The organism is Microbacterium sorbitolivorans, from assembly GCF_003327285.1.
GTDB classification, from domain to species: domain Bacteria; phylum Actinomycetota; class Actinomycetes; order Actinomycetales; family Microbacteriaceae; genus Microbacterium; species Microbacterium sorbitolivorans.
This window is the reverse complement of the sequence record NZ_KZ848475.1, coordinates 340,370-455,712: the sequence shown is the minus strand read 5'-3', so window position 1 is coordinate 455,712 and position 115,343 is coordinate 340,370. Positions and strand designations below refer to the sequence as shown.

Below are 115,343 nucleotides of genomic sequence, written 5' to 3'. Positions count from 1 at the left end.
CACGGCAGGAGCTCCTGCAGCGGCGGATCCTCGGGCTCGGTCAGCCGCTGCAGAATCGCGTCGGCGCCCAGCCGCCCCAGCTCGGGGCCGGGGGTGCGCATGTAGCTCATGGGTGGATCCGTCATTGCGGCCATGTAATCGCTCGATCCGAGCGAGAGCACGCTGAGGTCCTCCGGCACCCGCACCCCGGCGTGCGCGAGCCCCGTCAGGAACCCCGGCGCGGCGTGCTCGTTGAGCAGGATCACGGCGGTCGCGTCGGGGTGATCGGCGGCGAAGCGCGCCCCGAGCTCGCGCCCCGCCGTCGGGTGCTCGAGGCAGGGGATCAGCGTCGCGGGGTCGCCGTGCGCCGCCGCGACCTCGCGGTACGCGCTTCGGGCACGGGCGTCGGCCCCGTGGTCGTACTTGACGCCCTCGCTGTAGATGTAGGCGATGTTGCGGTGCCCGAGCGCGGCGAGGTGCTCGTACGCCTCGCGCGCCGACGTCGCCATGTCGATGTCGACGTAGGGAAGCCCCGACGGATCCGCCGTGCGGCCGATCATCGCGAACGGCACGTTGTTCGTCGCGAGCGCCGAAACGCGCGGATCCGCGAGCTTCACCTCCATGAGAATCACGCCGTCGACGAGGCCGCCGCGGGCGAGCACGTCGATGTGCTCGACGTCGCTTCCGATGGGCCACAGGATGAGGTCGTAGCCGCGCTCGCGCGCGCGGCGCGCGGCGCTCGTGAAGAACTCGACGGCGGTGTGCGACAGGGTGCGCTCGAGGGTCGGGAAGAGCAGGGCGATGATGCTCGTGCGCCCCTTGGCGAGGGCGGCGCCGACCGGATTCCGGCGGAAACCGAGATCGCGCATCGCCGTCTCGACGCGCTCCCGCGTGCCGTCCGTGACGTGTTTCGTGCCGTTGACCACGAACGAGACGGTCGCGATCGAGACCCCCGCGTGCTCGGCCACATCCCGCATCGTCGCCATGCGGCACCTCCCCCGTATTTCGCGTCAGGTCTGTTGACACGCACTCCCATTATGTGTCATGGTGTACCCGAGTTTAAGCGCTTAACCATCTCGCGCAACACTCCACACAGCATGAAGACAAAGGAGTACATCATGCACAAGAACCGTATCCTCATCACGGCCGCGACCTTCGCGGTCGGCGCCCTCGCCCTGAGCGGTTGCTCGGGCGGCGGCGGAAACGGCGACGGCGGCAGCGACGGCGACGCCAGCACCCTCACGGTGCTCGACTACTACAACAACGAGCCCGACAAGACGCTCATGCAGACGGCCCTCGACTCCTGCGCCGAGCAGGTCGGGGTCACGATCGACCGCGAGACGGTGCCGGGTGCTGACCTCATCCAGACCGTGCTACAGCGCGCGCAGTCGAAAACGATGCCCGACGTGCTGATGCTCGACAACCCCGACGTGCAGGAGATCGCGGCGACCGGCGGCCTCGCCCCGCTCAGCGAGTTCGACGTTGACACGTCGCCGTTCACGCAGGCGATCATCGACGCCGCGACCTACGAGGGGGAGGTCTACGGCCTCGGCCCCGCCGTCAACACGCTCGGCCTGTTCTACAACGCCGACCTGCTGGCCGAGAAGGGCATCGAGCCGCCCACCACGTGGGACGAGCTGAAGGAGGCCGCCGCGGCCCTGACCGAGGGCGACCGCTACGGCCTCGCCTTCTCGGCGATCGCGAACTACGAGGGCACGTGGCAGTTCCTGCCGTTTATGTGGTCGAACGGCGGCGACGAGACCGAGCTCGACAGCCCCGAGAACGCCGAGGCGCTGCAGCTGTGGGTCGACCTCATTAACGACGGATCCGTGTCGCAGGGCGCCGTGAACTGGACGCAGGGCGACGTGAAGGATCAGTTCATGGCCGGCAAGGCCGCGATGATGGTCAACGGCCCCTGGCAGATCCCGTCGCTGACCGACGCCGACTTCGAGTGGGCCTCGGTCGAGATCCCGGTCAACAAGGCGGGCGAAGACTCGGTCGCGCCCCTCGGCGGCGAGATCTGGACGGTGCCCGAGACCGGCAACGACGCGACCAAGGCGAAGGCCGCCGAGTTCGTCGAGTGCATGTCGAGCGAGGACAGCGAGATGGCGATCGCGAAGGCGCGCTACCTCGTGCCGACGCGCACCGACATCATCGACCAGTACATCTCCGAGGTGCCCGAGATGGCCGCCTTCGGTGAGCAGATCAAGACGGCCCGCGCCCGCACCGGCAAGCTCGGCGCCGACTGGCCCGACGCCGCGACCGTGATCTACAACGCGATCCAGCTCGGCATCACCGGCACGCCGGCCGACGAGGCCTTCGCGAAGGCCGCACAGGGCTAACGCCAACCGCTCGTGGCCCGGCCGCATGGCCGGGCCACGGTGCAAAGGAGCACCATGACAACCGCAACACCCCTCCGCGCGCGGCGCCGGATCCGTCGCGACGACGCCGTGAAGTTCATGTTCGTCGTCCCCGCAGCCATCTACGTGCTGCTGTTCTTCGGGTACCCCATCGTCAAGAACCTGACGATGAGCTTCCAGGACTACACGACGAAGACCTTCTTCACGGGCGAGGCCCCGTGGGTCGGCATCGAGAACTACGTGACCGCGATCACGAGCAACCTCTTCGGGCCGTCGCTCCTCAACACGGCGCTCTTCACGGCCGGATCCCTCCTCGGCCAGTTCGTGATCGGCCTCGCGCTCGCGCTGTTCTTCCAGAAGAAGTTCCCGCTCTCGAGCGTCATGCGCGCGCTGCTCCTGCTGCCGTGGCTGCTTCCGCTCATCGTCGCGAGCGCGACCTGGCGCTCGATCCTCGACCAGGACAGCGGGATCCTGAACCGCTTCCTCGGCGTCTTCGGCATCGACGCGGTGCCGTGGCTCACGAGCCCCGACGTTGCCCTCATCGCGGTCATCGTCGTCAACATCTGGGTCGGCATCCCGTTCAACGTGACGCTGCTCTACGGCGGACTCCAGGACATCCCGGAGGAGCTCTACGAGGCCGCGTCGCTCGACGGCGCGACCGGCTGGAAGGCCTTCTGGCACATCACGCTGCCGAACCTGCGCGCCGTCATCAGCGTCACGCTCGTGCTCGGCGTCGTCTACACGCTGAAGGTGCTCGACGTGATCCTGGGCCTCACGGGCGGCGGGCCCGCGAACGCGACGCAGACGATCGCGATCCGCTCGTACCAGACCTCGTTCATCGACTTCGAGTTCGGCGTCGGCGCGGCCTTCAGCAACATCCTCATTCTCATCTCGCTCGTGTTCGCGGTCATCTACCTGCGCGGCACGCGCAAGGCCGTAGACGAATAAGGGGCCGGCCATGACTACCACAGCACTTGTCACCGTGAACCCCGGCGCGGCATCGCGCGCCCGGGCCCTCAAGCCGAAGCAGATCGCCTACGCCGTGATCGGCATCGTGATCCTCGTGGTCATGCTGTTCCCGGTCTACTGGATGATCAACGCCTCCCTCCAGCCGTCCGGAAACACGCTGACGGCGGGCATCTTCCCGACGAACCCCAGCTGGGCCGGATACGAGAAGGCGTTCGCAGACCAGGGCAAGAACCTCGTCACGAGCCTCGTCATCTCGATCGGCGCGGTCATCGTGTGCCTCGCGATCGCGGCGCCCGCGGCGTACGCGCTCGCGCAATTCCGCTATCGCTGGATCTCGATCGCGCTGCTGATCATCCTGATCGGCCAGATGATCCCGGGCATCGTGATCGCGAACGCGCTCTACGCCGCCTACAACGATCTCGGCCTGCTCAACACCCACGTGGGCCTCATCATCGCCGACGCATCGCAGTCGATCCCGTTCGCGATCATCGTCATGCGGGCGTTCATGGCGAACATCCACCCCTCGATCATCGAGGCGGCCCGCGTCGACGGCGCCGGCCAGGTCCGTACCTTCTGGTCGATCGCCCTGCCCGTGTCGAAGAACGCCCTCATCACCGCGGGCCTGTTCGCCTTCCTCTTCGCGTGGAGCGACTTCCTCTTCGCGCTGACGCTCACCACCACGAGCGACATCCGACCCGTCACCCTCGGCATCTACCAGTACCTCGGCACCCAGGTGTCGAACTGGAGCGCCGTGATGGCAACCGCCGTCCTGTCGTCGCTGCCCGCGATCATCCTCCTGCTCATCGCGCAGAAGTACATCGCCGCCGGCGCCATGGGCGGATCCGTCAAATAAACCCTCATAGCCAAGGAGCCACATCATGAATCCCATCCGCGTCGTCGTCTGGGGCGAGAACGTCCACGAGCAGGAGCAGCAGGAGGTGCGCGACATCTACCCCGATGGCATGCACACCACCATCAAGCAGGGCATCGAGGAGAACCTCGGCGAGCGCGTCGAGGTCACGACCGTGACGCTGCAGGATCCGGAGCACGGACTCACGGAAGAGGTCCTCCGAAACACCGACGTGCTCGTGTGGTGGGGGCACGCGGCGCACGCCGACGTCGCCGATGAGGTCGTCGAGCGCGTGCACCGTCACGTGCTTGCGGGCATGGGACTTCTCGTCCTCCACTCGGGGCACTGGTCGAAGATCTTCGGCAAGCTCATGGGCACGAGCTGCACGCTGCGCTGGCGGTCGAAGAACGATCGCGAGATCGTGTGGACGGTGGATCCGACCCACCCGATCGCGCAGGGCGTGCCGCATCCGTTCATCATCCCGGCGCAGGAGATGTATGGCGAGTTCTTCGACGTGCCCGCGCCCGACGAGCTCGTCTTCCTCTCGACCTTCTCGGGCGGCGAGGTGTTCCGCAGTGGCATGACCTACCGCCGCGGCTACGGCAAGATCTTCTTCTTCAGCCCCGGCGACCAGGACTACCCGGTCTACCACCAGAAGGAGGTCCGTCGCGTGATCTCCAACGGCGTCGAGTGGGCGAAGACGGTGCGCCCCGAGCGCACGGATCCGGTCCTCCTCCGCTACGAACCGGAAGACTTCTACAACGGCCACGGCTACACGGGAGCGATGGACAATTGACCGCTTTTGCCACTGTCGATAGCGGCCGCCCGCTGAAGATCGTGCAGGTCGGCGCGGGCGGCATGGGCCGCGCGTGGTTGCGCGCGATCACGGCGGATCCGCTGGTAGAGCTCGTCGGCCTCGTCGACCTCGATCTCGACACGGCGCGGCGCGCGCTCGCCGAGGAAGGGATCCCGGGAGAGGTCGCGCTCGGAACCTCCGCCGCCGCGATCGCGGCCGAGACGGGCGCCGACGCCGTCGTGAACGTGACGGTTCCTGTCGCGCACCTGCCCGTGAACCTCGAGGCGCTCGACGCGGGGCTCCCGGTGCTGTGCGAGAAGCCGGCGGCGCCGACGCTCGCGCAGGCCTACAAGCAGGCCGCCGTCGCCGAGAAGCACGGCCAGCTGCTCATGATCAGCCAGTCGCGGCGCTACTACGCGGCGCTCGACGCAGCTCGCGCGAGCCTGCCCGAGATCGGGCCGGTCTCGCGCGTCTCGACGCGCTTCGCGAAGGGCCCGCACTTCGGGGGATTCCGCGAGGAGATGGATCACGTGCTGCTCGTCGACATGGCCATCCACCAATTCGACGCGGCCCGCTCGCTCATCGGCACGGATCCGCTGGCCGTGTATTGCAAGGAAGCCAACCCCGAGTGGAGCTGGTACGCCGGCGCGGCCGACGCCCACGCGATCTTCGAATTCGAAGGCGGCGCGCGTTACGTGTTCACGGGCAGCTGGATCGCCCGCGGCGAGGAGACCTCGTGGAACGGCGAGTGGATCGCCGACGGCGAGAACGGCACCGTCCGGTGGAACGGCGAACGCGACGTGACCCTCACGCGCACGGGGGCGGATCCGGAACCCGTGTCCGTCGACACCGACGTCCCCGAGGAGATCGCCGGATCCCTGCGCGAGTTCGTCGCGAGCCTGCGCAGCGGCGAGAGGCCGCAGAACACCGCGGCGGAGAACGTGCACAGCCTCGCGATGGTGTTCGCGGCGACGCGCTCGGCCGAGACCGGCCAGCGCGTGTCGATCCCGGAGATCCTTGCGGAGGCCCGCGCCGAGGCGGTCGAGGCCGAGCAGGATCCGGAGCTCCGCGCGATCCTCGAGCGCGTGTAGGGACACGCCCACCAAATCATCAATTCTCCGCGCGGTCATCTGCGAATCGCAGATGACCGCGCGGAGAATTGCAGAGTTAGGCGGGCCGCGGCCGCGCCGTCGACGCGCGCGTGACGAGCTCGAACGGGACCTCGGGGGAGGGGGCCTCGGATCCGGTGAGCTCGGCCAGCAGCACCTCGGCCGCGTGCGCGCCCTGGCGGCGCGGGTATTGCGCGACGGTCGACAGGCCGAAGAACTCGGCCTGCTCGTGTCCGTCGATCCCGACGATCGAAACGTCGTGCGGAACCAGCAGCCCGAGGTCGCGCGCCGCGAGGATCGCGCCGAAGGCCATCTCGTCGCTCGAGGCGAAGATCGCGGTGGGGCGGTTCGGAGATCCGAGGAGCTGCTTCGCGGCGCGGTACCCGCCCGCGAGTGTGAAGTCGGCGCCGATGAAGCCCGCGGGCTCGAGCCCCGCGGCCTCGAGCGCGGCCGAGAAACCCCGGCGACGCTTGATCGGCATGTGGAAGTCGGCGTCGCTCGCCTCGTCGCCGCCGATATGGGCGAGTGAGGTGTGGCCGAGCGAGATGAGGTGCTCGGTCGCGAGGCGGGCCGCCGCGTCGTCGTCGATCTGCAGGGTGCGCACGCCGGGGATCGGTCCGCCGACGCCGACGAGCGGCTTGCCCAGCTCGTGCAGGCGCGACACCTCGTTCTCTTCGAGCTCGAGCGAGACCGCGATCACGGCATCGACGCGCTGGCGCAACAAGAAATCGTCGAAGACGGTGCGGCGCTCGGATCCATCTCCCTCGAGGTTGTAGAGGGTGACGTCGTAGCCCGAGTCCATGAGCCGGCGCTGGGCGCCCGCGAGAACCTGGGTGAAGAACCACCGGTCGAGGAACGGGATGACGATGCCGACGTTGCGGGTGCGCCCGCTCGACAGCGTCGACGCGGCCTGCGAGACGACGTAACCGAGCTCGTCGGCGGCCGCAAGCACGCGCTCGCGGGTGGCGGGCGAGACGGATCCGCGGCCCGAGAGGGCGCGCGAAACGGTCGCGTTCGACACCCCGGCGGCTCGGGCAACCTCGGCGATGTTCACGCCCTACATCCTCTCACTAGGCGCCCGTACACAAAGACGCAAAATCGTGCAGGGGGGTCTGCCCGAGGCCCCGGAATTCCGGGCCTCGGGCGGAAGCCACCCGCAAAATTTGCGTCGTTGTGTACGGGGCGGCGCGGCCGGTCAGCCGAGCCAGACGGTGGTGTCGGCGGGCACGAGGCCGCCGTCGAGCTCGCCGGAGGCGGCGAGGATCCGACCCTCGGGCAGCGCGACCGGCTCGCCCGACACGTTGGCGATGATCGTGACGTCGCCGTTGCGCAGCGCGAGGACGCCGTCCTCGGACGGCAACCACGACACGGATCCGGTGCCGAGGGCGTGCTCCTTGCGCAACGCGAGCAGCGAGCGGTAAAGCTCGAGGGTGGATCCCTCGACGCCGTCCTGCGCGTCGCGGGCATACGACGCCCACGATGCCGGCTGCGGCAGCCACGAGGCGCCCGTCTCGCTGAAGCCGAACGAGTCGCCGTCGACCGACCAGGGCAGCGGCACACGGCAGCCGTCGCGGCCGTAGCGCTCGCCGTTCGTGCGGAACCAGGTCGGATCCTGGCGCGCCTCGTCGGGGATGTCGATCGCCTCGGGCAGGCCGAGTTCCTCGCCCTGGTAGACGTAGGCGGATCCGGGGAGCGCGAGCATGAGCGTCGTCGCCGCGCGGGCGCGGCCGAGGCCGGCCGCCTCGTCCGGCAGGTTCGGCGTCTTCGGCCCGATGCCGTGGCCCTGCGGGGTGCCCTCGTCGAGACTCAGGCGGGTCGCGTGGCGGATGACGTCGTGGTTCGAGAGGACCCACGTCGAGGGGGCGCCGACGGATCCGAACGCCTCGATCGACTCGTCGATGACGGTGCGCAGCTCTGCGGCGTCCCAATCGCTCGACAGGTAGGGGAAGTTGAACGACTGGTGCATCTCGTCGGGGCGCACCCAGTTCGCAATCTCGGCGACGGTCGGCATCCAGGCCTCGCCGCAGAGCACGCGGTCGCCCTCGTACTCGGCGAGCACCTTGTGCCAGTCGCGGTAGATCTCGTGCACGCCGTCCTGGCCCCAATAGGGCACCGGCTCGGCGCCGCCCATGGAGTCGGCGTCAGCCGGCGGGGTGTAGTCGGGCAGGCCCTCGGCCTTGACGAGGCCGTGCGCCACGTCGACGCGGAAGCCGTCGACACCGCGGTCGAGCCAGAAGCGCAGGATCCCGCGGAACTCCTCGCGGACCTCCTCGTTCGACCAGTCGAAGTCGGGCTGCGACGAGTCGAAGAGGTGCAGGTACCACTGGCCGTCAGGCACGCGAGTCCATGCCGGGCCGCCGAAGATCGACTCCCAGTTGTTCGGGGGCAGCTCGCCCGTCTCGCCTCGGCCCTCGCGGAACATGTAACGGGCGCGCTCGACGGATCCGGGAGCGGCCGCGAGGGCCTCCTGGAACCAGGGGTGCTGATCCGACGAGTGGTTGGGGACGAGGTCGGCGATGACCTTCAGCCCCAGCTCGTGAGCGCGGTTCAGCATGGCGTCGAAGTCTTCGAGCGTGCCGAAGAGCGGATCCACGTCGCGGTAGTCCGCGACGTCGTAGCCCGCGTCCTTCTGCGGGCTTGTCATGAAGGGGGAGAGCCACACGACGTCGACGCCGAGGTGCGCGAGGCTGTCCAGTCGGTTGGTGATCCCCGCGAGGTCGCCGACGCCATCACCGGATGCGTCGGCGAATGAGCGCGGATAGATCTGATAGATCACGGCGGAGCGCCACCATTCGTTGGTCATGGGGGACAGCATACGGCTCGCGACCCAAAATTGGAAACGTTTGCAATTTCTCGGCGCAGGGTGCATTCTGGTCATGTAATACCCGTCGGGATCGCCGTACATCTACGGTTCATCCGGCGGGAACCTAAATGGAAGCGTTTGCATAACCCGGCGATGTCGCCGGCAGAACGAAAGGGCACACCGATGACGGTGAACAAGCCGAGCCGCGCCATCGCGGCCATCAGCCTCGTGGCCGCTCTGGGCCTCGCTGGTTGCTCGAGCTCGACGGCCGAAAAGCCTGCCGAGAATTCCGCGGAGCCGTCTGCCTCGCAGGAGGCGTCGACGACGAGCCTCACGGTGTGGGTCGACTCGGAGCGCGTCGATGCGCTGCAGGGTGCCGCGGACGCCTACGAGGCGAAGACGGGCGTTTCCGTCGAGATCGTCGGTAAGGACACCGGCGACATCAAGGACGACTTCATCCAGCAGGTGCCGACGGGCGAGGGCCCCGACATCACGATGGGTGCGCACGACTGGCTGGGCGAGCTCACGACCAACGGCGTCGTCGCCCCGCTCGAGCTCGGCGACTCGGCCGCCAACTACATGGACGTGGCCATCAACGCCGCGACCTACGACGGCACCGTCTACATGCTCCCCTACGCGGTCGAGAACATCGCCGTGCTGCGCAACACCGCGCTTGTCCCGGACGCCCCCGCGACCTACGACGACATGATCCAGGCCGGCAAGGACGCGGGCCTCGACCACCCCTTCGTGGTCGAGCAGGGCGTGGAAGGTAACCCCTACCACCTCTACCCGTTCCAGACCGCGTTCGGTGCTCCCGTCTTCGGCGTGAACGACGCCGGCTACGACGCGACCGACCTGCAGATCGGCAACGACGGCGGCCTCGAGTTCGCCGCGTGGCTCGGCGAGCAGGGCGCCGAGGGCAACCTCAACACCGACATCGACGGTGACATCGCCAAGCAGGCGTTCCTCGACGGCGACGCGGCCTTCTGGCTGACCGGCCCCTGGAACGTCGGCGCCGCGGTCGACGCCGGCATCGACGTCGCGATCGACCCCGTCCCGAGCCCCACCGGTGAGATCGCCTCGCCGTTCGCGGGTGTCAAGGGCTTCTTCCTCTCGTCCGAGTCGGAGAACAAGGTCGCCGCGACCGACTTCCTCGTGAACTTCCTCGGCACCGAAGACGCGCAGCTCGACCTGTTCAACTCGGGCAACGTGCTCCCCGCCCTCTCGGCCGCCGCCGAGACCGCCTCCGCGGATCCGATCATCGGTGGCTTCGCCGCCGTCGGTGAGGACGCCGTCCCGATGCCCGCGATCCCCGCCATGGGTGCCGTCTGGGAGTACTGGGGTATCGCCGAGGCCGAGATCATCAACGGCGCCGACCCGACCGAGCGCTGGAACAAGCTGGCAGCCGACGTGCAGTCGGCGATCGGCTGATCGGCCCCACCGACTAATTGGGTCGCCAGAAAATGTCGGGTTGCGCGCGCGCAACCGACATTTTCTGGCGACCCTCACGAGAGGAACACCGTGAGAAGTACCGAGACCGAACGGATCTCGACGGATCCGCGTCGTGCGCGTAGGCAGGAACGCGCGCGCGGCATCGCCGACCAGGCGGGCGGGAGCCTGCTCGGCCTGATCTCCAAGCTGATCCTGCTCGGCATCGTCGACGCCATCGCGGTGTACGCCGTGATCGTGCTGGCGAGCTTCGCCGAGTGGGGCGTGCTCGCGATCGTGGCTGCGGTCGCGATTCTCGTCAACTGGATCTACTTCTCGCGGCGAGCCCTCCCCGCGAAGTACCTCGCGCCCGGCGTGATCTTCCTCGCGGTGTTCCAGATTTTCGTGCTGCTCTACACGGGCTACATCGGCTTCACGAACTACGGCACCGGGCACAACGGATCCAAGGATCAGGCGGTCGCCGCCCTCCTCAACTCCTCGCTTGAGCGCGTGCCCGATTCGCCCGCCTACCCCGTCACGGTCGTCGAATCCGACGGCGTGCTGGGTCTCCTCGTCACCACGCCCGACGGCGATGCGCTCGTCGGCACGGAAGAGGATCCGCTCTCGGCCGTGAACGCGAGCTTCGACGGCGACAAGGCGATTTCGGCCGACGGCTGGACCTCGCTGCAGTTCGCCGACGTGCTCGCCCGCCAGAACGAGGTCACCGACCTCAGCGTCGCGTTCAGCGACGACCCCAACGACGGCCGCATCTCGACGCCCGACGGATCCAGCGCCTACCGCTACACGTCGACGCTCGACTACGAGGGCGACACCCTCACCGACACCGCGACCGGCGTCGTCTACCACGACATCGGCACGGGCGCCTTCACCGCCGACGACGGCACCGAGATCCTGCCCGGTTGGAAGGTCGCCGTCGGCGTCGACAACTTCGTGCGCGCCGTCACCGACGACCGCCTCGCGAAGCCCCTCATCTACGTCACGCTGTGGACCTTTGCGTTCGCGTTCCTGACCGTCGCGCTCACGTTCGCGATCGGCCTGTTCCTCGCGATCACGTTCAACCACAAGCGCATGCGCGGCAAGAAGATCTACCGCTCGCTGCTGATCCTGCCCTACGCGATCCCCTCGTTCCTCTCGGCGCTTGTGTGGGCCGGCATGATGAACGAGAGTTTCGGATTCATTAACCAGGTGCTGCTCGGTGGCGCCTCGATCCCGTGGCTCACGGATCCGTGGCTCGCGAAGGCGTCGGTGCTGATCGTCAACATTTGGCTCGGCTTCCCGTACATGTTCCTCGTGTGCACGGGCGCGCTGCAGTCGATCCCGGACGAGCTGCAGGAGGCCGCGACGGTCGACGGCGCGAACGCGTGGCAGACCTTCCGTCGCATCAAGCTGCCGCTCCTGCTCGTCTCGATCGCGCCGCTGCTTATCTCGTCGTTCGCGTTCAACTTCAACAACTTCAACGTCGTCTACATGCTCACGAACGGTGGCCCGCGCGACTCGTCGGCGCCCATCCCGGTGGGTCACACCGACATCCTGATTTCGATGGTCTACAAGATCGCCTTCACGGGCCAGACCCGTGACTACGGCCTCGCGAGCGCCTACACGATCATCATCTTCGTCATCGTGGCGCTGATCTCGATCATCGCCTTCCGCCGCACCAAGTCGCTCGAGGAGCTCAACTGATGAACACCAAGAAGTGGTTCCGCGACACCGGTTGGCGGCACGTCGTCGGCGTGCTCGTCCTCATCGTCACGATGTTCCCCATCGTGTTCGTCATCTCGAGCGCGCTCAACCCCAACGGCACCCTCACCGGATCCAACGCCCTGTTCTCGAAGATCGGTCTCGACAGCTTCGAGCGGATCCTGAACAACCCGCAGGCGCCGTTCCTCGCCTGGTTCGGTAACACGCTGCTGATCTCCGGCATCACCGCGATCCTCACGGTGTTCCTGGGCGCCCTCGCGGCGTATGCCTTCTCGCGCATGCGCTTCGCGGGCCGCCGCGTCGGCCTGATCTCGATCGTCATCGTGCAGATGTTCCCGCAGCTGCTCGCGGTCGTCGCGATCTTCCTGCTGCTGTCGGCGATCGGCGACTGGTTCCCGGCGATTGGGCTCAACACCCGCATCGGCCTGATCCTCGTCTACCTCGGCGGAGCGCTCGGCGTGAACACGTACCTTATGTATGGGTTCTTCAACACGATCCCGCAGTCGATCGACGAGGCCGCCCGCATCGACGGCGCCGGTCACGCGCGCGTGTTCTTCACGATCGTGTTGCCGCTCGTCACGCCGATCCTCGCGGTCGTCGCGCTGCTGAGCTTCATCTCGTCGGTGAACGAGTACGTCGTCGCCTCGGTGATCCTCATCGACACCGACGCGCAGACGCTCGCCGTCGGCCTCACGAAGCTCGTGTCGAATCCGCGCTACGCCGACTGGAGCGCCTTCAGCGCCGGCGCGATCATCGCGGCCGCGCCCGTCGTCGTGCTGTTCCTCTTCTTGCAGAAGTACATCGTCGGCGGTCTGACGGCCGGCGCGGTGAAATAACCCGCGAACGGGGCGGCACGGCCTTCGTCACATTCTGAAACACCTCTTCCGGCGCTGTTCGGTCGTCAGTAGCGTCGCAGGAACGACGAAGGTGAGGACATGCGAAACGTGCGATCTTTCGTGAAACGGTTGCGGCGCCAAAAGTTCGAGAATCCCGATTGCATCGCGAACGGGCACCAGTGGATAACGAATTCGTACGCCCCCGATGTGACGCGCCAACCGCGTATCGTCGGAACGATGCAGTCGAGGACCGTGTGCGCACGGTGCGGAGTTGACGCCAGGAAGGCGAGCGGCCGAACACACTGACCGGGCGCCACGAAATCCCCCCGGTCGTCCGCGGCATCCGGCAGGATAGGGAGCACTTCTTCTCTACATTGGGGGATCCATGTTCGGACGTCGAAAGACCGCGCCGGCCGCCGCCCCGGCCGCTGCTCCGCAGCCGGCCGCCCGCGCGAAGGCGAAGGCCGCCCCGGCGGATCCGGGACCCTGGCGCGACGGTCTCGGGCTGCTCGCGATCCGCTCGGTTCAGATCATCGCCGTCGTGCTGCTCGCGGTCGGCGCGGTCTGGGGGCTGCGGCAGCTGACGCTCGTCGTGATCCCCGTCATGCTCGCGATCGTCTTCGCGTCGGCGTTCGAGCCGGTCATGAAGTGGTTGCGCGCGCGGATGCCGTCGGTGCTCGCGACCGTGATCGTGCTGCTCGGCATCGTCGTCGTCATCGGCGGCGTAGGCTACGGCATGGTGCAGGCGGTCGTGGCGCAGTGGGACGACCTCTACGCCAGCGCCGTGCAGGGCGTGAACCAGATCATCGAGCAGGTGCCGATCTGGGTCAACTCGCTGCCGTGGGACATCGACGATAACCAGCTCAACGAGTGGCTCGCGCAGGCGCAGACCTTCATTACGAGCTCGAACTTCGGATCCGCGGTCGGATCCGGCGCCGTCGCCGGCGTCGGCGCTGTTGCCAACTTCGTGACGGGCCTCGTGCTCATGGTTGTCGTGCTGTTCTTCTTCCTCAAGGACGGACCGATCATCTGGTCGTTCCTGAAGCGCCCCTTCCAGGGCGAGTGGCGGGAGCGCATGGACCGCATCGGCACGAAGAGCGTCGACACCATCGGCGCGTACGTGCGCGGCACGGCGGCGGTCGCGGCCGTCGACGCCGTCGGCATCGGTATCGGCCTGTTCATCCTCGGCATCCCGCTCGCGTTCCCGCTGACGCTGCTGGTGTTCCTGCTCGCGTTCATCCCGATCGTCGGTGCGACGCTCGCTGGCGTTCTCGCCGCGCTCCTCGCGCTCGTCGATGGCGGGCGCATGGACAACGGGCTCATCGCCGCGGTCATCGTCGTCGCGATCGTCGTGGCCGTCAACCAGCTCGAGGGCAACTTCCTGCAGCCGGTGCTCATGGGCCGCGCGCTGAAGCTGCACAGCCTCGTCATCCTGGTTGCCCTGACCGTCGGCACGGTGCTCGCGAGCATCCTCGGCGCCATCCTCGCGGTGCCGTTCACGGCAGTGGTGTGGGGCATCATCCAGGTGTGGGACGGCCCGAACCTCCCGGCCCGGTGGGCGCGCAAGAAGTAACCCCTCCTGCCCAAAGAACAAGGTTTACGCGAACGACTACGAAATAACGTATCCGTTCGCGTAAACCTTGTTCGTTCGCGAGGAGGGGGAGGGGTTACGACCCCAGCACCGCCGCCACGATGGCTCGGGCCTCTTCCTGCACCTGGGCGAGGTGTTCCTCGCCCTTCAGGCTCTCAGCGTAGAGCTTGTAGACGTCCTCGGTGCCGCTCGGGCGGGCCGCGAACCAGGCAAACTCGGTCTGCACCTTGAGGCCGCCGATCGCCGCGCCGTTGCCCGGGGCGTGCGAGAGCTTCGCCGTGATCGGGTCGCCCGCGAGGGTATCGGCCGTCACGTCGTCCGGCGACAGCGAGCCGAGCGCCTTCTTCTGTTCGGGCGTTGCCGGGGCGTCGACGCGCTTGTAGCTGCTCGCGCCGAACTCGGCCTCGAGCTCGGCGTAGCGCTGCGACGGGGTCTTGCCCGTCACCGCGATGATCTCGGCCGCGAGCAGGCAGAGGATGATGCCGTCCTTGTCGGTCGTCCACACGCCGCCGTCGCGACGCAGGAACGAGGCACCGGCCGACTCCTCGCCGCCGAAGGCGACGGATCCGTCGATCAGGCCCGGAACGAACCACTTGAACCCGACGGGCACCTCGACGAGCGTGCGGCCGAGCGTCGACACGACGCGGTCGATCATCATCGACGACACGAGGGTCTTGCCGACGGCGGCGCCCTCGCCCCAGCCCGGGCGGTGCGAGAACAGGTAGTCGATCGCGACGGCCAGGAAGTGGTTGGGGTTCATGAGGCCGGCGTCGGGCGTGACGATGCCGTGGCGGTCGGCGTCGGCGTCGTTACCGGTGAGCACGTCGTACTCGTCGCGCTTCGCGACGAGCGACGCCATCGCCGACGGCGACGACGGATCCATGCGGATCTTCTCGTCCCAGTCGAGCGTCATGAACTTCCACGTCGGGTCGACGTCGGGGTTCACGACCGTGAGGTCGAGGCCGTAGGTCTCGGCGATCAGCTGCCAGTACTCGACCGAGGCGCCGCCGAGCGGGTCGGCGCCGATGCGCACGCCCTTCTCGCGGATCGCGTCCATGTCGATGACATTGCCGAGATCGGCGACGTAGGCCGCGCGGAAGTCGTGCTCGCCGATGGCGTTCTGGTCGACATCGGCGTGGCGCACGCGCTTGACGCCCTCGAGGCCGGCGGCGATGAGCTCGTTCGCGCGGTCGGCGATCCAGCTCGTCGCGTCGGTGTCGGCGGGGCCGCCGTGCGGCGGGTTGTACTTGAAGCCGCCGTCGCGCGGCGGGTTGTGGCTCGGGGTCGCGACGATGCCGTCGGCGCGCGTCGGGTCGTCGGCCGCCTTGCCGGCGTTGTGGGTGAGGATCGCGTGGCTGAGCGCCGGCGTCGGCACCCACGCGTCGCGCGCGTCGATGCGCACGTCGACGCCGTTCGCGACGAGCACCTCGATGGCGGTGTGCTCGGCGGGAAGCGAGAGCGCGTGCGTGTCGCGGCCCAGGAACAGCGGGCCGGTGATGCCCTGCTGCGCGCGGTACTCGACGATCGCCTGCGTCGTCGCGAGGATGTGATCCTCGTTGAAGCTCGTGGAAAGGCTCGAACCGCGGTGACCGCTCGTGCCGAAGGCGACGCGCTCAGCGGCAACCGACGGATCCGGTCGGCGGTCGTAGTAGGCCGCGATGAGGGCGTCGATGTCGACGAGGTCCTGCGGCTCGGCGGGAAGTCCTGCTCGGCTTGTCATGCGTCCAATTCTGCCAGGCGCGGGGCCCGGTAGCTGGGCAATAGAGTGAAGAGATGACGAACGAGCGCACGTATAGCTACCTCGGCCCGGCCGGCACCTTCACCGAGGCGGCTCTCGCGCAGGTTCCCGAGGCGCAGGGGCAGCGATGGAAGCCCGTCGCCAACGTCGCCCAGGCCCTCGCCGATGTCACGGATGGCACGAGCGACGGCGCGATCCTCGCCATCGAGAACACGGTCGACGGCGGCGTGTCGAGCGTGCAGGACGCGCTCGCCAAGACGCACGGCGTTCGCATCGTCGGCGAATACCTCGTTCCCGTGAGCTTCGTGCTCGTGGCCCCGCGCGGCACGACGCTCGAGCAGGTCGTCGACATCGCCGCGCACCCCGTCGCCTACGCGCAGTGCCTCGCGTGGCTCGGCGAGAACATTCCCGGTCATTCGCACGTCGTCGCCGGCAGCAACGTCGCGAGCGCGATCGGCGTGCTCGACGGATCCCTGCCCGCGCAGGCGGCGATCGCCGCCCCCGGCGTGCCGAAGCACTACGACGTCGACGTGCTCGCCGAGGGAATCGGCGATAACGCCAACGCCGTCACGCGCTTCATCTTCGTGACGCGCGCGGTCGCGCCGCCGGCCCCCACCGGATCCGATAAGACATCGCTCATCGTCGAGCTGCCCCGCGAGGTGCCCGGCGCGCTGCTCGAGATGCTCGAGCAGTTCGCGACGCGCGGCATCAACCTGAGCCTCATCCAGTCGCGCCCCATCGGCGACCGCCTCGGACGCTACCGTTTCGTGATCGACGCCGACGGCCACATCGACGACGAGCGCATGGCCGACGCGCTCATGGGCCTCAAACGATTCAGCCCGAACGTGCAGTTCCTCGGCTCGTACCCGCGCGCCGACCGCGAGCGCGTGCACGCCGAGCCCCGCTATAGCGACGCGTCGTTCGCCGCGGCCCGTGAGTGGCTGCGCGACCTCCGCAGCCCCTAACTCTGCATTTCTCCGCCAAATCCGCTGCGATTCGCAGATGACTGCGCGGAGAATTGCAGAGTTGGGCAACCCGTGATCGGGAGCACCCGCCCCCCGCGCGTAGCCTCTTCTCCAACGAGGGGAGGACACGCAATAGGCTGTCGGCGTGACGCAAACGCCGAGAATGACCGTCATCGCCGACACCTGGCTCGAGCTGGGGAGCGGCGTCGCGCCGCTGAGCAACGCGGCCGGGCTGCCGCTGGCGCGCACGGTCAAGCTGGTGCTCGATCCGCTGGTCATCCGGCCGGCGCAGCGCCCGCACCTCGGGCACGCCCTCCTGGACGAGGACGCGGCGGGGGAGCTGCGCGAGCGGATCCGGGAGGCGGGCGGCGATCTCGCGTCGACAGCCGCGTGGTTCACCATGATGAAGACCCGTCGCCGCGCGCGGAAGATCACGAGCGGATCCCCGCAGGACCTCTACTTCCAGAAGGCTTACGAGCTCGCCAAGACGGCGGGCGATCCGTCCGAGGCGGCCGCCGACGCGGCGCTCGACGAGGTGCACGACCCGGGCCGCATCTCGGCAGCCGACCTGCGCGAGTTCCTCGCCGCGACCGCCGATCGCGTGCGCAGCGTCATCGACGAGGCGTGGGAGGTCGCGGCGCCCGCGGGGGCGGATCCGGATCTCGCGGCGCTCGCCGACGACCTCGCCGACGGCGGCTTCGACGCCTTCGACGCGGCGACCGAGCGGGGCGACGGATCCGCCGCCGGCCGCGCGCTCGCGGCGCCCGGGGCCGCGCGGGCCGCGGGGATGACGGCGCGCGAGGTGCCCGAGCCGCCCGCCGTGGGCGAGCAGGCATCGAAGGCGCACCTGCCGGACCCGTTCGACCGCTCGATCCTCGAGCGTCTGTTCCAGCAGGTGTCGTCGCTCGGCATCGCGGGCACGCAGGCGCTCTCGGCGCTCGTCGACGACGAGGCGCGCCGCACCGCGGATCCGTGGCAGCTCGCCGCGGAGGAGAGCAGGCTCGTGATGTCGGCGGGCCGCACCGCCCTCGACGGCGCCGGATCGGCGGGCCGGATCCTCGACACCCGCTGGCAACGCGAGGCGTTCGTGCGGCGCGCGCACCGAATGGGGATCGACGCCCGCGAGGGCGCGCGGGAGGCGGTCATGCGCCGCCTCTGGGCGAGGCTGCAGGGCAGGGAGCTGCGCCGCACACCGGCCGACGCGACAGACGCGTGGGACCTGATCGATGGGGCGACGCGGTCGGTCATTCTCGACCGCCGCGACGCCGCGAAGTCACAGATGGGACGGGCATGAACATCGGAACACCGCGCCCCGAGCCCTGGCTCGCGGCCGTCTTCGAGGGCGCGGGGGCGACCCTCTGGTGGAACGTCGCGACGGGCGAGGCGGGCGGCGAGGTCTGGGACGAGGCTCGCGCCGGCGCCTGGCTTGCGCTGCCGGATCCGCGCCTCCGGTCCGACGGCGCGCAGGTCTTCGCGCGCGCGGCGGCCCTCGCGTCGTGGCGCGAGGCCTGGTGGCCCGCGTCCTACGTGCGGGGCATCGCGCCGCTCGACCCGCGGATCCTCGCGGCCGAGCGCGCGGTCGCCCTCGCGGCGCTCGACGGCGTCTCGGACGATGACGACGCCGTCTCGCGCGCGATCGCGGGGCTGGCGGAGCCCGCGGGCGACGCCCTCGAGGCGTCCGAGACGGTCCGCGCGGCGGTCGCGGCGGGTGTTCTCGAGGCGGCCACGACCGAGGCGCTCGCGGCGTTCGCCGACGATTACGGGGCGGCGCTCGCGCCGGCGCCCGCCGCGCAGGCCGATTTCGCGCTCGCGGCCGCGGGCAACGCGCCGGCGGCGGCGCTCGCGGCGGGCTCGGATCCGTTGGATCCCGGATCCGTCCCGCAAGGCGTCGTCGACCCGTTCGCGCGGGTCGAGTGGCGCGTGACCGCCAGCATGGCGCTGGAGGTGACGGTCGCGGCGGCGCCCGTCGCGGGGCCCGCGCCGACGGTCGAGCTTCTCGCGCAGGTCGGCCCCCTCGAGGTGCCGCTCTTCCGCGCCGACGGCGTGTGGTCGGGGCGCGCGGGCAGGGCGGCGGTGCTCCTCGCGCTCGGGCCCGACGAGCGCCGCGCGCACCTTTCGGTGCCGGGCTTCGAGCCGATTCCCGGCGTCGACGCCGAGACGCTGGCACGCATCGCGGGGGAGAGCTGATGGACCTCCAGGCCGTATACGAGCAGTACTCGGAGGCCTACGAGGCGGGCGGCTACGCGGCCGCCGAGCCCTTCGCGCGGCAGATCCTCACGCAGACGAACAAGTGGTGGCGCCGCGGCGACGGCACGTCGCAGGTGCTGTCGGCGCAGATGCGGTACACGATCGCGCGCGCCTCGTTCGACCGCGGCGAGTTCGACGCCGCGTCGGAGGAGATTGCCCGCGGGCTCGAGGCGGTCGCGCGGGCCCGCACGGTTAAGGATCCGCGTTACGCGTTCGAGGGGCTCATGCTGCTGATGACGCGTGGCGAGCTCGAGGCGGCGCAGTCGCGCCACGACGACGCGCTCGGAACGTTCTTCGTCGCCGCGCAGCTCGAGAACGAGTCGGATCACCCGCTGTGGTTCGAGGCGCAGACGAACCTCCTACTGGCGAAGCAGTGGGCGCTGCAGGGGCTCGGCCGCTACTCCGAGTCGGAGCAGGCCGCGAACGAGGCGCTCGCCCTCGCGTCGCAGCACGAGCCGCGGCTCGTGCCGACGGCGCTCGAGCGGATCTCGATGCTCCGGCGCCTCACGGGCGGATCCGGCGACGAACACCTCGCTGCCGCCGAGGCGATCCTCACGGCGCAGGACGCGCGGCCCGCGGACCGCGCCGCGCTCGCCTTCAACCAGGCCTCCGTCGCGCTGCAGCGGGGCGACCTCGACGCCGCCGAGCGATACCTGTCCGAGTCCGAGCAGGCCTTCCTCGGGCTCGGCGACGTCAGATCGGCCGTGAGCGCGCTCACCGGATACGCCGAGATCGCCCGCCAGCGCCGCCAGACGAGCGACGCCATCGCCGCCGCGCGCCGTGCGATCGCGCGCTCGGCGGAGGTGGGCGACCCCGGAACCTCGGCCGAGGCCTACATCGTTCTCGCCCTCGCGCTACAAGACGCCGGGCGCATCGCCGAGGCGCTCGAGACGCTCGACGAGGCCCTCGAGACCGCGGGCAACAGCCGCATGGAGCGCGTGCGCATCGACGTGAACCGCGCAGTCCTCGCCTACAACGTCGGCGTGCAGCTGAATAATGCCGGATCCGCGTTCGGCGCCGCGGCAGCCGGATCCTCCTTCGGCTCCGCCGCGGGGGCGGCCTCCGGGGACGGCGGATCCCTGCCCCGCACCCGCGACGAAGCCTTCGCCCTCGCCGCGTCGATCGCGGTGCCCGCGGCCTTCGCCTCCGACGCCGTGCGGCACGAGCTGCCGCCGGGCGAGATCCGCGAGCGCTGGACCCGCGAGGTGTCGATGCGGCTCGCCGACCAGGCGCTCCAGGCGCTCACGGCGCTCGGCCGCGCCGACGAGATCGTCGACCTGCTCGAGCACGTCGCCGCGAGCGCCTCGGCGGGCGTCGGCGGCGCACCCGACGACGCGTTCGAGCGCGCGAACGCGGGCGGCCCGCCGCCGCGGATCCGCTCCTTCCCCGATAAGGACGGCCCCATCTGGTGGGCGATCGACGCCGCCGAGGAACGCTACGGCCTGAGGCCGCGAGGCGAGGAGACGGTCACCGCATGGTGAACATGATGATGCCGCAGCTGTCGGAGATCGCGGACTTCGACGGCGAGACCCCCGTCGTGCAGCTGAAGTACGTCGACACGAACGGCGGCGGGCTGTGGGTGACGTGGCGCTGGGAGCACGCGCTCGACAAGCCGCGCGTCTGGGGCATCCAGCCGCAGCTCATCGCGGGCGCGCTCGCCGCGTTCGAGCAGGCGTCGCCGAACCCGCGGGGCGGCGAGACCGTCGACGCCGCGCTGCGGCGCGCGTGGGGCGTGTGGGGCGACCTGAAGCAGGAGAAGCGGCTCTCGACGGCGCTCGCGTCGAGCCTCCTTCCCGGCGGGCTCGGCAACGAGCTCAATCACTTCCTGCTGCGCGGGCAGCGCCCGCACGTCCGGATCCAGCCGTCGCCCGCGCTCGGATCCGTCCCCTGGGAGGCGCTGCGCGTCGACGAGGGAGAGCGCATGGTGCACTGCAGCGACGTATCGATCCTGCTGCCGGCGAGCCTCCGGAACGCGCCGCACCGCGCGGCGGCGACGAGCGGATCCCGCACCGTGCGCGTCGTGAACCCCGTGATTCCGGGGCGCGTGCCGAACCTCGGATCCGTGTTGCGCGAGGGCGAGCCGCTGCTCGAGGAGGCCCTCGGCTACTCCGAGCGCCCGCACGTCTCACGCGAGAAGCTGCGCGCCGACCTCGCCGACGCCGCGCGGCTGTTCTACGTCGGCCACGTCACGACGGGTGCCTACGGGCTGGACACCCGGCTGCACCTGACCGACGGGCCGGAGGCCCGGGGCGCCGCCGAGGTCATTGCGGGGCTCCACAAGCCGCTCACCGCCGCCGACCTCATAGACGGCGGGTGGGGGATCCCCGAGCGCGTCGCCCTGCTCGCGTGCGCCTCGGGCGGCGAGACGGGGTTCGCGGATCCGGTGGGTCTCGTCGCCGCCCTCACACTGCGGGGCGCGGAGCTCGTGACGAGCGCGCGGTGGACCCTTCCGACCGACGTCGGGCTCGAGTGGCTGCAGGCGCAGGGGCTCTCGGGCTCCGCGACGCGCTCGTCGGCGCCGTTCTCGGCCTTCGCCGAGATGATCGTCGCGGTCGACGAGGCGCACGCGTCGGCGGATCCGGTCGCCGCACTGAACGAGTGGCAGCGCTCGCGCGCCGACGCGTGGGAGCACTCGGGCGACCCGGCCTACTCGCCCCTGACGTGGGGCGCGCTCACGACGGCCCAGGCCTAATTCTGCAATTCTCCGCGCGGTCATCTGCGAATCGCAGATGACCGCGCGGAGAATTGATGACTTGCTAGAGCAGCGCGCCCGCGAGCAGCTCGAGCGTCTGGAGGCGGCCGGGGGTCTCCGCCTTGGGCTCGCGGTCGTAGGCGCCGGCGCTCGCCGAGATCATGACCTCGTCGACGCCGATCCGCTCGGCGAAGGCCGACAGCTCGTCGGCGACCTTCGCGGGCTCGCCGATGAACCAGCGCTGGCGGTTCTGCTGCATAAGCGAATCCTCGAGCGCGTCCGACGGGTTCGCGAGCACCTCGTCGATCGTCTCGATCTTCTGCAGGGGCTTGTTCGAGCGCAGGCGCGCGAACTGGCGCAGCTGCGGCAGGGCGCGCTCCTCGGCCTCGGCGGCCGTCGGGGCGACGATCACGTTGGCGGTGATGAACGAGAGCGGCTTGTCGTGGTGCTCCGACGGCACGAAGCCCTGGCGGTAGAGGCTCATCGCGCGCTCGATGCCGTCGCCCGCGAAGTGGTTCGCGAACACGTAGGGCAGGCCGAGCTGCGCGGCGAGCTGCGCCGAGAAATCGCTGGATCCGAGCAGCCACACCGTCGGCGCCGCCGCGGCGTCGGGCGTCGCGTGCACGTCGTAGGTGCCGCCCGAGGTGAAGCGCACGGTCGCGCCCTCGGGGCTCATGAGCTGCAGCACGTCCTGCACGTGCTGCGGGAACTGATCGGCCTCGCTCGTCGTCCCCGTGCGGCGCAGCAGCTGCGTGATGACGGGGTCGCTTCCGGGCGCGCGGCCGAGGCCCAGGTCGATGCGGCCGGGCGCGAGCGCCTCGAGCGCCGCGAACTGCTCGCCGACGATGAGAGGGGCGTGGTTCGGCAACATGACGCCGCCGGATCCCAGGCGGATCCGCTCGGTGCGCGCCGCGGCGGCCGCGATGAGCACGGGCGGCGAGGTCGAGGCGACGGCGGGCATGTTGTGGTGCTCGGCGAACCAGTAACGGCGGTAGCCGAGCTTGTCGGCGGCCGCGACGAGATCCATCGACGAGGTCAGTGCCTCGGCGGAGGTTTGCCCCGTGCGCACGGGGACGAGGTCCAGAACGGAAAGTGCGATACTCATCGCTTCTGTGCAACGCCCCCGAGCGTCGATAATTCCCTACTCCATGTCGCGGGCCCACGGCAGGTCGGGGCCGGGGCGCGAGACTGTGATGGCCGCCGCGCGCAGGGCGCGATCGAGGACGCGCCCGAGGATCGCCTCCGACAGATCCGCGACGAGCGCGGGCGCCTCGTCGACCAGGATCGTCATGAACGTGTCGCCCGCCCCGATCGTGTCGGCGACCGTCACGGGCGCCGACGGGCGCGAGATCCGGTGCCCGCGCGTCGCGATGACGGCGCCGTCGCCGCCCCGGGTCAGGGCCGCGATGCGGGGGCCGGCTGCGAGCACGGTGTCGAGCACCTCGTCCTCGCTCGCGCCGGGGTAGAGCCACGCGGCGTCCTCGTCGCTCATCTTCACGATGTCCGACGCGGCCGTGCGCTCGCCGATGAGGGCGCGCACGGCGTCGGCATCGGCGATGAGCGACGAGCGGATGTTGGGGTCGAAGGTCACGAGCGCCCCCGCCGCGCGGGCCGCGGCGAGCATGCCGTCGACGGCCGCGGCGCCCGAGGGTAGCCACGCGCCGAGGGATCCGGTGTGCACGACGCCCGCGCCGCGGGGGTCGATCGCGGCCGGATCCCATTCGAGCGCGAACGAGTAGCTCGCATCGCCGTTCTCATCGATATCGGCGGTCGCGATCGTCGTCGGCGCGGCCGTCGCGCTCTCGGGGGTGAGGGCCACGCCCGACTCCTCGAGGTGCGCGCGCACGGCGCGACCGGCCTCGTCGTCGCCGAGCGTCGTGTGCAGCGTGACCTCGCGCCCGAGGCGGGCGAGCCCGAGCGCGACGTTCGCGGGGGATCCGCCGGGGACCGAGTTCGTGCGGCCGTTCTCGCGCACGACATCGACGAGCGCCTCTCCGATTACGAGCGTTGTCATGGGTGCCTCTTCTCTGAGTGCGCGGACGGACCCGCGGGCTGAACACACCCAACTTTACCCGTTGACGCGGGTTAGTAAAGCGGGTAAGTTGATTTTTCACACCCGCAATCTCACTGACACCGGAGTCGACATGGCACGTAAGCGCCCCGCCACGATGGCGGACATCGCGCACGCCGCTGGCGTGAGCCGCACCACGGTGTCGTTCGTGCTCAACGACCGCACCGACGTCATGATCCCCGAGGCCACGCGCGACCGCGTTCACCGCGCCGCCGCCGACCTCGGCTACCGCCGAAACGCCGCCGCGCAGGCGCTCGCGAAGCAGAGCAGCGGCCTCTTCGGCCTCGTCACCGAGATCGTCACCTCGCCCTTCGCGGTCGACATCATCCGCGGCGCGCAGCAGCACGCCTGGGAACAGGACCGCTTCCTCCTCATCGCCCCGAGCGAAGACGAGCAGGCGCTCGAGCCCGCCGCGATCGAGAAGCTGCTTGAGCAGCGAGTCGACGGCCTGATCCTCGCCGCGACGTGGCACCGCGCGATCCGGGTTCCCGAGATCGTGAAGGACGTGCCCTGCGTGCTCGTCAACTGCTACGACGAGGAGGGCGTGCTGCCCTCCGTCGTGCCCGACGAGGTCGCGGGCGGCCGCCGCGCCGCGCGCGCCTTCATCGAGGCGGGGCACACCCGCATCGGACACATCACCCTCGCCGAGGGGATCCCCGCGCAGGTCGGCCGGCTCGCGGGCTTCCGCACCGAGCTCGCCGAGGCGGGCATCGTCCTCGACGACGACCTCGTCCGCGCGGGCGACGCAACGGCCGAGAGTGGCTACACCGAGGGACGCGCCCTCCTCGACCGGCCCGACCGGCCGACGGCAATTTTCTGCGGCAACGACCGCATCGCGATGGGTCTCTACGACGCCGCGAAAGAACTGGGGCTCTCGATCCCCGAAGACCTCTCCGTCGTCGGCTTCGACGATCAGGAGATCCTTGCCGCATACCTGCGGCCCGGGCTCACCACCGTCGCTCTTCCGTTCGCGGAAATGGGCGCGGTGGGGGTGAGCATGCTCACCGCAATGACAGCGGGCAGCACGATCGACGACACGCACGTCGTGATCGACTGCCCACTGCGAATTCGCTCGTCCGTTGGGCCGGTAACCCCGTGACGAGCATCCCCTCCGCATCGATGAAGTACTCGGAAGGATAACTTCGATGATATCTGCACGCACTCGCGGGCGGCGCTTTGCTGGCGCCCTCGTGGCCACCGCGGCGGCGACGACGCTGCTGCTCGCTGGCTGCACCGCCGACACCTCCTCCTCGCAGGGCGGTGACGGATCCGGCACGATGCTCACCATTCCGCGCGAAGACATGGGCACGTTCAGCCGCAACTTCAACCCGTTCTCGCCCAACGCGGCACCGATGACGCAGCAGGCGATCTACGAGTCGCTGCTCATCTACAACCCCGCCGACGGCAGCACTGTGCCGTGGCTGGCCGAGTCGTGGGAGGCATCCGGCGACGGCCTGACGCTCACGTTCCACCTGCGCGACGGCGTGAAGTGGTCCGACGGCGAGCCGTTCACGGCGACCGACGTCGCCACGACCTTCGCGCTGCAGCAGCAGATCGTCGAGGGCAGCTTCCCCTACGTCGAGGGCGTCGAAGCGGCCGACGACGCGACCGCGGTCTTCACGCTGTCGGAGCCGTTCTCGCCCGGCCTCTTCGAGGTCGGCCAGCAGATCATCGTGCCGGATCACGTGTGGGCAGATCAGGCGGATCCCGACCGCTTCGAGAACCCCGAGCCGGTCGGCACGGGCCCCTACACCGAGGTGTCGAACTTCCAGACGCAGTCGTTCGACCTGCTGCCGAACCCGAACTACTGGCAGCCCGACAAGCAGCAGATCGCGGGCGTGCGCATGCTCGCCTTCGCGGGCAACGACGGCGCGAACCTCGCCGCCATCAACGGCGATGTCGACTGGGCGCCGCAGTTCATGCCCGACATCCAGACGACCTACGTCGACCGCGATCCGGAGCACCGCCACTACTGGTTCCCGCCCACCGGCTCGATGGTCAACTGGCAGCTCAACACGACCGAGGAGATGTTCTCGGATCCGGAGGTGCGCAAGGCGCTGAGCCTCGCGATCGACCGCGAGCAGATCGTCGACGTCGGCATGGCCGGCTACACGATCCCCGCCGATTGCTCGGGCCTGTCGGGCTCGTACGAGACGTGGAAGGACGCCTCGCTCGACGGCGAGTGCGGCTGGATCGCCTTCGACCCGGAGGAGGCGGGCAAGATGCTCGACGAGGCCGGATACGAGCTCGGATCCGACGGCACCCGCACGACGCCGGACGGCGAGCCGTTCGCGTTCGACATCTCGGTCGGCTCGACCTCGACCGACTGGCTGTCGGTCGCGAACATCATCTCGCAGAACCTCACGGATATCGGGGTGACCGCGACGGTCAACGCCCCCGACTGGGCCGCCGTCACGGCGGGCTACGAGCAGGGCGACTTCGACTCGGGCATCGTGTGGAGCGACAACGCGCCCACGCCGTACCAGTACTACCGCTCGCTCATGTCGAGCGAGACGCTGAAGCCGGTCGGCGAGCAGACGTTCTCGAACTACCACCGCTTCAGCGACCCCAAGGCCGACGAGCTGATCGACGCCTTCGCGGCGACGTCCGACGAGGCCGAGCAGCACGACATCGTGAACCAGCTGCAGCAGCTCTACGTCGACGACGCCCCCGTCGTGCCGCTCTTCCCCGGCCCCGAGTGGGGCGCCTACACCGACGCGCGCTTCACGGGCTGGCCCACCGAGGACAACCCCTACGCGACGCTGTCGACGCGTTCCCCCACGACCGTGCTGGTGCTGACCTCGCTTCAGCCCGCCGCCTGACCGCTCCCACGGCGATCGCGCACTCCGCGGGGCCGGGCCACCGGGCCCGGCCCCTGCGGGTCGCGCTCTCCTGACGTGAAAGGACCGTCATGAGATTCATCCTGCGTCGTCTGGGGTTCTACCTCGTGGCGTTCTGGCTCTCCATCACCCTCAACTTCCTCCTGCCGCGGCTCATGCCGGGCGACCCGGTCTCGCGCATGCTGTCCCGCTCGCAGGGCCAGCTGGATCCGTCGCAGATCGACTCGCTCCGCCGCCTCCTCGGCGTCGACGACCGCCCCTGGTGGGAGCAGTACCCCGAGTACCTGTGGCGCGTGATCACGGGCGACCTCGGTATCTCGATCTCGCGCTTCCCGACTCCCGTCACCGAGGTCATCGGCAGTCAGCTCCCGTGGACCCTGCTGCTCGGATTCACGTCGCTCGTTATCGCCGTGATCATCGGCAACCTGCTCGGGATCCTCGCCGCCTGGCGGCGCGGGAGCGTGCTCGACTCGTTCGTGCCGCCCTTCCTGATCTTCCTCGGCTCGTTCCCCTACTTCTGGCTCGCGATGGGCCTGCTCTACGTCTTCGGCATCGGGCTCGGCTGGGCGCCGCTCAGCCACGCGTTCTCGGTGGGGCTGCAGCCTTCGTTCAGCTGGGTCTTCATCAGCGACGTCGCGGCGCACCTCATCATGCCGGCGCTCTCGATCGTGTTCGTCTCGATCGGCGGCTGGATGCTCGCGATGCGCAATACCATGATCGGCACGAACAGCGAGGACTACATCCTCATGGCCGAGGCGAAGGGCCTGCGCCCGTCGCGCATCATGTTCGCCTACGCCTCGCGCAACGCGATGCTCCCGGCGGTGACGAACATCGGCATGAGCATCGGCTTCATCGTCGGCGGCGCGCTGCTGACCGAGGTCGTGTTCGCCTACCCCGGCGTCGGCTACCAGCTGATGGCCGCGGTGCAGGGCCTCGACTACCCGCTCATGCAGGGCATGTTCCTGACGATCACGGGCGCGGTTCTGCTCGCGAACTTCCTGATCGACATCATCTACGTCCGCCTCGACCCGCGCGTGCGGGTGTCCTGAGAGGGGATCCATCATGGCTTCAACGAAGACCGAAGCGCTCGCGATGACGCCGAAGCGCGGCTCGCGCGGCGGCGCGCGGTTGTTCCGCAACCTCGGCCGCAATGGCAAGGCCATCGCCGGCATCGCGATCCTCGTCGTGTTTATCGCCGCCGCGCTCCTCGCGCCGGTGTTTTTCCCCGAGGATCCGTCGCGGATCCTGAGCGGGGGAGCGACCCCGCCGAGCCTCGAACACCTGCTCGGCACGACCGCCAAGGGGCAGGACGTGCTCGCGCTGACCCTGTGGGGCGCGCGTTCCTCGCTCCTCGTGGGCTTCGCGGCGGGGATCCTCGCGACCATCGTCGCGATCCTCGTCGGGCTCGCGGGCGCCTACTTCGGTGGCGTGCTCGACGACATCCTGAGCCTCGCGACCAACGTGTTCCTTCTCATCCCCGGCCTGCCGCTGCTCGTGATCCTCGCGGCCTTCATGCCGCCGGGGCTCGGCACGGTCGTGATCGTGCTCGTTATCACGGGCTGGGCGGGCGGTGCCCGCATCCTGCGCTCGCAGGGCCTGTCGATCCGCGGCAAGGACTACGTGGCGGCGTCGATCGTGGCGGGCGAGAGCCCGCTGCGCATCATGCTGCGCGATATCCTGCCGAACATGGCCTCGATCGTCATGTCGACGCTGCTCGGCTGCATCATCGGATCCATCGGCGCGCAGGCGGGCCTCGAGTTCCTCGGCCTCGGCGACTCCAACACGATCTCGTGGGGCACGAACCTCTTCTGGGCGACGAGCGACGGTTCGCTCATGCTCGGCCAGTGGTGGATCTTCGTGCCGTCGGGTCTCGCGATCGCCCTCGTGGCCTTCGCCCTGGCCCTGTGCAACTACGCGGTCGACGAGATCACGAACCCCCGGCTCCGCAAGCCGCGCAGGGCCGCGAGCGCGAACGCGCCGACCCTCGTGACGGTCGGCGCCGACGACGGAAAGGGGGCGCGCTCATGAGCGCACTTCTCGACATCGAAGACCTCGTCGTCGAATACGTGAGCGACGAGCGGTCGGTGCGCGGCGCCGATCGGGTGAGCTTCTCGATCACGCCGGGCGAGATCCTCGGCCTCGCGGGCGAGTCCGGCTGCGGCAAGTCGACGGTCGCGAACGCGATCATGCGGCTGCTGAAGGATCCCGCCCGCATCAGCGGCGGATCGATCCGTTTCGACGGTAGCGACGTGCTGCAGATGAGCGCTGACGAGCTGCGCTCGTGGCGCTGGCGCGAGACGGCCATGGTGTTCCAATCGGCCATGAACTCGCTCAACCCGGTCATGCGCATCGCCGATCAGATCATCGACGTGCTCCGCACCCACAACTCCATGTCTCGCGCCGCGGCCCGCGCCGAGGCCGTGCGGCTCATGGAGCTCGTTCGCATCGACCCCGACCGGCTGAAGGCGTATCCGCACCAGCTCTCGGGCGGCCAGCGCCAGCGCGTCGTCATCGCGATGGCGTGTGCCCTGCGGCCGCGCCTGCTGATCCTCGACGAGCCCACGACGGCGCTCGACGTTGTCGTGCAGCAGGAGATCCTCGCCCAGATCAAGGATCTGCAGAAGGAGTTCGGCTTCTCGGTGCTGTTCATCACGCACGACATGTCGCTCATGCTCGAGCTCTCCGACCGCATCGGCGTCATGTACGCCGGCCGCATCGTCGAGCTCGCGCCCGCGAGCGTGCTGAAAAACGGCGCCCGCCACGCCTACACGCAGGCGCTCCTCGGGGCGTTCCCCTCGATCACCGGCCCGCGCCGCCGCCTCACGGGCCTCGCCGAGGGCACCCGCTTCACCGACATCGGCGACCTCGTCGAGGTCGCGCCCGGCCACTTCGTCGCGCCGGGCGACGCCACCCTGAAAACCGAGGAGCTGTGATGAACGCACAGGCTGACGCCCCGGCGATCCGCATCGCGGGGCTCGACAAGACCTTCATCCAGGGCGGGTTCCGCTCGCGGCGCGAGGTCAAGGCGCTGAACGGCATCGACCTCGAGATCGGCCGCGGCGAGATCGTCGCCCTCGTGGGCGAATCCGGATCCGGAAAATCGACGCTCGCGCGCTGCATTGCGCGCCTCGAGTCGCCCGATCGCGGCGTCATGGAGGTCTTCGGCGAGGACGTGCTGCGCACCCAGCGCCGGCGCGCGTCGAAGGCGTACCGCAGCGATGTGCAGATGGTGTTCCAGGATCCGTTCGGGTCGCTCAACCCGACCCAGCGCATCGAGCACGTGCTCGCGCGCTCGCTGCGGCTGCACGGCAAGGCGAGGCCCGACCTCCGGGCGCAGCTCGTCGAGCTCGTCGAGTCGGTGGGGCTCCCCGCCGACGTGCTGAGCTCGTTCCCGCACGAGATGTCGGGCGGCCAGCGCCAGCGCATCGCGATCGCGCGCGTGCTGGCGGTCGAGCCGAAGGTGATCCTCGCCGACGAGCCCACGTCGATGCTCGACGTCTCGGTGCGCATCGGCGTGCTGAACCTGCTCGCGAAGCTGCGCGACGAGCACGGCATCGCGATCCTGTACGTCACCCACGACCTCGCGTCGGCGCGCTATCTCGCCGACCGCATCATCGTGATGCACCGCGGCACGCTCGTCGAGGGCGGCGAGTCGCTCGCGCTCCTCGACGCGCCGCGCCACCCCTACACGCGGATGCTCGTCGGCGCGGTGCCGGATCCCGAGCGCACCGCGCCGTTCGACCCCGTCGAACGCGAAAACTACCGCGTGCAGATCGCCGACTGGGCCGCGTCCCCGTCCGAGCGCGTGGTCATCAACGAAGATTCCGGCCACTGGGCCTGGATGCCCAAGGAGGCAGCCCGACATGCATGACACCCTGCGAGAGCTCGCGGTCGCGGATCCGCTGCGCCCCGGATACCACTTCACGTCGCCCGCCGGCTGGCTGAACGACCCCAACGGAACGTGCCAGCGTGACGGCGTCTTCCACCTCTTCTACCAGTACAACCCCGAGTCGCCGCAGCACCGCTCGATCCAGTGGGGCCACGCGACGAGCACAGACCTCGTGAGCTGGAGGGACCTGCCGATCGCGCTCGCGCCGTCGGAGGGCCCCGACGCCGAGGGCTGTTGGTCGGGCGTGCTCGTCGACGACGGCGGGCGCCCCGTTATCGTCTACTCGGGCCACGCCGAGGGCCGCCAGACGGCGTGCCTCGCGTACGGCGACGAGAGCCTCACGAGCTGGACGAAGGAGCCGGGCAACCCCGTGCTCGAGCGGCCCGAGGGCGTCGACGTCACCGAGTTCCGCGACCACGCCGTGTGGCGCGAGGGCGGATCCTGGCGCCAGATCATCGGCAGCGGCATCCGCGGCGAGGGCGGCACCGCCTTCCTCTACTCCTCCGACGACCTGAAGGAGTGGAGCCTCATCGGCCCGCTCGCGGTTGGCGACGCCGACGCGCTTCCGGACGACGACCCGCTGTGGACGGGCACGATGTGGGAGTGCATCGACTTCTTCCGCCTGCGCCCCGACGGATCCACCGCCGCGCCCGACGGCGAGAGCGGCGAAACCCACGTGCTGATCTACTCGGCGTGGGACGACGGCCGCACGATGCACCCGCTCGCGGCGACGGGATCCTACGACGGCCGCGCCTTGTCGATCGAGCGCACCCAGCGCCTCGACCTCGGCGGCCGGCACGCGTACGCGCCGCAGACCTTCGTCGACGAGGCAGGCCGGCGGATCCTGTGGAGCTGGATGCAGGAGGCGCGCAGCGATGCCGCGATGGTTGAGGCCGGCTGGTCCGGCGCGATGGCGCTCCCGCGCACGCTCGCGCTCGACGAGTCGGGCACGATCCGGCAGAGTCCGGTGGCCGAGCTCGAGGGCGCGCGCGGCGCGCGGCTCGCGTGGTCCGGCGGTGAAAAGAGTGCGATCTCGCGGGGGACGCGAGCGGAGCTCGCGTTCGAGGCGCGGATCCCGGAGGGATCCGGCGTCGGCGTCGACCTCTTCGCGAGCGACGACGGATCCGAGCGCACGACCCTGCGCCTCGGCCGCGACGCGGCGGGCGACGTCACGATCGAGCTCGACCGTTCGGCGTCGTCGCTCGGCGAGGGCCTCGACACCAGGGCCCATACCGGCGTCGTGCCGGGCGCGGGGGAGACGGTGGCGGTGCGCGCGTTCCTCGACGGATCCTCGCTCGAGGTGTTCGTCGACGGCATCGCGACGACGACGCGCGTGTACCCGACCCGCGACGACGCGGACGGGATCCGCGTCGGGGCTCGGGGCGGCGCCGCCGTCGCGAACCTCGAGGGCTGGGAGATGCTCGATCAGGAGCAGCCCGTGCGGCAGATGCTGCCGGGCGCGAGCGAGGGTGACGGTCATGAGCGGTGAGGGCATGTCGCGCCGCACACTCTTCGCCGGCGCCGGGGCCGCGGCCCTCGGGGCGGTCGTGATGGGCTCCGCACCCGACGCCGCGCAGGCGGCGGCCGGTGCCAAGTCTCGCGGCCGCCAGCGCCAGCGGCCGGGCTTCCACTTCAGCGTTCCCGACAATTGGAAGAACGATCCGCAGCGGCCGGTCTACGTCGACGGCGAGTACCTGTACTACTACCTCTATAACGAGGACTACCTCGCGGGCGGCGGTGGCACGTCGTGGCGCCTCGCGACGACGCGCGACCACGTGGCCTTCACCGACCGCGGTGTCGCAATCCCGAAGTTCACGAACGACAACGGCGACTGCTGGTCGGGCAGCGCCGTCGTCGATACCGACGACACGGCGGGCTTCGGCGCGGGAGCGGTCGTGGCGATCGTGACGCAGGCGCCGGGCGGCGTGCAGGCGCAGTACCTCTGGTACTCGACCGACGGCGGGCGCTCGTTCGCTCCGGCGCAGGACGCGCCCGTGCTGGCGAACCCCGGGCAGGCCGACTTCCGGGATCCGAAGGTCGTGTGGGACGCTGATCGCGGCCGCTGGCTGCTGCTCAACGCGGAGGGCGACCGCCTCGGCTTCTACGCCTCCGCGAACCTGCGGTCGTGGGAGCGCGTGGGCGAGTTCGTGCGCGACGACCTCGGCCTGCTCGAGTGCCCCGACCTCTTCCAGATGCAGGCCGACGATGGCACGCTGCAGTGGATCCTCGGCACGAGCGCCAACGGCAAGGGCCGCGGGCTCCCCGCGACCTACGCCTACTGGACGGGTGCGTTCGACGGATTCTCGTTCGTGCCCGCGCACGACGAGCCGCTCTGGCTCGACTGGGGCTTCGACTTCTACGGCGCGGTGACCTACCCGGATCACCTCGCCGATGGCAGCGAGAACCCGCGCCTTCGCCGCGCCATCGGCTGGGCGAACTTCTGGGACTACCCGCACAACACCCCGACGCTCGCGACCGACGGGTACAACGGCGACGACATGATCGTGCGCGAGCTGCGGCTCGTCGCGGCGGGCGGCGGCTACGCGCTCGCCTCGACGCCGCCCGCCGCGCTCGAGGGCTACGCGACCGCGACGCACGAGATCGGCGACGTCGCGGTCGCGGGCACGCACGACCTCGACGTGCGCTCCGGATCCTTCGAGCTGCGCTGCGAAATCGTCTGGGATCCGGCGGACCGGCCCGGCAACGTCGGCTTCGAGGTGCTCCGCGCCCCGGGCGGCGGTCGCCACGTCGCCGTGGGCGCCTTCCTCGACGGGCCGTTCGCGTACGTGAACCGGCGCCCGACGATCAACCCGACGGGCGGCGAGTCCCAGACCCCGATCGACCCCGAGGCGGGGCGATTGGAGATCCGGATCCTCGCCGACCGCACGAGCGTCGAGTGCTTCTTCGGCGACGGGACGGTCGTGCACTCGCACCGGGTGTTCCCGCTCGAGGGCGATAGCGCCATCAGGCTCTACGCGAACGACGGCCGCGCGACGTTCCGCGGGTTGACGATCCGCGAGCTGTCGGTGTGACGACTACTGCAGGACGTCCTGTAGCTCGCGGCCGAGCGCCGGGGCGACCTGCTCGACCCAGATGCGGTTGAGGTGCGAGTCGTCGGCGTAGATCGCGGTGTCGCCCGCGAAGAGCGGGCAGCCGGCGTCGGCGCACACGAAATCGGTCGTGTCGAAGAAGAAGCCGCCAGCGGCCTCGGCGCTCGCCTGGGTGATGTCGTTGCTGTCGCGCTCGACGCTCTCGCCGGTCACGAGGCACTCGTCCTGCGACGCGTCGGGGGCGTCGACGCAGTCGTTGGGCTTCGCGTCGGGGCGCGCGGGCACGTCGCCGAGCGCGACGACGGTCTCGGCTATCGTCGACATCTGCGTGACCTCTTCCGTGACGGCCGAGGCCCACTGCTCGTCGATCGTCTTGCCGTCGACGTCGTCGCGCATGTGCAGCATGCCGCGCGCTCCGAGGATCACGACGTCGGGGTCGAGCTCGGCGACCTGCTCGTTCGTGAAGTCGCGGAAGTCGTCGCACTCGCTCTGGTCGCGGCCGTCCGAATCCTGCACGACGGGGTATGCGGCGCAGGCCAGCTTGATAAACGGCACGACCTTGAAGCCGTGGTCCTTGCCGATGATGTCGAGCGCGGGGATCCACATGGCGGCGTGCGAGTCGCCGATGATCGCGATCGTCTCCTCGGCGCTCGTGTCGCCGAACGCGCAGACGTCGGCGTCGCGCTCGTCGGCGCCGGCGTAGCACTCGCCGCCGACGAGGTCGCTCCACTTGGCGTCTTGAATCGTGTCGCTGTCGATATCGGGCGGCACGGGCGCGCCCGACTCGGCGATCTCGACGGCCTCGTTGAGCGTGTCCTGCACATCGTCGATGTTGTCGACCTCGACCTGCTGGTAGCCGTGCTCGTCGAAGTACTCCTCGGCGGCCTGCTGCTGCGCGGCGGCGCGCACGTCGCCGAGCATCGTCGCGCCGAGAACCGTCGCGATCACGAGAACGACGCTGGCGGGCCAGAACCACAGGGTGCGAAGGCCCGGCAGGCGCCAGTTCTGGAAGGTCTTCTCGATGAAGTGGTAGCTGAGCGCCGAGAGCGCGATCGAGATCGCGACGATGAGCAGCGCCGTGACCGACCAGCGCAGCTGCGGGAAGGCGAGCGGCACCGCGAGCGCGACGGGCCAGTGCCACAGGTACAGCGAGAACGAGATGTCGCCGATGTAGCGCACGGGCGCCCACGAGGCGATGCGGCCCGTCAGCGTCGAGGGTCCGGCGGCGAGGAGCAGCGCCGTGCCCACGACGGGCACGATCGCGTGCCAGCCGGGGAACGGCGTCAGCTCGGTGAAGGCGAAGGTCGCGTAGACGAGGATCCCGAGCCCGCCGATGCCGGCGACGTGCCGCCAGCGCGAGGTCAGCGGCGCCGACATCACGCACGCGAGCAGGGATCCGGCGGCGAGCTCGAAGGCGCGCGCCGCGGTGTTGAAGTAGGTCGGCTCGGGGATCACGGCGGTCGAGACGATCGAGTATCCGAGCGAGAGCGCGAAGACGACGGCCGAGACGATCGCGAAGCCGCGCTTGCCGTAGCGGGGCACGACGAAGAGCACCAGCAACGGCCAGACGATGTAGAACTGTTCCTCGACGGCGAGCGACCAGTAGTGCTGGAACATGCTCGGGTCGTCGACCGAGAAGTAGTCGGCGCCCGAGAAGGCGAGGTGCCAGTTCGCGAGGAACACGCTCGTCCATGACGCGTCGACGGCGGTCTGGTCGAGGCGCGCCTGCGAGCCGGTGAGCAGCACGTAGGCGATGACCGCGATCGTGACGACGGTCGCGGCGGGCAGGATCCGCCTCGCACGGCGCACGTAGAACTGCGCGATCGAGATCGTGCCGCTGCGGTCGACCTCGCGCAGCAGCAGCTGGGTAATGAGGTAACCCGAGATGACGAAGAAGACGTCGACTCCGATGAAGCCGCCCTCGGCGCCCGGTGTGCCGACGTGCGCGATCACGACGAGCGTGACCGCCAGGGCGCGCAGGCCCTGAATGTCTGGGCGCCAGGCGGCGGAGGTGCGAGCGGTGGTGCTCGGCTTCTCGGTCGTCGAGGTACTCATCTTCCCAGAATAGTTACCGATTTGTGACATTTCTATGAGAGGGTGGAAAGGCGCAAAGTGCGCAATAAAATCGGAAGATGGATGTCGATCTGATCTTTGTGATGGCGGGTGCCGTCGCGGTTGCGGGTATCGCGCGGTGGCGCGGATGGCCCGCCCCGCTGGTCGTGACGGGCGTCGCACTTCTCGTGTCGTTCCTGCCCTTCGTGCCGAACATCGACATCGACGGTGAGCTTCTGCTGACGGCGACCTTGCCGCCGCTGCTCTACTCCGCGGCGCTCGACGCGTCGTTCACGAGCTTCAAGCAGGCGCTGCCGCACGTGCGCAGGCTCGGCATCGGGCTCGTCGCCGTCAACGCGGCGGTCATCGGCTTCATCGCCTACCACCTCATGCCCGAGATCGGCGTGGCGGGCGCCCTGCTGCTCGGCGCCATCGTCGGCCCGCCCGACGCGGTGTCGGCCGCGGCGATCGGCCGCAAGCTCGGCCTCCCGCGCCGCGTCATGACGGTGCTGAGCGGCGAGAGCCTCATCAACGACGCCACGAGCCTCACGATCGTGCGCGTGTTCGCGGCCGTCGCCGCGGGCGCGACGGTCACTGTCTGGCAGGGCCTCTGGGAATTCGTCCTGGCGGTCGGCGTCGGTGTCATCATCGGCATCCTCCCGGGCATGCTGCTGCACCAGCTGCGCACGCGCCTCGACGACCCGACGGTCACGGGCACGCTAAGCCTGCTCATGCCGTTCGGCGTATATATCCTCGCCGAGCACCTGCACGGATCCGGCGTGCTCGCCGTCGTCGCGATGGGCTTCTACGTCGGCTACCACTCGCCGCGAACCTCTTACTCGCAGCGCCAACACGACAAGCCGCTCTGGCACTCGGTCGACTTCATCCTCGAGAGCTTCGTCTTCGCATACGTGGGTCTGCAGCTGCCGTCGGTCATCCGCACCGTCACGAGCGCGCGCGGATCCGACACACTCGTCCTCGCGGGCGTCGTGTTGCTCGCCGTCATCGTGATCCGCCCGATCTTTGTTTTCGGCTCGTACGAGTGGGGCCAGTTCTGGCAGAAGGTCAAGCTGCGGCGCTGGAAGCACGCCGTCGAGGCCTATCAGATCGACCCGACGAGCAGGGCCGCGAGACCGGTCGTCATCAAGAAACGACGCAACGCGCGCCTTCCCGTCGCGCCCACGAAGCAGGCCATCAAGCGCCGCGTGCTCGAGCCGACCCTGTCGTGGCAGGAGCGCCTCGTCGTGTCCTGGTCCGGCATGCGCGGCGTCGTCACGCTGGCGCTCGCCGTGGCGCTTCCCGACCTGACCGAGCACGCGATGCCGGGCGGCCACGTCGCCGACCTCGTCGCCGTGGCCTACATCGTGACGGTCGGCACCCTGCTGCTGCAGGGCCTCACCCTGCCGCTGCTGATTCGCGGCCTCAAGGTCACCTCGAGCGCCGACATCGCGTCGGACAACCGCGAGATCGCGCGCATGCGCACCGCCGCGGGCGAGGCGGGTATCGAGTACCTGCGCGAGCAGCAGCAGTCGTGGGTCGAGAAGTACGGCGTCGAGTCGGTCGACGCGTTCAACCGCTTCTCGCGCGGGCTGCTGCGCATCGAAAAGGGATCCGACCAGGGCGAGCGCGACCTCGACAGCGTGACGCAGAAGATCGCCGTCGGCGGCATCGGGCGCATCACCTACGACGACCTGCACGAGCTGTCGCGGGGCTGGCTCGCGGTGCGCCGCCGCGTGGCGTTCGAGCAGTGCCGCGCCGGCAACCTCAGCGAGGAGGTCATGCGCGAGGTCTTCGCCGCCATCGACGCGGAAGAACTGGTGCTCGACACGAAGGGCTCCCTCCGGAAGGAGTAACCCCCGCCCTCCCTCCTCGCCGAAAGCACAAGCTTCACGCGAGCGCCTACGTTATTTCGTATCCGCTCGGATAAAGCTTGTGCTTTCGCGGATCCGGGGGTGGGAGAATCGAGGGTCTGTCCGAAAGAAGGGGATCCGTGAGCTCCATTCCACGCGATGTCGCGCGCCTCGAGCGCGCCCGCGAGAGCGCGGCGCTGAGTCTCGTGCGGTCGCCCTGGGCACCGGTGATCGTGGCGATCTTCCGCGAGGTGTTCTCGCAGGACGCGAAGCAGGTGCGGGCCGAGCGCCTGCACGTGCAGGTCGAGACGTACCTGCTCGAGTTGCGCGACGCGGGCCACGAAGTTCCCGCGCAGGACGACGGCCGGGCTCTCTGCCTCTCGTGGATGCACAGCCAGTGGCTGCGCCGCGTTCCCCTCGAAGACGGCGGCGAGGCGTACGAGCTCACCTCGCACGCCCTCGCGGCGATGCAGATGCACGAGGGCCTGTCGCGCGATCGGGCGCTGCTGAGCGAATCGCGCCTCACGACGATCCTCGACGCCGTGCACCGCTGGGCCGTCGAGGCGGATCCGGATGAATCGACCCGCATCGCGGCGCTCGACGCCGAGATCGCGCGGCTGAAAGCCGAGCGCGAGCGCATTGCGGCGGGCGGCGAGGTCGCCGCGGCCGACGACGAGCGCATGCAGGAGGGCTATAGCGACCTCGTCGACCTCATCGACCAGCTGCCGGGTGACTTCCGCCGCGTCGAGGAGGCCCTCGATCGGATCCACGAGCAGATGGTGCGCGACTTCCGCGCCGACGAGCGGCCGAAGGGCGAGGTGCTGGGGGAGTACCTGGCGGCCTCGGCACACCTCGCCCGGCAGACCCGTGAGGGTCGCGCGTTCGAGGGCGCGCTCACGGTGCTGAGCGACGAGAACCTGCTCGAGGCGTTCCGCGAAGACCTGCGCTCGATCATGGCCCACCCCTTCGCGCGCGAGTTGACGGCCGACGAGCGGGCCGGCTTCGTGCAGGCCGACGCCGTGCTGCGCCGGGGCCTGCGCGACGTGCAGATGCGCCAGCGCCGCGCGTCGCAGTCGCTCGCCGAGTACCTCTCGAGCTACTCCGCCGGATCCGAGCGCGAGCTCACCCGCGCGCTACGCGCGCTCGAGCAGGAGCTCGGCGTGTGGATGGAGACCGCCCGCCCGCGCGACACGGTGCCGATGCCGTGGATGCCCGCGCGCCTCGACATCGATCACCTCCGCACCCGCTTCCACGACCCGGCGGCCGAGGCCCCGGCGCCGAAGCTCGACGACGTGTCGGATCAGCGGCCCGAGTCGCTCGTGCTCGAAGACGTGCGCCGCCAGGGCGGCCCGCTGCTCGGCGAGGTGCGCGAGCAGATCGCCTCGCGCCTGGCCGAGGGCGACTCGCTCGCCGATGCCTTCAACACCCTCCCCGACGACCTGCGCCGCCCCGTCGAGCTCTTCGGTCTCGCCTACCTCGTCTCACACGGCGAGATCGGCGGCGACGCGTCCGCGGGCGGCATCGTCCGCGCCGTTCGACCCGACGGATCCACCCGCGCCTTTACGCTCCCGAACATCACAGGAGACGTCCATGAGTGACGAAGAAGTTTTCGCCCCCACGATCGGCGTCGAAGACGACCACGTCGACACGAAGCTGTCGCTCTTCGACGGCGACGACGGCGGGCTCACGCTCGACCAGCGCCGCTGCCTCATCGTCGTGCTGAAGCACCCCATCATCACCGACGACCGCGCCGAGTGGGCGACGCTCGTGCGCGATAGCCGCATCATCAAGAGCCGCCTCAACGACCTGTTCCTCGACCTCGTGATCGACCGCGAGCGCGGGATCGCGTACAAGGTGCAGATCCGCTCAGGCGAGGTCGGTTACGTGCCGCCGCTCCTGCGCGACGCCGCGTTCACGCGCGAGGAGACCGTGCTGCTCGTGGTGCTGCGCCAGCGGCACCTGGCGGCCAAGGGATCCGGGCTGCCGCGCGCGCACGTCGACCGAGAGGAGCTGCTCGCGGGCATCGACATGTTCCGGCCCGCGCGCTCGACCGACCGCGTCGGCGAGGCGAAGCGCGCCGCGAGCGCCGTCGACTCGCTGGCCCGCGCCGGGATCCTCGTGAAGGCCGGATCCGACGACCGCTTCCTCATCTCCGAGGTGATCGAGCGGCTGCTCTCGATCGACAAGCTGTACGAACTGCTGGCGTGGCTGAAGGCGCAGAACGCGCCCGGCACGCCCCGCGACGACGAGGGCCCCGAGGCGAGCGTCGCGTTCGATGACGAGGAGGACGCCGAGTGAGCGATCTGCTGATTGCCGGCTACGACGACGAGACCGCCCAGTGGCGCGCAGAGAGCCTGCAGGTCGTCAACTGGGGCGGCTTCCACGGCCACCACACGACGCGCTTCGACGAGCACGCGACGCTGATCTCCGGCGGATCCGGAACCGGCAAGTCGACGCTGCTCGACGCCTACACGGCGCTCATGATGCCGTCGACGGTGCCGTTCAACGGCGCCTCGAACGACGCGACCGTCGGCCGCGCCCGCGGCGCCGACCAGCGCAACGTGCTCACCTATCTGCGCGGCAAGAGCGACACCGTCGGCGACGTCGACAAGGTGCTCCGAGGCGACGGATCCGCGGTGTGGGGCGCGGTCGCGGCGACCTTCGTCGACGGATCCGGTCGCCAGTACACCGCGATGCGGGCGTACTTCGCGCCCGCGAACGCGAGCCGCACGGTCGACGTGCGCACGCGCCACTTCACGCTCGAGGGCGGCTTCGACCTCAGCCGCCTGACCGAGTTCGCCGACTCGCGTTTCGACCCCCGCGCCGTGCGCGCGGCGTTCCCGGGCCTCAAGAACCACGAGACGACGCAGGACTTCCTCTACGCCGTCGCGGCCCGCCTCGGCATCGGCGAGGGCGGCGATAGCGACAACGCCCTGCGGCTGCTCGCGCGGATCCAGGCCGGGCACCAGGTGCGCACCGTCGACCGCCTCTTCAAGGAGATGGTGCTCGAGCGCCCGTCGACCTTCGCGGCCGCCGATGCCGTGCTCGAGCAGTTCCACGCCCTGCGCCAGAGCCACGAGTCGCTCGCGACCGCCGAGGCGAAGGAGAAGATGCTCGCAGACATCGCGGGCCTCTACGAGCAGTACACGGCGGCGCGCGAGCGCACGACGCGGCTCGACCGTTACGGCGTCGCGCAGGATCCGCTCTCGGCGACCCCGTTCCGGCTCTGGCAGCTGCGCACCGAGCAGCGCCTGCTCGAGGCCGACGCCGATAGCAACCGCGAGGCGCGCGACGCCGCGAAGGCCGCCGTCACGACGGCGCGCGCCGAGGAGGCGTCGCTCGCCGTCGAGGTCGAGGAGCTGAAGCAGCAGCGCGCCTCGGGCGGCGGCGACCAGCTGTCGCGCATCGACGCCCGCCTCGCCGAGGCCGAGGTACGCGCCGCCCGCATCGCCGAGGCCCGCCGAGCCCTCGAGTCGCGCATCGCCGAGGTTGAGGTGTCGCTCGACGACGCCGAGGCCTTCGCCGCAGCCAAGCGCGTCGCGCGCGACTACCTGGCCGGCGTCGACGACTCGCTCGCCGACATCAAGCGCCGCCGCGACGAGGCTGTCGTCGGGGCGGGCGAGCTGCGCCGCACGCAGCGCGAGCTGGCGGGCGAGCTGACGTCGCTGCGCTCGCGCGACAGCCGGATCCCGGACGCCTTCGACCGCGCGCGGCGCGAGATCGCGCGCGCCGCGGGGCTGGATCCGGCGGAGCTGCCCTTCGCCGCCGAGCTGATCGACGTGCGACCCGAGTTCGACGACTGGCGCCTCGCCGCCGAGGCGACGCTCGGCGGGCTCGGCATGACGCTGCTCATGGACGCCCGCCGCCAGAAGCAGATCCGCACCGCGATCGACGGCATCCAGCTCGAGCGCCGCGTGCGCTTCGAGGGCGTCGACCTCGACGCCGAGGCCCCCGAACTCGACGACGAGCGCTACATCTCCGGCCGCCTGGCGTTCAAGGCCTCGCCCTTCGCGGGCTGGGTGCGCGCCCAGGTCGCGCAGCGCGACCACCTGTGCGCCGACTCGGCCGCGCAGCTGGGCGGCGAGACCCGCGCCGTGACGATCACGGGCCAGACCGCCGACGGACGCCGCGGCGCACACGGCCGCGACCCGCGCGAGCGGGGGATCCTGGGCTTCTCGAACGAGGCGCAGCGCGGCGAGATCGAGTCGGAGATCGCCTCGCTCGATGCCCGCATCGACGAGCTCGAGACCGCGCGCGCCGCGTGCGAGCGCGAGCAGGAGGCCGTCGCGGCCCTCGCGAGCGCGCACCGCCGCATCGCGGAGGCCGACTGGGAGTCGATCGATCCGGATCCGGTGCTCGCGCTCGCGGCCGACCTGCGCCAGCAGCGCGCGGCCGTGCTCGACACGTCCGACGCGCTCGCGGGCGTCGAGGAGCGACTCGCCGCCGCCGAGGAGGGGCTCGAGGGCGCCCGCCGCCTGCGCTTCCGCGCCGAGGCCGAGCTCGAGGCGCTGAACGATGCGTGGAGCGCGCTCGTCGACCGACAGGACGCGTCGTACGTCGAGCTCGAGCGCATCGAGGAAGCCACCGAGATCGATGACGACGACGCCGCGCACCTCGACGCCGAGCTCGCCCGCATCGAGCCCGACGTCACCGCCGATGGCTTCGAACGGGTGCTCGCGCGCCTGCGCGACGAGCTGACCGCGAGCGTGAGGCGCGAGGTCGTCGCGGGCGATCAGGCCGCCGCGTCGCTCGAGCGCATCTTCCGCGCGTACGACGAGAAGTGGCCGGATCCGAACCGCGGCACCTCCGTCGACGCTTACGACGAGTATGCGGCGATCTACGACGAGATCACGCGCGACGGCCTGTCGGTGCACCGCCTCGAGTTCCGCCGCCACATTCAGGACGTGTCGTCGACCGATCTGAAGATGCTGAGCGACTCGTTCGGCCACGCGCTGCAGTCGATCCGCGAGCGGCTGGATCCGGTCGACGAGATCCTCGGCGGCCTCGCCTTCGCCTCCGACACCGACCGGCTGCGCATCGAGATGCGCCACCTGCACCCGGAGCGCGTCGAGCGCGTGCGCGCGCGGCTGCGCGACCTGGCCGAGGCGAAGTCGACGACCTGGACCGACGAGGAGGCCGACCGCCGCTTCGCCGAGCTGCAGGAGTTCATCGACCTCATCGACCAGCCCGAGGACGGCACGAACCCGCACCGCGAGGAGCTGCTCGACGTGCGCCGCCACATCGAGATCACGGCGAGCCGCATCGCGCCCGACGGATCCGTCGTGTCGACCTACTCGACCCTCGGCGACAAGTCGGGTGGCGAATCGCAGGAGCTCGTGGCGTTCGTCGTCGGCGCCGCCCTGCGCTATCAGCTGGGCGACCAGACCCGCTCGTGGCCGCGCTTTGCCCCCGTGTTCCTCGACGAGGGCTTCGTGAAGGCCGATAGCGCCTTCACCGGGCGTGCGATCGGGGCGTGGCTCGGCCTCGGATTCCAGATCATCGTCGTCGCCCCGCTCGACAAGGTCACGGCCCTCGAGCCCCACATGGGGCTGAACCTCGCGGTCACCAAGACCCCTGGGGGGTATTCGTTCATCACGACCTTCGAGGATGCGGCGTAGGGGACTTGGCTCTGGCCCTGGCCCTGGCTCTGGCCCGCATCTGCGGAGTTGACCCCAATCTGCGGACCCATATCCCTTCCGGCTCCGCAGTAGGGGACCATCTCCGCAGTTAGGGTGCGCCCACCCCTCATCTGGCGTAGCCTCTGCCCCGACGACCCGCATCTGCGGAGTTGGCCTCGAACTGCGGATCCATATCCCTTCTGGATCCGCAGTACGGGACCACTTCCGCAGTAAGGGTGCGGTCGGCCCGACGGGAAGTGCCTCACACTGCGGAGCCCCCGACCCGCATCTGCGGAGATGACCCCAATCTACGGATCCATATGCCTTCCGGCTCCGCAGTAGGGGACCATCTCCGCAGCAAGCGCGCGGTTGCGCCGACAGAAGTGCCCCACACCGCGGAAGCACCCGACCCGTATCTACGGAGTTGACCCCAAACCGCGGGTCCACATGCATTTCGGCTCTGCAGTATGGGGTCATCTCCGAAGTAAGGGCGCGGGCGCCCCCACTGGAAGTGCCCGCACCGCGGAGGCCCCTGACCCACATCTACGGACTTGACCCCGAGCTACGGATCCACAAGCCTTTCGGCTCCGCAGTAGGGGACCACTTCCGCAGTTACGGCTCAGCCCCGCGCACCTGACCCACATCTGCGGAGATGACCCCGAACTACGGATCCATATGCCTTCCGGATCCGCAGTAGGGGACCATCTCCGCAGTTACGGCGCAGCGCCCCGCGCCCGACCCACAACTACGGAGATGACCCCAAGCTGCGGACCCACATCCCCTCCGGATCCGCAGTTCGGGGCCATCTCCGCACTTACGACAACCCGCTACCGCCGCCGGTACGCGATCGGATCCTCGACATAGGGCTTCCACGCGGCCCGCACCTCGGCGGGCAACCGCGTGGGCGCACCCGTCATGCTGTCGACGAGCACGACGGTGACGCTCGAACGGGCGTAGCAGACCTGCCCGTCGGGGCTCATGACCTCGTAGCAGATTTCGACGCTGGATCCGCCGAGCCGGCCGATCCACACCTGAATATCCAGCGGATCCCGCCCATAGGGCGCGGGTGCGAGGTACTCGATCTCCTGCCGGGCGACGAGCGTGCGAGCGGATCCGCCGCCCGATACGGTGTCTTCGTCGAAGACGGCGAGCGGGCTGTCTTCGAGGCCCTCCTCGCGCCAGAAGGCGCGGAGTCGCGCCTCCTCGAGGATCTTCATCATCGACACGTTGTTGATGTGGCCGAGGGTATCTTGATCGCCCCACCGGCGATGAACGGGAATGTGCACGCGCATGGTCCCATCGTGGCCCCGCCGCGGGCCTAGGGAAAAATCACCGCGCCCGCACGAGCAGCTCGCCGACCTCGCAATCGAGGGCCTCGCAGATCGCGATGAGGGTCGTGAAGCGGATCGCCTTCGCCCGGTCGTTCTTGAGGATCGACAGGTTCACGATGCTCACGCCGACCGCGTCGGCGAGGGCAGTGAGCGTCATATTGCGTTCGGCGAGTAGCTCGTCGAGGCGGCAGTGGATTCCGGAAAGTTCGGTCATACGAGCCCCTCCGTATCGCTCTGCAATCGGGATCCGTGCCGGAAGATCGCCGCGAAGGCGGCGCAGAGGAGCGCGCCTCCGAGGGGGAAGAGCGTGAGCGACACCTGCACCGATTGTGTGAGGTTGACGCTCGAGAGCGCGAGGTACTCGCCGAATGGCGAGACGATGCTCCCTAGGGTCCCGGTCGCGAGGATGACTCCGGCAGCGATCCAGAGCGAGCGGATTACCGTGCGGCCGAACGTGCGCCCGCGGATCGTTTCGAAGCACACGACGGCGACGAGCGCGAATGGTGTGAGGACGGCGATCGTCGTGAGGAACTCGCCGACTGCGAGGAGTGCGCGTGCGCCGAGAGCGATGCCGTCGATGTCTACTCGCGTCGTTGAGCTTGCGATGCAGTCCACCCAGGGCCCGCTACCCGTGCGATCGCCCTCGACAAAGTGTCCGCACGGAAGGGCATCTGCGGAGTTCAGGGATACGTGCGATGTCGTGATCGTGGCGCGCTCATTGACGAGGGCCGCGCCCAAGCGAATGATCCCGAAGATCGCGCCCAGCCCGGTGATCCACGACGACAGCGTGAAAGTGGTGTCGAGTGCGATCGTTCGGCTGCCACGGCGCCGGCCGCGCGCGATCACCCAGAAGGCGATCGCCGCAACGAACAGTATCGCGAGCGCGAGGAACCCGAGGGTCTCGCCGACAGAGCTACCGCCAACGCTGATCATACGAGCCCCTCCGTATCGCTCTGCAATCGGGATCCGTGCCGGAAGATCGCCGCGAAGGCGGCGCAGGCGAGGGCGACGAGCGCCGGCCACCAGGGCACGGTGAAGCTATAGAAGACGTCGGCGTCGGCGGGGAGGACCTCCGCCGCCGCGAGGCCGGCGCCCATGACGCCGAGAATCGGGCCGGCGGATCCGAGGAGCAGTGCGACGGCGCCGCAGATCAGGAACAGGCGGGGGATCCGCTCGGGGAAAACCGAGTTGCGCAGTGCGCTGCGGCAGAGGAGGAAGAGGGCGAGCGCGGGCGCCGCGATCGCGAGCGTCGTGCTGAGGGTGCCGAGCTCGACGAGCAGGCGGGGCCCGAACGAGACGCCGGCGGCGAGCCGCTCGGGGCCGGCGCAGAGAACGTTCCCGGATCCGCAATACGGTTCCCAGTCGACGCCGGTGTCGGCGACGTCGACGTCTGCGCCGGTCGCGAGGCGCGCGATCGAGATTACGACGCCGATCGCGGAGAGTCCGAGCCAGATCCCCGCGAACGTGCCCGTCGCGCGCACCGAGAGGCTCGCGGTCGTGCCGTGCGAGCGCGCGATGAGCCACACGACGACCACGACCGCCGCGATCACCGCGATGAACACGCCCAGGGCCGCAAGCCCCGTCCAGATTTCCGTTCCCGCAGTCGTGATCATGAGTCCCTCTCCGACATTATTTACGACAAACGATAACAACGAATATCGTTAAGCGCCAGATATGCCCACGGCGAACACGGCGCCAGAGGGCGGCGAGGCTGATTACCTTAGAAACACGGCGCGTTAGGCGTGCCGTGCGAACCGTCAAGCGCCCGGAGGAGTGACATGTTCGAGAGGTTCACAGACCGTGCCCGCCGCGTGGTTGTTCTCGCCCAAGAAGAGGCGAAGATGCTCAACCACAACTACATCGGTACGGAGCACATCCTGCTCGGCCTCATCCACGAGGGCGAAGGCGTGGCGGCGAAGGCCCTTGAGGCCCTCGACATCTCGCTCGACGCCGTGCGTGAGCAGGTCCAAGACATCATCGGCCAGGGTCAGCAGCAGCCGACCGGCCACATCCCCTTCACGCCTCGTGCGAAGAAGGTCCTCGAGCTGAGCCTCCGCGAGGCACTGCAGCTCGGCCACAACTACATCGGCACGGAGCACATCCTGCTCGGCCTCATCCGCGAGGGTGAGGGCGTCGCGGCCCAGGTGCTCGTGAAGCTCGGCGCAGACCTCAACAAGGTGCGCCAGCAGGTGATCCAGCTGCTCAGCGGCCACCAGGGCGGCAAGGAGCCCGTCGGTGTCGCGCCGGGCGGCCAGGAGTCGCACGAGAACACGGGCAGCGCCAAGGGCTCGCAGGTGCTCGACCAGTTCGGCCGCAACCTCACCCAGTCGGCCCGCGACGGACAGCTCGACCCGGTGATCGGTCGCGAAAAGGAAATCGAGCGCGTCATGCAGATCCTGTCGCGCCGCTCAAAGAACAACCCCGTCCTCATCGGTGAGCCCGGTGTGGGTAAGACGGCGGTCGTCGAGGGCCTCGCCCAGGCGATCGTCAAGGGCGACGTTCCCGAGACGCTGAAGGACAAGCAGGTCTACTCGCTCGACCTCGGTTCGCTCATCGCCGGATCCCGCTACCGCGGTGACTTCGAAGAGCGACTCAAGAAGGTCACGAAGGAGATCCGCACGCGCGGCGACATCATCGTCTTCATCGACGAGATCCACACCCTCGTGGGTGCGGGTGCCGCGGAGGGCGCGATCGACGCCGCCAACATCCTGAAGCCGCTGCTCGCCCGCGGTGAGCTGCAGACGATCGGTGCGACGACCCTCGACGAGTACCGCAAGCACTTCGAAAAGGACGCGGCCCTCGAGCGCCGCTTCCAGCCGATCCAGGTTGCGGAGCCGTCGCTGCCGCACACGATCAACATCCTCAAGGGTCTGCGCGACCACTACGAGGCGTTCCACAAGGTACAGATCACCGACGGCGCGCTCGTCGCGGCGGCGAACCTCGCCGACCGTTACGTGCAGGACCGCTTCCTGCCCGACAAGGCCATCGACCTGATCGATGAGGCAGGCGCCCGCCTGCGCCTGTCGATCCTGTCGAGCCCGCCCGAGCTGCGCGAATTCGACGAGAAGATCGCGGCCGTGCGCGCCGACAAGGAGAAGGCCTCCGAGGAGCAGGACTTCGAGAAGGCAGCCTCGCTGCGCGACGAGGAGAAGCAGCTGCTCGGCGAGCGCCTGCGCCTCGAGAAGCAGTGGCGTTCGGGCGACGTGCAGACCAAGGAGGTCGTCGACGAGGGCCTGATCGCCGAGGTCCTGGCCCAGGCGACCGGCATCCCCGTCTTCAAGCTCACCGAGGAGGAGACCAGCCGTCTCGTCTTCATGGAGCGCGCCCTACACGAGCGCGTCATCGGTCAGGAGGAGGCCATCCAGGCCCTCTCGAAGACGATCCGCCGCCAGCGCGCGGGCCTGAAGGATCCGAAGCGTCCCTCGGGATCCTTCATCTTCGCCGGCCCCACCGGCGTGGGTAAGACCGAGCTCGCGAAGGCGCTCGCCGAGTTCCTCTTCGACGACGAGGACGCGCTGATCAGCCTCGACATGTCGGAGTACGGCGAGAAGCACACCGTTTCGCGCCTCTTCGGTGCCCCTCCCGGATTCGTCGGATTCGAAGAGGGCGGCCAGCTCACCGAGCGCGTGCGCCGGAAGCCGTTCTCGGTCGTGCTGTTCGACGAGATCGAGAAGGCCCACCCGGACATCTTCAACTCGCTGCTGCAGATCCTCGAAGAGGGTCGTCTGACCGATGGTCAGGGCCGCGTGATCGACTTCAAGAACACCGTGATCATCATGACGACGAACCTCGGTTCGTCGGCGATCGCCGGTGGCCCCGTCGGCTTCCAGGTCGAGGGCAACGCGAAGACGACCTACGAGCGGATGAAGGGCAAGGTCGACGAGGAGCTGAAGCGCCACTTCAAGCCCGAGTTCCTCAACCGCGTCGACGACGTCATCGTCTTCCCGCAGCTCAACAAGGAGGAGCTGCTGCAGATCGTTGACCTGTTCGTCAAGCGCCTGGGCGAGCGCCTGCTCGACCGCGACATGTCGATCGAGCTGTCGCAGGCCGCCAAGGAGCGCCTCATCGAGATCGGTTACGACCCGACGCTCGGTGCGCGCCCGCTGCGCCGCGCGATGGTCCGCGAGATCGAGGACCGCCTGTCCGAGTCGATGCTCTCGGGCCAGCTCGAGTCGGGCCACCACATCAAGGTGGACCTCGTCGACGGCCAGTTCACGTTCGAGAACGCGCCGCGCGGTGAGCGCATCGCGGTCGGCGTGAACCAGGGCGGTCTCTCGGCAACGCCCGACATCGCGGCGACCGAGTAAGCACCGCCAGCGCAAGGCCCACCCCACGGGGTGGGCCTTCCGCGTAGGTAAGGGTCGCCAAGAAATGCCGCCTCGAGGCGGCATTTCTTGGCGACCCTCCAGACCGCCGGAGTAGCCTGGCCTCGATGAGCGAGTACTCCATACGTCCGGCCCGGGCAGACGACATGATCCAGGTGCATGCACTGATGCAGCCGTACGTCGAGCGTCGAATTCTGCTGGGCAAGGAGCTCGTCGTGCTGTACGAGGCGACGCAGGAGTTCCTCGTCGCCGTCGACGAGAACGAGCGCGTCATCGGCGCGGGCGCCCTGCACGTGATGTGGGAGGACCTCGGCGAGGTGCGCACCCTGCTCGTGTCTGACGAGTGGCTGCACAAGGGCGTCGGGCGCCGCATCGTGGAGGCCCTCGAGGTCGTCGCCCGCGAGCTGCGCCTCACGCGCCTGTTCTGCCTGACCTTCGAGGTCGACTTCTTCTCGCGCCGCGGGTTCACCGAGATCGGTGAGCAGGTCGTCACGCCCGACGTATACGCGCAGCTGGTGCGCAGCCGCGATGAGGGCGTCGCCGAGTTCCTCGATCTCGCGCATGTGAAGCCGAACACGCTCGGCAACACGCGCATGCTTAAGCGCCTCACGTAGGGTGGCGGGGTGGCCCAGAAGCGCAGACCGTCGAAGAAGGTGATGTATCGCCGCCGCCGGCTGGCGGTGGGGCTCATCACGCTGATCCTGGTCGCCGCCGTCGTGGTGGGCGTTGTCTTTGGCGTGCGCTGGCTTGTGGCCGAGAAGCCCTGGGAGAACCTCCCGTTCCTGAAGCCGGGCCCGGCGGTCGTGAAGACCCCGGATCCGCTGCCGACGATTTTCCCGTCGGGCGGCACGAACGACGGATCCGCGAGCGAACCGGATCCGTCGGAGTCGCCGACCCCGGAGGCGTGCGCCGCCGGGGCGATCGAGCTCGAGGCGATCCTCGACAAGACCGCCTATGGCGCCGACGAGCAGCCGCAACTGACGATGAAGGTCACGAACGTCGGATCCGTCGACTGCCTCGTCAACGTCGGCACGGCCGCGCAGTCGTTCGAGGTCTCGAGCGGCGTCGACGTCTGGTGGCGTTCGAGCGATTGCGCCGTGGATCCGACGGATCAGTGGAGCACCATCAAGGCCGGCCAGAGCGCCGAAACCGAGACGCCCGTGGTCTGGGACCGTACCCGCTCGTACCCCGACACGTGCGACGCAGAGGAGCGCCCCGCGGCGCCGACGGGCGCGACATATAACCTCACGGTGAAGCTCGACGAGATCGCGTCGCCCGAGAAATCTTTCACGCTTTAGGCTGGATCCATGGCGAAAAAGCGCAAGAAGCCGGTGCAGTTGGATCCGGAAGAGTTCCGTTCGGAGGCGCTCGCGCAGGCGCTCGAGAAGCAGGACATGGCGGCCATCGCCCTGTCGCTGCGCAACGGCAACTCGATCGTGCCGCTGATCTCTTCGGGCGATCGCGATAACCCCCGCGACTCGGGCGAGGTCTGGACGTACCGCGACGCGAAGACGGGCGACGTCGCGCTCCTGCTCTTCAGCGATGCCCGCAACAAGCCCGCGAACCTGCCGCCGACGGTCGCGGCGTACTCGGCGGCGTGGCTCGAGAAGTTCCTGGTCACGCACGAAGACACGATCACGACGGTGTTCATCGACATCGCCGGGCCTCACCCGATGCAGGCCGCGCCCGCCGACATCCTCGAGGCGCTGCGGGCCTGACACGGCCCCGTTCTGCGGACTTGACCCCGTATTGCGGAGACTCTGCCCTGTCGGGTCCGCAGTTCGGGGTCATCTCCGCAGTTGCGGTTCAGGGGTGCGCGTGGGGCTGCGCTGGTCCCAAACTGCGGACTTGACCCCGTACTGCGGAGGTTCTGCCCTGTCGGGTCCGCAGTTCGGGGTGACCTCCGAAGTTGCGGCTCACCCCACGTCGCCGTCGACATACACCCACCGCCCCGCGCGCCGCGCGAAGCGCGAGTGCTCCCGCAGGGATCCGGCGCCGTCGGCGTCGACGTAGTGCGCGACGAAGTCGACGGTGTCGTCCGTCGATGCGAGGATCGTGAGCCCCGTCCACCGCAGGGACGGATCCATCGACAGATCCGCGGGCCGCGTGCGCGGGTGCCAGGTGCGGGCGAGGTAGAACTCGTCGCCCTTCGCGAACGCCGAATACCGCGAGCGCATCAGCTCATCGGGCGTCGCGGCGTCGCGCGCCCCGCGGTGCAGCGCGCCGCAGCACGCGTCATAATCGGCGGATCCACAGGGGCAGGCGGTCATGGATCCATTCTCGCGCGCGGCGCGCGGCGATCCCGGATCCCCACCCAGGAAACGAGACCGCCCGCCGCGAGCAGCGCCGCGACGATGATGCAGGCGCGGTGAAAACCTGCGAGGTCGAGGGATCCGCCGATCGCCGTGCCGATCATCGCGACCGCGATGAGGCCCGCGACGCGGGAGATCGCGTTGTTGACGGCGCTCGCGATGCCGCTGCGCTCCGCGTCGATGGATCCGAGGATCGTGGAGGTCAGCGGCGACACCGTCGTCGTCAGGCCGATGCCGAACACGATCATTCCGGGCAGCACCTGCCACCAGTAGTCGAAGTCGGGGCCGACGAGCAGGAGCATCACGGATCCGGCCGCCATGAGCAGCGGCCCGAGCGTCATGAACCAGCGCGCGCCCCATCTGCCGGCGAGCTCGCCGGCGCGCGAACTGAGCAGGATCATGAGGATCGTCACGGGCAGGCTCGCGAGCCCCGCGAGCGTCGCCGAGAGCCCGGCGCCCTGCTGCAGATAGATAGCGAGCACGAATCCGTTGAGCGAGAGCGCCGCGTAGATGAACGCCGTCGCGAGGTTGCCCGCCCAGAAATTCCGGATCCGGAACAGCGCGAGCGGCAGGATCGGCGAGCGCGCGGTGTGCTGCCGCGCGAGGAACAGCGCGAAGAGCGCGACCCCGCCGATCGCGGCGATGGCGATCGCCGGATCCGCCCAACCCCGCCGCGGCTGCTCGATGAGGGCGAACACGACCCCGCCGAGCCCGAGCACGCACATCGCGGCGCCGAGCGCGTCGATGCGGGCGCCGGCGCTGCGCTGCGGATCCCGGATCCCGCGCGCGAGCACGAGCGTCGCGGCGATCGGAACCACGTTGATGAGGAACGCGAGGCGCCAGCTCGCGAGATCGACGAGCGCGCCGCCGATGAGCGGGCCCGCGATCATCGCGCCCGTCGTGAACGACGTCCACGTGCCGATCGCCTTCGACTGCGCGGGGCCGTCGAACGCCGAGGTGATGAGGGCGAGCGAGCTCGGCACGAGGAACGCGCCGGCCGCGCCCTGTACGAGCCGCGCGGCGATGAGGATCCCCGGATCCGGCGCGAGCGCGATCGCCACCGACGCGATGCCGAAGCCGACGAGGCCGATGCGCAGCACGAGCGCGCGCCCGAAGGTGTCGCTGACCGACCCCGCGACCAGCATCAGCGCGCCGAGCGTCACGAGATACCCGTCCACGACCCACTGCTGCGTCGCGAGGCCGCCACCGAGCTCGCGATCGATCGCCGGCAGAGCAACATTGACGATCGTGCCGTCGAGGAACGACACGAACGACGCGAGAATCGCGACCCACAGGATCCGCGTGGCGGAGGTCATGGGGCCATTCTCGCGCGCGGGGCTGGCCCGCGCGCCCTCACTGCGGAGTTGGCCCACAACTGCGGAGGATCCGGGTGCGCGGATCCGCAGTAAGGGTTCATCTCCGCAGTTGCGGCCTGGGTCTTGCCTCTCGGGCCAACCTGGCCCCGAACTGCGGACATGACCCATATCTGCGGATCATTCGGCCCCGCGGCTCCGCATTAAGGGGTCACCTCCGCAGATCGGGCCACGCGGTGTGTTGTGACCCCGAACTGCGGAGCTGACCTATAACTGCGGAGCATCTGGGCTCTCGGATCCGCAGCTAGGGGCCACCTCCGCAGTTGCGGCGGTGGGCCGGCCACGCGAGGCCCGATGGCCCCGAACTGCGGAGCTGACCCAAATCTGCGGAAGATTCGGGCTTCCGGATCCGCAGTTCGGGCTCATCTCCGCTGTTGCGGCCGCGGGCAGGCCAGGCGCGACCCGACTGGCACCGAACCACGGAGTTGGCCCACAACTGCGGAAGGTTCGACCCCTCGGATCCGCAGAAAGGGCTCATCTCCGCAGTTGCGGCCCCGCCCGCTCGATTGTCAGCGGTCCCGCCTAGCCTGTAGACATGGCCACGAAACGCTCCTCCGCCCCCGCATACGTTTGTTCTGAGTGCGGGTGGACGACCATGAAGTGGGTCGGGCGCTGCGGCGAGTGCCAGCAGTGGGGCACGGTGCAAGAGGCCGGCATGACGGCGAAGGCCGCCGCGAAGCGCGTGCAGTCTCTCGCGCCGACGTCGGCTGCCAAGCCGATCACGCAGATCTCGACGAGCGACTCGCCACGTCGCAAGAGCGGGGTGGGTGAGTTCGACCGTGTGCTGGGTGGCGGCATCGTGCCGGGCGCCGCGATCCTGCTTTCGGGCGAGCCCGGTGTGGGCAAGTCGACGCTGCTTCTCGAGGTTGCGGCACGCGCCGCGAAAGAGGGGCGCCGCGTGCTCTACGTGAGTGCCGAGGAGTCGGTCGCGCAGGTGCGCCTACGTGCAGAGCGCACCGACGCCCTCCACGACCAGCTGTATCTCGCGAGCGAGGTAGACCTCGCGACGGTGCTCGGCCACATCGACCAGGTCGAGCCCGGCCTCGTGATCGTCGACTCGGTGCAGACGGTGGCGTCGGCAGACCTCGACGGCGCGGCCGGAATGCCCGGCCAGGTGCGCGAGGTCGCGTCGACGCTGATCCGCGTCGCGAAAGATCGTAGCCTGCCGATCATCATCGTCGGCCACGTCACGAAAGACGGCAACGTCGCGGGCCCGCGCGTGCTCGAGCACCTCGTCGACGTCGTGTGCCACTTTGAGGGCGACCGGCAGACGGCGTTGCGCTTCATCCGCGCGCTCAAGAACCGCTTCGGACCGACCGACGAGGTCGGCTGCTTCGAGATGACGGGCGCGGGCATCCAGGAGGTCCCGGATCCGTCGAGCATGTTCCTCTCGAAGGGCGAGCCCGAGCAGGGTACGTGCGTGGGCATCTCTATGGAGGGCCAGCGCGCGCTCCCCGTCGAGGTGCAGGCGCTCACGATCCCGACGCACCCCGGCAACCCCCGCCGCGTCGTGCACGGTGTCGACGCGTCGCGCGTCGCGATGATCCTCGCGGTGCTTGAGCGCCGCGCCGGTATTAAGACGAGCGACCAGGAGGTCTACGTCTCGACGGTCGGCGGCGTGCGGTTCTCCGAACCGGCCGCCGATCTCGCGATCGCGATCGCGGTCGCCGGATCCGTCATGAAGTTCACCGTGCCACGCGACGTCGCGGTGTCGGGCGAGCTGTCGCTCGCGGGGGAGGTGCGCCCGGTCACGCAGGCTGCGCAGCGCCGCGCCGAGGCGAAGCGCCTCGGCTACGCCCGCACGATCGACGACCGCGCCGGCCGGCTAAACAACGCGCTCGACGCGCTCATGAAGCGCACCGACGGCGAGACCACGGGCAAGCGCCGCGGCAAGCTCACCGACAACGACATCGCGCCGTTCTAGGAGGGGCGGCGCAGGGCATATATGCCTAGTGAGAAACGCATGGGCGTGAACCCACTTCCAATATACTTCTTATAACTTACGTTGGAGTAGTTGCAAGGAGAAGTCTTGTCTCGTACGCCGGGTTTTCTTCAGGGCACGATGTCACGCAAGGCCGCCGCGTGGACCGCGGGGGCAATGCTGGTCACTGGTCTCATCGGCGGAGGTGCCGCAGGCTCGTCGGGCAGCGCCAGTGACATCAGCGACCTCAATGCAGACAACGCGCAGATATCCACCCAACTCGAGGCCGCCGAGGAACGGGCAGAGGCCGCCGCCACGGAAGCGGAGGAGGCTCTCGCTGCGGCGAGCGACACTGAGTTGGTCGCGAATGACCTGCAGGACCAGATTGACGAGCTCACCGAAGCCATCGAAGCCGAGCAGCAGAAGACCGCCGACGCGACTAACGAAGCCGCGGATGCGCTTCAGCAGGCGGAAGATGCCGCCGCGATCATCGCCGAGCGCGACGCGCGAATCGGTGAGCTCGAAGCCGCCGTGGCGGCGGCGCCGGTGGCTCAGCCCGAACAGGCTGCGCCCCCGGTCGAGACCAGCGTGTATTTCAAGAACTGCAGCGAGGCCCGAGCGGCCGGCGCCGCGCCAGTTCGCGTCGGGGATCCAGGATACGGGTCGCATCTCGACCGCGATGGCGACGGCGTCGGTTGCGAGTGACGCGGTAGCTAGGAGGGGAACAATCCCCGGCGCGTGGGCGTTTACGCAAGCATGACTGACACGACTCCCGCGCCCCTCGGTATCGACATCTGGCTCGACGTGGCCTGCCCGTGGTGCCTGCTGGGCGAGCGTCGCCTCGACGCGGTGATCGACAAGCTGCCGTTTGGCGAGAACGTCGACGTGCGGTACCACTCGTACCAGCTCGACCCGACGGCACCCGAGACGACGACGATGACGCAGACCGAGTACCTCACTGGCCGCGGCCTCGACCCGAAGATGCTCGAGCAGAGCCACCAGCACCTCGACGCCGGTGCGGCCGAGCTCGACTTCGAGTTCAACCACGACGACGTGGTCCCCGCAAACACATTCACGGCGCACCGCCTCATCCAGGCCGCCGCGGCGCAGGGCATCCAGCGCCAGGTCGTCGACGCGCTGTTCCTGGGCTACTTCCAGAACGGCCTCAACGTCGGCGACCACGAGGCCCTCAAGAAGGTCGTCGTCGATGCGGGCCTGTCGGCCGAGGCAGCCGATGAGGTCCTCGCGGATCCGGCGAAGCACGCCGACGACGTGAAGGGCGACATCGCGCAGGCGGCGCAGCTCGGGATCCGCGGCGTGCCGTTCTACGTCATCGACGGCCGCTACGGCGTCTCGGGCGCACAGCCCGCGGAGGTCTTCGAACAGGCGCTGACGCAGGTCTACGACGAGCTCAACCCGAAGCCGGCGCTCAACCTCATGACGCCCGACGGTGAGGTCTGTGGCCCCGACGGGTGCGCCGTCTGACTTTGAATGACAAGGATGGCGCTTCCTTGTGAGGAAGCGCCACTCTCGTCATTCACGCGACGCATGCCGCGGGCATGCGCTGACGCCACAGGGATGCGCTGACGCTGCAGGGGTGTTCTCGTGCCCGATAACGACGCGAGGGGCATCCTTCTGGCGTGCGCTGAAGCTTGAGGGATGAGTTCGTGTCGTTCTCGTGCCCTATAACGACGCGAGGGCATCCTTCAGGCGTGCGCCGCCGCTTCAGGGATGCGTTTGTGTCACTCACGCGTCCCATGGCGACACGAAGGCATTCCGCAGGCATCGCCGAAGCTTCAGGGATGCGTTCGTGCCGTTCTCGCGCCCCATAACGACGCGAAGGCATCCCGCAAGCGCAACAACACCCTCAACAAAAGCAGAAAACCCCTGGTTACCCAGGGGTTTTCTCGTGGCGGTGACGGCGGGATTTGAACCCGCGGTAGGGGTTACCTACACAACATTTCGAGTGTTGCACCTTCGGCCGCTCGGACACGTCACCGAGATCAAGCATACGGATGCGTCCCCGTCATGCCAAATCCGGAAATCATACCCGGGCGTGTCGAGGAACGCTAGGCTACCTTCGCCGCGATGTCGGTGCGGAACTGGCCGCCCTCGAGGCCGATCTTCGAAATCGCCTCGTAGGCGCGGTCGCGGGCGATCGCGAACGTGGATCCGGTGCCGACGACGTTCAGCACGCGGCCGCCCGTCGCGATGAGCTTGTCGCCCTCGAGCGCGGTCGCGGCGTGCGTCACGTGCACGCCCTCGACGGCGGACGCCTCGTCGAGGCCGGTGATCTCGCGGCCCGTAATCGCGGAGGCGGGGTAGCCCTCGCTCGCCAGCACGACGGTCACGGCGACGTCATCGCCGAAGACGGGGCGCGGCTGGTCCTCCAGAGTGCCGTTGGCAGCCGCCATCAGCAGTTCGGCGAGCGGCGTCTGCAGGCGCGGCAGCACGATTTGCGTCTCGGGGTCTCCGAAGCGCGCGTTGAATTCGATCACGCGCACGCCCTGCTCGGTGATGATGAGGCCGGCGTAGAGCAGGCCGATGAACGGGGATCCGTCGCGGTCGAGCTCGGCGATGACGGGCTTCGCGACCGTCTCGGTGACCTCGTCGACGAATGCGTCGACGCTGCCGAACTGCTCGGCGAGCCAGGGGAGGGGCGAGTAGGCGCCCATGCCGCCGGTGTTCGGGCCCTCGTCGCCGTCGAGCGCGCGCTTGAAGTCCTGCGCGGGGCTCAAGGGGCGCACGGTGTCGCCGTCACTGAGGAAAAAGAGTGAGACCTCGGGGCCGGAGAGGAACTCCTCGACGAGCACGGGGCCGCTCGGCAGGAACGTCGCTGCGTGCGACAGGGCCGCCTCGCGGTCCTCCGTCACGATGACGCCCTTGCCGGCGGCGAGGCCGTCGGCCTTCACGACGTAGGGAGCGCCGAACTCGTCGAGCGCGGCCGCGGTCTCGTCGATCGTGCGGGCGTGGGTGGCGCGGCCGGTCGGAACGCCGGCGTTCTCCATGATCCGTTTCGCGAACGCCTTGGATCCCTCGAGCTGCGCGGCCTGCTTGCCCGGACCAAAGACGGGGATCCCGCGCTCGCGCAGCGCGTCGGCGACGCCCGCGACGAGCGGGGCCTCGGGACCGACGACGACGAGGTCGACCGCGTTCGCGTTCGCGAACTCGGTGACGGCCGCCGGATCCATCATGTCGAGGTCGACGAGGGTCGCGTCGCGACCGATGCCGGCGTTGCCGGGGGCAGCAAGCACGTCGTGCTGTGCGGCATCAGCCTTGAGGGCAAGGACAATCGCGTGCTCACGTGCGCCGGAGCCAAGAACGAGGATCTTCACCCCTCCAGAGTACCGGCGGAGAGAATGGATGCATGGCCCGCAAGATTGACACCGAAGAAGGCCGCGTCGCCGTGCGCGCGGCGCTCGGCGATGCCCCGACCCGCAACCAGACCGCGATGGCGGTGCGCTACCTGCTCCAACTGCTCGAAGAGAAGGCGCCGGGGAAGAGCGTCGAGGTGCGGGTTCCGCCGTTCGGGGCCGTCCAGGTGATCCAGGGCCTCTCGCATCACCGAGGGACCCCGCCGAACGTCGTCGAGACCGATGCGGCGACGTGGCTCGCGCTCGCGACGGGCGAGAAAACGTGGGCCGATACGACCGCCGACGGCAAGATCGCCGTGTCAGGCACTCGTGCAGACATTTCCGGGATCCTTCCTGTGCGCTGGTGAGATCGCTCACAGGGTGCGGGTGCGAACATTGGAGCCATGGATGATGCACGTAGTGAGGACGAAGCGGTTCGCGTGAATCAGGCGAGTCCGGTCGCGGTGCGACGCTCGCCGAAGTACGGCGTGTTCACGGCGCTGGGCGTCGCGCTCGGCGTGATCGCGGCGCTCATCCTGACGTTCGCCTTCTCGGGCACGAGCGAGCCGAGCCCCTTCACCGAGGTGCGCTACTCGCAGTCGCAGACCTTCGGGTTCATCCTGATCTGGTGCATCCCCGCGGGCATCGCCCTCATGCTCGTCGTCGCGATGATTCTCGACCGCACGATCGGCGGCCACACCCGCCAGGTCAACGTCGTGCGCGAGATCACCGACGAGACCGAGCAGCAGGGCTAAGCAGCCAGTCGGCCGCCTGGTGCCGATACCGTGTGATGCCCTTGTAGTCGGCCATGTCGTCGGGTAGTTCGCGGAGCACGCCGCCGATGCGTTCGGCCCACCCGGGAATCTCCGCGAGCGCGGTGAGTGGCTCGAGGTAGGAGCGGATCAGGAACATGATCGCGCCCGAGTGAGGCAGCCGGATCAGGTGCTGCACCTCGACGCGCAGGTGCAGCCGCTCGGGTAGCGCGTCATCGCCCGCCACGCTCACTCGATCGGGCCCCCACTCGGGGTAGGTCTCTGTGGACGTATCGAGGCGTCCGTCGACCGACATCGTCCAGTTCGTGCGCCGGTAGGCCTCGTTCGGCTGCATGCGCATCATGAACTGCTGCGCGCGGCTGACGATCTTCTCCTCGTGCACCCGCGGAACGGGGCCGTGGATCTCGAGGAAGCGCATGCCGGTATCGAAGCCCATCGACCAATCGGCGGCGAAGGTCACGACGCCGGCGTCGAGCCAGAGAGCGCCCTCGCGCTGGTCGAGCAGCGCGATGTCCTCTTGGATCTGCGTCGCGAGGAACCAGAGCGGCCCTCCGGGGATCGACGCGTCGTCGCCGAAGCTCGCCTCGACCTCGACGCCCTGCAGCGCGTTGACCCAGCGCAGCCGCCTGCCCTCGCGCGAGAACGACATGTGCTCGGGGTAGGTCGCGGCGAGCTCGCCGAGGCAGTAGACGAGCGCGTCCCACGCCGCCGCGCGCATGTGTGGCGCGCTCGCCGACCTCGTCGGATCCTTCCGGAGGATCTCCGCGCGCTCGGCGAGCTCTCGCTCGTATCGATCGTCGATCTCGAGGATCCGGTCGCCCCAGCGCCCCGCCGCGGTCTCCTGTGCGACGCGCGCCGGCTCGACGTTGGTCGAGTACCGGTAGGTGTCGTCGCGGAAGGGGAACGGGAATCGGCCGAGGCGGGTCGTCGTCGCGATCATAGGTCTAGCTCCAGTTCGGCATCGAGGCAACGCGAGACGCACGGCATGATCGCCGAGTCGCGCTCGTCGTCGCTGAGGAAGGAATCGCGGTGCAGGGGCCGCCCGCGGCGCACCGGCAAGACGCACTCGCCGCACACACCCTGGCGGCACATGTTCGGGATCGCGCGGCCGGTTGCCTCGAGCGCCTCGAGCAGCGAGACGCCCGCGGGAACCGCGACGCGCTCGCCGCTACCCGCGAGCCTCGCGGTGAAGGGCGCTCCCGGATCCAGGGCCGCGGATCCGAAGGCCTCGGAATGCAGCCGGTCTTCCGGCCATCCGGCGGCGCGGGCCTCGTCGAGGATCCGGTCCATGAAGCCGTCGGGCCCGCACGTATAGAGGTGGGATCCGAGGGGCCGGTCGTCGAGGAACGCCGCGATCGCCTCCGGCAGCGCGGCGCGGCCCTCGCAGACGGCGAGCTCGAAGCCCGCCGCCCGCGCGACGGCCTCGAGGTCGTCGAGGTGCGCGCCGGATCCGGGGGCGTGGACGTAGAGGATCGCGGCCTCGCGGCCCCACGCCGCCGCGGCTCGGGCGTGCGAGAGGATAGGCGTGATCCCGATGCCGCCGGCGATGAGCAGGTGCAGCCGCGCGTCGGTGACGGGGGCGAAGGCGCTCCGCGGCCGCGACGCCCGCACGGTGTCTCCGAGCGAGAGCTCGTGCATGAAGAGGCTTCCGCCCCGCCCCTCGTCCTGGCGCAGCACCGAGATCGTGTATCGATCGGGGAAGAGCCCCTCGCCCGTGAGCGAGTAGGCGTTGGCCTTCTCGCCGCACCCGACGACGAGGTGGCTGCCGGCCGTGAAGCCGGGCAGCTCCCCGCCGCCGGGGGCCGCGAGCGCGAGCGAACGGATCCCGCCCGGCCGCTCGACGATGTCGGCGACGACGAGGTCGAGCCCGTCGCGCAGCGCCGGGAGCGTCACGGCGCCGTCTCCGCGTCGACCTTGTGCGCGAGATAGGCGGCGTGCGCCCGCGAGAAATGCTCGTTCGCGAGGAGGGCGGTGCCGCACCCCGCGCACACGACGATGGATCCGGTGGGGCCGTCGAGCGGGGTGCGCTCGCGGCAGTGCGCGCAGAGCACGACGCGGGCGTCGCGCTCGGTGACGCGGATCGCGATCTCGGAGTCGAGCCCGCCCGCCCGGCGGATCTCGGCCCGCGCGGCATACACCGAGCGCTCGGGGCCGACGATCGCGAACCGCACGCCCATCCGCGCGTCCTCGAGCGCCGCCCGCAGCTCGCGCAGGTCGACGTCGGCCCCGATCGACCGCACCGACACCTGCGTGACCGGAACGGTGGGGACGAGGACGGGGAAGCGGTCGCCGTCGCAGCGGACGATGATGACCGACTTCGCGCTCGCGAGCGCCGTCATCTCCTCGCCGCGCGGGGCGTTCGAATGGGTGGCGGCCGGGGGAGCGAGCAGGGTCATAGCGCCTCCGACCCCTCCTCGCCGGTGCGCACGCGCACGACGCGGGCGACGTCGGTGACCCACACCTTGCCGTCGCCGATCTGCCCCGTGCGGGCGCCGGTGACGATGGCGTCGACGATGGCGTCCTCGAGCTCCGCCGCGGCGATGATCTCGATGCGCACCTTGTCGCGCAGTTCGACCGAGTGGGCCTCGCCGCGGTAGTACTCGGTGCGGGAGGCCCCCGCGCCGTGGCCCTTGACGACCGAGGCGGTGAGGCCCGTCACCCCCGCGGCGCTGAGGCTCACGCGCACCTCGTCGAGTCGGTCGGGCTGAATGATGGCCGTGATCAGCTTCATGATGCTCCTCAGATGCGGTCGAAGTCGTAGGCGGTCTCGGCGTGCAGCGCGCGGTCGAGGCCGATGGCCTCCTCCTTCGCGGTGACGCGGATCGGGTGGATCTTGTTCATGACCCAGGCGATCGCGTAGGTCACGCCGAACGAGTACGCGAGCGTGACGGCGATGGCGATCGTCTCGGTGACGGCGAGCATGGGGTCGCCGCCGAAGACGATGCCGGAGAGGCCGGCGGGCGCCGCCGACGAGGCGAACAGCACCGCGAGGTAGGTGCCGACGATGCCGCCGATGCCGTGCACGGCGAAGGCGTCGAGGGCGTCGTCGACCTTGCGGCGGCGCATCCAGGTGATGGCCCAGGCGACGACGGCACCGCAGACGAGGCCGAGGGGAAGGCTCGCGAGCGGCGTGACCGCGTCGGCCGTGGGGGTGATGCCGACGAGGCCCGCGATGAGGCCCGTCGCGAAGCCGAGCATGGTGGCCTGGCCGTCGCGGTAGTGCTCGATGAGGGCGAAGCCGAGGCCGCCGCCGAGCGCGGCGAGGAGCGTCGTGAAGGTCACGTAGCCGGCGAGGAAGTTGGCGCCGGCGGCCGTGCCGCCGTTGAATCCGATCCACCCGGCGAAGAGGAGGCCGGCGCCCAGCAGCACGAGCGAGATGTTGTGCGGGCGTCCGTGCGAGGTGCGGCGCGGGCCGAGGACGGCCGCGAGGGCGAGGGCCGAGGCGCCCGCGTTCATGTGCACCGCGGTGCCACCGGCGTAGTCGTGCAGGCCGAGAACGTTCCGCATCCAGCCGCCGACGACGCCCGTCTCCTCGTCGCTGAACGCGAAGACCCAGTGCCCGAGGGGTGCGTAGACAAGCACGACCCAGAGGGCCGAGAACACGAGCCACGAGCCGAAGCGCATGCGGCCGGCGGCGCCCGAGGCGACGATGCCGATGCTGATGGCCGCGAACAGGGTGTAGAAGGCGCCCCAGTACGCGGAATCGGATCCGTCGTCGGCCGTGAAGGCGTTCCAGCCGGCGTATTCGAGCGGGTTTCCGATGAGTCCGAGGCCGCCGACCGAGTCGCCGACCACGAGACCGTGACCGAACGCGACGTAGACGACGGCGGTGATGGCCATGGATCCCATCACCATCATGAACATGTTGAGGGCGTTGCGGCCCTTCATCATTCCCCCGTAAAAGAGGGCGAGTCCGGGGAACATGAGGAGCACGAGCGCGAAGGCCGCGAGCATCCAGGCGAGATCAGCAGCGGGCATGATGTTCCTTTCTGACCACCCAGGCGGGCGATGCGATAACCATCGCGGAGGTGCCCGCCCCTCCGATTTCTGAGTGGTGTCCGAGCGGTTTCGATGAACGGGGTGACTTTTACATGCCGGAAACGAAAGTGTTCGCTGTCTGAACGCCCGCGCCCGTAGCGTTCCGGGCATGCAGACAAGCAGTACGAAGCCGCCGCTGACGAAATGGACCATGGAGCAGCTGACGCGGCGGGGCATCGTTGCGCCCGAGGCGGTCGAGTCACAACCGTGGCGAAACGGCCTCGGCACGACACGCGTTATTCACGAATCGCTCGCCTGGCGGCTGAGCCTCGCCGAGATCCGCGGAACGCTGTCGTTCTCGCTGTTTCCCGGCATGGACCGGATCCTCGTGCTCGTGAGCGACGCACCCCTCACGCTCACGATCGACGGCGAGCTGCGCCGCCTCACGCGCGGCCGCCTCGTGCGCTTCGAGGGCGAGGCGACGGTGCTGCCGAGCCCCGCGTCGAGCGGCGCCACCGTGCTGAACCTCATGACGGCGCGATCGATCGCCGAGTCGACCGCGTCGCCGCTCATCGTCGACGGCGAGCTCGTCGTGCCGCCGTCGACGACCGCGATCCTCGGGATCCTCGCGGGCGAGCTGCGCTGGAACGACATTCTCCTGCCCGTCGGAACGGTGCTTTTGCCGTGCCCCGACGAGCGGATCCTGGTCGGCGAGGGCGAGGTCATCGAGTTCTGCGTGCAACCGGTATCAGAGCGCGAGTAGGGGCTTCGTCATCGTGGCGAGCATCCAGGTGTATCGCCGGTAAACTCATGGCGTGACTTCATCCACTTCGCCCGCCGAAGCGCCCCGTTCGACGTACTCCGAAGCCGGAGTCGACACAGCGGCCGGCGACCTCGCCGTCGAGCTCATGAAATCTTCCGTTAAGGCCACCCACGGCCCCGAGGTTCTCGGTGGAGTGGGTGGTTTTGCCGGCCTCTACGACGCCTCGTTCCTCAAGGAGTACCGTCACCCGCTGCTCGCGACGAGCACCGACGGTGTCGGCACAAAGGTCGCGATCGCGCAGGCGCTCGACAAGCACGACACGATCGGCCAGGACCTCGTGGGCATGGTCGTCGATGACATCGTCGTGACGGGCGCGAAGCCGCTCTTCATGACTGACTACATCGCCACCGGCAAGGTCTACCCCGAGCGCATCGCCGACATCGTGCGCGGCATCGCCGAGGCGTGCAGCGCGACGGGCACGGCGCTCGTCGGCGGCGAGACCGCCGAGCACCCGGGCCTCCTCGGCCCCGACGACTACGACGTGGCCGGCGCCGCGACGGGCGTCGTCGAGAAGGACGAGATGCTGGGCGCGCACCTGGTGCAGCCGGGCGACGCGATCCTCGCGCTCGAGTCGAGCGGCATCCACTCGAACGGCTACTCGCTCGTCCGTCACATCCTGAAGAACGCCGGCCTCGGCTACGGCGACCACGCCGCCGACCTCGGCACCACGTGGGGCGAGGCGCTCCTCACGCCCACGCGCCTGTACACGCTGCAGCTGCTCGAGCTGATCAAGAACGTGCCCGGATCCGTGCACGCGCTCAGCCACGTCACCGGCGGCGGCATCGCGGCGAACCTCGCGCGCGTGCTCCCGAAGGGATCCTGGGCCGAGGTCGACCGTTCGACCTGGAGCCCCAGCCCGGTCTTCCGCGCGCTGAGCGACGTGGCAGGCACCTCGCTCGAGTCGAGCGAGGGCACCTGGAACCTGGGCGTCGGCTTCTTCGCCGTCGTCTCGCAGGACAAGGTCGACGAGGCGATCGCCTCGCTCGCCGGATCCGGGATCCCCGCCTGGCAGACCGGCACGGTCGCCTTCGGCGACGCGCCGGAGGATGGTTTCGAACAGGGTGCCAAGGGGGTCGACGGCGGCGCCGTTCGCCTCGTCGGCCAGTACGCAAACGGAGCGAAGTAACACCCACATGTGCGGCATCGTCGGAATGGTCGGTCGCGGCCACGTCAATCAAGACATCTATGACGCCCTGCTGCTTCTGCAGCACCGCGGCCAGGATGCCACGGGAATCGCCACGGCCGAGTCGAGCGGTGTCATGCACATCGCCCGCAACAAGGCCATGGTGCGCGAGGCATTCCGCACCCGCGACATGCGCTCGCTGCTCGGCAACGTCGGCCTCGGCCACGTGCGCTACGCGACGAAGGGCACGGCGTCGAGCGAGGAAGAGCTGCAGCCCTTCTACGTCAACGCCCCCTACGGCATCACGCTGATCCACAACGGCAACCTGACGAACACGCGCGAGCTGACGGCCGACATGGCCCGCCGCGACCGCCGTCACCTCAACTCGTCGAGCGACACCGAGCTGCTGCTCAACGTTCTCGCGAGCGAGCTGCAGGAGACGACGAGCCCCGTCGACCTCGAGCCCGAGCGCATCTTCCAGGCGGTCGAGCGCACGCAGAAGCGCATCGAGGGCGCCTACGCCGTCGTCGCCGTCATCGCGGGCTACGGCCTGCTGGCGTTCCGCGACCCGTTCGGCATCCGCCCCCTGATCCTCGGCCGCCGCTCGCACGACGACGGCAGCGACGAGTGGGTCGTCGCGAGCGAGTCGCTCGTTCTCGAGAACGGCGACTACGAGATCGTCCGCGAGGTTGCCCCCGGCGAGGCCGTGTTCATCACGAACGACGGCGAGCTGTTCAGCAAGCAGTGTGCCGACGACGCGATCCTCGCGCCCTGCTCGTTCGAGTACGTCTACCTCGCGCGCCCCGACTCGGTCATGAACGGCCAGAGCATCTACGAGTCGCGCCTGCGCATGGGCGAGAAGCTCGCGAAGACCATCGCGAAGCACATCCCCGAGGGCGAGATCGACGTCGTCATGCCGATTCCAGATTCGTCGCGCCCCGCCGCGATGGAGGTCGCCCGCGTGCTCGGCATCGAGTACCGCGAGGGCTTCTACAAGAACCGCTACGTCGGCCGCACCTTCATCATGCCGGGCCAGGAGACCCGCAAGAAGAGCGTGCGCCAGAAGCTCAACGCCATGTCGAGCGAGTTCAAGGGCAAGAAGGTGCTGCTGATCGACGACTCGATCGTGCGCGGCACGACGAGCCAGCAGATCATCCAGATGGCCCGCGACGCCGGCGCCATCAGCGTCACCTTTGCCTCGGCGGCCCCGCCCGTGCGCTACCCGCACGTGTACGGCATCAACATGCCGACGGCCGAAGAGCTCATCGCTCACGACCGCACGATCCCCGAGATCGGCGAGGTGCTCGGCTGCGACCACATCGTGTTCCAGGAGATCGACGACCTCCGCGACGCGATCATCGAGGGCTGCGCCGCCGGCGGCGTCAAGCTCGACGATGTCGAGATGAGCTGCTTCGACGGCCGCTACATCACCGGCACCGTGACCGACGAATACCTGGAGTGGGTCGCGGCAACGCAGACCTCCTGACCATGCGCCGCACGCGACGAAGGGGATTCCCGCACGGGGGTCCCCTTCGCGCGTTGCGGGGCACAGATATCGGAGCGACATGACAGAAGCAACACCGCACCGGGCGCGCGGCACCATCGCGGCGATCCTCATCATCCTCGGCCTCGTGCTCGTGCCGATCGGGGTCGTCTCGTCGGCCGCCCGGACGCTGCTGACCGACGAGGACGCCTTCGTCGACACCCTCGCGCCGCTCGCGGAGGATCCGGACGTGCAGGGCGTCGTGACCGAGGGGGTGACCCAGTCGATCACCGACGCCGTTGACTCGCTGGGGCTGCCGAGCGCCGTGACGGGCGCCCTCGAGCCGCTCGTCGAGGAGCAGGTGGGTGAGGCCGTCGCCTCCGATGCCTTCGCCCGCGCGTGGCAGAAGTCGCTGCTGCTGAGCCACGAGCAGCTCGTCGCGACGCTCTCGGCCGACCCGGATTCGGCGCTCACCCTCACGGAGGCGGGCGGCATCGAGCTGCAGATCGGCCCGATCGTCGCGGAGGTCCGCGACCGGCTGGTCGCGAACGGCTCGCAGTTCGCCGAGCGGATCCCGGACGTCGATCGCGGGATCCTCATCTACGAGAACGACAACCTCGCGAAGCTCGAGCCCGTCTACAACCGCGTGCTCGTCGTGGGCGCGTGGAGCCCGTGGGTCGCCGCGGCTCTGATCGTCGCAGGCATCGCGGTCGCCGCGCGCCGGGCCCGCGCGGCCATCACGACCGGCATCGTGCTCGCCGTGATCGGCATCGCGCTGTGCGCCGCGCTCGCGATCGGCCGCGGCGTCTTCGCGTCGTCGCTCGAGAGCACGATCGTGACGGCCGACGCGGCCGGCGTCGTCTACGACGCGCTCGCATCCCGGATCCTCTGGCCCGCGATCGCGGTCGCGGGCGGGGGAGCGGTGCTCGCGATCGCGGTCGCGATCGGGCGCAGGATCCGCCGGCGCTAAGCGACACAAGAAAGGACCGGCCTCGCGGCCGGTCCTTTCTTGTGTTTATCGGATCAGTGGTCGAGCGACGAGGCGCGGAAGACGCCGATGAAGCCGGTGACGAGCAGCGAGGCACCGAGGAAGATCCAGAGCCAGACGGCCGTCATGAGCGGCGAGATCAGCACGAAGACACCGGCGAGGATGCTGACGATCGCGAAGAAGATCGTCCAGCCCTCGTGGGCGCGGTCGGATCCGGGAACGGCGGGTGCCTTCAGGCCGAGCGAGGTCAGCGAGACGATGCCCTCGAAGATCCACGAGATGCCGATGAAGGTCGTCACGATGACGGCGAGCACCGCGGTCGACTCGGCAAGATTGGCGAGCGCGACGATGCCGGAGACGAGGAAGAGCAGGCCGAGCACGATGAGGCCGATGCGGGGCCAGGTCGACAGCGTCTTGGCCGTGATGCCGCTTGCGAGCTGCAACAGGCCCGCGATGATCGCGTAGATGCCGATGACGATCGTGACGGCGTATGCCGACTTGACGGGCCAGATCAGCATGACGAGACCGAAGACGATCGCGACGATGCTGCTGACGAGGATGGCCGTGCGCAGTCCCTGGCGGACGGCGAATGTGCTGAGCGGGTCGGCAGACATGTTGACTCCTGTGAGTGGGGTTCCTCCGATAAGTATCTGCGACCGCTGGGCGGAACAGAAGTGTTTACCGGGTGTTTCCGCCCGCGCCCTTGCCAAACGCGATACATCGTGTTTAACTCAAGCTATATCGCGAACAAGGAGGCGATCATGGCAAGCGAAAAATGGATCATCCACCCGGGTGAGACCCGCGTCATCGACGTGGACGGCATTACCCGGCTCAAGGCCGGCCTCGTGGGCGGCCAGATCGACATCGTCGGTCACGACGAAGACCACGTGCGCGTCGAGGTGCACAGCGTCGCGGTCAAGGAGCTGCGCATCGAGGTCGACGGCACCGAACTCGAGATCGACCACCCCCAGGTGCGCTGGGACAACTTCATCAAGACGTTCGTGAACGTCGGATCCTCGGGCCCCCGCGCCGAGATCTCGGTCGCGGTTCCGCGCCGCGTCGCGCTCTCGCTCGGCGTCGTCTCGGCGAGCGCCCTCGTCGCCGGCCTCTCCGAGGACGCGACGATCAACACGGTCTCGGGCGACGTTCTCGTCGACGGACTCATCGGCGATCTCAACACCCACGCCGTCTCCGGCGACGTGCAGGTGCGTGGGCTTGACGGCGACTTCTCGAGCGACATCGTCTCGGGCGACATCGCGGTCGCGGGTCGCGTGCACCGCACCGACATCAACACCGTCACCGGATCCGTCGTGATCGACGCCGAGGGCCCGCTCCAGCAGGCCGGCGTGAACGCGGTCTCCGGATCCGTGACCCTGCGCATCGACGACGAGTACCCGGCCCGCTACAACGTGCACACGCTGAGCGGACGCGTGCAGGTCGACGGCGTCTCGCGCTCGAAGAATTACGACGGCCACGCCGGCGCCCTCTCGGGCATGTTCGCCGAGGTGCGCGCCAACACGGTCTCGGGCGACATCACGGTGCTCCGCCGCGGCGGCGTCGCGCCCCAGGCCGAGGTCGACGCCGAGGTCGAGTGGCCGAACGGGGGCGAGGAATAATGCCTCCCGTCTTCAACCACGGCGACCTGCGGCTCTACCTGCTGAGCCTCCTCGCCGAGCGCCCGCTGCACGGCTACGGCATCATCCAGGCGCTCTCCGAGCGCACGGGTGGCACCTACACCCCGAGCGCCGGCACGATCTACCCGCGCCTGTCGAAGCTCGAAGACGAGGGGCTCGTCACCAAGACGCAGGAGGGTCGCACGACGATCTACTCGATCACCGACGCGGGTCGCGCCGAGGTCAAGCGGCGCGCCGCCGAGCTCGACGGCATCCAGAACGGCCTGAGCGACTCGGTCCGGATCATCGCCGACGGCGTGCGCAACAACGTGCGCGAGGCGATGAAGAGCATGCGCGCCGACTTCGCGGCGGCGGCGAGCTCGCCGCCCCCCGAGGAGCCGCCGGCGGAGGATCCCCGCGCCGCGGCGCGGATCCAGCTCGCCCGCGCCGAGACGCTGCTCGCGGGCTTCCGCGCCACCATCCGAGCGGATCTGCGCACGCACATCGCGCGCGGCGGATCCCTCACCCCCGAGCTCGTCGACGCGCTGACGGCCGATCTCGACGGCGTCACGGAGCGCGTGCGCTCGTCGCTCGGCTGAGTGCCCCGGGCCCTCTCCCCTCGGGGGAGGGGGCCCTTCGCCGTCGGAGGGGGTTCAGCCGACGGGCGTAAAGTAAATCGATATGGCGCGATTGCACGATTCCCCCAAATGGCTCCGCGTCGCTGTCTGGGCCGTGGGGGCCCTCGCCTACTTCGCCGCGATCATGTCGCGCACGTCGCTCTCTGCGACGGCCTCGATCGCGAGCGACCGCTTCGACCTCTCGAGCAGCGACCTCGCGGCGTTCGGCATCCTGCAGATCCTCGTCTACGCGCTCTCGCAGATCCCGGCCGGCATGCTGATCGACCGGCTCGGCGCCCGCACCGTGATCCTGTCGGGCATCCTGATCGTCGCCGTGAGCCAGCTCGCGGTCGGTTTCGGCGGATCCTTCGGCGTGCTCCTCGCCGCCCGCGCGGTCGCCGGCTTCGGTGACGCGCTCGTCTTCCCCTCGGCCATCCGGCTGACGGCCGTCGCGCTGCCGATGAGGTGGGTGCCCGCGGGAACCCAGCTCATGGGCGTGCTCGGAACCTTCGGCATGGTCGCCTCGACGACCCCGCTCCTGCTGCTCGTCGGCGCCACGGGGTGGCCCGCCGGCTACGCGATCACCGCCGCGTTCACGGGCGTCGTCGCGCTCGTCGCGTTCGCGATCCTCGCGGGCATGGGCGCGGATCCATCGCGCACCGCGAGCGGCGAGAGTCTCGGATCCGTGCTGCGCGGTACCGCGGAATCGATGCGGCAGTCGGGCGCGTGGCTCGCGTTCACGGTGCACCTCGTGACGGGCACGTCGTTCACGGCATTCGTCGTGACGTGGGGCCCGCTCTTCCTCGAGCATGGCGCGGGCGTCGGCCCCGCCGGCATCGGGCTGTTCTTCACCGCCGTGCCGATCGTCGGCATGATTACCGGCATCGTGCTGGGCCGCGCCGTCGCCGGCCGCCCGCGCCTGCGCTCGCGGATCATCGTCGGGACCGTCATCGCCCAGATCGTCGCGTGGATCCTCGTGCTCTGGTACCCCGTTCCGACCCCGACCGTGCTGCTCGCGTTCCTCGCGCTCGCGCTCGGCGCTGGCGGGCCCGTCTCGGTCACGGCGTTCGACATCGCGCGCGAGCGGGTGCCGGGCAACCTCGCGGCGCGCGCCAACGGCATCGTGAACACGGGCGGCTTCTCGGGAGCCCTCGTGGTGATCTGGCTGACGGGCGCGATGCTCTCGCTACAGGGGGCGAAGGATCCGGGTGATTATTCGATCGAGATGTTCCGCGTCGCCTACCTGCCGATGCTCGCGATCCTCGTCGCGGGCCTCACGGCCTACGCGCTCCTCAACCGCCGGGCCCGCCACCACTGACCGGTCCGCGGGCACAGCAAACGCCGCGGGTGTGGCACCCGCGGCGTTGCAGTGATGAGTGACGTTAGACCCTCGCGGGCTCGTCGTCCTCATCTTCGTTGTCGTACATGTCGGCCCAGCGGTCGACGTATTGGTCGTCTGTACTGTGCGTGAGTTCACGCTCGAGCGCCGCATAGTCCACGTTCGGACTAAACGACTTCAGTTCACGAGCGAGCTTTGTGTGCTTCGCCTTCTGACGGCCACGCCCCATAGCGCGTCGACCCCCTTAAACGTTGATCTGTAGGAATGAACCCTATTCAGATACATGCTTACATGGCACCCGGTAAAAGACCGGAAAGAGTAAGCTTTAGGATACCACGGGGCCCGAACCGGAGGCTCCGAAAGCGGGAGGTGTGACGCCGATGTCCGAGATCTCAGGCGGCCAGCAGGCCGTAGAAAAAGACCTTCACGGGGCCGTCATTGCGGCGATTATCCCTGATCAGCCCGCCCGCGTCGTGACCGAGGCCGCGCATTATGCGAACATGCTCGGAGTTCCGCTCGTGGTCGTGCACGTCGACGTCACGCGCTTCGTGACCTACGAGGATCCGGATGGTGCGCCACACACCGCGCCCATCGACATCAACGTCGACGCCGGCGCGGAGGAACTCGCCGAGGTGCAAAAGCGCGTCGCCGAGGTGCTCTCGAAGCAGAGCGTCGAGTGGACCACGGTTCAGCTCGTCGGCGACCCGGCGCTCGCGATCAAGCACTACGCCAACAAGATCGACGCGCCCCTCATTGTCGTCGGCACCCGCAAGCGCGGTTTCGGCGAGTCGCTTCGCGAGTTTTTCACCGGATCCGTCGCCGCGAGGCTCTCGCACCGGCAGCACCGCCCGCTGCTGGTCGTGCCGCTCGGCGAGCCGATCGACGACGAGGCCCCGATCTTCGACGAGGCGTAAAATTCATACCGTGGTCTGATCTTCACCTGATCGAAAGGTCGGGCATAGCCTCCCCATGGGAAACTGAGCGGGCCGATACACGTCTGTATTGAATCCCGGGGAAGTCTGTGTCGAAACTCTCTGTTCTCAGTTTGAAGAATCGCGCGTTGATCGCGCTCATCACGATCTGCGTGGCCATCGTGGGCGGTTTTAGCCTCACGAACCTGAAGCAAGAGCTGATGCCGTCGGTCGAGCTGCCGGCGCTCATCGTGATGACGACGTACCCCGGCGCCTCGCCGGACGTCGTCGAGGCCGACGTCTCGACCCCGATCGAAGAGGCGATCCAGACGGTGCCCGGCCTCGACACCTCGTCGGCGACGAGCTCGTCGAACGTGTCGATGGTGCAGGCGATGTTCGACTACGGCACCGACATGGCGACCGCCGAGCAGAAGATGCAGCAGGCGATCAACCGCATCTCGAGCCAGCTGCCGAGCTCCGTGGATCCGCAGGTCGTCGCGCTCTCGCTCGACGAGCTGCCGGTCGTGCAGGTCGCGGTGTCGGGCTTCGACGACCCGGCGAAGGCGCAGGAGCAGCTCGAGGATCTCGTGATCCCGGCGATCGAAGACGTCGAAGGCGTCGGCACCGCGTCGATCGCGGGCGCCGCGGGTCAGCGGATCACGATCGTCCCGGACACGGAGAAGCTCGCGGCCGCGGGCCTCACCCAGCAGGCCATCTCCGATGCCCTGCAGCAGAACGGTAGCCTCTTCCCCGGCGGCGAGATCACCGAAGACGGCGAGACCCTCACGGTGCAGACCGGCGTCAAGATCGGCTCGATCGACGAGCTGCGCGAGCTGCCGCTCGTCTCGTCGGCCGTCACGCAGGTGGATCCGCTGACGGGGCAGGTGCTGCCCACCCAGAACTACACGATCGCCGACGTCGCGAGCGTCGAGCTCGAGGACGACCCGACCACGTCGATCTCCCGCGTGAACGGCGAGGACGCGATCTCGATCGCGGTCACGAAGCTCCCGACCGGCAACACCGTGAGCGTCTCGGCCGGCGTGCTCGACGCCCTCGACACGGCGGGCGAGCAGCTGCCGGGCGTCGAGTTCACGGTCGTGTTCGATCAGGCGCCGTTCATCACCGACTCGATCGAGACGCTCGCGACCGAGGGCCTCCTCGGCCTCGTGTTCGCGGTCGTCGTGATCCTGATCTTCCTGATGTCGATCCGGTCGACGCTCGTGACGGCGATCTCGATCCCGACGAGCGTGCTCGTGACCTTCGCGAGCATGCAGGCGTTCGGCTACTCGCTGAACATGCTGACGCTCGGCGCGCTGACGATCTCGATCGGTCGCGTCGTCGACGACTCGATCGTCGTCATCGAGAACATCAAGCGGCACTACGTCGAGGGCACCGATAAGGGCGACGCGATCCGCCTCGCCGTGCGCGAGGTCGCGGGCGCCGTGACGGCGTCGACCGTGACGACCGTGGCGGTGTTCTTGCCGATCGCCTTCGTGGGCGACATGGTGGGCGAGCTGTTCCGTCCGTTCGCGATGACGGTGACGATCGCCATGCTGGCGTCGCTGCTCGTGTCGCTGACGATCGTGCCGGTGCTCGCGTACTGGTTCATGAAGCCGGGCAAGCAGCTGCTGACTGCGGCCGGCATCCCGATCGATCCCGAGCACCCCGACGCCCCGAAGACCAGGCTGCAGAAGGCGTACCAGCCAATCCTGTCGTGGACGCTCAAGCACTCCTGGTCGACGCTCGGCATCGCCGTCATCGTCCTGATCGGCACCGGATTCCTCGCGCCGCTCATGAAGATCAGCTTCCTCGGCGACATGGGCCAGAACTCGCTGACGGTCACGCAGGACATCGGCGAGTCCGCGTCGCTCGACGCGCAGGACGAGGCGGCCAAGAAGGTCGAGGATGTCCTGCAGGGCGTCGACGGAGTCGACACCGTGCAGGTGACCATCGGATCCAGCACGGGCGGGATGGCCGGGCTCCTCACCGGATCCGGGATCACGTACTCGATCATGACCGACGCCGACGCCGACCAGGCGACGGTGCAGGACGACGTGACGAAGGCTCTCGACGAGCTCGACGCGGGCGACATCTCGGTGCAGGCCGCGGCGGGCATGGGAACGTCGAGCGACATCACCGTCACGGTCGAGGCCGCCGACGACGAGACGCTGCGTTCGGCCACCGAGGCCGTGACCGAGGCGCTCCAGGGCCGCGACGGCATCGAGGATCCGACGAACTCGCTCGAGGCCGATATGCCCTACATCTCGGTTGACGTCGATCGCGCGAAGGCCGCCGAGGCGGGCCTCAGCGAGGCGACCGTCGGTGCGCTCGTGAACGCGACCATGCAGCCCGCCGAGGCCGGCACGGTCGAGATCGACGGATCCTCGCTCACGATCTACCTGCAGAGCGACCAGCCGCCGGCGACCGTCGACGAGCTGCGCAAGATGCCGATCCCGACCGCCGCGGGCGTCGTCGAGCTGCAGTCGATCGCGACGGTCGAGCAGTCGACGAGCCCCGCGTCGATCTCGACGCAGGGCGGCCAGCGCACCGCGACCGTGACGATCACGCCCGCGACCGACAACCTCCAGACCGCGACGGCGTCGGTGCAGGCCGCGCTCGACGATGTCGACCTGCCCGACGGCGCCCGCGCCACGATGGGCGGCGTGGCCGAGGACCAGGCCGACGCCTTCAGCCAGCTGGGCCTCGCGATGCTCGCGGCGATCCTCATCATTTACATCGTGATGGTCGCCACGTTCAAGTCGCTGCGCCAGCCGCTGCTGCTGCTCGTGTCGGTGCCGTTCGCGGCGACGGGCGCGATTCTGCTGCAGGTCATCACGGGCGTGCCGCTCGACGTTGCCTCGCTCATCGGCGTGCTGATGCTGATCGGTATCGTCGTGACGAACGCCATCGTTCTCATCGACCTCGTGAACCAGTACCGCTCGCATCACGGGCTGAACGTGCACGACGCGACCCTCGCGGGGGCCTCGATGCGTCTGCGCCCGATCCTCATGACGGCGCTCGCGACGATCTTCGCGCTCACGCCGATGGCGATCGGCATCACGGGCCACGGCGGATTCATCTCGCAGCCCCTCGCGATCGTCGTGATCGGTGGCCTCGTGTCGTCGACCTTCCTGACGCTGATCGTGCTGCCGACCCTCTTCAACCTCGTCGAGGGTGCCAAGGAGCGCCGCGCGGCCCGCCGCGGCGACGCCCCCGTGGATCCTGCGGCGGGTTCGGGTGTCTCGGGTGAGCCCACGCCCGGCGATGGCGGGGTGATCACGGCGCCCCAGCTGCGCCGCCGGCGTCGCTGAGCCCATTCTTCGGTATTGGCCCCGAACTGCGGACTCCCCTCCGGGATCCCTCCGCAGTTCGGGGCCATCTCCGTGGATAGGGCTCACCCTGTGTGCCGCGACCCGCACCTGCTGAGATGACCCCATACTGCGGATCTTCTTGGCCCAATGCTCCGCACATAGGGGCCATTTCCGCAGTTAGGGCTCGCCCCCTGTGCCTCGACCTGCATCTGCGGATCTGACCCCGTGCTGCGGGTCTTCTTGGTCCTGTGCTCCGCACTTGGGGCTCACTTCCGCAGTTAGGGCTCACCCCTGCGCCCGCCCCAAATCTGCGGGCCTGACCCGGTACTGCGGATCTTCTTGGCCCTGTGCTCCGCACTTGGGGGTCACTTCCGCAGTTAGGGCTCACCCCTGCGCCCGACCCAAATCTGCGGATCTGACCCGGTACTGCGGATCTTTCTGGCCCTGTGCTCCGCACTTGGGGGTCACTTCCGCAGTTAGGGCTCACCCCCCCCTGCGCCCCGACCCGCAATTGCGGATCTGACCCCGAACTGCGGATCCGGATCCCCGGCTGCTCCGCAGATGGGGGTCAGGTCCGTGGTTCGGGACCACGGCGAAGCCCCTCGATCCCGGCCCCGCAAACAATTCACAGGGGCGGAGATCGCGGATTTTGTCCACAATTCGCGGATCCGGCGAGCGAGCGGCGGCGGCCCTCGCGCACGATCGAGGGCATGGAACTCGTAGGCATCATTCGACGCGGTGGCGGCGTCATGCTCACCGCACAGCTCGTGAAGCTCGGTATCTCGCTGACGCGCATCAAACGCGCGGTCGCGGCGGGGATCCTTATCCGGCCGAGCAAGGGATGGGTCGCGTTGCCGGGAGCGGATCCGATGCTGATCAACGCGGCGGCGGCGCGCGTCGTGATCACGTGCGTCACGGCAGCCGCGTACTTGGATTGGTGGGATGTGGGCGAGAAGAAGCCGCACCTGGCGGCCGCGCCACACGCCCATCCGATCCTTACGCAGCCCGCGAGGGTGCACTGGAACGAGCCCATCGTGCCCCGCCAGCCGGGGAAGTTGGTCGACTCTCCCACGAATGTGCTGCTGGCCGTCGCAGAGTGCCGTCCGTTCGAGGAAGCTGTGACGATCTGGGAGTCGGGGCTTCGCTTGGGCGTCGCGAAACCCGATGCATTGCGGCTGCTGCCATTGCGGCCGCGAACCCTCGCTGTGCTCGAAGCCGCCCGGCCCTATGCGGACGCCGGCACGGAGTCGATCCTCTTCCACAGGCTGACCTGGCTCGGCTTGCCGATGCGTCGGCAGACGTGGATCCTGGGGCACCGCGTCGATCTTCTGATCGGCGATCGGCTGGTGATCCAGGTCGACGGCGGGCATCACGTCGATGCGCAGCGCGCGAGCGACAACGAGCACGACGCGCAGCTGAGGCTCGCGGGCTACCACCCGATTCGCGTCACCTACTGGCAGCTCATGAATGACTGGCCCCGTGTGCAGGAACTCATCCTGGACGCCATCGCGCACGGCCTCCACCTCGCCAAACACTGACCCCGTCCTGCGGATCTGACCCCGATCTGCGGAGGTAACCCCGGGATATTTCCGTAGTTAGGGGTCATCTCCGCAGCTAGGGAATAGCGGGGGTACATCCGGGGCGAGGCCGCGCGCTGGCCGTTGCCCCCGATCTGCGGAGGTGGTCCCTTACTGCGGACAGATCCCCCTAGAAAAGTCCGCAGTTTGGGGTCATTTCCGCAGTTGGGGCTCTCCGGGGCGTCGCCGGCGCGTGCCCACCCGCTCGCCGCCGGTCCGGATCCGCGGACATGGTCCCGTGCTGCGGATGGGACCTCGGGATAACTCCGTAGTTCGGGATCATCTCCGCGGCTAGGGGTCGCAGGGGGTGTCCGGGTTGGGGCCGCGCGCTGGCTACTGGTCCGCATCTGCGGACCTGGTCCCTTGCTGCGGAGAGAACCCCGCGAAACCTCCGCAACTAGGGGTTAACTCCGCAGTTGGGGGTCGCAGGGGTGTCGCCGGGATGGGCCCACGCGCTCGCCGTTGGTCCCCATCTGCGGAGGTGGTCCCTTGCGGCGGAGGGGATCCCGCGAAACCTCCGCAGTTCGGGGGCATGTCCGCAGTTGGGGCTCGCAGGAGCGCCTCCGCGTTGGGGCTGCGCTCGCTGTTGGTCCGGATCCGCGGAGGTGGTCCCTTACTGCGGAAGCAACCCCGAGATAACTCCGTAGTTAGGGGTCATCTCCGCAGCTAGGGAATAGCAGGGGGACATCCGGGGTACGCCCGCGCGCTGGCCGTTGGCCCCGATCCGCGGAGGTGGTCCCGTACTGCGGAGAGACCCGAGGGATAAGTCCGTAGTTAGGGGTCATGTCCGCAGTTGGGGCTCGCAGGAGCGCCTCCGGGGCGGGGCTGCGCGCTCGCTGTTGGCGCCGATCCGCGGAGGTGGTCCCGATCTGCGGAAGCAACCCCGAGATAGCTCCGCAGTTCGGGGTCATCTCCGCAGGTGGGGGTCGCACAGGTGCGGCCCCACGCGCTCGCTGCAGACCCGGATCCGCGGACTTGGCCCCGTACTGCGGAGGCACCCCCGCGAAATCTCCGCAGATCGGGGTCAACTCCGCAGATCGGGCACGATGTACGACGCAAGGCCAGGGACTACCCCGGGGTTTCCCAGATCAGGACGGTAACGTAGAAAGGTCGGCTGAGGGATGCCACGTAGTGTGCGTGGGTGTTTATGTGTCCTGTCGTGGCCGCATAACACCTACGGAAGGTGCGTTAATTTCGCATGCCTAAAAACAAGAAGCCCGCAGGCGGACGTCCCGCTAAGAACTTCGACCCCAAGTACGCCGGCGACCGCAAGCCGCGCTGGAACCGCGACGACCGCGACCAGCGCCAGGGCGGATCCCGCGAGGGCGGTTTCAACCGCGGCGAGCGTGGTGGGTTCAACCGCGATGAGAACCGTGGTGGCTACCGCGGTGACCGCGACAACAACCGCGGTGGTTACAACCGCGACAACCGTGGTGGGTTCAACCGCGACGAGAACCGTGGCGGATACGGCCGCGACAACAACCGTGGTGGATACAACCGCGACGATAACCGCGGTGGCTACCGTGGCGACCGTGACAACGGTGGATTCCGCGGCAACCGCGACGACAACCGTGGCGGACGCCGCTTCGAAGACCGCGGTGAGCGTCGCTTCGACGGCGAGCGCGGCGGCCGTTCGTTCGACCGCAACGATCGCGGTGGTTTCCGCGGCGGCGACCGCGACAACCGCGGTGGATACAACCGCGACGACAACCGTGGTGGCTACCGCGGAAACCGCGACGAGAACCGCGGCGGCTTCCGCGGTAACCGTGACGACAACCGCGGTGGCTTCCGCGGTAACCGCGACGAGAACCGCGGCGGCTTCCGCGGAAACCGCGACGAGAACCGCGGCGGCTACCGCGGCGACCGCAACTTTAACCGCGACGACAACCGCGGTGGCTTCCGCGGTAACCGCGACGACAACCGCGGTGGCTACCGCGGAAACCGTGACGAGAACCGCGGCGGCTACAACCGCGACAACCGGTTCGAGAACCGCGACAACCGTTTCGAGAAGCGCGACAACCGCGACGAGACGATCGAGCGCACCCCGCGCGAGCAGAACGCCGGCGAGCGCGCCTGGCAGGAGCGCCGCGACGCTGCCCCGCAGCGTTCGGCCGCGCAGGAAGAGCGCATCGACGTCGTGCACGAGCGCCTCGAGTCTGAGGCCGTTGCCGCCGAAGAGGTAGAGGGCCAGACCTTCGCTGACCTCGGCCTGGGTGACAACATCGTCCGTGCCCTCGCAGGCATGGGTGCCGACAAGCCCTTCCCGATTCAGGCGGCCACGGCCGGTCCGATCATCGAGGGTAAGGACGTTCTGGGTCGCGGTCGCACCGGATCCGGTAAGACGATCGCGTTCGGCGCGCCCCTCGTGGAGGCCCTCCTTCGCGCCCGCAAGGGCAAGGAGCGCGCGTACGGCCGCTCGCCGCAGGCGCTGATCCTGGCCCCGACGCGCGAGCTCGCGCTGCAGATCGACCGCACCGTGCAGCTTCTTGCGCGTAGCGTCGGCCTGTTCACGACGCAGGTGTACGGCGGCGTGCCCCAGGGCAAGCAGGTCGGTGCGCTCAAGAAGGGCGTCGACATCGTCATCGGTACGCCGGGCCGTATCCAGGACCTCGAGCGCCAGGGCAAGCTTGACCTGAGCCAGATCCAGATCGCCGTCCTCGATGAGGCCGACCACATGTGCGAGCTCGGCTTCCTCGAGCCCGTGCAGGAGATCCTGCGCCTGACGAAGGCCGACGGCCAGAAGCTGCTCTTCTCGGCGACGCTCGACCGCGAGGTCTCGGCGCTTGTCGACGAGTTCCTCAAGGACCCGCAGGTCTACGAGGTCGCGGGTGAGGACCAGGCGACCGGCACGATCGACCACCAGGTCTTCGTCGTCGACCAGCGCTCGAAGCGCGACGTGCTCGAGCAGCTCGCCGACCGCGACGGCCGCACGATCATCTTCAGCCGCACCCGTGCCTTCGCCGACCAGCTGGTCGAGCAGTTCGAAGACAACGGTCTGCGCGCGATCGCGCTGCACGGTGACCTGAACCAGGCGAAGCGCACGCGCAACATCGAGCGCTTCTCGAAGGGCAACATCCAGGTGCTCGTCGCGACCGACGTCGCGGCCCGCGGTATCCACGTCGACGACGTCGACCTGGTCGTGCAGGCCGATGCGCCGGACGAGTACAAGACTTACATGCACCGCGCCGGTCGTACGGGCCGCGCCGGCCGCTCGGGTCGGGTCGTTACGCTGATCCCGCGCAACCGCCGCCGCCGCATGAGCGAGCTGCTCGACCGCGCCGAGATCGAGGCCCCGTTCCACGACGTGCAGCCCGGTGACGAGCGCATCGAAGAGCTGACGCGCTAAACAAAGCAGCAAACAAAGCAGCAAGCAAGCAGCAACACGGAAGGGCGGGGGAGACCCCGCCCTTTCGCGTATCAAAAACCGCAGACCAAAAATACGCAACAATGGATCCATGCATACTCCCGTGGATCCCACCGGCCAGCAGATTCTCCTCTCGAAGGGTGACGTCACCGCGCACATCGCGCAGGTCGGCGCGAGCCTTCGCGGCCTCACCGTCAACGGCGTGAGCATCGTGACCCCGTTCCCCGAGGGAACGAGGGCGCCGTCGTGCTCGGGCACGGTTCTCGTGCCGTGGCCGAACCGCATCGCGGACGGCATCTGGAAGCAGACGGATCCGCACGGCAACGAGTACGAGCAGGAGCTCGCCCTGACGGAGCCGGATCTCGACAACGCGATCCACGGCCTGCTGCGCTTCACGCCCTACGTGGTCGACGCGCAGGACGACAAGGCGACGCTGACGGCGACGGTCGTGCCGCAGAACGGCTACCCCTTCGCCCTCATCACGCAGGTCGAGTACGCCCTCACCGACGATGGCATCACGGTCACGCACACGCTCACGAACGTGGGCGACAAGTCGGCGCCGGTGGGCGTCGGAACGCACCCCTTCTTCCACATCGGTGGCGAGGATCCGCGCGAGCTGACCCTGACCCTGCCCGCCTCGCGCTTCTACGAGGTCGACGAGCGCCTGCTCCCGACCGCCGAGCGCGATGTCGAAGGCAACACCGATCTGCGCGAGGGCCGCCGCCTCGGCGACGTCTCGCTCGACACGGGCTTCGCGGGCCTCGAGCGCGACGACGAGGGCCGCGCCGTGACGACGCTCGCGTCGGCCGACGGCAAGAAGGTCTCGGTCTGGCAGGACGAGAACTTCGACTACCTGCAGGTATACACGACCTCGAATTATCCCGGTCAGGACTACGCGGTCGCGATCGAGCCGATGACCATCCCGACCGACGCGTTCAACTCGGGCGATAACCTCACGTGGCTCGAGCCCGGCGCGAGCTGGAATGTTAGTTGGGGTGTCAGCTTCTCGAGCTGATTCGGGGTAACAATAAAGGGATGACTTCCCCGCTTCGTTCCGACGTTCGGCGTGCGCAGGCCTTGCGCCGCGCGGAACGGCGACGCCGCCGAGCGACCGTCACGATCGCGTCGGCGGTGTCGGCGTGCGTGATGATCGTCGCGGGCGCGGCGCTCACGACGGGGGCCGGATCCGCGGGCGCGGCCCCGCAGCCGTCGGCGGCGGCGGCGCCGACCGCGCAACCGACGACGGATCCGTCGGCGGAGCCGACAGCGACAGCGGATCCGGTAGACGAAGATTTCTGCAACGACGCCGTGCGCGCCGCGATCGACTCGGGCGATGCCGAGGCGGTCGTGGTCGCGGCGGGCGGCGGCGAGGCGTTCCGCGAGGGCGTCGTCTCGGGCGCAGCGGACGGCTGCATCGCGCTGAACCACCCCGCGTGGTCGTGGGTCGTGGTGAACAAGCAGCGCCCGATCGAGCCGATCGACTTCGCGCCCGCCACGGTGTCGCCGGCGCTGTACAGCCCCATCGGGGCGACCCTGACGCAGGCCGCCGCAGACGCCCTCGACGAGCTCGCGACCGCCGTCGACGCGGCGGGCCAGGGCCAGATCGGCCTGTTCAGCGGCTACCGCGACTACACCTCGCAGGGCTCGGCGCACGACTCGCTCGTCGACCAGATGGGCGAGGAGGCGGCCGAGCAGACCTCGGCGCGCCCCGGCTATAGCGAGCACCAGCTGGGCCTCGCGGCCGACCTCGTCTCGTGCGAGGGGCAGTCGTGCGGCACGATCTACGACTTCGGCGCGACGCCGCAGGGCCAGTGGGTCGACGAGAACGCCTGGAAGTACGGTTTCATCGTGCGATACGGCGAGCACGGATCCGAGACGACCGGCTACGAGTCGGAGCCCTGGCACCTGCGCTACGTGGGCGTCGAGCTCGCCAAGGCGTACGTCGACGGCGGCTACGAGACCTACGAAGACTTCTGGGGTCTCCCGGCGGCCACCGAGTACGCCAGCTAGTCCTTCTGCAACAGCCCGAGGGCGGCGGCGCGGTAGAGCGCCTCGGCCTCGTTGTGGGCGTCGAGCTTCTTGTAGATCGCGCGTAGGTGGGCCTTGACGGTTCCGGGCGAGAGGAAGAGGCGCCTCGCGACCTCCTGGCGGCTCCCGGTTTCGGCGAGCGCGCGGATCACGATGAGCTGACGCGCCGTGAGGATCGTGGCGTTCGACGCGACGCTCTCGTTCGAGAGCGGGTGCGTGACCGCGAACGCGGCGCGGAGCTCGGCTGGCGAGCCGAGCGATTCGAGGATCCGGATCCGCTCGTCGTCGGAGAGCAGGGCGAACGCGATCCGTAGCTTGTGGGTGCGGGCGAGCACCAGCAGGTGACTCGCGGAGTCGCGTGTGCTGTCGGCATCGTTCTCGGCGATGCCGAGGCGCGCGAGCATCGTGAACACGACGTGCTCCTGCAGCGGCGTGCGCGCGCCGGCGGCGGCCTTGCTGAGCTTGGCCGACGCCGCCTCGATGTCGCCCTGGTCGATGTCGCGCCCGGCGCTGAATGCGAGCGACGCGGGGTCATCCTTCATGCGGGATCCGGTGTTGCTGAGTAGGCGCGGATTCTCGCCGAGCAACACGAGCACGGCGCGGATGTAGCTCGCGCGGCGGGTCGTCGTGCGGCTTGTTGACGGGCCGAGGTTCGCGCCGACCGCCTCGTCGAAGCGCACGCGCGCCGCGCCCGCGTTTCCGCCGGCGATGTCGAGCAGAACCTCGCCGAAGAGCAGGATGTCCCACAGCATCTCGTGCGGCCGAGCGCGGAACGTCGCGACCGCGCGCTGGAGCGCCGAGAAGTCGCCGACCATTCCGGCCCGGATCACGGCGGCGGCGTCGACGAAGGCGTGGTAGCTGCGCGAGCGATCCACCACCGGGGCGGGTGGTGCGTCGAGGGCGCGCGCAAGCGCCTTCGCCGAGGGGATCGCGCCGCTCAGCGCCTCGAGAAACCCGAGGGCCGCGAGGGCGAACTGCCGCGATGCGTCGAGTCCGTTGGCGAGGGCGTAGTGCTCGAGGGCGCGCAGAAGCAATAGGGCGCCCGCGAACTCGTCACCCATGACGAGGGTGACGGCGGCCTGATACGCGAAGTTCGCGAAGATGTGAGCGAGGTCGGGATCAACGGCATGCTCGGCGGCCATTGACTGGGCACGCTCGCCGAAGGCCTGCGCCGTGCTCACCGCGGCGGTCATGTTCCCCGCCCGGCGTAGCGCGAACGACTCGATGCCGAGCATGACGAGCCGCTCGGTCGCGCTGGATCCGCGACGCACGTTGTGCGCCGCATCGGCCGTGTGGCGGTAGAGCTCGATCGCCGACTGGTCGGGGCGCGGGAGGTAATCGGCTGACGCGGCGGCGAGCAGGCTCAACAGCGGGTTCGCGCGGACCTGGGCGAGCGGGATCGCGGCGACGGCCTCGAGCACATCCGGCGTGAGCTCGATGGGGAACGGGCGCACCCGCAGACCGACGCGCGTGATGAGTGCCGCGTCGTCGGAGAGGAGCGCGTACTCGAACGCGAGTTCCCAGTGCTCGTGCGATGCCGCGAGCGCCGCGAGCTGCTGTGCCGCGACCTTCAGAGCGTCGGGCCATGAGCTCCGCAGCTCGGCGATCGCCTCGGCGCGCACCTCCGTGCGGAACACGAATCGCGTTGCGCAGCCGGCCGTCTGAACGGATCCGAGACCCCAGCGCGCGAAGGTCTCGAGCAGCGCGGATCCGTCGCGGCCCGTGAGCAGCGACGCCGTCTCGGCGTCGATCTCGTGCGGGATCGCGGCGACGCACGCGTCGCGCAGCCGCGCCGGATCCTGCACGAGGGTGCGCAGGCCGGGCGCGGGGGAGCGGTAGCGGATCCGGTTGTCGGCGACCTCGCCGAGGAACGCGACGGGCGGGAGATACGACTCGTCGACGACGATGTGCTTCGGCAGATCGATCGACTCGAGATCGGACGGGGTGGTCTCGACGATGATGGCGCGCATGCGCTCGTTGCCATGTAGGAAGGCGGCGAGGTCGCCGAGGATCTCGAGGTAGATGCCGTCGTCGAGCACGCCGTGTAGGTCGTCGATCACGAGAACGGGCGCCTCGGATACAAGCCCGAGCACCTCGCCCGTGATGTCGCGGATGTTGGCATCGGGTGCGCCCGCGCGCTCTATCGCGGCGAACAGCTCCTGATCGTTGATCCAGCCGCGCGCGTGAAGCTGCGTGATGACGCGCATCCAGAAATTATGCGCGTTCCGCGGCGGCGTGATGTGAGGCCAGAGCACGGCCGCGCCGGGCAGGTTCGACGTCCATCGACGCACGAGATCGGTCTTGCCGATCCCGGCGGATCCACGAACTACAACGAGATGCGGTACCCCCACATGGGTAGCGTAAACATAGTTCTCTCGGCCGCCCCGCATACACACTCCGTCCAAGCCTCCACGCGCACGGGCTACGCGCGGAGGCACGAAAAAGTTTCCCCACAGATCACTGTACGGAGGTTCGGGGTGATGCGCGTCGCCGCGGGCCGAAAAACCTCCTATTCTTCGCCCTTGTGCCTCACGCTGCGAGAGGGAGATGGGGGTAAATCTGGGGTAACTTCGCGCCAGGCCGATGGGTGTCAGACGAATCCCGAGATTCGTGCGGCACAGTGGAGCGTGCACCTCCGGACGCCGTGTTTTCGCGGATCCGATGCTGGTGCCACCTCGCGTGGGATCCCGACCCCTCAGCGGGATCCACGCACCGCGAGGCCGCCACTGTTGCGGTTCTCGCACACGGGCAGAACCTCGGTTCGCCCCGCGGGAGCTAGGAAGTGGAGCTCTTAGCCCCCGCACCCCTCTCGCTTCCTGCGGCGGTAACGGTTGCGTAACCCCGAGGGGTAACTCGGGGGTAAAAGGGGGCGTATTTCAGCGTTCGCGCAATGCCGTGCGGAAGGCTGGAACTAAGCGTTGCGCACGTTGTGCGCGCGCCGACACCAGGGCGGATTGGGGGATTCGCTCGCCTGCAGCCGACGAGGCATGGCCTCGTTGAGCGCGGCCGACTTTGGTGTGCGCCAAAGTCGACATCATTCTTTGAGGGGACTCAGTGCACAAACACGTTTCCGAGGGCTCCGTGCTGCCTCAGCGCGGGATCCGCAGATCATTTAAGACGGCCTTCGCGGCCGTGCTCGCGTTCGCCGTGGCCATTCTGGGCCTCGTCGTTCCTGCCGCCGCGGTTGCGGCGCCCGTGACGTCGAACGGCGTCACGCTGACGGTGACGTACGGCGGGGAGACGTACGACGGCACCACCGTCGTCAAGCCCGGTACGTCGTACACCGCCTCGATCGCGTATGACCTCACGAAGGTCACGCCGGGGCAGAAGGTTCGCATCGGGGTTCCCGACGGGATCGACCTCGTCGACTTCTCGCTCAAGGACAACGAGGCGATCGCCAGCGTGGTCCGCGAGGGCGACGAGCTCGTCGTCACGTTCGGCGAGACGTTCGCGAACAACCAGGGCTTCTACGACTTCACCTTCGACTTCGACGAGCCCACGACGGGCTCGAGCTACGAGGAGATCGAGTGGCGTCTCGACGACCAGACGAGCGTCGACGAGGTCATCGTGAAGGACCCGGACGACCAGTTCGCGTGGAACATCGACAACAGCCTGCGCAAGAACGTCGACAACCAGAACCTGAGTTCGTACGTGTCGTTCGATTCCAAGACCGGCAAGGTGGCGCTGAAGGACGGAATCACCGACGCGACCGTCGCGTACACCCTCACGCTCAACTCGGCCGACGCGCGCTCCGGCGCCGTGGTCTCTGACACCATCTCTGAGTACCTCGCCTATAACCAGGGCAGCTTCACGGCGAAGCTCACGACGTGGGACGAGAACGGCCTCAACAAGTCGGTTGACGACATCGACCTCGCGGGCCTGAGCTTCGACGGCCAGAGCTTCGAGATCTCGGGCCTCGACCTGCCGGAGCAGTCGGTTCTGACGATCAGCTACACCGCCAGCGTCTCGGCCGACAAGGTCGACGCGCTCCGGGACGCGCTGCAGGTGCAGGCCGATAAGGTCATCGACGCCAACACCGGCAACGGCGGGTGGTTCGGCGTTGACCTGAAGAACTCGGCCACGATCAACGGCGCCGGCGAGACCACCGGAAGCTTCGGTGTGGGCGCAAACGTGCCGGGCGACTCGCGCCCCAACACGGGTGCCGCGTTTGCGAAGAGCGTCGATGTCCAGGGCGACCAGACGATCGCTCTGGATGAGGACGGCAAGACGCTCACCGAGCCGATCGACGTCACCTACACGCTGCAGGCCGACCTGACGCAGTTCGCGGAGTACGCGGACACGCGCTACGCGCTCTCGCACAACGTCGTCATCAACGACTTCCCGGAGCAGCCCGCGATCGTTCTCGGCGGCACAATCACCGCGACGGTGAACGGCGAGGCCCGCGCTCTCACCGAGGCCACCGGCGTCAGCGTCGCAGACTTCTTCGGCGACGACTACGTCGGCACGTACCAGTGGTTCGACCGCGAGGATGGCTCGCGCGGTTTCCGCGTGAACGTCGGCCAGGACACCACCGAGAAGTGGATCCTCACCGTCCCCGGCCAGATCGTCAGCATCGAGGGCGCCAACGAACAGGGCGTCTGGGACGCGAAAATCGCGAAGAAGTACCAGGCCGCGAACACGGCCGACTTCTACTACAACGGCGCGGGCGGCGGCTTCGACCACCGCTACGGCCAGAACTTCCTCGTCATCCCGAAGGATGCCGGCGAAGAGGTCAAGGACGACAACGCCTTCAACAAGACCGTCGGCGAGCTACCGAAGATGACGAAGGGCGAGGCGTACCCGGTCACCTTCACCTTCACGCTGACGGAGAACGCGATCGTCGATTTCGGCCAGTCGAAGATCCTCGACCACGTGAACCACGACGTGTTCAACGTCACCGACGACACGCTCGCGGCGATCAAGGACTCGATCACGGGCTCCTACGGTTGGGAGAACGGCCTCTCCGGCGACGACTTCGATCTCTCGATCGCCGACGACGGCGACCTCGTCTTCGAGGCGAGCGACTCGTTCGGCTCGCAGCTCACCTGGGCAAAGCCGGAAGGTGCGCTCAACAAGCACCTCTCGATTTCCTTCACCCTGATGACGCACGTCGTCCAGGGCAAGCAGACCATCGACGTGTCGAACAGCGCGTCGGTCGTCGGCGGCACGAAGAACGGTTTCGAGTGGGTCAACGACGCCACCGGATCCGCGACCTCATACGGCAACGAGCTCGAGGTGCAGAAGCACGTCTACGCCGGTGACGGCGAGTGGTCGCAGAACCTGCGCGTCGAGCTCGGCGCCGACGGTCTGCCGGTGCAGAGCGAGTTCGTGTTCCGCATCTCGGTGCTGCCGCACGGCAGCTACGCCAACCGCGCGATCCTCGACATCGTCGACAACCTGCCGGAGGGCACGACCTTCCTCGGCTTCGTGAACGACGAGAACCTCGACAACGACACGCTCAACACGTCGCAGACGGTCGACCTCGATGGCAACCTGCAGGCGACCGTGACCGACGGCAAGGTCACGATCTCGCAGCGCGAGGGGACGACGCTTAACGGCAAGAGCCCGTGGGTGAACTTCAAGTTGCGCATCGACTCGTACACCGACGCCGACGAGTTCGTCGCGAACGTCGGCACGACGAACAAGATCGGTAGCGCCCAGGCGACGGTGACGGGCTCTGACGGCTACCCGCTGCAGATTCTGAAGACCGACTCCGACAACCCGAACACGGTCATCACCGACCGCACCGCGCGGTTCACGGTGACCGGCCCCGACGGATCCGTGATCACCGACGAGGCGTTCGTCGTCGACGGCCAGATCATGATCGAAGACCCGAAGACCGGTCGCGACAGCGCGATCGTGGTTCCGGAGACCGCCGACCACCAGGTTCCCGCCGGTACCTACACGATCACCGAGGTCAAGGCGCCGAAGGGCTACGAACAGCCGGAGGAAGGCGTCACCTTCACGGCGACGATCCGCGCCGACGGCTCGTCGGGCCCCGTCACGATCGCCAATGACCCGGCCACCGAGCCGACGCCGGAGCCGACGCCGACTGAGACGCCGGATCCGACTCCGACGCCGACTGAGGATCCGACCCCGACGCCGGACCCGACGCCGGACCCGACTCCGACTCCGACGCCGACGGAGGACCCGACTCCTACGCCGGAGCCCACTCCGACCGAGACGCCGGAGCCGACGCCTTCGCCGACGGAGGACCCGACCCCGACGCCTTCGCCGACGGAGGACCCGACCCCGACGCCGACGCCGACGGAGGACCCGACTCCCACGCCGGACCCGACTCCGACGGAGACGCCGGAGCCGACGCCGACGGAGGACCCGACTCCTACGCCGGAGCCGACCGACGAGCCGACTCCGACGCCTGAGCCCACCGACGAGCCGACCCCGACGAAGACTCCCACGCCGGAGCCCACGGAAGAGCCGACCCCGACGCCTGAGCCCACCACGGATCCGACGCCGGTTGTCCCGACGCCGACCGAGGAACCGACCCCGGAGCCGACGGATCTTCCGTCGCCGACCCCGACGGCGGATCCGGAACCGCGGCCGACGGAGTACCCGTCGCCGGCGCCGACCGAGGATCCGGAGCCGAAGCCCACCGAGGAGCCGAGCCCGGCCCCCTCGGACGAGCCGACGCCGGAGCCAGCTCCGACGCCGACGGCGAACCCGGCCCCGGCTCCCACGCCGGCCCCGTCGCAGACGCCGAAGGGCGAGCTGAACCCGACGGGTGGCGACATGGCGCTGCCGCTTGGTGCGCTGGGCGCGACGCTGCTGGTCGGTGGTGTGGCGGTCTACGCGATCCGTCGACGCACCCAGCAGTAAACAGGCGTTCACCTACCTTGTTCGTCTCCCCCAAGCGGGCACAAGTAGGTGACGCGGGGCCCGCGTAAGCGTGGGCTCCGGGAGGAGGTCAAGATCCATCCGGGTCTTGGCCTCCTCCATTTGCGTTCGGGCGCCAGTTATCCACAGCCCGCTCGATTGTCAGCCCCCGCTCCTAGGCTGGAGTCATGAGCGATCCGAGCTACGCGCCCGAGCCCGACGACGGCTGGTTCCCGCCCGAAGAGCCGCCGCAAGACTTCTACGGCGACTACGACGGCGGCGCGATCGAGTGGGCCGACCCGTTCGTCGCTCCCGCGGGCGAGCCGGCGAGCTTCGCGGATCCGGTGCGCGCCGCGCGCTCGTCGCGGTACGCGAGCGGGCTGGAGGCGCTCCGCACGGTCTATGGTTACGACGCGTTCCGCGGCGACCAGGCCGAGATCGTCGAGCAGGTGATTTCGGGCGGCGACGCCATCGTGCTGATGCCGACCGGTGGCGGTAAGAGCGTGTGTTACCAGGTGCCGGCGCTGGTGCGCGAGGGCACGGGCCTCGTGGTGTCTCCGCTCATCGCGCTGATGCACGACCAGGTCGAGGCGCTGCGCGCGAACGGCGTTGCGGCCGCGTACCTCAATTCGACGCAGGATCCCGCGGAGCGCGCCGAGGTCGAGCGCGCGTATGTCGCGGGCGAACTAGACCTTATATATGTAGCGCCCGAGCGCCTGTCGAATCCGTCGACCCGCGCGCTGCTTCAGCGCGGCACGCTGAGCGTCATCGCGATCGACGAGGCGCACTGTGTGAGCCAGTGGGGTCACGACTTCCGCCCCGACTACCTGGCGCTGGGCGATCTGGGCGAGGCGTTCCCCGGGGTTCCGCGCGTGGCGCTCACGGCGACGGCGACGCGTGAGACCCACCAGGAGATCACCGAGCGACTGCACCTGTCGCAGGCGAAGCACTTCGTGTCGAGCTTCGACCGGCCGAACATTCAGTACCGCATCGAGGCGAAGACCGAGGTGCGCAAGCAGCTGTTGCAGTTCATCCGGTCGATGCCGGCGGGGTCCGCGGGCATCGTCTACGCCCTCAGCCGAAAGTCGGTCGAGCAGACGGCGACGTTCCTCGCGGGGCAGGGCATCGACGCGATCCCGTATCACGCGGGTCTCCCCGCCGAGGTTCGCGCGGCGCACCAGTCACGCTTCCTGCGCGACGACGGCGTTGTGGTCGTCGCGACGATCGCCTTCGGCATGGGCATCGACAAGCCCGATGTGCGCTTCGTCGCGCACGTCGACCTGCCGAAGTCGGTCGAGGGGTACTACCAGGAGACGGGTCGCGCGGGTCGCGATGGCGAGCCGAGCGTCGCGTGGATGGCGTATGGGCTCGGCGACGTCGTGCAGCAGCGGCGCATGATTCAGCAGGGCGGGGGAGACCGCACCCTGCAGATGCGGCAGAACCAGCACCTCGACGCGATGCTCGCGCTGTGCGAGACAGTGGCGTGCCGCCGGCAGAACCTGCTCGAGTACTTCGGCCAGTCGTCCGAGCCGTGTGGAAACTGTGACACGTGCCTCGAGCCGCCGAAGACGTGGGACGGCCTTGTCGCCGCGCAGAAGCTCATGTCAACGATCGTGCGGCTCGACCGCGAGCGCGGGCAGTCGTTCGGTGCCGGGCACCTTATCGACATCCTGCGCGGCAAGTCGAACGACCGCATTCAGCGCTTCCGCCACGATCAGCTCAGTACTTATGGCATCGGCGACGACCTGACGGAGCAAGACTGGCGCAGCGTGATCCGCCAGCTTCTCGCGATGGGGCTGCTGACGCCGAAGGGCGAGTACAACACCCTCGCGATCACGCCGGCGTCGGCCGGAGTACTGCGGGGCGAGACGCCCGTGCTGCTACGCCACGACGTGATCGGGCGCAAGTCGCGCCCGGCGGTCGCGCGCAAGTCGAGCGCCGCCGACACCCTCGACGAGAGCGACCGGGGCCTGTTCGAGAGCCTGCGCGAGTGGCGCGCGGGCCAGGCGCGCGAGCAGGGCGTGCCGGCATACATCGTGTTCGGCGACGCCACGCTGCGTGCGCTCGCCGAGCACCGTCCGTCGACGCTCGAGCAGATGAGCGGCATCAGCGGTGTCGGCCAGAAGAAGCTCGATGCCTACGGCGAGAAGGTTCTCGAGGTCATCGGGGCCGCATAGACAGAGTGGGGGTAGGCGTGCACAGCGGGGTGCACGCGTAGCCCTCGCGTGCCGATCGTGCGTGAAACATGGCGTAACCCGCGGTTTTCTGCGGGCCGCGCCGCGTAAGGGAATCCTAAATTTCCTCAGAACGGGCTGGACAACGGCCAAAAGTCACGGCAGGATATTCCTTGACTGAGTGAATCCTGCGTGCAGCTCCACGCTCGCTGGCCTCCTCGGTCCCTGGGGCGTCCGCCTCGGGGTCTACTTGCGTACGTATCTGAGGGGATATAAATGCGTGCTGAAAAGCAGCAGCCACGGGTGAAGCCCTGGCTCACAGCAAAGCGGGTCGGGGGTGTTGTCACCACTTGCGCGATCGCTACGGCATTCGTCGGCGTGGGTACGATGGCAGCAAACGCCGCTCCGGACGATGTCGCCGAAGCTGAGGGGCGATTCCTGACCTTCGACGGCGACCTGGCCGCCGTGGTCAATGGGCTCGCCGAGGTTGCGCCGGCCTACTCGGCAACTCCGGGTGCGCCCGGTGCAAACTCGCGCTCGCTTGACCTGGAGCTTCTGAGCGCGCTTGACATCTCGCTCGGCGACGGCATCCAGTTGTTTGGTGAGAACCCTGTCCTCGGGCTTGGCGCCGTCGGACAGTACGCCAACACGACGGACGCTTCGGCCTACGCGTCGAGTGGCCTCCTTGGCGAAGAGGGCGCCATTGCCCCGGCTACCGGCACGGACCCGGCCGAGAATGCCTACCTTGACCTCGCACCGATCCTCGGTGCGGCAGGCCTCGACGCGCTTCTTGACCAGGCGCGCCTTGAGCTTGGTGCGATCTCGGCGTCTGCCACGGTCGATGCGGACAACGCCCCGTCGGGTGACTACCAGATCGCCGGCGGAACGCTGATCCTGCAAAGCCCCGCGATCGGTGACCTTTCGGCCGCGTTGCTCGCCTCGCTGGATCAGATCTCCGGCCCGATCAACGACCTTGCTGGTGCCGGTGGAGTCATCGACACCACGATCGACCCGCTTCTCGACGGCGTGACGACCGCACTCAATACGGTTCTCCTCGGCGTCGGAAGTGTTGACGACCTCGGCGTTACCGCGACCGTGGACGTCGACCTGGCCGCGGCCCTCGACTCCGTACTCGCGCAGCCGCTCACGTCCGAGGACAGCGTTCTCACGATCGACCTGAGCGCCGGTACGGTGAGCGTCGACATTGCGAAGCTTGTTGCCGACACCCAGGGTGGGGACTACGACGGCACGCTCAACGGGCTGGATGCGAACACCGAGCTGCTCGACCCGGACCTCGTCCAGGCCGCGCTTGACGGAGCAATCGGTTCGACTCTCGACCAGATTCCGGCGCTGCTTGTGACTGCAGTCACCGACGCGCTGAACTCCACGGCCGTGAACATTGCGATCACGGGCGAGATCAACGGCCTGTTTGGTGCAGTTTCGATCGGTCAGCTTGACGTTCGACTCGCCGGCACGCTCGGCGACTTCATTGGCGCCGCGGGCTCGTCGACACCGACGGTGGATACCTCGGGCACCACGCTTGTTGGGCTCCCGGTCGGTACCCTGTTGGAGCCCGTGCTCCAGGCCGTGACCAATACGATCCTTCCCGCGCTCGTTACGCCGCTCTCTAACGCGATTACGGATGCGGGCGCGCTGGACACGATCTTCCGCCCGATCGTCCAGGCGGCTAACGACGTGCTTGACCCGCTCTTTGGGCTCGTTACCAACAACCTGCTCTCGCTTACCGCGAACGTGCAGGAGTACGGCGGTGACTTCACCAGCGAGCAGGCAACGAACACGGAGGACACGTTCACCGAACGTGCCCTCGAGCTCACGCTCCTGCCGAACGCGCCGATCCTCCAGCTCGCTCTCGGATCCGCGACAGTTCGCGGTGACTTCGACGCGGTCGTTTACGACACGAGCATCACGGTTGACCCCAGCTCGGTCGAGGCTGGCGAGACCACTACGATCACGGGTGACGGCTTCGCCCCCGGCGAGACCGTGACGATCGAGATCGATGGTGAGACCGTGGCCACAGATGTTGTGGTTGGCGACGACGGCACGTTCTCGTACGACTACACGGTTCCTGCTGGAACCGCCGCTAACTCGTACAGCGTCATTGCGACAGGTGACGAGTCGAACGTCCCCGCTGAGGGATCGCTGACCGTCACAGAGACTGCTGGCACCGATTCGGACACGGACAGCAGCGCGACTGCTGACGTGAACGCGAACGCTTCGGCTTCGGCTGCTGCTTCGGCGAACGCCGATGACAACAGCAACGGTTCGGCTGAGGTTGCCGCACAGGCAGCTGCCTTTGCTGACGCAACGTCGGAGGCTTCGGCTGCCGCGGACGCCGACGCGACTGCTGCTGCTGAGTCGGCTGCGACCGCTGACGCGTCGACGTCGGCTTCGGCTGACGCGACGACCGAGACGAACGCGGCGGCTCAGGCTTCGGCGACGGCTGCTGCTCAGGCCGACAACACGTCGGACACCAACGCGAGCGCTTCGACGGCTGCTGACGCGACGGCGACCGCTGATGCGAACGCGAGTTCTGCAGCTGCTGCTCAGGCGGCATCGACCGCTGACTCGTCGTCGGAGGCTTCGGCCACCGCAGCCGCTGACGTGAACGCTGATGCTGACGCTGACGTGAACGCCGCGGTTGACGCTGACGTGGACACGAACGCGAACGCTTCGGCCTCGGCTTCCGCTTCGGCGAACGCTGATGACGACAGCAACGCTGCCGCTCAGGTTGCCGCGCAGGCTGCTGCTCAGGCGGACGCGTCCACGACGGCTACGGCCGCCGCGAACGCTGACGCTTCGGCTGCTGCCGAGTCGGCCGCGAACACCGACGCGTCGACGACGGCTTCGGCTGACGCGACGACCGAGACGAACGCTGCCGCTCAGACCGCTGCTCAGGCCGCGGCCCAGACCGACGCCACGTCGACCTCGAACGCTGACGCTTCGTCGGCCGCCGAGGCGAACGCCGCGGCTGCTGCTTCGGCGGCATCGAACGCTGACTCGTCGTCGACGGCCTCGTCGACTGCTGCCGCTGACGTGAACGCTGATGCTGACGCTGACGTGAACGCCGCGGTTGACGCTGACGTGGACACGAACGCGAACGCTTCGGCCTCGGCTTCCGCTTCGGCGAACGCTGATGACGACAGCAACGCTGCCGCTCAGGTTGCCGCGCAGGCTGCTGCTCAGGCGGACGCGTCCACGACGGCTACGGCCGCCGCGAACGCTGACGCTTCGGCTGCTGCCGAGTCGGCCGCGAACACCGACGCGTCGACGACGGCTTCGGCTGACGCGACGACCGAGACGAACGCTGCCGCTCAGACCGCTGCTCAGGCCGCGGCCCAGACCGACGCCACGTCGACCTCGAACGCTGACGCTTCGTCGGCCGCCGAGGCAAATGCCGCGGCTGCTGCCTCGTCGGCATCGAACGCTGACTCGTCGTCGACGGCCTCGTCGACCGCTGCCGCTGACGTGAACGGCGATGCAGACGCCGCCGCGACCGACTCTGACTCGGCCACCACGGCCGACACGAACTCGGACGCTGACGCTGCTTCGGAGAGCGAGACCGACTCCGACAGCGCGAGCGACTCGGACGACGACTCGTCGGCTGCGGCTTCGGCCAACGCCACGGCTTCGACCGCCGCTGACACCAACAGCGACGCAGACGCCGCCGCAACCGACTCCGACTCGGCCACCACGGCCGACACGAACTCGGACGCTGACGCTGCTTCGGAGAGCGAGACCGACTCCGACTCGGCTTCGGCTAGCGACTCGGCCACCTCGAGCGACTCGGACAGCGCAAGCGACTCCGACACGGCGAGCGACTCGGACGACAACTCGTCGGCTTCGGCCAACGCCTCGTCGTCGTCGACCGCTGACGCCAGCGCCTCGTCGAACTCGAGTTCGAACGCCAGCGCCTCCGCGAACGCGAACGCCTCGGCCGACGCTGACGCCAAGAGCCTGTCGATCGACATCGAGCAGCCCCGCCTCCAGGTTGGCGAGAAGCAGACCGTTCACGGTCACGGCTTCGACGCCGGCGAGAAGGTTACGGCCGTTCAGCACTCGACCCCGTACTCGATCGGCAGCGGTGTTGCCGACGAGAACGGTGACGTCACCTTCACCTGGAACGTCCCGGCCTCCTCGGAGCTCGGCAACCACTCGGTCGAGCTGACCGGTGCGACGTCCGGTTCGATCTCGGCCACCTTCGAGGTGTACGAGAAGAAGAAGGGCGACCTGTCGCCCACGGGTGGTGACATGGCCCTGCCGCTCGGTGGCGCCGCCGCTCTGCTGATGATCGCCGGTGCCGGCGTGTGGTTCGCCACCAGCCGCCGCCGCAGCAACAGCTAACAACCTGCAGTACCCGGGTGCTTCGATCCACTACCGTGAATCGAAGCACCCGGTGACTCGCACTGAACCGCCTGTGACCCGGTGACAACCTCACCGAGTCACAGGCGGTTCGCGAGTTCGCACTTCGACGAGAGAAGCAGATGGCCGAGACCACACCTCGCCCCCGGCGCCGCCCATATGTGCGCGTCGTCATGATCGCCGCCGCGCTGTTTACCGCGTGGCACATTCTTGCGTCGTTCCTCTGGATCGCGCCGTACTCCGCCTCAGCGCGAGAGATCGTCGGCCAGGAACGCCTCTCCAGCTACATGATCCCCATGCTCGGCCAGTCCTGGAGCGTCTTCGCCCCCGAGCCGATCAATGGTGACTACCGCTTCGAGGTCCGCGCCGTGGTCAACGGCGAAGAGACCGAATGGGTATCGGCTAGCGACGTCGAACTCTCGATGATCCGCTATCACCTCTTCACCCCGCGCGCCGGCATCGTCGGCATGGACGTCTCGAGCCAGTACAAGGGCGCCTGGGGCAAGCTCAACGAAGACCAGCAGGGCGTCGTCGGGCTCAACTATTTCAAGGACGACTGGGAAGAGCGCATGGAGACCGCGCTCAAGGCCTATGGCACCGACAACGTCTCCGCCTACATGGACCAGGAGCGCCGCGCGACGGCATATGCCACGCAGGTCGCCCTGGCCATCTGGGGCGACGACGTCGAGCGCATCCAGTATCAGGCCACCCGCCAGAACGTGATTCCCTACGAGCAGCGCCACGATCCGGACGCGGAGCGCCCCGGCATCCAGTACTCCTTCTCGGGATGGCGCGGCCTCATCGAGGTCGACGGGCAATCGCAAGACGCGTTCACGAAGGTGTTCCGCGCGCAGTACGAACGGATGAACAAGTAATGGCCGGTCTCGTGAAGCGCGCCCCGCGCGCCATCGGCAGCCTCATCAAGCTCCTCCTCAAGACCATCGGCGAGATCATCGCCAACACGTGGTTCTGGACGGAGTCGTGGCTCCTCGACACGAAGAAGTCGCTATACGGCCTCGCCGTCACACGCATCCTCATCGGCCTCACCGGCGTCGGCCTGCTCCTCACGAACTTCTCCACGCGCCTCTACACCTTCGGATCCGGATCCGCGTGGAACGGCGAGCTCGCCGAACCCGTCAGCGACTTCCCGAAGATCTGGCTCTTCAGCTGGTTCCACATGGTCGCGGGCAACGACGCGCTCTTCACGGTCCTCTATCTGGTCCTGCTCGCCCTCGCGGTCGCGATCACCGTCGGCTGGCGCTTCAAGATCGTGCTGCCGTTCTACTTCGTGCTCTGGATCAGCTTCATCGAAATGAACGACGCCGTCGGCGACCAGGGCGACAACATGTACCGCATCGTGTTGCTGCTCATGCTGTTCGCGGATCCGGCATCGCGGTGGTCGTTCGACGCCGCGCGCCGCGCGAAGAAGAACTTCCCGACGATCCTGCCCCGCGAGATCAGCAACCTGCTGCACAACCTCGCGCTCGTCGCCCTCACGGCGCAGGTGATCTTCGTCTACACCTCGGGCGGCCTCTTCAAGGCCGGTGGAACACCGTGGCAGAACGGTAGCGCCGTCTACACGCCGCTCATGACCGAGCGCTTCGGCACATGGCCGATCCTCAGCGATCTCGTCACCGCCTGGAGCCCCGCCGTCGCGGCGATGAGCTGGGGATCCATCATCCTGCAGATCGCCTTCCCGCTCGCGCTGCTCACCCGCCCCACCCGCATCATCGCGCTGTTCGGAATCATGAGCTTCCACATCGGCATCGGCGTGCTCATGGGCCTGCCGTGGTTCTCGCTCGCGATGATCGGCATCGACTTCATCTTCATCCGCGACCGGACGTGGATGAAGGCGGTCGATATCGTCCGCGGCGCATTCCGCGACGATGCCGATAAGGCGCGGGCGCCCGGCGCCGGATCCGCGAAGCCCGAGAAGAGCGAGAAAGCCTCGCTTCCCGCGGGCTACGCAAAGTAACCCTTCGTAAACCCGCCATCGCGTTGTGCGTCTCGTACAACGCGATGGCGGGTTTTGTGCGGATCCCCCTAGGTTCGAAGTGAAGGCACCCTCGCCAAGGATGAGAGGAACACAGTGTTCGACACCGCCCGCGATACCCGCATCGACGTCACCGCACTCAACCGCCAGCTGCTCGGCACCTGGGCCGACATTCGGCTCGAGGCGCGAGAGATGATCAAGGACGAAGCGTTCTGGCAGATCCCCGGCCAGCACTACACCGAGCACCGAGCGCGCGTGCTGGAGCAGCTGAAGACGCTCGCCGCGAAGGATGGCGGCGCTCGCTCGTTCCCGAAGGAATACGGCGGACACGAGACGCAGGGCGGCAACATCGCCGGCTTCGAGGAGCTCGTGCTGGCCGACCCGAGCCTGCAGATCAAGTCGGGCGTGCAGTGGGGCCTGTTCACGTCGGCGATCTACCAGCTGGGCACGAAGAAGCACTGGGACAAGTGGCTTCCCGACGCCATCAGCATGAAGCTCCCCGGCGCCTTTGCGATGACCGAGACGGGCCACGGATCCGACGTGCAGTCGATCGCGACGACGGCCACCTACGACCCCGAGACGGAAGAGTTCGTCATCAACACCCCGTTCCACGGGGCGTACAAGGACTACCTCGGCAACGCGGCCAACGACGGCCGCGCCGCGACGGTGTTCGCGCAGCTCATCACGAACGGCGTCAACTACGGCGTGCACTGCTTCTTCGTGCCGATCCGCGACGAGAACGGCGAACATCTCGACGGCATCATCAGCGAAGACGACGGCCCGAAGGGCGGCCTCAACGGCATCGACAACGGCCGCCTCTGCTTCGACAACGTGCGCGTGCCCCGCGAGAACCTGCTCAACAAGTACGGCGACGTCGCGGCCGACGGCACCTACTCGAGCCCGATCGCGAGCCCTGGCCGCCGCTTCTTCACGATGCTCGGCGCGCTCGTTCAGGGCCGCGTCTCGCTCGACGGCGCCGCCACCTGGGGCGCCGCACTCGCGCTCAAGATCGCGGTGACCTACGGTAACCAGCGCCGCCAGTTCGACGACGGCACGGGTAGCGAGACGGTGCTGCTCGACTACGGCAAGCACCGCCGCCGCCTCATCCCGCGCATCGCGACGGCATATGCCCAGACCTTCAGCCACGACGAGCTGCTGAAGAAGTTCGACCTCGTCTTCAGCGGCGCGGAGGACACAGACGAGACCCGCCAGGATCTCGAGACCCTCGCGGCGGCGCTTAAGCCGCTGTCGACGTGGAACGCGCTCGACACGATCCAGGAGGCCCGCGAGGCCTGCGGTGGCCAGGGTTTCCTCGCCGAGAACCGCCTCGTCGGCCTGCACCACGACCTCGACGTCTACGTGACCTTCGAGGGCGACAACAACATCCTGCTTCAGCTCGTCGGCAAGCGCCTCCTCGGCGACTTCGCGGCGCAGTTCAAGGGCAAGGACTCGAAGCAGCTCGCCGCCTACGCGGCGAAGCAGGGCGCGTCGAAGGTGTTCCACGGCGCCGGCCTGCGCCAGCTCGGGCAGGCGTTCGCCGACCTCGGATCCACGGCCCGCTCGGTCGAGTTCGGCCTGCGCGAGGAAGACCAGCACCAGCTGCTCGCTGACCGCGTGCAGCAGATGGTGACCGACGTCGGAACCCGCCTGAACGCCGCGCGCAAGCTGCCGCCGGTCGAGGCGCAGGAGGTCTTCAACGAGAACCAGGTCGAGCTTCTCGAGGCGGCCCGCGCGCACGGCGAGCTGTTGCAGTGGGAGGCGTTCACCGACGCCCTCGACAAGACCAGCGACGAGGGCACCTGCACGGTGCTGACGTGGCTGCGCGACCTCTTCGGCCTCTCGCTCATCGAGAAGCACCTCGCCTGGTACCTCGTCTCGGGCCGCCTCTCGGCCCAGCGCGGCCAGGCGCTCACGAGCTACATCGACCGACTCTGCAACCGCCTGCGCCCGCACGCGCAGGACCTGGTTGACGCGTTCGGCTTCGCCCCCGAGCACGTGCGCGCCCCGATCGCCTCGGGCGCAGAAGACACCCGCCAGAACGAGGCACGCGCCTACTTCGCCGAGCTTCGGAAGTCGGGCAACGCGCCCATTCCCGAGAAGAAGGCGAAGAAGCAGTAGCGTCAGATCGTGTGCCGGCGGGCGGTGTGGAGCCACCCGCCGGTACACGGCGCACGGGCGCTGGTTTGGTGAACTAGGCCCGTCCGTGTGATGCTCAGAAGAGCGCTATCTGTAGGGTCAAGGGAGATTCGCCATGCACACGATGATCGGTCGACGTTCGCTTGCATACGTCATCGATCTCGGGCTGATCGCGATCATCTCCGCACTCGTCTGGTGGCTCGTCGCCTCCCTCTCCGACGGATCCGCCGGCTGGTTTGCCGGAATCGCGTCCGTCGCCCTCCTGCTCCTCGTCTACTGCATCCTGCAGTCGCGCGGCGGCACTCCCGGCATGCTCGTCGCGAAGGTGCGCCTCGCGAGCGAGGAAACGGGTGACCGCCTCGCGTTCTGGCGCGTCGTCGTGCGCAACATCGTGTGGGCCGCCGGGTGCGCGATCGTCATCGGCGGCTTCTCGGTGTTCTTCGACTCGCTCGGCCGCGGCCGCGGCTGGCACGACAAGTCGGTCGGCGCCGTCGTCGTCTCGCGCACGGCGTTCTCGGGGCCCGCCACCGGATCCATCAAGCCGGTCACCGGTCCGACCGCCACCGCCTCGAAGGCGACGATGGTCGCGGGCAAGGATCAGCCGCGCACGAAGAGCGGGGGAGTGCCGCTCGTCGACACCGCCACGTTGCGCATCGCCAGCCAGACGACCGGCCCCACGAAAGAGCCGCGCGCCATCACCCGCACATCGCTGTCGGCGATGGAGGCTCAGCGCGCCAGCCGGCGCAAGACGATGAACGTGCTCGCCGTCTTCGGCGGCGCCGTCGTGATCGTCGCGGTGGTCATCGCGCTGATCGTGATCAACCTCTAAGAGGCACTCACTCGCTGTGCGCGAGGACCTTGATCATGATGCCGCGGCGGCCGAGCTCGGCGATCGTCTGCGTCTCTTCCGCGGCGTCGCGACCGAAGACGTGCGCGCTCGTCACGACGACGACATCGCCCTTGTCGAGCCGGCCGAAGAGGCGGTTAAGGCGCTCCTCCCACGACTCGACGACATTGGGCGCCGGGTGACGGAAGCCCGCGATCGGCACGCCGAACGCGGTGAGCTGCTCGCGTTGCTCGACGATCGACGGCATGCCCTCTCGGGCGACGACGATGCCGACAAGTCGGGCATCGACGGGGCGGGCGCGCCAGATCTCATCGCGCGTACTGACCTCTTCGAAATGCTCGCTCACCCCACCCATCTTAGTGATGCCTAACCGCCGAGCGGGGCATCGGCGCGGGTACGCGAAGGGGCCCGCGTCCTGCCGAGCAGAACGCGGGCCACTGGGCGGCGCGGGGCGTCAGATGATGCTGAGCTCGCGCAGCTTCGCCTCGACGTCGGCGTTCGACGGCTCGACGTGGTGGCTGCCGTCCGGGTAGACCACGACGGGGATGTTGGTGCGGCCCGAGATGTCCTTCGCGACATCCGCGGCAGCCGGGTCGGCCTCGAGGTCGATGTAGGTGTATTCGACGCCGAGCTCGTCGAGCTGCGCCTTGGTGCGGCGGCAGTCACGGCACCACTCAGCGCTGAACATGGTGATGGTGTTCGCGGTAGGAGTCGTCATAGTTCCAGGATAAGTGCGCGTCAAGGGGTGTGGCTCGTTCATGACAGGATGGGACGGTGGCGGGAGCAACCTATGCGCATGACCTGACGGTCATCGTTCCGACGTACAACGAATCCGGCAACGTCGCAGAGCTCGTCCGCCGCACGGCGCTCGCACTCGAGGGGCTGAACGCCGCGATCCTCTTCGTCGACGACTCGACCGACGACACCGCCGACGTGGTGCGCGAGGTCGCGAAGACCGCGCCGCTCCCCGTCAGCGTGATCCACCGCGACGAGCCGGTCAACGGCCTCGGCGGCGCGGTCGTCGAGGGCTTCCAGGCCGCCGCATCCGCGATCTGCGTCGTCATGGATGGCGACCTGCAGCACCCGCCGGAGAAGATCCGCGAACTCTACGCCCGCGTGAGCGAGCCCGACGTCGACATCGTCGCCGCCAGCCGCTACATGGGCGGCGGCGACGCCTCGGGCCTCGCCGACGTGACCCGCCACCTCGTGTCCCGCGGATCCACCCTCGTCACCCGCGCGATGTTCCCGCTGCGGCTGCGCCACGTCACGGATCCGATGACGGGCTTTTTCGCGATCGACGTCTCCAAGCTCAGCCTCGCGACGCTCAAGCCGCGCGGGTTCAAGATCCTGCTCGAGACGATCGTGCGCACGAACCTGCGCGTCGCCGAGATCCCGTTTGACTTCGCCGACCGCTTCGCCGGCGACTCGAAGGCTTCGCTCATGCAGGGCGTGCGGTTTTTCCAGCAGCTGACCCTGCTGCGCTTCGGCAAGATGAGCGCCTTCGCCGTGATCGGTGCGCTCGGCGCCGTGGCGAACGTCGCGATCGTGTGGTTGCTCACCGAGTTCGGTATGGACTACATCTGGGCGGCGATCATCGCGGCCGAGGTGACGATCGTCGCGAACTTCCTGCTCATCGAGCGCTTCGTGTTCTACGACATGAAGGGCGCCGCGCGAGGAGCCTGGCGCCGATTCGCCTCGTCGTTCGTCTTCAACAACGTCGAGTCGGCCGTGCGCATCCCGGTGATGAGCCTTATGGTCTCGTCGTGGGGAATGCCGAGCCCCATCGCGACGGCCATCACGCTCGCGGTGGCCTTCGTGATCCGCTTCACGTTCCACTCGCTCGTCGTCTACAAGCCGCGGTAGGCGGATCCGCTACCGCAGCTTCTTCGAGAAGCGCCCTGGTGGGATCGTGGTGATCGCGACACCGGCCAGCACGATCGCCATCGACACGTAGGTCGACGCCGTCACCTCGGCGTGCGACGCCTGGAACGTCAGGTCGATCACGAGCGAGCCGACGAGGTTGCCGAACAACGACATCAGGCTCAGCAGCAGCACGCCGAGATAGGCGACGGTCTGCGCCGTGATGCCGATGAACATCATGCCGAGTAGCCCGCCGATCAGCACCCACCACTGCGCCGGAAGTTCCGGGAACGACTCCACCCGCGTCCCGAACGCGAACAGCGCCGCCGACGCGAGCACGAGCAGCACGGATCCGGTGAGGAAGTTCGTAAACGTCGACGCGATCGCGGATCCGGACGCGGCACGCAGGCGACCGTTCGTCGCCTGCTGAACCGCCGTCGCCGCTCCCGCGACGAACGGCAGGATCGGCGCCCACAGCGGCACGCCCTGCCCGAGCACGCCGGCGGCCGAAATGCCGACGCCGACGAGTACGACGATGGATCCGCCAATGCGCCACGGCGTCGGCGGCTTCGGCCCGCCGGGCGGCAGCTGCGTGTTATCGACGCCGAGCGCGCCGAGAAGCTGGCCCGCGACGTACGCCATCGTGAATACCGCGACGCCGATGAGCGGCACCGTGAACGCCTGCGCGATGACCGTGAGGGTGCCCGCGAGGCCGCCCAGCGTCATCCACCACGGAAACTCTCCCGTCCGCACGAGCCGGTACGCCTTCGCGACGCCCGCGCGGGCCTTCGGGAGCGTGAGCGACAGGACCGTCAGAACGACGAGACCCACGAGGAACGACACCGTCGCGGCGAAGATACCGTTGCCGAGAATCGTGCCGAGGGTGCCGTTTACGGATCCCTGGATCGCCATCGCGCAGCCCGCGACGACCGTCGCGAACACGCTCAAAATCGGGGCGATCCCCGCTCGGTTCTTCGTCATCCGTCTATTTTCTCACCGCACGAACTCCTTCAAGCCGCGCCGCGTACCCTGGATCCGTGCCCGCAAAGATTCTGCTCTACTACGTCTTCACGCCGCTCGCCGACCCCGAGGCAGTGCGGCTGTGGCAGCGCGACCTCTGCGAGCTTCTCGGGCTGCGCGGACGCATCATCATCTCCGAGCACGGCATCAACGGCACCCTCGGCGGCGACATGGCCGCGCTCAAGACCTATGTGCGCAAGACCAAGCAGTACGAGCCCTTCAAGGGCATCGACTTCAAATGGTCGACCGGCACGGGTCTCGACGACGACGGCTTGAGCCTCGACTTCCCGCGGCTCTCGGTCAAGGTGCGCGACGAGATCGTCTCCTTCGGCGCGCCCGGCGAACTCGCCGTCGACGAGAACGGCGTCATCGGTGGTGGCACCCACCTGAAGCCCGGCGAACTCCACAAGCTCGTCGCCGAGCGCGGCGACGACGTCGTCTTCTTCGACGGCCGCAACGACTTCGAGGCCGAGATCGGCAAGTTCAAGAACGCCATCGTTCCGAACACCGAAACCACCCACGACTTCATCGCCGAGCTCGAATCCGGCCGATACGACGACCTGAAGAACAAGCCCGTCGTCACCTACTGCACCGGAGGGATCCGCTGCGAGGTGCTCTCCAGCCTCATGACCTCCCGCGGCTTCACCGAGGTCTACCAGCTCGACGGCGGCATCGTCCGCTACGGCGAGACCTTCGGCAACACGGGCCTCTGGGAGGGATCCCTCTACGTCTTCGACGGCCGCGAAACGATGGACTTCGGATCCGACGCCGCGACGATCGGCCGCTGCGCTTCCTGCGGGGCCGCCTCCAGCCGCATGGTGAACTGCGCCGACGACTCGTGCCGGCGTCGGACTGTTCTTTGCGAGAACTGCGGTGATGCTGCTGTGTGTCGGGCGCATGCGGGGGTCGCCGCGTAGCCCATTTCTCGGGGTTTCCCAGACTCTGCGAGAATGGGGGAGAACCTAGAGCGAGGAGCGCGCATAGTGCAGTACATCTCGACCCGTGGCGGCATGGAACCGACCGAGTTTTGCGAGACCCTGCTGGAGGGCCTCGCGCCCGATGGGGGGCTCGCGATTCCCACGCAGTTGCCGAGCGTCGACGCGTCGACGCTCGAGGCGTGGCGCGGCCTTGACTATGCCGACCTCGCGACCGAGGTCATCGGGCTGTTCGCGACCGACATTCCTCGCGACGACCTCTCGGCCATGACGCACGCCGCCTACAGCGCCGACAAGTTCCCGGGCGGCATCGTTCCGCTGCGCGACATCGACGGCGGCATCACCCTCGTGGGCCTGTCCGAGGGCCCGACGCTGGCGTTCAAGGACATGGCCATGCAGTTCCTCGGCCAGGTCATGGAGTACGCGCTCGAGCGCCGCGGCACCACGCTGAACATCGTCGGCGCGACGAGCGGCGACACCGGATCCGCCGCCGAGCAGGCCTTCCGCGGCAAGAAGCACATCAACGTGTTCATGCTCTCGCCGCAGGGCCGTATGAGCGGATTCCAGCGCGCGCAGATGTTCTCGCTGCAGGACGAGAACATCCATAACATCGCCGTCGAGGGCGTCTTCGACGACGCCCAGAACCTGGTGAAGGCGCTGTCGGGCGACCTCGAGTTCAAGCGGGCACACAACCTTGGCGCCGTGAACTCGATCAACCTCGCGCGCATCGTCGCGCAGGTCGTGTATTACTTCTGGGCGTGGCTGAGGGCGACCGACAACCGCGGCGTGCTTGAGGTGTCGGTGGCGGTGCCGTCGGGTAACTTCGGCAACATCCTCGCGGGCTACTTCGCGAAGTCGATGGGGCTACCGATCCGCAAGCTCGTGCTCGCGGCCAACGAGAACAACGTGCTCGACGAGTTCTTCCGCACGGGCCTCTACCGCCCGCGCTCCTCGGAGCAGACCCTCGCGACCTCGAGCCCGTCGATGGACATCTCGAAGGCCTCGAACCTCGAGCGCTTCCTCTTCGACCTGCTGGGGCGCGACGCCGCGCGCATGAACGCCGCGTGGGCCGAGCTCGACGCGAACGGCGTGCTCGACCTGACCGCCGAGCTGCCGCGCCTGACGGGAGAGTTCGGTTTCGGATCCGGAACCTCGACGCACGCCGACCGCCTCGCGACCATCAAGGCCGTGTACAAGGCGACCGGCGAGATCATCGACCCCCACACTGCCGACGGCGTCAAGGTCGCGCGCGACTACGTCGAAGAGGGCGTGCCGATGCTCGTCATGGAGACGGCGAAGCCCGCGAAGTTCCAGGAGACGATCACCGAGGCCATCGGCGTCGAGATCGAGCTGAATGACGAGCTCCGCGCCATGCTCGACGCCCCGCAGCGCGTCGTCGAGATGCCGAGCGACGAGCAGCTCCTGCGCTACTACGTGTCGAAGCACGCGGCTCTCTAACCCACGCGAAAATGCCCTCCCCGCCTCACGGCGCGGAGGGCATTTTCACATCCGCGAGATCTCACTCTTTTCGCGAGATCTCACTGGATTCGATGCGATCTCGCGAAAAGAGTGCGATCTCGCGGGCTTGGGGGCCCAGCCAGAGGGCGCGCCTACCCGGGGAGGCGCGCCCGGGCGGGGTTACTTCTCGTCCTCGGGGGAGGGGTGGGTGAGTTCGCCCTCGTCCGAGAGCTCGGCCGACGCGGCAGCCGCGATGTCCTCGTCCGTCGCCGTGGGGATCGTCTCGTCGTCCTCGGCCGGCGGCGCGATGATGTCGATCGCCGCGGTCTCGACGGTGCGCAGCTCGAACGGCTCGCCGTCGTGGCGCTCGACACCCGTCGCGACGGCCTCGGCGAGCACGTGGCGCGCCAGCTTCTCGCGGATGATGAGCGGATCCCTCGACAGGTCCTTCCACAGCGCGACGCACAGCAACAGCATCACGAGCACGAACGGCACCGACGACACGATCGTGATGTTCTGCAGGCCGTTGAGGGCCGCCGCCGGGTCGTCGCCGCCCGCGACGAGCATGATCGCCGCCACGGCACCGGTCGCCACACCCCAGAAGATGATCGACTTGCGCGTGGGATCCTCGGCGCCGCGCTCCGAGAGGCCGCCCATCACGATCGACGCCGAGTCGGCGCCCGTCACGAAGAAGATCGCGACGAGCACGACGGCGACGATCATGAGGATGGTCGCGACGACGGGCCCGACGGGCAGCTTCTCGAGCATGTCGAACAGGATCGTGTCGGTGTTGATGCTCGGCACGCCGTTCACCATGTTGACGAGGGCCTCGCCGCGGTCGGCGGCCTTCTCGGCGCGCTCCTGCAGGCCGATGGCGCCGCCACCGAAGATCGAGAACCACAGCAGCGAGATCGCCGACGGCACGAGCAACACTCCCACGATGAACTGGCGGATCGTGCGGCCGCGCGAGATGCGTCCGATGAAAAGGCCGACGAACGGCGACCACGAGACCCACCAGGCCCAGTAGAAGATCGTGTAGCTGCTCATCCAGTCAGAGAGCGACTCGTCGCCCGCGACCGAGGTGCGCGATGCCATCTGCGGCAGGTCCTGGATGAAACCACCGATGGCGTTCGGGATCACGTTGAGGATGAACAGCGTCGGGCCGACAATAAACACGATCACGGCGAGCACGACGGCCAGCACCATGTTGATGTTCGACAGCCACTGGATGCCCTTCTCGATGCCCGACACGGCCGAGGCGACGAACGCGGTCGTCAGCACGGCGATGATGAGCACGAGAACCGGGGATCCGACGGCGTCGGTGATGCCGGTGGAGCGCAGTCCACCACCGATCTGGAGGGCGCCGAGACCGAGCGAACACGCGGATCCGAACAGGGTCGCGAGGATCGCGAGGATGTTGATGATCTTGCCGCCGGCGGTGCGCGAGACGCGCTCGCCGAAGATCGACGCGAACATGTTCGAGAACAGCTGCGTGCGGCCGAGGCGGTAGGTGCCGTAGGCCATGCCGAGGCCGACGATCGCGTACATGGCCCACGGGTAGAGCGTCCAGTGGAACAGCGCGGTTCCCATGGCCGTCGTAACGGCCTCGGGCGTGGATCCCTCGACCGTTCCCGGCGGCGGCGACATGTAGAAGTAGAGCGGCTCGGCGACGCCATTGAAGATGAGGCCGATGCCCATGCCGGTCGCGAACATCATCGAGATCCACGAGGCGGTCTTGAATTGCGGCTCTTCGTCGTCCTTGCCGAGGCGGATCCGCCCGAACTTACTGAACGCGACCACGAGCACGAAGATCGTGAAGGTGCTCGCCGCGATGACGAACAGCCAGCTGCAGTTCTCCATCACCCAGTCGAGCGCGGTCGATGCCACGTCGCCGAGCGATGTCGCCGAGATGATTCCCCAGGCGATGAATCCGAGAACGATGGCGCCGGCGCTACCGAAGACGATCCAGTCGGTACCCTCTTTGCCGCCCCTAAAGCGTTTCTTGGGCGTCGCACTCTTGAGATCTTCGAGCAGATCGATCGTAGTCTGCGTGTTTTGGTTCATGGAGAACTATCTGTCCCTGCAGGCGCAAAGCGCAACCATCAGGGCGATCCTTCCTCGTCCGTTTAATATCCAACGTTTGAGCCTAAGCGTGGCGCCTGAAAGTCGTATCCGCCGATTGTCGACATGATCTTGTGATGAACAGTTCATGAAGTCACCCGGCTCGGGGCGGCGCGCGACGTAGCCTGCCAATGAAATGGCAGAACAGACGACACGGAAGAAGATCCGCGCCCCGCACATCATCGGCATCGCGATTCTCGCGGTCGGGATCCTGGCGGTTGTCCTCATTCAGCTTCTCGGCCTCGGCAGAGGATCCACGCCGCGCGGCGGAACCCTCGTCACCGGGGTCGTCGGCAGCGAGAAGGTCGCGTTCTTCGAGGATCCGCGGGTTCAGGAAATCTTCCAAGACAACGGCCTGCGCGTCGAGGTGCGCTCGTCCGGATCCTGGAGGATGGCCGAGCTCGAGGGCATCGCCGACAACGGCTTTGCCTTCCCGGCATCCGAGGTCGCCGCGCAGCACCTGCGCAGCGAGGTCCCCGGATCCACGGGGCTGTACCAGCCCTTCTTCTCGCCGATGGCGGTCGCGACTTTCGAGCCGATCATGGAGATCCTCGCCTCCGCGGGCGCGGCCTCGCAGGACGAGGACGGCGCGTGGACGCTCGACGTCGCCGCCTACCTCGAGCTCGTCGCGAACGACACGCGCTGGAACGAGATCTCGCAGGGCGGCTACAACTCGCCCCGCAGCATCATGATCACGTCGACCGACATCCGCTCGTCGAACTCGGCCGGGCAGTACCTGGCGCTCGCCGCGTACGCCGCGAACGACAGCAACGTCATCACCGATCGGGCGCGCGCCGACGAGCTCCTGCCGGAGCTCTCGCGCCTGTTCCTCGCCCAGGGGTACTCGGGCGCGAGCTCGGCGGGCCCCTTCGGTGACTACCTCTCGCAGGGCATCAGCGCCGTGCCGATGGTGATGATCTACGAGGGCCAGTTCCTCGAGGAGCAGGTCGCCGAGAATTCCCGGATCCGCGACGGCATGGTGCTCGCCTCGCTGTCGCCGACGATCTTCAGCAAGCACACCGCGGTCACGTACTCGGAGAACGGCGAGAAGGTCATGGAGCTTCTCGAGAACAACGAGGATCTCGCGAAGCTCCTCGCCGAGCACGGCTTCCGCCCCTCGGGCACCTACGCCGGGGCCTTTGACGACCTGATCGCCGAGAAGGGCCTCACCGGCTACGTCGACACCGCCGGAATGGTCGATGTCGCGCAGGAGCCGAGCTACGAGGTCATGGACTACCTGCTCACGACCATCGGCGCGCAGTACGACGTCGCCGCGGGCGGCGCCGCGCCGGTCGACGGCGACGCCACGACCGCCCCCGCCGAGGAAGACGAATGAACCTCACCCAGCGCATCATTGCGGCCGGATCCGCGACCCTGCTCGCCATCGGCGGCCTCGCGGCCTGCACGGGCGGACCGGATCACACGCTCCGCGTCCTCGCGGGCAGCGAGGTGCAAGACATGGCCCCGATCCTCGAGGACATGGAGAAGGCGACCGGCGTCCACCTCGAGTTCGAGTACATGGGCACGCTCGACGGCACCGAGGCGCTCGTCGGCGGCGGCGACATCGACTGGGACGCCACGTGGTTCCCGTCGAACCGCTACCTCTCGCTGTTCCCCGAGGGGCAGGACCTGATCGACGAGTCGACGTCGATCATGCGCTCGCCCGTCGTGCTCGGCATCAAGCCGGATGTGGCGGATCAGCTGGGCTGGTCGAGCGGCACGGCGCCGAGCTGGCAGGACGTCGTCTCGGCGATCGAGGCCGGCGACCTCAGCTACGGGATGACGAGCCCCGTCGCGAGCAATAGCGGTTTCACGACGCTCGTGCAGGCGGCGACGGCACTCGCCGGCACCGGCACGGTGCTGACCGATGCCGACATCGAGACCGTCACGCCGCTGCTCGAGGGCTTCGCGGAGGGACAGGACCTCGCCTCCGGATCCAGCGGCTGGCTCGCCGAGCGGTTCGTCGAGGATCCGGACGCGGTCGACGCGATCTTCAACTACGAATCGGTGCTCTCGGGCCTCGGCATCGACCTCGACACCGTGGTGCCGTCCGACGGATCCATCACGAGCGACTACCCGCTGACCCTGCTGGGCGGCGCGAGCGCCGAGACGGCCGAGGCCTATGACGCGGTCGTCGAGTACCTGATGGGCGACGAGGTGCAAAAGCGCATCTCGGATGTGACGCACCGCCGCACGACCGCGACGGCGCCCGACGCCGCCGCGACGACGTACGAGCTGCCCTTCCCGGCGCAGCTGCAGACGGTGCAGCAGCTGCTGCGCACCTGGGTGTCGACGGCGCGCAAGCCCGCGCAGATGGTGTTCGCGATCGACACCTCGGGCTCGATGTCGCAGGGCAGCCGCATGGACGACCTTCACGAGGCGCTGCGCGTGCTCTCGGGCGAACCGGCCACCGATTCTGGCGGATTCCTCACGCTTCAGCCGCGCGAGCGCATCACCTATCTCGAGTTCGCCGACGTGCTGAAGTCCGAGATCACGGTAGAAATCCCCGTCGATCAGGCGGGCTACTCGGCAGCGATGGCGCAGATCAACGACCAGGTCGACGACTATTACCCCGGCGGCGGAACCGCGATCTACGACACCGTCGAGACGGCGCTCGAGCAGGCCGTCGCCGACGCGGGCGACGACAGCATCAGCTCGGTCGTGCTCTTCAGTGACGGCGCCAACGGATCCGGTGCCGACCTCGACGACTTCACCCGCTGGTACCAGGACTTCGTCGAGTCGACCCCGGCGGCGGCCCGCGTGCCCGTGCACGCGATCGTGTTCGCCGAGGCAGACGCCGACGAGATGCGCGAGCTGACCGAGCTCACGGGCGGCCGCACCTTCATCGCGGCCGACGCGAGCCTCGCGAGCGTGTTCCGCGAAATCCGGGGCTACCTATGACGCCCGAGGGCTTGGCGAGGCTGAAGCGCCTCGCGATCCCGAGCGCCGTCGGCGTTGGCGGCGCGCTCGTCGTGACGCTCGGCCTGTGGCTCGGGCTCGAGTTCTCGCCGCTCATCGCGGGCGGCCTGGGCCTCATGATCGGCGGCGGCGGTGCCGCGCTCGCGATCCCCGCGAAGCCGGATCCGGAACCGACCGACGCGGAGCGCGTCGCGGCGGCGCTGAACGAGATCCGCGCCGGCGCGATCGCGCAGGGCGAGCGGGTGCGCGCGCTCGGCTCGCCGCTGTGGCGCGGATCCACGAGCGAGACGGGTGCCGCCGCGAAGAAACGCCTGATGGCGGCGTGCGAACAGCTTCACGGTGTCGCCTCGCTCCCGGACATCATCGCCCGCTCTCACGTCGACGGCGACATCCTGCTGCTGCGCGCGATCGCGACCGAGACTCTGCCGAACGTCGTCGGCCTCGCGGTCGAAAACGACCGCATGTACCCGTCGGCATCGCCCGACGCGCGCGCCGAGATCGCTTCGCTCACCGAGGGCATCGGCGACCAGGCGCGGATCCTCTCCGAGGCCGTCGGCCGCATCGAGTCGGACGTCGTCCAGGGCACGAGCCGCGACATCCGCCAGCACCTCGAATACGTGCGGGCGCGCTTCGCAAAGCTCGACATCGAGGACTCGGCCGACTTCGATCGCGCGTTCCGCGAGCTCGAGGCGTAACAGTCCAGGAACACGCGGGTCGCGGGGCCGTCGATGGCGGATCCGCGCGCGATGGTGCACACTTCAGTCTTGTGGGATCTGCACTGGGTGGGGTAGGAATCGACGACGTCGCGCGGCTGGCGGGCGTCTCGACGGCGACGGTTTCGCGCGCGCTTCGGGGCCTGCCGGAGGTGCGCGAGTCGACGCGGGCGCGCGTGCGCCGCGCCGCGGCCGAGCTCAACTACGTGCCGAGCCCGTCGGCGGCGTCGCTCGCGAGCGGCCGCACCCGCACCATCGGCCTGCTCACCGCGTCGTTCTCGCGCTGGTTCAACCGCAACGTGGTCGAGGGCGCCGAGGAGCGCCTGCGCGGGGCCGGCTTCGACGTGCTGCTGCACGCGTTCGATTTCGCGCCCGACGGATCCCGTGCCCCGATCGACATGTCGACCATGCGGCAGCGCGTCGACGGCATGATCGTGCTCGGCATCCCGCTCTCGCCGGAGGAGCGGTTGACGCTCGACAATCTCAACGTGCCGATCGTGTTCGTCGGCACGGGCCCGCCCGACCACGTGCGGGTGAGCATGGACGACCACGACGGATCCCGGATCGCGATCGAGCACCTCGCCGCCCTCGGCCACCGCCGCATCGGTCAGATCGGCGCGAAGCTGCCGTACGACGCGCACTGGTCGTCGGCCTCCGAGCGGCACGACGGCACGGTGGCGGCGCTCGCCGCTCTCGGCATCGACTATGACGACACCCTCGAGGCGTTCGGCGACTACACGCAGGAGGGCGGGCGAGCCGCGGCCGCGGCCCTGCTCGACGCGCACCCCGACATGACGGCGCTCTTCGCCTACTCGGACGAGATGGCGTTCGGCGCGCTCGAGGAGCTGCGCGCGCGGGGGATCCGCGTGCCCGAGGACGTGTCGGTCGTGGGCATCGACGGGCACGAGCTCTCGGGGCTCATCGGGCTCACCACGGTCGCGCAGGACGCCCGCGCGCAGGGCGATGCGGGCGCGAGCCTGCTGCTCGAGATGATCGCCGGATCCAACGTCGGTCGCGACGTGCGGTTCCCGACCGCGCTCGTCGATAACGGATCCACCGCGCCCGCGCCTGCGGTTCGCGCGGCGTGATCGCACCGTTACGTTCGATTTTCTGTAAGCGCTTGCATTTTGCGTTCGGCCACGGTTTGATAGCCAGTGTGTGAGCGCGGCAGCACCGCCGCATAAACAGAGTTCCACGTCAGAGAGGACGTTGAAATGACGACAATCACGATGCGCCGAGCGGGAATGTCCCTTGCGGGCGGTCTCGTCGCGGTTCTCGCTCTCGCAGGGTGCGCGGGCGACGACCTCGGCGGCGGCTCGGGCGGAAACAGCAACTCGGGCGGAAGCGGTGGCGGCGACACGAGCGCCGACTGCGCGGCGTACGAGAGTTACGGAACCTTCGACGGCGACACGGTCAAGATCTCGTCGACGATCGAGGGCACCGAGGGCGAGATGCTCGAGCAGTCGTGGGCCGACTTCGCCTCGTGCACCGGCATCACGATCGAGCACAACCCCAGCAATGACTTCGAGTCGCAGATCTTCGTGCAGGTCGAGGGTGGCAACGCGCCCGACCTCGCGATCTTCCCCCAGCCGGGCCTCCTCAGCCGCATGGTTGACGGCGACTACCTGAAGCCCCTCGAGGGCGACGCCCTCTCGGCCGCCGAGGCCAACTACACCGAAGACTGGCTGAGCTACGGCAACGTCGACGGCACGCAGTACGGCATCCCGATCCAGGGATCCGCGAAGTCGTTCGTCTGGTACTCGCCGAGCGTGTTCGAGGAGAACGGCTACGAGATCCCGACGACGTGGGACGAGCTCATGGCCCTCAGCGACCAGATCTCGGCCGACCACGGCAGCGACAGCGTGAAGCCCTGGTGCTTCGGCATCGAGTCGGGCGGCGCGACCGGTTGGCCCGCCACCGACTTCATGGAGGACATGGTCCTCCGCGAGGCCGGCGCCGACGTCTACGACCAGTGGGTAAACCACGAGATCCCCTTCGACGACCCGCAGATCGTCGCGTCGCTCGAGCGCGCGGGAGACATACTGCAGAACGAGGACTACGTCAACGGCGGTATCGGCGACTCGCGTTCGATCGCGACGACCCCCTGGGCCGACGCGGGCCTGCAGATCCTCAACGACAACTGCTTCATGTTCCGCGCCGCGAGCTTCTTCGAGGCCCAGCTGCCCGAGGGCACCGATGTCGGCCCCGACGGCGACATCTTCGCCTTCTACCTGCCGGCCGACACCGCCGACGACAAGCCGCTGCTGATCGCCGGCGACTACCTCGCCGCGTTCAGCGACAGCCCCGCCACGCAGGCGGTCGAGGCCTACATGGCCTCGCCCGAGTGGGCGAACGCTCGCATGGAGATCGGCGGAATGGTGAGCCCGAACTCGGGCGCCGACCCCTCGAAGGCATCCAGCGACGTTCTCCGACTCACGATCGACCTGTTCCAGGACGAGGGCGCGACCGCCCGCTTCGACGGATCCGACCTCATGCCCTCGCAGGTGGGTGCGGGTAGCTTCTGGTCCGAGCTGACCAACTGGATCGATGGTCAGGAGACCGCGGCCGAGGCTCTCGCCAAGGTCGAGGCCAGCTGGCCGTAAGCCGCGCACATCGGGCCGGGGCACCCCACGGGGCCCCGGCCCGACCTCGCCTGAAAGGAGGCAACCACCATGGGATTCTTTCTGTACTCCAAGAACGGCCAGCTGATCCTGGCCGTGCTGGCGTTCCTCGCGGTCCTCGCCATCCTGCTGCTCGTCGCGACGGTCGTCGACCGCGTGCGCGGCCGCAAGCAGGTCTACATCATGGCCGCGATCTTCGGCGGCCCCGCGCTGCTGCTGCTCGCCGTCGGCCTGATCTACCCCGCCATCCGCACGATGTGGATGTCGGTCATGGACAAGCGCAGCGACAACTTCGTCGGCCTCGACAACTACGCATACCTCTTCAACGACGGCCTCCAGGCGCTCGCGAACTCGCTGCTGTGGGTCGTGCTCGTGCCGCTCGGATCCACCGTGATCGGCCTCGTCTACTCCGTCCTCATCGACAAGTCGCGCTTCGAGAAGGTCGCGAAGTCGCTACTGTTCCTGCCGATGGCGATCTCATTCGTCGGCGCCGGCATCATCTGGAAGTTTGTCTACGAATACCGCGGCGCCGCGCAGGAGCAGATCGGCCTGCTCAACGCCCTCATCACGAGCCTCGGCTTCGAGCCCGTGCGCTTCCTGCAGGATTCCCCGTGGAACACCGTCTTCCTCATCGTCGTGATGGTGTGGATCCAGGCCGGATTCGCGATGGTCGTGCTGTCTGCCGCCATCAAGGCCGTGCCGAGCGACATCGTCGAGGCCGCCAAGCTCGACGGCGCGAACTCGTGGCAGCTCTTCACCCGCATCACGATCCCGTCGATCCGCCCCTCGCTCGTCGTCGTGCTGACGACGATCTGTATCGCGACCCTCAAGGTCTTCGACATCACCCAGACGATGACGGGCGCCGAGTTTAAGACGCAGGTGCTCGCCAACGAGATGTACGACTGGTCGTTCACCTACGGCGACAACGGCATCGGATCCGCGATGGCCGTCGTGATCTTCCTGCTCGTTGTTCCGGTCGTGATCTACAACGTGCGCCAGATGAACAAGAACAAGGCGGTGCGCTGATGTCCACGCAGACCCTGACCGCGGTCAACCCGACCAAGAAGGCCGGATCCGCCGCCGGCAGCTTCAAGAAGCTCGTCGGCAACCGCATCGGCAGCGCCGTCGCGCTCGTGATCGCCGTGCTCTGGACGGTGCCGACGTTCGGACTCTTCGTCTCGTCGTTCCGCCCCGAATCCGAGATCAAGTCGAGCGGCTGGTGGTCGATCTTCACGGATCCGCAGTTCACGCTGGATAACTACCAGCAGGTGCTGCAGGGATCCACGTCGACGAACCTCGCCGTGTTCTTCCAGAACTCGATCGTCATCGCGATCCCC

Annotated in this window: 91 protein-coding genes and 1 tRNA gene (2 of these 92 running past the window's edge); 65 read left to right on the top strand and 27 right to left on the bottom strand. The window is 68.6% G+C overall.

Annotated elements, in window-relative coordinates; genetic code table 11:
- A protein-coding gene (locus tag DTO57_RS11010) for a LacI family DNA-binding transcriptional regulator (RefSeq protein ID WP_114118273.1) crosses the window boundary here: on the bottom strand, window positions 1-965 show its 5' portion. The gene continues 43 nt to the left of window position 1, outside the view; 965 of the gene's 1,008 nt are visible here — the first part of the coding sequence; the start codon lies at window positions 963-965; its stop codon lies beyond the left edge, outside the window.
- 132 nt (window positions 966-1,097) lie between these two features.
- On the opposite strand from DTO57_RS11010, the gene DTO57_RS11005 reads away from it, so the two are divergent.
- From DTO57_RS11005 to DTO57_RS10985, 5 genes are read left to right on the top strand one after another with little or no spacing between them, the layout of a single operon-like run.
- Window positions 1,098-2,321, top strand: coding sequence for a sugar ABC transporter substrate-binding protein (locus tag DTO57_RS11005; protein WP_114118376.1), 1,224 nt, complete (start codon window positions 1,098-1,100; stop codon window positions 2,319-2,321).
- Window positions 2,322-2,375: 54 nt separating this feature from the next.
- Complete coding sequence (locus DTO57_RS11000) at window positions 2,376-3,287, top strand: carbohydrate ABC transporter permease (protein ID WP_114118272.1); 912 nt, start codon at window positions 2,376-2,378, stop codon at window positions 3,285-3,287.
- A 10-nt stretch (window positions 3,288-3,297) separates the two neighbouring features.
- Entirely contained in the window at window positions 3,298-4,161 is an 864-nt protein-coding gene (locus DTO57_RS10995; RefSeq protein ID WP_114118271.1) for a carbohydrate ABC transporter permease, read from the top strand.
- 25 nt (window positions 4,162-4,186) lie between these two features.
- A complete protein-coding gene (locus DTO57_RS10990; RefSeq protein WP_114118270.1) occupies window positions 4,187-4,954 on the top strand; it encodes a ThuA domain-containing protein in 768 nt (255 codons plus the stop codon).
- The gene (locus DTO57_RS10985; protein WP_229730401.1) at window positions 4,951-6,045 is read left to right on the top strand and encodes a Gfo/Idh/MocA family protein; all 1,095 of its coding nucleotides are present in this window, start codon (window positions 4,951-4,953) and stop codon (window positions 6,043-6,045) included. Before DTO57_RS10990 ends, DTO57_RS10985 begins: the two co-directional genes overlap by 4 nt.
- A 76-nt stretch (window positions 6,046-6,121) precedes the next feature.
- On the opposite strand, the gene DTO57_RS10980 is transcribed toward DTO57_RS10985, so the two are convergent.
- A complete protein-coding gene (locus DTO57_RS10980) occupies window positions 6,122-7,117 on the bottom strand; it encodes a LacI family DNA-binding transcriptional regulator (protein ID WP_187346618.1) in 996 nt (331 codons plus the stop codon).
- A gap of 141 nt (window positions 7,118-7,258) precedes the next feature.
- Entirely contained in the window at window positions 7,259-8,866 is a 1,608-nt protein-coding gene (locus DTO57_RS10975) for a glycoside hydrolase family 13 protein (RefSeq protein WP_229730400.1), read from the bottom strand.
- A gap of 183 nt (window positions 8,867-9,049) precedes the next feature.
- Between DTO57_RS10975 and DTO57_RS10970 the strand changes: the two genes are divergently transcribed.
- The 4 genes from DTO57_RS10970 (at window position 9,050) to DTO57_RS10955 (ending at window position 14,422) form a co-directional block, all read left to right on the top strand.
- Window positions 9,050-10,297 (top strand): sugar ABC transporter substrate-binding protein, encoded by a 1,248-nt coding sequence (locus tag DTO57_RS10970; RefSeq protein WP_114118269.1) that lies wholly within the window; start codon window positions 9,050-9,052, stop codon window positions 10,295-10,297.
- Between the two features lie 90 nt (window positions 10,298-10,387).
- Window positions 10,388-11,995, top strand: a complete 1,608-nt coding sequence (locus DTO57_RS10965; RefSeq protein WP_229730399.1) for an ABC transporter permease subunit — start codon at window positions 10,388-10,390, stop codon at window positions 11,993-11,995.
- Entirely contained in the window at window positions 11,995-12,849 is an 855-nt protein-coding gene (locus DTO57_RS10960; protein WP_114118268.1) for a sugar ABC transporter permease, read from the top strand. Before DTO57_RS10965 ends, DTO57_RS10960 begins: the two co-directional genes overlap by 1 nt.
- A gap of 385 nt (window positions 12,850-13,234) precedes the next feature.
- Complete coding sequence (locus DTO57_RS10955) at window positions 13,235-14,422, top strand: AI-2E family transporter (RefSeq protein ID WP_114118267.1); 1,188 nt, start codon at window positions 13,235-13,237, stop codon at window positions 14,420-14,422.
- 94 nt (window positions 14,423-14,516) lie between these two features.
- Here DTO57_RS10955 and pgm read toward each other — a convergent pair whose 3' ends face one another.
- A complete protein-coding gene (pgm, locus tag DTO57_RS10950) occupies window positions 14,517-16,160 on the bottom strand; it encodes a phosphoglucomutase (alpha-D-glucose-1,6-bisphosphate-dependent) (RefSeq protein WP_114118266.1) in 1,644 nt (547 codons plus the stop codon).
- A 53-nt stretch (window positions 16,161-16,213) separates the two neighbouring features.
- On the opposite strand from pgm, the gene pheA reads away from it, so the two are divergent.
- The 5 genes from pheA (at window position 16,214) to DTO57_RS10925 (ending at window position 22,082) form a co-directional block, all read left to right on the top strand.
- A complete protein-coding gene (pheA, locus tag DTO57_RS10945) occupies window positions 16,214-17,143 on the top strand; it encodes a prephenate dehydratase (protein ID WP_114118265.1) in 930 nt (309 codons plus the stop codon).
- Window positions 17,144-17,288: 145 nt separating this feature from the next.
- Window positions 17,289-18,437: a hypothetical protein gene (locus DTO57_RS10940; RefSeq protein ID WP_162785751.1), complete on the top strand. Its 1,149-nt coding sequence runs from the start codon at window positions 17,289-17,291 to the stop codon at window positions 18,435-18,437.
- Window positions 18,434-19,330, top strand: a complete 897-nt coding sequence (locus DTO57_RS10935) for a hypothetical protein (RefSeq protein ID WP_114118263.1) — start codon at window positions 18,434-18,436, stop codon at window positions 19,328-19,330. The genes DTO57_RS10940 and DTO57_RS10935 overlap by 4 nt, the downstream gene beginning before the upstream one ends.
- A complete protein-coding gene (locus tag DTO57_RS10930; protein WP_114118262.1) occupies window positions 19,330-20,871 on the top strand; it encodes a hypothetical protein in 1,542 nt (513 codons plus the stop codon). Before DTO57_RS10935 ends, DTO57_RS10930 begins: the two co-directional genes overlap by 1 nt.
- Window positions 20,865-22,082 (top strand): CHAT domain-containing protein, encoded by a 1,218-nt coding sequence (locus DTO57_RS10925; RefSeq protein ID WP_114118261.1) that lies wholly within the window; start codon window positions 20,865-20,867, stop codon window positions 22,080-22,082. Before DTO57_RS10930 ends, DTO57_RS10925 begins: the two co-directional genes overlap by 7 nt.
- 64 nt (window positions 22,083-22,146) lie before the next feature.
- Here the strand turns inward: DTO57_RS10925 and DTO57_RS10920 are convergent, their stop codons facing one another.
- Both DTO57_RS10920 and DTO57_RS10915 read right to left on the bottom strand, forming a co-directional pair.
- Window positions 22,147-23,187, bottom strand: coding sequence for an LLM class flavin-dependent oxidoreductase (locus DTO57_RS10920; protein WP_114118260.1), 1,041 nt, complete (start codon window positions 23,185-23,187; stop codon window positions 22,147-22,149).
- 36 nt (window positions 23,188-23,223) lie between these two features.
- The gene (locus DTO57_RS10915) at window positions 23,224-24,096 is read right to left on the bottom strand and encodes a PfkB family carbohydrate kinase (RefSeq protein WP_114118259.1); all 873 of its coding nucleotides are present in this window, start codon (window positions 24,094-24,096) and stop codon (window positions 23,224-23,226) included.
- A gap of 130 nt (window positions 24,097-24,226) precedes the next feature.
- Between DTO57_RS10915 and DTO57_RS10910 the strand changes: the two genes are divergently transcribed.
- The 8 genes from DTO57_RS10910 to DTO57_RS10875 all read left to right on the top strand — a co-directional run bounded on the left by DTO57_RS10910 (window position 24,227) and on the right by DTO57_RS10875 (window position 33,914).
- Window positions 24,227-25,252 (top strand): LacI family DNA-binding transcriptional regulator, encoded by a 1,026-nt coding sequence (locus DTO57_RS10910; protein ID WP_114118258.1) that lies wholly within the window; start codon window positions 24,227-24,229, stop codon window positions 25,250-25,252.
- A 46-nt stretch (window positions 25,253-25,298) separates the two neighbouring features.
- On the top strand, window positions 25,299-26,975 hold the full coding sequence (locus DTO57_RS10905; RefSeq protein WP_114118257.1) for an ABC transporter substrate-binding protein: 1,677 nt from the start codon (window positions 25,299-25,301) through the stop codon (window positions 26,973-26,975).
- Window positions 26,976-27,064: 89 nt separating this feature from the next.
- On the top strand, window positions 27,065-28,042 hold the full coding sequence (locus DTO57_RS10900; protein ID WP_114118256.1) for an ABC transporter permease: 978 nt from the start codon (window positions 27,065-27,067) through the stop codon (window positions 28,040-28,042).
- 13 nt (window positions 28,043-28,055) lie between these two features.
- Window positions 28,056-29,021, top strand: a complete 966-nt coding sequence (locus tag DTO57_RS10895; RefSeq protein ID WP_114118255.1) for an ABC transporter permease — start codon at window positions 28,056-28,058, stop codon at window positions 29,019-29,021.
- The gene (locus DTO57_RS10890; RefSeq protein ID WP_114118254.1) at window positions 29,018-29,926 is read left to right on the top strand and encodes an ABC transporter ATP-binding protein; all 909 of its coding nucleotides are present in this window, start codon (window positions 29,018-29,020) and stop codon (window positions 29,924-29,926) included. Before DTO57_RS10895 ends, DTO57_RS10890 begins: the two co-directional genes overlap by 4 nt.
- A complete protein-coding gene (locus tag DTO57_RS10885) occupies window positions 29,926-30,864 on the top strand; it encodes an ABC transporter ATP-binding protein (RefSeq protein WP_114118253.1) in 939 nt (312 codons plus the stop codon). Before DTO57_RS10890 ends, DTO57_RS10885 begins: the two co-directional genes overlap by 1 nt.
- Window positions 30,857-32,371 (top strand): glycoside hydrolase family 32 protein, encoded by a 1,515-nt coding sequence (locus DTO57_RS10880; protein WP_114118252.1) that lies wholly within the window; start codon window positions 30,857-30,859, stop codon window positions 32,369-32,371. Before DTO57_RS10885 ends, DTO57_RS10880 begins: the two co-directional genes overlap by 8 nt.
- Entirely contained in the window at window positions 32,361-33,914 is a 1,554-nt protein-coding gene (locus DTO57_RS10875; RefSeq protein WP_114118372.1) for a glycoside hydrolase family 32 protein, read from the top strand. Before DTO57_RS10880 ends, DTO57_RS10875 begins: the two co-directional genes overlap by 11 nt.
- Window positions 33,915-33,917: 3 nt before the next feature.
- On the opposite strand, the gene DTO57_RS10870 is transcribed toward DTO57_RS10875, so the two are convergent.
- Entirely contained in the window at window positions 33,918-35,987 is a 2,070-nt protein-coding gene (locus DTO57_RS10870) for an acyltransferase family protein (RefSeq protein ID WP_162785750.1), read from the bottom strand.
- A 77-nt stretch (window positions 35,988-36,064) separates the two neighbouring features.
- Between DTO57_RS10870 and DTO57_RS10865 the strand changes: the two genes are divergently transcribed.
- From DTO57_RS10865 to DTO57_RS10850, 4 genes are all read left to right on the top strand, one after another.
- Window positions 36,065-37,837 (top strand): cation:proton antiporter, encoded by a 1,773-nt coding sequence (locus DTO57_RS10865; protein ID WP_114118250.1) that lies wholly within the window; start codon window positions 36,065-36,067, stop codon window positions 37,835-37,837.
- A gap of 137 nt (window positions 37,838-37,974) precedes the next feature.
- Window positions 37,975-39,432 (top strand): DUF3375 domain-containing protein, encoded by a 1,458-nt coding sequence (locus DTO57_RS10860; RefSeq protein WP_162785749.1) that lies wholly within the window; start codon window positions 37,975-37,977, stop codon window positions 39,430-39,432.
- The gene (locus DTO57_RS10855) at window positions 39,425-40,132 is read left to right on the top strand and encodes a DUF4194 domain-containing protein (RefSeq protein ID WP_114118248.1); all 708 of its coding nucleotides are present in this window, start codon (window positions 39,425-39,427) and stop codon (window positions 40,130-40,132) included. The genes DTO57_RS10860 and DTO57_RS10855 overlap by 8 nt, the downstream gene beginning before the upstream one ends.
- Entirely contained in the window at window positions 40,129-43,452 is a 3,324-nt protein-coding gene (locus tag DTO57_RS10850; protein ID WP_114118247.1) for an ATP-binding protein, read from the top strand. The genes DTO57_RS10855 and DTO57_RS10850 overlap by 4 nt, the downstream gene beginning before the upstream one ends.
- An 827-nt stretch (window positions 43,453-44,279) precedes the next feature.
- On the opposite strand, the gene DTO57_RS10845 is transcribed toward DTO57_RS10850, so the two are convergent.
- From DTO57_RS10845 to DTO57_RS10830, 4 genes are read right to left on the bottom strand one after another with little or no spacing between them, the layout of a single operon-like run.
- Entirely contained in the window at window positions 44,280-44,744 is a 465-nt protein-coding gene (locus tag DTO57_RS10845) for an acyl-CoA thioesterase (RefSeq protein WP_114118246.1), read from the bottom strand.
- A 37-nt stretch (window positions 44,745-44,781) separates the two neighbouring features.
- Window positions 44,782-44,997, bottom strand: a complete 216-nt coding sequence (locus DTO57_RS10840; RefSeq protein WP_114118245.1) for a helix-turn-helix domain-containing protein — start codon at window positions 44,995-44,997, stop codon at window positions 44,782-44,784.
- Window positions 44,994-45,716, bottom strand: a complete 723-nt coding sequence (locus DTO57_RS10835; RefSeq protein WP_114118244.1) for a hypothetical protein — start codon at window positions 45,714-45,716, stop codon at window positions 44,994-44,996. Before DTO57_RS10835 ends, DTO57_RS10840 begins: the two co-directional genes overlap by 4 nt.
- Window positions 45,713-46,396 (bottom strand): hypothetical protein, encoded by a 684-nt coding sequence (locus DTO57_RS10830; protein WP_114118243.1) that lies wholly within the window; start codon window positions 46,394-46,396, stop codon window positions 45,713-45,715. The genes DTO57_RS10835 and DTO57_RS10830 overlap by 4 nt, the downstream gene beginning before the upstream one ends.
- A gap of 165 nt (window positions 46,397-46,561) precedes the next feature.
- On the opposite strand from DTO57_RS10830, the gene DTO57_RS10825 reads away from it, so the two are divergent.
- From DTO57_RS10825 to DTO57_RS10810, 4 genes are all read left to right on the top strand, one after another.
- The gene (locus tag DTO57_RS10825; protein ID WP_114118242.1) at window positions 46,562-49,090 is read left to right on the top strand and encodes an ATP-dependent Clp protease ATP-binding subunit; all 2,529 of its coding nucleotides are present in this window, start codon (window positions 46,562-46,564) and stop codon (window positions 49,088-49,090) included.
- A gap of 125 nt (window positions 49,091-49,215) precedes the next feature.
- On the top strand, window positions 49,216-49,722 hold the full coding sequence (locus DTO57_RS10820) for an amino-acid N-acetyltransferase (protein ID WP_114118241.1): 507 nt from the start codon (window positions 49,216-49,218) through the stop codon (window positions 49,720-49,722).
- 9 nt (window positions 49,723-49,731) lie between these two features.
- Window positions 49,732-50,406: a hypothetical protein gene (locus DTO57_RS10815; protein ID WP_162785748.1), complete on the top strand. Its 675-nt coding sequence runs from the start codon at window positions 49,732-49,734 to the stop codon at window positions 50,404-50,406.
- Between the two features lie 9 nt (window positions 50,407-50,415).
- Entirely contained in the window at window positions 50,416-50,826 is a 411-nt protein-coding gene (locus DTO57_RS10810; RefSeq protein ID WP_114118239.1) for a dehydrogenase, read from the top strand.
- Between the two features lie 198 nt (window positions 50,827-51,024).
- On the opposite strand, the gene DTO57_RS10805 is transcribed toward DTO57_RS10810, so the two are convergent.
- Window positions 51,025-51,378, bottom strand: a complete 354-nt coding sequence (locus tag DTO57_RS10805) for a YchJ family protein (protein WP_114118238.1) — start codon at window positions 51,376-51,378, stop codon at window positions 51,025-51,027.
- Window positions 51,375-52,736 carry an MFS transporter gene (locus DTO57_RS10800; RefSeq protein ID WP_114118237.1) on the bottom strand — a complete coding sequence of 454 codons (1,362 nt, stop codon included), beginning with the start codon at window positions 52,734-52,736 and terminating at the stop codon, window positions 51,375-51,377. The genes DTO57_RS10805 and DTO57_RS10800 overlap by 4 nt, the downstream gene beginning before the upstream one ends.
- A 592-nt stretch (window positions 52,737-53,328) precedes the next feature.
- Here DTO57_RS10800 and radA point away from each other — a divergent pair.
- From radA to DTO57_RS10785, 3 genes are all read left to right on the top strand, one after another.
- Window positions 53,329-54,717, top strand: coding sequence for a DNA repair protein RadA (gene radA, locus DTO57_RS10795; RefSeq protein WP_114118236.1), 1,389 nt, complete (start codon window positions 53,329-53,331; stop codon window positions 54,715-54,717).
- A 105-nt stretch (window positions 54,718-54,822) separates the two neighbouring features.
- Entirely contained in the window at window positions 54,823-55,419 is a 597-nt protein-coding gene (locus tag DTO57_RS14700; protein WP_229730398.1) for an excalibur calcium-binding domain-containing protein, read from the top strand.
- A 51-nt stretch (window positions 55,420-55,470) separates the two neighbouring features.
- A complete protein-coding gene (locus DTO57_RS10785; RefSeq protein WP_114118235.1) occupies window positions 55,471-56,199 on the top strand; it encodes a DsbA family oxidoreductase in 729 nt (242 codons plus the stop codon).
- 425 nt (window positions 56,200-56,624) lie between these two features.
- Here DTO57_RS10785 and DTO57_RS10780 read toward each other — a convergent pair.
- Window positions 56,625-56,713 (bottom strand) — tRNA-Ser (locus DTO57_RS10780).
- A gap of 70 nt (window positions 56,714-56,783) precedes the next feature.
- Window positions 56,784-58,049, bottom strand: a complete 1,266-nt coding sequence (gene purD / locus DTO57_RS10775; protein ID WP_114118234.1) for a phosphoribosylamine--glycine ligase — start codon at window positions 58,047-58,049, stop codon at window positions 56,784-56,786.
- Window positions 58,050-58,081: 32 nt separating this feature from the next.
- On the opposite strand from purD, the gene DTO57_RS10770 reads away from it, so the two are divergent.
- Complete coding sequence (locus DTO57_RS10770) at window positions 58,082-58,435, top strand: sterol carrier family protein (protein ID WP_114118233.1); 354 nt, start codon at window positions 58,082-58,084, stop codon at window positions 58,433-58,435.
- Between the two features lie 36 nt (window positions 58,436-58,471).
- Window positions 58,472-58,822 (top strand): potassium transporter Trk, encoded by a 351-nt coding sequence (locus DTO57_RS10765; RefSeq protein ID WP_114118232.1) that lies wholly within the window; start codon window positions 58,472-58,474, stop codon window positions 58,820-58,822.
- On the opposite strand, the gene DTO57_RS10760 is transcribed toward DTO57_RS10765, so the two are convergent.
- From DTO57_RS10760 to DTO57_RS10740, 5 genes are read right to left on the bottom strand one after another with little or no spacing between them, the layout of a single operon-like run.
- Window positions 58,794-59,780, bottom strand: coding sequence for a heme-dependent oxidative N-demethylase family protein (locus DTO57_RS10760; RefSeq protein ID WP_114118231.1), 987 nt, complete (start codon window positions 59,778-59,780; stop codon window positions 58,794-58,796). The genes DTO57_RS10765 and DTO57_RS10760 overlap by 29 nt on opposite strands.
- Window positions 59,777-60,733, bottom strand: a complete 957-nt coding sequence (locus DTO57_RS10755) for a PDR/VanB family oxidoreductase (RefSeq protein ID WP_114118230.1) — start codon at window positions 60,731-60,733, stop codon at window positions 59,777-59,779. The genes DTO57_RS10760 and DTO57_RS10755 overlap by 4 nt, the downstream gene beginning before the upstream one ends.
- A complete protein-coding gene (locus DTO57_RS10750; RefSeq protein ID WP_114118229.1) occupies window positions 60,730-61,236 on the bottom strand; it encodes a dimethylamine monooxygenase subunit DmmA family protein in 507 nt (168 codons plus the stop codon). The genes DTO57_RS10755 and DTO57_RS10750 overlap by 4 nt, the downstream gene beginning before the upstream one ends.
- Entirely contained in the window at window positions 61,233-61,571 is a 339-nt protein-coding gene (locus DTO57_RS10745) for a P-II family nitrogen regulator (protein WP_114118228.1), read from the bottom strand. The genes DTO57_RS10750 and DTO57_RS10745 overlap by 4 nt, the downstream gene beginning before the upstream one ends.
- An 8-nt stretch (window positions 61,572-61,579) precedes the next feature.
- Window positions 61,580-62,818, bottom strand: a complete 1,239-nt coding sequence (locus tag DTO57_RS10740) for an ammonium transporter (RefSeq protein WP_114118227.1) — start codon at window positions 62,816-62,818, stop codon at window positions 61,580-61,582.
- Between the two features lie 169 nt (window positions 62,819-62,987).
- On the opposite strand from DTO57_RS10740, the gene DTO57_RS10735 reads away from it, so the two are divergent.
- The 4 genes from DTO57_RS10735 to DTO57_RS10720 all read left to right on the top strand — a co-directional run bounded on the left by DTO57_RS10735 (window position 62,988) and on the right by DTO57_RS10720 (window position 67,217).
- Complete coding sequence (locus DTO57_RS10735) at window positions 62,988-63,581, top strand: HutD family protein (protein WP_114118226.1); 594 nt, start codon at window positions 62,988-62,990, stop codon at window positions 63,579-63,581.
- A 52-nt stretch (window positions 63,582-63,633) separates the two neighbouring features.
- Window positions 63,634-64,767, top strand: a complete 1,134-nt coding sequence (gene purM, locus DTO57_RS10730) for a phosphoribosylformylglycinamidine cyclo-ligase (RefSeq protein ID WP_114118225.1) — start codon at window positions 63,634-63,636, stop codon at window positions 64,765-64,767.
- 7 nt (window positions 64,768-64,774) lie between these two features.
- Window positions 64,775-66,250 (top strand): amidophosphoribosyltransferase, encoded by a 1,476-nt coding sequence (purF, locus tag DTO57_RS10725; RefSeq protein ID WP_114118224.1) that lies wholly within the window; start codon window positions 64,775-64,777, stop codon window positions 66,248-66,250.
- A gap of 79 nt (window positions 66,251-66,329) precedes the next feature.
- Window positions 66,330-67,217, top strand: a complete 888-nt coding sequence (locus tag DTO57_RS10720) for a hypothetical protein (protein ID WP_114118223.1) — start codon at window positions 66,330-66,332, stop codon at window positions 67,215-67,217.
- Window positions 67,218-67,270: 53 nt separating this feature from the next.
- On the opposite strand, the gene DTO57_RS10715 is transcribed toward DTO57_RS10720, so the two are convergent.
- A complete protein-coding gene (locus DTO57_RS10715) occupies window positions 67,271-67,849 on the bottom strand; it encodes an HdeD family acid-resistance protein (protein ID WP_114118222.1) in 579 nt (192 codons plus the stop codon).
- 147 nt (window positions 67,850-67,996) lie between these two features.
- On the opposite strand from DTO57_RS10715, the gene DTO57_RS10710 reads away from it, so the two are divergent.
- The 3 genes from DTO57_RS10710 to DTO57_RS10700 all read left to right on the top strand — a co-directional run bounded on the left by DTO57_RS10710 (window position 67,997) and on the right by DTO57_RS10700 (window position 70,783).
- Window positions 67,997-68,851 carry a DUF4097 family beta strand repeat-containing protein gene (locus DTO57_RS10710; RefSeq protein ID WP_114118371.1) on the top strand — a complete coding sequence of 285 codons (855 nt, stop codon included), beginning with the start codon at window positions 67,997-67,999 and terminating at the stop codon, window positions 68,849-68,851.
- Window positions 68,851-69,447 (top strand): PadR family transcriptional regulator, encoded by a 597-nt coding sequence (locus tag DTO57_RS10705; protein WP_114118221.1) that lies wholly within the window; start codon window positions 68,851-68,853, stop codon window positions 69,445-69,447. The genes DTO57_RS10710 and DTO57_RS10705 overlap by 1 nt, the downstream gene beginning before the upstream one ends.
- A gap of 82 nt (window positions 69,448-69,529) precedes the next feature.
- Window positions 69,530-70,783 carry an MFS transporter gene (locus tag DTO57_RS10700; RefSeq protein WP_114118220.1) on the top strand — a complete coding sequence of 418 codons (1,254 nt, stop codon included), beginning with the start codon at window positions 69,530-69,532 and terminating at the stop codon, window positions 70,781-70,783.
- Window positions 70,784-70,847: 64 nt separating this feature from the next.
- On the opposite strand, the gene DTO57_RS10695 is transcribed toward DTO57_RS10700, so the two are convergent.
- On the bottom strand, window positions 70,848-71,033 hold the full coding sequence (locus DTO57_RS10695) for a DUF3073 domain-containing protein (RefSeq protein ID WP_114118219.1): 186 nt from the start codon (window positions 71,031-71,033) through the stop codon (window positions 70,848-70,850).
- Between the two features lie 151 nt (window positions 71,034-71,184).
- On the opposite strand from DTO57_RS10695, the gene DTO57_RS10690 reads away from it, so the two are divergent.
- The 6 genes from DTO57_RS10690 (at window position 71,185) to DTO57_RS10665 (ending at window position 81,977) form a co-directional block, all read left to right on the top strand.
- Window positions 71,185-71,718, top strand: a complete 534-nt coding sequence (locus DTO57_RS10690; RefSeq protein WP_114118218.1) for a universal stress protein — start codon at window positions 71,185-71,187, stop codon at window positions 71,716-71,718.
- Window positions 71,719-71,825: 107 nt separating this feature from the next.
- The gene (locus tag DTO57_RS10685; RefSeq protein WP_114118217.1) at window positions 71,826-75,026 is read left to right on the top strand and encodes an efflux RND transporter permease subunit; all 3,201 of its coding nucleotides are present in this window, start codon (window positions 71,826-71,828) and stop codon (window positions 75,024-75,026) included.
- Between the two features lie 749 nt (window positions 75,027-75,775).
- A complete protein-coding gene (locus DTO57_RS14505) occupies window positions 75,776-76,564 on the top strand; it encodes an endonuclease domain-containing protein (RefSeq protein WP_229730397.1) in 789 nt (262 codons plus the stop codon).
- A 1,237-nt stretch (window positions 76,565-77,801) separates the two neighbouring features.
- Window positions 77,802-79,949, top strand: a complete 2,148-nt coding sequence (locus DTO57_RS10675; protein WP_114118216.1) for a DEAD/DEAH box helicase — start codon at window positions 77,802-77,804, stop codon at window positions 79,947-79,949.
- A 109-nt stretch (window positions 79,950-80,058) separates the two neighbouring features.
- Window positions 80,059-80,982, top strand: a complete 924-nt coding sequence (locus DTO57_RS10670) for an aldose 1-epimerase family protein (RefSeq protein WP_114118215.1) — start codon at window positions 80,059-80,061, stop codon at window positions 80,980-80,982.
- A gap of 20 nt (window positions 80,983-81,002) precedes the next feature.
- On the top strand, window positions 81,003-81,977 hold the full coding sequence (locus DTO57_RS10665) for a M15 family metallopeptidase (protein WP_162785747.1): 975 nt from the start codon (window positions 81,003-81,005) through the stop codon (window positions 81,975-81,977).
- Here the strand turns inward: DTO57_RS10665 and DTO57_RS10660 are convergent.
- Complete coding sequence (locus DTO57_RS10660; protein ID WP_162785746.1) at window positions 81,974-84,346, bottom strand: LuxR C-terminal-related transcriptional regulator; 2,373 nt, start codon at window positions 84,344-84,346, stop codon at window positions 81,974-81,976. The two genes, DTO57_RS10665 and DTO57_RS10660, sit on opposite strands and share 4 nt — an antisense overlap.
- 703 nt (window positions 84,347-85,049) lie before the next feature.
- Here DTO57_RS10660 and DTO57_RS14570 point away from each other — a divergent pair.
- From DTO57_RS14570 to DTO57_RS10625, 7 genes are all read left to right on the top strand, one after another.
- Window positions 85,050-88,832, top strand: coding sequence for a SpaA isopeptide-forming pilin-related protein (locus DTO57_RS14570; protein ID WP_222843258.1), 3,783 nt, complete (start codon window positions 85,050-85,052; stop codon window positions 88,830-88,832).
- A gap of 185 nt (window positions 88,833-89,017) precedes the next feature.
- Window positions 89,018-91,006: a DNA helicase RecQ gene (recQ, locus tag DTO57_RS10650; protein WP_114118212.1), complete on the top strand. Its 1,989-nt coding sequence runs from the start codon at window positions 89,018-89,020 to the stop codon at window positions 91,004-91,006.
- 384 nt (window positions 91,007-91,390) lie between these two features.
- Window positions 91,391-95,365 carry a choice-of-anchor G family protein gene (locus DTO57_RS10645; RefSeq protein ID WP_114118211.1) on the top strand — a complete coding sequence of 1,325 codons (3,975 nt, stop codon included), beginning with the start codon at window positions 91,391-91,393 and terminating at the stop codon, window positions 95,363-95,365.
- Window positions 95,366-95,505: 140 nt separating this feature from the next.
- Window positions 95,506-96,258: a DUF5819 family protein gene (locus DTO57_RS10640; protein WP_114118210.1), complete on the top strand. Its 753-nt coding sequence runs from the start codon at window positions 95,506-95,508 to the stop codon at window positions 96,256-96,258.
- Complete coding sequence (locus DTO57_RS10635; RefSeq protein WP_114118209.1) at window positions 96,258-97,358, top strand: HTTM domain-containing protein; 1,101 nt, start codon at window positions 96,258-96,260, stop codon at window positions 97,356-97,358. Before DTO57_RS10640 ends, DTO57_RS10635 begins: the two co-directional genes overlap by 1 nt.
- A 114-nt stretch (window positions 97,359-97,472) precedes the next feature.
- Window positions 97,473-99,494 (top strand): acyl-CoA dehydrogenase family protein, encoded by a 2,022-nt coding sequence (locus DTO57_RS10630; protein WP_114118208.1) that lies wholly within the window; start codon window positions 97,473-97,475, stop codon window positions 99,492-99,494.
- 133 nt (window positions 99,495-99,627) lie between these two features.
- Window positions 99,628-100,341: an RDD family protein gene (locus tag DTO57_RS10625; protein WP_114118207.1), complete on the top strand. Its 714-nt coding sequence runs from the start codon at window positions 99,628-99,630 to the stop codon at window positions 100,339-100,341.
- Window positions 100,342-100,348: 7 nt separating this feature from the next.
- Here the strand turns inward: DTO57_RS10625 and DTO57_RS10620 are convergent, their stop codons facing one another.
- Complete coding sequence (locus DTO57_RS10620) at window positions 100,349-100,714, bottom strand: recombinase family protein (RefSeq protein ID WP_373285640.1); 366 nt, start codon at window positions 100,712-100,714, stop codon at window positions 100,349-100,351.
- Window positions 100,715-100,813: 99 nt separating this feature from the next.
- Window positions 100,814-101,077, bottom strand: a complete 264-nt coding sequence (locus DTO57_RS10615; protein WP_114118205.1) for a glutaredoxin family protein — start codon at window positions 101,075-101,077, stop codon at window positions 100,814-100,816.
- A gap of 56 nt (window positions 101,078-101,133) precedes the next feature.
- On the opposite strand from DTO57_RS10615, the gene DTO57_RS10610 reads away from it, so the two are divergent.
- Window positions 101,134-102,222, top strand: a complete 1,089-nt coding sequence (locus tag DTO57_RS10610; protein WP_114118204.1) for a glycosyltransferase — start codon at window positions 101,134-101,136, stop codon at window positions 102,220-102,222.
- Between the two features lie 9 nt (window positions 102,223-102,231).
- Here DTO57_RS10610 and DTO57_RS10605 read toward each other — a convergent pair whose 3' ends face one another.
- On the bottom strand, window positions 102,232-103,200 hold the full coding sequence (locus tag DTO57_RS10605; RefSeq protein ID WP_114118203.1) for a DMT family transporter: 969 nt from the start codon (window positions 103,198-103,200) through the stop codon (window positions 102,232-102,234).
- A gap of 56 nt (window positions 103,201-103,256) precedes the next feature.
- On the opposite strand from DTO57_RS10605, the gene trhO reads away from it, so the two are divergent.
- Together trhO and thrC are read left to right on the top strand one after the other, a co-directional pair.
- On the top strand, window positions 103,257-104,156 hold the full coding sequence (trhO, locus tag DTO57_RS10600; protein ID WP_114118202.1) for an oxygen-dependent tRNA uridine(34) hydroxylase TrhO: 900 nt from the start codon (window positions 103,257-103,259) through the stop codon (window positions 104,154-104,156).
- A gap of 66 nt (window positions 104,157-104,222) precedes the next feature.
- The gene (gene thrC / locus DTO57_RS10595) at window positions 104,223-105,632 is read left to right on the top strand and encodes a threonine synthase (protein ID WP_114118201.1); all 1,410 of its coding nucleotides are present in this window, start codon (window positions 104,223-104,225) and stop codon (window positions 105,630-105,632) included.
- Window positions 105,633-105,812: 180 nt separating this feature from the next.
- On the opposite strand, the gene DTO57_RS10590 is transcribed toward thrC, so the two are convergent.
- Window positions 105,813-107,696 carry a BCCT family transporter gene (locus tag DTO57_RS10590; protein WP_114118200.1) on the bottom strand — a complete coding sequence of 628 codons (1,884 nt, stop codon included), beginning with the start codon at window positions 107,694-107,696 and terminating at the stop codon, window positions 105,813-105,815.
- 193 nt (window positions 107,697-107,889) lie between these two features.
- Between DTO57_RS10590 and DTO57_RS10585 the strand changes: the two genes are divergently transcribed.
- The 7 genes from DTO57_RS10585 to DTO57_RS10555 all read left to right on the top strand — a co-directional run.
- The gene (locus DTO57_RS10585) at window positions 107,890-109,089 is read left to right on the top strand and encodes a hypothetical protein (RefSeq protein ID WP_114118199.1); all 1,200 of its coding nucleotides are present in this window, start codon (window positions 107,890-107,892) and stop codon (window positions 109,087-109,089) included.
- Complete coding sequence (locus DTO57_RS10580; RefSeq protein WP_114118198.1) at window positions 109,086-110,654, top strand: vWA domain-containing protein; 1,569 nt, start codon at window positions 109,086-109,088, stop codon at window positions 110,652-110,654. Before DTO57_RS10585 ends, DTO57_RS10580 begins: the two co-directional genes overlap by 4 nt.
- Before the next feature lie 11 nt (window positions 110,655-110,665).
- A complete protein-coding gene (locus tag DTO57_RS10575; RefSeq protein WP_162785745.1) occupies window positions 110,666-111,367 on the top strand; it encodes a hypothetical protein in 702 nt (233 codons plus the stop codon).
- Between the two features lie 71 nt (window positions 111,368-111,438).
- Window positions 111,439-112,473, top strand: coding sequence for a LacI family DNA-binding transcriptional regulator (locus DTO57_RS10570; protein WP_229730396.1), 1,035 nt, complete (start codon window positions 111,439-111,441; stop codon window positions 112,471-112,473).
- Between the two features lie 126 nt (window positions 112,474-112,599).
- Window positions 112,600-113,988: an ABC transporter substrate-binding protein gene (locus tag DTO57_RS10565; protein ID WP_114118196.1), complete on the top strand. Its 1,389-nt coding sequence runs from the start codon at window positions 112,600-112,602 to the stop codon at window positions 113,986-113,988.
- A gap of 69 nt (window positions 113,989-114,057) precedes the next feature.
- On the top strand, window positions 114,058-115,032 hold the full coding sequence (locus tag DTO57_RS10560; RefSeq protein ID WP_114118195.1) for a carbohydrate ABC transporter permease: 975 nt from the start codon (window positions 114,058-114,060) through the stop codon (window positions 115,030-115,032).
- Window positions 115,032-115,343, top strand: the beginning of a protein-coding gene (locus DTO57_RS10555) for a carbohydrate ABC transporter permease (protein ID WP_114118194.1). Its footprint extends 603 nt past the window's final position; the window shows 312 of its 915 coding nt (coding positions 1-312); the start codon lies at window positions 115,032-115,034; its stop codon lies beyond the right edge, outside the window. The genes DTO57_RS10560 and DTO57_RS10555 overlap by 1 nt, the downstream gene beginning before the upstream one ends.

Coding starts and splice junctions, on each gene's coding strand:
- DTO57_RS10665 (WP_162785747.1), top strand. CDS start 81,003: ATGACTTCCCCGCTTCGTTCCGACGTTCGGCGTGCGCAGGCCTTGCGC.
- DTO57_RS10845 (WP_114118246.1), bottom strand. CDS start 44,744: ATGCGCGTGCACATTCCCGTTCATCGCCGGTGGGGCGATCAAGATACC.
- DTO57_RS10615 (WP_114118205.1), bottom strand. CDS start 101,077: ATGACGACTCCTACCGCGAACACCATCACCATGTTCAGCGCTGAGTGG.
- DTO57_RS10605 (WP_114118203.1), bottom strand. CDS start 103,200: ATGACGAAGAACCGAGCGGGGATCGCCCCGATTTTGAGCGTGTTCGCG.
- DTO57_RS10770 (WP_114118233.1), top strand. CDS start 58,082: ATGGCCCGCAAGATTGACACCGAAGAAGGCCGCGTCGCCGTGCGCGCG.
- DTO57_RS10910 (WP_114118258.1), top strand. CDS start 24,227: ATGGCACGTAAGCGCCCCGCCACGATGGCGGACATCGCGCACGCCGCT.
- DTO57_RS10895 (WP_114118255.1), top strand. CDS start 28,056: ATGGCTTCAACGAAGACCGAAGCGCTCGCGATGACGCCGAAGCGCGGC.
- DTO57_RS10765 (WP_114118232.1), top strand. CDS start 58,472: ATGGATGATGCACGTAGTGAGGACGAAGCGGTTCGCGTGAATCAGGCG.
- DTO57_RS10920 (WP_114118260.1), bottom strand. CDS start 23,187: ATGAGTATCGCACTTTCCGTTCTGGACCTCGTCCCCGTGCGCACGGGG.
- DTO57_RS11000 (WP_114118272.1), top strand. CDS start 2,376: ATGACAACCGCAACACCCCTCCGCGCGCGGCGCCGGATCCGTCGCGAC.
- DTO57_RS10760 (WP_114118231.1), bottom strand. CDS start 59,780: ATGATCGCGACGACGACCCGCCTCGGCCGATTCCCGTTCCCCTTCCGC.
- DTO57_RS10590 (WP_114118200.1), bottom strand. CDS start 107,696: ATGAACCAAAACACGCAGACTACGATCGATCTGCTCGAAGATCTCAAG.
- DTO57_RS10715 (WP_114118222.1), bottom strand. CDS start 67,849: ATGTCTGCCGACCCGCTCAGCACATTCGCCGTCCGCCAGGGACTGCGC.
- DTO57_RS10990 (WP_114118270.1), top strand. CDS start 4,187: ATGAATCCCATCCGCGTCGTCGTCTGGGGCGAGAACGTCCACGAGCAG.
- DTO57_RS10735 (WP_114118226.1), top strand. CDS start 62,988: ATGCAGACAAGCAGTACGAAGCCGCCGCTGACGAAATGGACCATGGAG.
- DTO57_RS10975 (WP_229730400.1), bottom strand. CDS start 8,866: ATGACCAACGAATGGTGGCGCTCCGCCGTGATCTATCAGATCTATCCG.
- DTO57_RS10745 (WP_114118228.1), bottom strand. CDS start 61,571: ATGAAGCTGATCACGGCCATCATTCAGCCCGACCGACTCGACGAGGTG.
- DTO57_RS10670 (WP_114118215.1), top strand. CDS start 80,059: ATGCATACTCCCGTGGATCCCACCGGCCAGCAGATTCTCCTCTCGAAG.
- DTO57_RS10870 (WP_162785750.1), bottom strand. CDS start 35,987: ATGAGTACCTCGACGACCGAGAAGCCGAGCACCACCGCTCGCACCTCC.
- DTO57_RS10855 (WP_114118248.1), top strand. CDS start 39,425: ATGAGTGACGAAGAAGTTTTCGCCCCCACGATCGGCGTCGAAGACGAC.
- DTO57_RS10915 (WP_114118259.1), bottom strand. CDS start 24,096: ATGACAACGCTCGTAATCGGAGAGGCGCTCGTCGATGTCGTGCGCGAG.
- pgm (WP_114118266.1), bottom strand. CDS start 16,160: ATGACAAGCCGAGCAGGACTTCCCGCCGAGCCGCAGGACCTCGTCGAC.
- DTO57_RS11005 (WP_114118376.1), top strand. CDS start 1,098: ATGCACAAGAACCGTATCCTCATCACGGCCGCGACCTTCGCGGTCGGC.
- DTO57_RS10675 (WP_114118216.1), top strand. CDS start 77,802: ATGCCTAAAAACAAGAAGCCCGCAGGCGGACGTCCCGCTAAGAACTTC.
- pheA (WP_114118265.1), top strand. CDS start 16,214: ATGACGAACGAGCGCACGTATAGCTACCTCGGCCCGGCCGGCACCTTC.
- DTO57_RS10995 (WP_114118271.1), top strand. CDS start 3,298: ATGACTACCACAGCACTTGTCACCGTGAACCCCGGCGCGGCATCGCGC.
- DTO57_RS10820 (WP_114118241.1), top strand. CDS start 49,216: ATGAGCGAGTACTCCATACGTCCGGCCCGGGCAGACGACATGATCCAG.
- DTO57_RS10720 (WP_114118223.1), top strand. CDS start 66,330: ATGACAGAAGCAACACCGCACCGGGCGCGCGGCACCATCGCGGCGATC.
- DTO57_RS10785 (WP_114118235.1), top strand. CDS start 55,471: ATGACTGACACGACTCCCGCGCCCCTCGGTATCGACATCTGGCTCGAC.
- radA (WP_114118236.1), top strand. CDS start 53,329: ATGGCCACGAAACGCTCCTCCGCCCCCGCATACGTTTGTTCTGAGTGC.
- DTO57_RS10700 (WP_114118220.1), top strand. CDS start 69,530: ATGGCGCGATTGCACGATTCCCCCAAATGGCTCCGCGTCGCTGTCTGG.
- DTO57_RS10640 (WP_114118210.1), top strand. CDS start 95,506: ATGGCCGAGACCACACCTCGCCCCCGGCGCCGCCCATATGTGCGCGTC.
- DTO57_RS10880 (WP_114118252.1), top strand. CDS start 30,857: ATGCATGACACCCTGCGAGAGCTCGCGGTCGCGGATCCGCTGCGCCCC.
- DTO57_RS10740 (WP_114118227.1), bottom strand. CDS start 62,818: ATGCCCGCTGCTGATCTCGCCTGGATGCTCGCGGCCTTCGCGCTCGTG.
- DTO57_RS10695 (WP_114118219.1), bottom strand. CDS start 71,033: ATGGGGCGTGGCCGTCAGAAGGCGAAGCACACAAAGCTCGCTCGTGAA.
- DTO57_RS10955 (WP_114118267.1), top strand. CDS start 13,235: ATGTTCGGACGTCGAAAGACCGCGCCGGCCGCCGCCCCGGCCGCTGCT.
- DTO57_RS10690 (WP_114118218.1), top strand. CDS start 71,185: ATGTCCGAGATCTCAGGCGGCCAGCAGGCCGTAGAAAAAGACCTTCAC.
- DTO57_RS10865 (WP_114118250.1), top strand. CDS start 36,065: ATGGATGTCGATCTGATCTTTGTGATGGCGGGTGCCGTCGCGGTTGCG.
- DTO57_RS10620 (WP_373285640.1), bottom strand. CDS start 100,714: ATGGGTGGGGTGAGCGAGCATTTCGAAGAGGTCAGTACGCGCGATGAG.
- DTO57_RS10925 (WP_114118261.1), top strand. CDS start 20,865: ATGGTGAACATGATGATGCCGCAGCTGTCGGAGATCGCGGACTTCGAC.
- purF (WP_114118224.1), top strand. CDS start 64,775: ATGTGCGGCATCGTCGGAATGGTCGGTCGCGGCCACGTCAATCAAGAC.
- DTO57_RS10585 (WP_114118199.1), top strand. CDS start 107,890: ATGGCAGAACAGACGACACGGAAGAAGATCCGCGCCCCGCACATCATC.
- DTO57_RS10635 (WP_114118209.1), top strand. CDS start 96,258: ATGGCCGGTCTCGTGAAGCGCGCCCCGCGCGCCATCGGCAGCCTCATC.
- DTO57_RS10800 (WP_114118237.1), bottom strand. CDS start 52,736: ATGACCTCCGCCACGCGGATCCTGTGGGTCGCGATTCTCGCGTCGTTC.
- DTO57_RS10645 (WP_114118211.1), top strand. CDS start 91,391: ATGGCAGCAAACGCCGCTCCGGACGATGTCGCCGAAGCTGAGGGGCGA.
- DTO57_RS10960 (WP_114118268.1), top strand. CDS start 11,995: ATGAACACCAAGAAGTGGTTCCGCGACACCGGTTGGCGGCACGTCGTC.
- DTO57_RS10805 (WP_114118238.1), bottom strand. CDS start 51,378: ATGACCGCCTGCCCCTGTGGATCCGCCGATTATGACGCGTGCTGCGGC.
- DTO57_RS10935 (WP_114118263.1), top strand. CDS start 18,434: ATGAACATCGGAACACCGCGCCCCGAGCCCTGGCTCGCGGCCGTCTTC.
- DTO57_RS10905 (WP_114118257.1), top strand. CDS start 25,299: ATGATATCTGCACGCACTCGCGGGCGGCGCTTTGCTGGCGCCCTCGTG.
- DTO57_RS14505 (WP_229730397.1), top strand. CDS start 75,776: ATGCTCACCGCACAGCTCGTGAAGCTCGGTATCTCGCTGACGCGCATC.
- DTO57_RS10560 (WP_114118195.1), top strand. CDS start 114,058: ATGGGATTCTTTCTGTACTCCAAGAACGGCCAGCTGATCCTGGCCGTG.
- DTO57_RS10625 (WP_114118207.1), top strand. CDS start 99,628: ATGCACACGATGATCGGTCGACGTTCGCTTGCATACGTCATCGATCTC.
- DTO57_RS10705 (WP_114118221.1), top strand. CDS start 68,851: ATGCCTCCCGTCTTCAACCACGGCGACCTGCGGCTCTACCTGCTGAGC.
- recQ (WP_114118212.1), top strand. CDS start 89,018: ATGAGCGATCCGAGCTACGCGCCCGAGCCCGACGACGGCTGGTTCCCG.
- DTO57_RS10750 (WP_114118229.1), bottom strand. CDS start 61,236: ATGACCCTGCTCGCTCCCCCGGCCGCCACCCATTCGAACGCCCCGCGC.
- DTO57_RS10810 (WP_114118239.1), top strand. CDS start 50,416: ATGGCGAAAAAGCGCAAGAAGCCGGTGCAGTTGGATCCGGAAGAGTTC.
- DTO57_RS10930 (WP_114118262.1), top strand. CDS start 19,330: ATGGACCTCCAGGCCGTATACGAGCAGTACTCGGAGGCCTACGAGGCG.
- DTO57_RS10825 (WP_114118242.1), top strand. CDS start 46,562: ATGTTCGAGAGGTTCACAGACCGTGCCCGCCGCGTGGTTGTTCTCGCC.
- DTO57_RS10900 (WP_114118256.1), top strand. CDS start 27,065: ATGAGATTCATCCTGCGTCGTCTGGGGTTCTACCTCGTGGCGTTCTGG.
- DTO57_RS10835 (WP_114118244.1), bottom strand. CDS start 45,716: ATGATCAGCGTTGGCGGTAGCTCTGTCGGCGAGACCCTCGGGTTCCTC.
- DTO57_RS10875 (WP_114118372.1), top strand. CDS start 32,361: ATGAGCGGTGAGGGCATGTCGCGCCGCACACTCTTCGCCGGCGCCGGG.
- DTO57_RS10830 (WP_114118243.1), bottom strand. CDS start 46,396: ATGATCACGACTGCGGGAACGGAAATCTGGACGGGGCTTGCGGCCCTG.
- DTO57_RS10885 (WP_114118253.1), top strand. CDS start 29,926: ATGAACGCACAGGCTGACGCCCCGGCGATCCGCATCGCGGGGCTCGAC.
- DTO57_RS10565 (WP_114118196.1), top strand. CDS start 112,600: ATGACGACAATCACGATGCGCCGAGCGGGAATGTCCCTTGCGGGCGGT.
- DTO57_RS10840 (WP_114118245.1), bottom strand. CDS start 44,997: ATGACCGAACTTTCCGGAATCCACTGCCGCCTCGACGAGCTACTCGCC.
- DTO57_RS10580 (WP_114118198.1), top strand. CDS start 109,086: ATGAACCTCACCCAGCGCATCATTGCGGCCGGATCCGCGACCCTGCTC.
- DTO57_RS10970 (WP_114118269.1), top strand. CDS start 9,050: ATGACGGTGAACAAGCCGAGCCGCGCCATCGCGGCCATCAGCCTCGTG.
- DTO57_RS10710 (WP_114118371.1), top strand. CDS start 67,997: ATGGCAAGCGAAAAATGGATCATCCACCCGGGTGAGACCCGCGTCATC.
- DTO57_RS10890 (WP_114118254.1), top strand. CDS start 29,018: ATGAGCGCACTTCTCGACATCGAAGACCTCGTCGTCGAATACGTGAGC.